The sequence below is a fragment of the Acinetobacter sp. 1000160 genome (assembly GCF_000588715.1).
GTDB classification, from domain to species: Bacteria; Pseudomonadota; Gammaproteobacteria; order Pseudomonadales; family Moraxellaceae; genus Acinetobacter; species Acinetobacter courvalinii.
In genome coordinates this window covers 403,700-519,042 of sequence record NZ_JFWP02000004.1, presented here as the reverse complement: position 1 = coordinate 519,042, position 115,343 = coordinate 403,700, and the positions used below count along the sequence as shown (strand labels likewise).

115 protein-coding genes, 4 tRNA genes and 2 pseudogenes (2 of these 121 running past the window's edge) are annotated in these 115,343 nt (G+C 43.9%); 45 read left to right on the top strand and 76 right to left on the bottom strand.

What is annotated here, in order from left to right; translation table 11 throughout:
- The 4 genes from J699_RS07335 to tig form a co-directional block, all read right to left on the bottom strand.
- Nucleotides 1–645, bottom strand: partial view of a DUF2846 domain-containing protein gene (locus tag J699_RS07335; RefSeq protein WP_032868709.1) — the 5' portion only. It extends 72 nt beyond the left edge of the window; 645 of the gene's 717 nt are visible here — the first part of the coding sequence; its start codon is at nt 643–645; its stop codon lies beyond the left edge, outside the window.
- Between the two features lie 153 nt (nt 646–798).
- A complete protein-coding gene (clpX, locus tag J699_RS07340; RefSeq protein WP_032868708.1) occupies nt 799–2,109 on the bottom strand; it encodes an ATP-dependent Clp protease ATP-binding subunit ClpX in 1,311 nt (436 codons plus the stop codon).
- A gap of 39 nt (nt 2,110–2,148) precedes the next feature.
- Nucleotides 2,149–2,754 (bottom strand): ATP-dependent Clp endopeptidase proteolytic subunit ClpP, encoded by a 606-nt coding sequence (gene clpP / locus J699_RS07345; protein WP_004775790.1) that lies wholly within the window; start codon nt 2,752–2,754, stop codon nt 2,149–2,151.
- Between the two features lie 363 nt (nt 2,755–3,117).
- Nucleotides 3,118–4,449 carry a trigger factor gene (gene tig, locus J699_RS07350; protein ID WP_005227325.1) on the bottom strand — a complete coding sequence of 444 codons (1,332 nt, stop codon included), beginning with the start codon at nt 4,447–4,449 and terminating at the stop codon, nt 3,118–3,120.
- Nucleotides 4,450–4,889: 440 nt separating this feature from the next.
- On the opposite strand from tig, the gene J699_RS07355 reads away from it, so the two are divergent.
- The 6 genes from J699_RS07355 (at nt 4,890) to J699_RS07380 (ending at nt 12,596) form a co-directional block, all read left to right on the top strand.
- Nucleotides 4,890–7,187: a TonB-dependent receptor gene (locus J699_RS07355; protein ID WP_032868707.1), complete on the top strand. Its 2,298-nt coding sequence runs from the start codon at nt 4,890–4,892 to the stop codon at nt 7,185–7,187.
- Nucleotides 7,188–7,293: 106 nt separating this feature from the next.
- The gene (locus J699_RS07360) at nt 7,294–7,977 is read left to right on the top strand and encodes a Fe2+-dependent dioxygenase (RefSeq protein WP_032868761.1); all 684 of its coding nucleotides are present in this window, start codon (nt 7,294–7,296) and stop codon (nt 7,975–7,977) included.
- Between the two features lie 457 nt (nt 7,978–8,434).
- The gene (gene leuA, locus J699_RS07365; RefSeq protein ID WP_032868706.1) at nt 8,435–10,132 is read left to right on the top strand and encodes a 2-isopropylmalate synthase; all 1,698 of its coding nucleotides are present in this window, start codon (nt 8,435–8,437) and stop codon (nt 10,130–10,132) included.
- 126 nt (nt 10,133–10,258) lie between these two features.
- Complete coding sequence (gene metX / locus J699_RS07370) at nt 10,259–11,419, top strand: homoserine O-succinyltransferase MetX (RefSeq protein ID WP_032868705.1); 1,161 nt, start codon at nt 10,259–10,261, stop codon at nt 11,417–11,419.
- On the top strand, nt 11,419–12,012 hold the full coding sequence (metW, locus tag J699_RS07375; RefSeq protein WP_004775800.1) for a methionine biosynthesis protein MetW: 594 nt from the start codon (nt 11,419–11,421) through the stop codon (nt 12,010–12,012). The genes metX and metW overlap by 1 nt, the downstream gene beginning before the upstream one ends.
- Nucleotides 12,009–12,596 carry a tetratricopeptide repeat protein gene (locus J699_RS07380; RefSeq protein ID WP_005227336.1) on the top strand — a complete coding sequence of 196 codons (588 nt, stop codon included), beginning with the start codon at nt 12,009–12,011 and terminating at the stop codon, nt 12,594–12,596. Before metW ends, J699_RS07380 begins: the two co-directional genes overlap by 4 nt.
- A gap of 93 nt (nt 12,597–12,689) precedes the next feature.
- Here the strand turns inward: J699_RS07380 and J699_RS0218745 are convergent, their stop codons facing one another.
- The 5 genes and pseudogenes from J699_RS0218745 to J699_RS07390 all read right to left on the bottom strand — a co-directional run bounded on the left by J699_RS0218745 (nt 12,690) and on the right by J699_RS07390 (nt 15,962).
- A complete protein-coding gene (locus J699_RS0218745) occupies nt 12,690–13,133 on the bottom strand; it encodes a hypothetical protein (RefSeq protein WP_228131927.1) in 444 nt (147 codons plus the stop codon).
- 72 nt (nt 13,134–13,205) lie between these two features.
- Complete coding sequence (locus tag J699_RS0218740; RefSeq protein ID WP_032868759.1) at nt 13,206–13,619, bottom strand: hypothetical protein; 414 nt, start codon at nt 13,617–13,619, stop codon at nt 13,206–13,208.
- 22 nt (nt 13,620–13,641) lie between these two features.
- Nucleotides 13,642–14,076, bottom strand: coding sequence for a hypothetical protein (locus tag J699_RS07385; RefSeq protein ID WP_032868703.1), 435 nt, complete (start codon nt 14,074–14,076; stop codon nt 13,642–13,644).
- A 1,166-nt stretch (nt 14,077–15,242) separates the two neighbouring features.
- Nucleotides 15,243–15,515: pseudogene (locus J699_RS19350) on the bottom strand (PAAR domain-containing protein); the annotation flags it as partial.
- Between the two features lie 3 nt (nt 15,516–15,518).
- Nucleotides 15,519–15,962, bottom strand: a complete 444-nt coding sequence (locus J699_RS07390; protein WP_032882845.1) for a PAAR domain-containing protein — start codon at nt 15,960–15,962, stop codon at nt 15,519–15,521.
- Between the two features lie 135 nt (nt 15,963–16,097).
- Here J699_RS07390 and rdgB point away from each other — a divergent pair, with 135 nt between their 5' ends.
- Entirely contained in the window at nt 16,098–16,721 is a 624-nt protein-coding gene (rdgB, locus tag J699_RS07395; protein ID WP_032868701.1) for an RdgB/HAM1 family non-canonical purine NTP pyrophosphatase, read from the top strand.
- A gap of 17 nt (nt 16,722–16,738) precedes the next feature.
- Here the strand turns inward: rdgB and J699_RS07400 are convergent, their stop codons facing one another.
- A complete protein-coding gene (locus tag J699_RS07400; protein ID WP_032882843.1) occupies nt 16,739–17,626 on the bottom strand; it encodes a permease in 888 nt (295 codons plus the stop codon).
- 153 nt (nt 17,627–17,779) lie between these two features.
- On the opposite strand from J699_RS07400, the gene tatA reads away from it, so the two are divergent.
- The 4 genes from tatA to J699_RS07420 all read left to right on the top strand — a co-directional run bounded on the left by tatA (nt 17,780) and on the right by J699_RS07420 (nt 21,376).
- Nucleotides 17,780–17,995 (top strand): Sec-independent protein translocase subunit TatA, encoded by a 216-nt coding sequence (tatA, locus tag J699_RS07405; protein WP_032876465.1) that lies wholly within the window; start codon nt 17,780–17,782, stop codon nt 17,993–17,995.
- Nucleotides 17,996–18,007: 12 nt separating this feature from the next.
- Complete coding sequence (tatB, locus tag J699_RS07410; RefSeq protein WP_032868697.1) at nt 18,008–18,448, top strand: Sec-independent protein translocase protein TatB; 441 nt, start codon at nt 18,008–18,010, stop codon at nt 18,446–18,448.
- Nucleotides 18,445–19,209: a twin-arginine translocase subunit TatC gene (gene tatC, locus J699_RS07415; RefSeq protein ID WP_005283090.1), complete on the top strand. Its 765-nt coding sequence runs from the start codon at nt 18,445–18,447 to the stop codon at nt 19,207–19,209. Before tatB ends, tatC begins: the two co-directional genes overlap by 4 nt.
- Before the next feature lie 181 nt (nt 19,210–19,390).
- Nucleotides 19,391–21,376 carry a PhoX family protein gene (locus tag J699_RS07420; RefSeq protein WP_009510620.1) on the top strand — a complete coding sequence of 662 codons (1,986 nt, stop codon included), beginning with the start codon at nt 19,391–19,393 and terminating at the stop codon, nt 21,374–21,376.
- Nucleotides 21,377–21,426: 50 nt separating this feature from the next.
- Here the strand turns inward: J699_RS07420 and J699_RS07425 are convergent, their stop codons facing one another.
- A complete protein-coding gene (locus J699_RS07425) occupies nt 21,427–22,209 on the bottom strand; it encodes an NRDE family protein (RefSeq protein WP_032868694.1) in 783 nt (260 codons plus the stop codon).
- Nucleotides 22,210–22,315: 106 nt separating this feature from the next.
- On the opposite strand from J699_RS07425, the gene lgt reads away from it, so the two are divergent.
- Both lgt and J699_RS07435 read left to right on the top strand, forming a co-directional pair.
- A complete protein-coding gene (gene lgt, locus J699_RS07430) occupies nt 22,316–23,128 on the top strand; it encodes a prolipoprotein diacylglyceryl transferase (protein WP_005227354.1) in 813 nt (270 codons plus the stop codon).
- 102 nt (nt 23,129–23,230) lie between these two features.
- On the top strand, nt 23,231–23,596 hold the full coding sequence (locus tag J699_RS07435) for a hypothetical protein (protein ID WP_032868692.1): 366 nt from the start codon (nt 23,231–23,233) through the stop codon (nt 23,594–23,596).
- Here the strand turns inward: J699_RS07435 and wrbA are convergent.
- Nucleotides 23,593–24,192 carry an NAD(P)H:quinone oxidoreductase gene (wrbA, locus tag J699_RS07440; protein ID WP_032868691.1) on the bottom strand — a complete coding sequence of 200 codons (600 nt, stop codon included), beginning with the start codon at nt 24,190–24,192 and terminating at the stop codon, nt 23,593–23,595. The genes J699_RS07435 and wrbA overlap by 4 nt on opposite strands.
- A gap of 112 nt (nt 24,193–24,304) precedes the next feature.
- On the opposite strand from wrbA, the gene J699_RS07445 reads away from it, so the two are divergent.
- Nucleotides 24,305–25,555, top strand: coding sequence for a YihY family inner membrane protein (locus J699_RS07445; protein WP_005227359.1), 1,251 nt, complete (start codon nt 24,305–24,307; stop codon nt 25,553–25,555).
- Between the two features lie 26 nt (nt 25,556–25,581).
- Here J699_RS07445 and J699_RS07450 read toward each other — a convergent pair whose 3' ends face one another.
- On the bottom strand, nt 25,582–26,487 hold the full coding sequence (locus tag J699_RS07450; RefSeq protein WP_032868689.1) for a DMT family transporter: 906 nt from the start codon (nt 26,485–26,487) through the stop codon (nt 25,582–25,584).
- A 107-nt stretch (nt 26,488–26,594) separates the two neighbouring features.
- Between J699_RS07450 and J699_RS07455 the strand changes: the two genes are divergently transcribed.
- Nucleotides 26,595–27,395 (top strand): AraC family transcriptional regulator, encoded by an 801-nt coding sequence (locus J699_RS07455; protein ID WP_032882842.1) that lies wholly within the window; start codon nt 26,595–26,597, stop codon nt 27,393–27,395.
- A gap of 88 nt (nt 27,396–27,483) precedes the next feature.
- On the opposite strand, the gene J699_RS07460 is transcribed toward J699_RS07455, so the two are convergent.
- Together J699_RS07460 and J699_RS07465 are read right to left on the bottom strand one after the other, a co-directional pair.
- Nucleotides 27,484–28,128, bottom strand: a complete 645-nt coding sequence (locus tag J699_RS07460; protein ID WP_032868685.1) for a fumarylacetoacetate hydrolase family protein — start codon at nt 28,126–28,128, stop codon at nt 27,484–27,486.
- Between the two features lie 33 nt (nt 28,129–28,161).
- Nucleotides 28,162–28,659 carry a YcxB family protein gene (locus J699_RS07465; protein ID WP_032868683.1) on the bottom strand — a complete coding sequence of 166 codons (498 nt, stop codon included), beginning with the start codon at nt 28,657–28,659 and terminating at the stop codon, nt 28,162–28,164.
- A 367-nt stretch (nt 28,660–29,026) separates the two neighbouring features.
- Here J699_RS07465 and J699_RS07470 point away from each other — a divergent pair, with 367 nt between their 5' ends.
- Nucleotides 29,027–30,325: a hypothetical protein gene (locus J699_RS07470; RefSeq protein WP_032868681.1), complete on the top strand. Its 1,299-nt coding sequence runs from the start codon at nt 29,027–29,029 to the stop codon at nt 30,323–30,325.
- Nucleotides 30,326–30,366: 41 nt separating this feature from the next.
- On the opposite strand, the gene J699_RS07475 is transcribed toward J699_RS07470, so the two are convergent.
- Nucleotides 30,367–30,443, bottom strand: a tRNA-Arg gene (locus tag J699_RS07475).
- 516 nt (nt 30,444–30,959) lie between these two features.
- On the opposite strand from J699_RS07475, the gene J699_RS19820 reads away from it, so the two are divergent.
- The 3 genes from J699_RS19820 to J699_RS07485 all read left to right on the top strand — a co-directional run bounded on the left by J699_RS19820 (nt 30,960) and on the right by J699_RS07485 (nt 41,990).
- Nucleotides 30,960–36,170, top strand: a complete 5,211-nt coding sequence (locus tag J699_RS19820) for a beta strand repeat-containing protein (RefSeq protein ID WP_032882841.1) — start codon at nt 30,960–30,962, stop codon at nt 36,168–36,170.
- Between the two features lie 602 nt (nt 36,171–36,772).
- Nucleotides 36,773–40,981 carry a beta strand repeat-containing protein gene (locus J699_RS19815; RefSeq protein WP_228133442.1) on the top strand — a complete coding sequence of 1,403 codons (4,209 nt, stop codon included), beginning with the start codon at nt 36,773–36,775 and terminating at the stop codon, nt 40,979–40,981.
- Between the two features lie 343 nt (nt 40,982–41,324).
- Nucleotides 41,325–41,990, top strand: coding sequence for a hypothetical protein (locus J699_RS07485; protein WP_032868678.1), 666 nt, complete (start codon nt 41,325–41,327; stop codon nt 41,988–41,990).
- A gap of 48 nt (nt 41,991–42,038) precedes the next feature.
- Here J699_RS07485 and J699_RS07490 read toward each other — a convergent pair.
- From J699_RS07490 to J699_RS07500, 3 genes are all read right to left on the bottom strand, one after another.
- Nucleotides 42,039–42,115, bottom strand: a tRNA-Arg gene (locus J699_RS07490).
- Nucleotides 42,116–42,161: 46 nt separating this feature from the next.
- A tRNA-Arg gene (locus tag J699_RS07495) sits at nt 42,162–42,238 on the bottom strand.
- Nucleotides 42,239–42,249: 11 nt separating this feature from the next.
- Nucleotides 42,250–42,339: transfer RNA gene (locus J699_RS07500), tRNA-Ser, on the bottom strand.
- A gap of 260 nt (nt 42,340–42,599) precedes the next feature.
- On the opposite strand from J699_RS07500, the gene rnr reads away from it, so the two are divergent.
- The 5 genes from rnr (at nt 42,600) to J699_RS07525 (ending at nt 48,537) form a co-directional block, all read left to right on the top strand.
- Entirely contained in the window at nt 42,600–45,038 is a 2,439-nt protein-coding gene (gene rnr / locus J699_RS07505; protein ID WP_032882840.1) for a ribonuclease R, read from the top strand.
- Nucleotides 45,039–45,125: 87 nt separating this feature from the next.
- Nucleotides 45,126–45,713, top strand: coding sequence for a hypothetical protein (locus tag J699_RS07510; protein WP_032868675.1), 588 nt, complete (start codon nt 45,126–45,128; stop codon nt 45,711–45,713).
- A gap of 75 nt (nt 45,714–45,788) precedes the next feature.
- Nucleotides 45,789–47,828, top strand: a complete 2,040-nt coding sequence (locus J699_RS07515; protein WP_032868672.1) for a M3 family metallopeptidase — start codon at nt 45,789–45,791, stop codon at nt 47,826–47,828.
- 38 nt (nt 47,829–47,866) lie between these two features.
- Nucleotides 47,867–48,073, top strand: a complete 207-nt coding sequence (locus J699_RS07520) for a YheV family putative metal-binding protein (protein ID WP_004660391.1) — start codon at nt 47,867–47,869, stop codon at nt 48,071–48,073.
- An 11-nt stretch (nt 48,074–48,084) separates the two neighbouring features.
- Nucleotides 48,085–48,537, top strand: coding sequence for a hypothetical protein (locus tag J699_RS07525; RefSeq protein ID WP_032868671.1), 453 nt, complete (start codon nt 48,085–48,087; stop codon nt 48,535–48,537).
- A 49-nt stretch (nt 48,538–48,586) separates the two neighbouring features.
- On the opposite strand, the gene J699_RS07530 is transcribed toward J699_RS07525, so the two are convergent.
- Complete coding sequence (locus J699_RS07530) at nt 48,587–49,501, bottom strand: DMT family transporter (protein ID WP_032868670.1); 915 nt, start codon at nt 49,499–49,501, stop codon at nt 48,587–48,589.
- Between the two features lie 117 nt (nt 49,502–49,618).
- On the opposite strand from J699_RS07530, the gene J699_RS07535 reads away from it, so the two are divergent.
- Nucleotides 49,619–50,398, top strand: coding sequence for an AraC family transcriptional regulator (locus tag J699_RS07535; RefSeq protein WP_032868668.1), 780 nt, complete (start codon nt 49,619–49,621; stop codon nt 50,396–50,398).
- 90 nt (nt 50,399–50,488) lie between these two features.
- Nucleotides 50,489–51,367, top strand: a complete 879-nt coding sequence (locus J699_RS07540) for a DMT family transporter (RefSeq protein ID WP_032868667.1) — start codon at nt 50,489–50,491, stop codon at nt 51,365–51,367.
- A gap of 54 nt (nt 51,368–51,421) precedes the next feature.
- On the opposite strand, the gene J699_RS07545 is transcribed toward J699_RS07540, so the two are convergent.
- The 6 genes from J699_RS07545 to J699_RS07565 all read right to left on the bottom strand — a co-directional run bounded on the left by J699_RS07545 (nt 51,422) and on the right by J699_RS07565 (nt 56,979).
- Nucleotides 51,422–53,626, bottom strand: a complete 2,205-nt coding sequence (locus J699_RS07545) for a TRAP transporter large permease subunit (RefSeq protein WP_032868666.1) — start codon at nt 53,624–53,626, stop codon at nt 51,422–51,424.
- A gap of 183 nt (nt 53,627–53,809) precedes the next feature.
- Nucleotides 53,810–54,388 (bottom strand): rhombosortase, encoded by a 579-nt coding sequence (gene rrtA / locus J699_RS0218725; RefSeq protein ID WP_032868665.1) that lies wholly within the window; start codon nt 54,386–54,388, stop codon nt 53,810–53,812.
- A gap of 77 nt (nt 54,389–54,465) precedes the next feature.
- Entirely contained in the window at nt 54,466–55,569 is a 1,104-nt protein-coding gene (locus tag J699_RS07550; RefSeq protein WP_005227394.1) for a hypothetical protein, read from the bottom strand.
- 359 nt (nt 55,570–55,928) lie between these two features.
- Nucleotides 55,929–56,132: a hypothetical protein gene (locus J699_RS07555; protein ID WP_005227396.1), complete on the bottom strand. Its 204-nt coding sequence runs from the start codon at nt 56,130–56,132 to the stop codon at nt 55,929–55,931.
- Between the two features lie 207 nt (nt 56,133–56,339).
- Complete coding sequence (locus J699_RS07560; protein WP_032868664.1) at nt 56,340–56,735, bottom strand: hypothetical protein; 396 nt, start codon at nt 56,733–56,735, stop codon at nt 56,340–56,342.
- Nucleotides 56,722–56,979: a succinate dehydrogenase assembly factor 2 gene (locus J699_RS07565; protein WP_005227398.1), complete on the bottom strand. Its 258-nt coding sequence runs from the start codon at nt 56,977–56,979 to the stop codon at nt 56,722–56,724. The genes J699_RS07560 and J699_RS07565 overlap by 14 nt, the downstream gene beginning before the upstream one ends.
- 188 nt (nt 56,980–57,167) lie before the next feature.
- Here J699_RS07565 and J699_RS07570 point away from each other — a divergent pair, with 188 nt between their 5' ends.
- Nucleotides 57,168–58,340, top strand: coding sequence for an acyl-CoA dehydrogenase family protein (locus J699_RS07570; protein ID WP_032868663.1), 1,173 nt, complete (start codon nt 57,168–57,170; stop codon nt 58,338–58,340).
- A 50-nt stretch (nt 58,341–58,390) separates the two neighbouring features.
- Here J699_RS07570 and J699_RS07575 read toward each other — a convergent pair whose 3' ends face one another.
- The 32 genes and pseudogenes from J699_RS07575 to J699_RS07725 all read right to left on the bottom strand — a co-directional run bounded on the left by J699_RS07575 (nt 58,391) and on the right by J699_RS07725 (nt 75,921).
- On the bottom strand, nt 58,391–58,894 hold the full coding sequence (locus tag J699_RS07575) for a DUF2059 domain-containing protein (protein ID WP_032868662.1): 504 nt from the start codon (nt 58,892–58,894) through the stop codon (nt 58,391–58,393).
- A gap of 124 nt (nt 58,895–59,018) precedes the next feature.
- Nucleotides 59,019–60,509 (bottom strand): flavin-containing monooxygenase, encoded by a 1,491-nt coding sequence (locus J699_RS07580; RefSeq protein WP_005227403.1) that lies wholly within the window; start codon nt 60,507–60,509, stop codon nt 59,019–59,021.
- A gap of 219 nt (nt 60,510–60,728) precedes the next feature.
- Entirely contained in the window at nt 60,729–61,226 is a 498-nt protein-coding gene (locus tag J699_RS07585) for a GNAT family N-acetyltransferase (RefSeq protein WP_032868660.1), read from the bottom strand.
- 189 nt (nt 61,227–61,415) lie between these two features.
- A complete protein-coding gene (rplQ, locus tag J699_RS07590; RefSeq protein WP_004641032.1) occupies nt 61,416–61,781 on the bottom strand; it encodes a 50S ribosomal protein L17 in 366 nt (121 codons plus the stop codon).
- Between the two features lie 18 nt (nt 61,782–61,799).
- Entirely contained in the window at nt 61,800–62,807 is a 1,008-nt protein-coding gene (locus tag J699_RS07595; RefSeq protein ID WP_004660372.1) for a DNA-directed RNA polymerase subunit alpha, read from the bottom strand.
- A gap of 18 nt (nt 62,808–62,825) precedes the next feature.
- Nucleotides 62,826–63,452: a 30S ribosomal protein S4 gene (rpsD, locus tag J699_RS07600; RefSeq protein WP_004775874.1), complete on the bottom strand. Its 627-nt coding sequence runs from the start codon at nt 63,450–63,452 to the stop codon at nt 62,826–62,828.
- Nucleotides 63,453–63,464: 12 nt separating this feature from the next.
- Nucleotides 63,465–63,851, bottom strand: a complete 387-nt coding sequence (gene rpsK / locus J699_RS07605) for a 30S ribosomal protein S11 (RefSeq protein WP_004281491.1) — start codon at nt 63,849–63,851, stop codon at nt 63,465–63,467.
- 19 nt (nt 63,852–63,870) lie between these two features.
- A complete protein-coding gene (gene rpsM / locus J699_RS07610; RefSeq protein ID WP_000090815.1) occupies nt 63,871–64,227 on the bottom strand; it encodes a 30S ribosomal protein S13 in 357 nt (118 codons plus the stop codon).
- 107 nt (nt 64,228–64,334) lie between these two features.
- Nucleotides 64,335–64,451: a 50S ribosomal protein L36 gene (rpmJ, locus tag J699_RS19175; RefSeq protein ID WP_000867907.1), complete on the bottom strand. Its 117-nt coding sequence runs from the start codon at nt 64,449–64,451 to the stop codon at nt 64,335–64,337.
- A 21-nt stretch (nt 64,452–64,472) separates the two neighbouring features.
- Complete coding sequence (gene secY / locus J699_RS07615; protein WP_171067682.1) at nt 64,473–65,792, bottom strand: preprotein translocase subunit SecY; 1,320 nt, start codon at nt 65,790–65,792, stop codon at nt 64,473–64,475.
- Between the two features lie 45 nt (nt 65,793–65,837).
- On the bottom strand, nt 65,838–66,278 hold the full coding sequence (gene rplO / locus J699_RS07620) for a 50S ribosomal protein L15 (protein WP_005227407.1): 441 nt from the start codon (nt 66,276–66,278) through the stop codon (nt 65,838–65,840).
- Between the two features lie 3 nt (nt 66,279–66,281).
- Nucleotides 66,282–66,458: a 50S ribosomal protein L30 gene (rpmD, locus tag J699_RS07625; protein ID WP_000849088.1), complete on the bottom strand. Its 177-nt coding sequence runs from the start codon at nt 66,456–66,458 to the stop codon at nt 66,282–66,284.
- 6 nt (nt 66,459–66,464) lie between these two features.
- Nucleotides 66,465–66,962, bottom strand: coding sequence for a 30S ribosomal protein S5 (gene rpsE, locus J699_RS07630; protein ID WP_004657688.1), 498 nt, complete (start codon nt 66,960–66,962; stop codon nt 66,465–66,467).
- Between the two features lie 2 nt (nt 66,963–66,964).
- Nucleotides 66,965–67,315 carry a 50S ribosomal protein L18 gene (gene rplR, locus J699_RS07635; protein WP_004775881.1) on the bottom strand — a complete coding sequence of 117 codons (351 nt, stop codon included), beginning with the start codon at nt 67,313–67,315 and terminating at the stop codon, nt 66,965–66,967.
- Between the two features lie 14 nt (nt 67,316–67,329).
- Nucleotides 67,330–67,863 (bottom strand): 50S ribosomal protein L6, encoded by a 534-nt coding sequence (rplF, locus tag J699_RS07640; protein WP_004657685.1) that lies wholly within the window; start codon nt 67,861–67,863, stop codon nt 67,330–67,332.
- A gap of 13 nt (nt 67,864–67,876) precedes the next feature.
- Nucleotides 67,877–68,272 (bottom strand): 30S ribosomal protein S8, encoded by a 396-nt coding sequence (rpsH, locus tag J699_RS07645; RefSeq protein ID WP_004775883.1) that lies wholly within the window; start codon nt 68,270–68,272, stop codon nt 67,877–67,879.
- Nucleotides 68,273–68,283: 11 nt separating this feature from the next.
- Nucleotides 68,284–68,589, bottom strand: a complete 306-nt coding sequence (rpsN, locus tag J699_RS07650; protein WP_004641050.1) for a 30S ribosomal protein S14 — start codon at nt 68,587–68,589, stop codon at nt 68,284–68,286.
- A 9-nt stretch (nt 68,590–68,598) separates the two neighbouring features.
- On the bottom strand, nt 68,599–69,135 hold the full coding sequence (rplE, locus tag J699_RS07655; RefSeq protein WP_004775884.1) for a 50S ribosomal protein L5: 537 nt from the start codon (nt 69,133–69,135) through the stop codon (nt 68,599–68,601).
- 15 nt (nt 69,136–69,150) lie between these two features.
- Nucleotides 69,151–69,468, bottom strand: coding sequence for a 50S ribosomal protein L24 (gene rplX, locus J699_RS07660; RefSeq protein ID WP_004804115.1), 318 nt, complete (start codon nt 69,466–69,468; stop codon nt 69,151–69,153).
- Between the two features lie 9 nt (nt 69,469–69,477).
- Nucleotides 69,478–69,846, bottom strand: a complete 369-nt coding sequence (rplN, locus tag J699_RS07665; RefSeq protein ID WP_004657680.1) for a 50S ribosomal protein L14 — start codon at nt 69,844–69,846, stop codon at nt 69,478–69,480.
- A 92-nt stretch (nt 69,847–69,938) separates the two neighbouring features.
- Nucleotides 69,939–70,196: a 30S ribosomal protein S17 gene (rpsQ, locus tag J699_RS07670; RefSeq protein ID WP_004657679.1), complete on the bottom strand. Its 258-nt coding sequence runs from the start codon at nt 70,194–70,196 to the stop codon at nt 69,939–69,941.
- Entirely contained in the window at nt 70,193–70,390 is a 198-nt protein-coding gene (rpmC, locus tag J699_RS07675) for a 50S ribosomal protein L29 (protein ID WP_000849927.1), read from the bottom strand. Before rpmC ends, rpsQ begins: the two co-directional genes overlap by 4 nt.
- Nucleotides 70,390–70,803, bottom strand: coding sequence for a 50S ribosomal protein L16 (rplP, locus tag J699_RS07680; protein ID WP_004657678.1), 414 nt, complete (start codon nt 70,801–70,803; stop codon nt 70,390–70,392). Before rplP ends, rpmC begins: the two co-directional genes overlap by 1 nt.
- Nucleotides 70,743–71,559: pseudogene (gene rpsC, locus J699_RS07685) on the bottom strand (30S ribosomal protein S3). The gene rplP and the pseudogene rpsC overlap by 61 nt, the downstream one beginning before the upstream one ends.
- A gap of 1 nt (nt 71,560) precedes the next feature.
- A complete protein-coding gene (gene rplV, locus J699_RS07690) occupies nt 71,561–71,890 on the bottom strand; it encodes a 50S ribosomal protein L22 (RefSeq protein ID WP_004657676.1) in 330 nt (109 codons plus the stop codon).
- Between the two features lie 11 nt (nt 71,891–71,901).
- The gene (rpsS, locus tag J699_RS07695; protein WP_004775885.1) at nt 71,902–72,177 is read right to left on the bottom strand and encodes a 30S ribosomal protein S19; all 276 of its coding nucleotides are present in this window, start codon (nt 72,175–72,177) and stop codon (nt 71,902–71,904) included.
- Nucleotides 72,178–72,190: 13 nt separating this feature from the next.
- Nucleotides 72,191–73,015 carry a 50S ribosomal protein L2 gene (gene rplB / locus J699_RS07700; RefSeq protein ID WP_032882839.1) on the bottom strand — a complete coding sequence of 275 codons (825 nt, stop codon included), beginning with the start codon at nt 73,013–73,015 and terminating at the stop codon, nt 72,191–72,193.
- An 11-nt stretch (nt 73,016–73,026) separates the two neighbouring features.
- On the bottom strand, nt 73,027–73,347 hold the full coding sequence (gene rplW / locus J699_RS07705) for a 50S ribosomal protein L23 (protein WP_004641070.1): 321 nt from the start codon (nt 73,345–73,347) through the stop codon (nt 73,027–73,029).
- Entirely contained in the window at nt 73,344–73,946 is a 603-nt protein-coding gene (gene rplD / locus J699_RS07710; protein ID WP_004641072.1) for a 50S ribosomal protein L4, read from the bottom strand. The genes rplW and rplD overlap by 4 nt, the downstream gene beginning before the upstream one ends.
- A gap of 11 nt (nt 73,947–73,957) precedes the next feature.
- Nucleotides 73,958–74,596 carry a 50S ribosomal protein L3 gene (gene rplC, locus J699_RS07715; RefSeq protein WP_004657674.1) on the bottom strand — a complete coding sequence of 213 codons (639 nt, stop codon included), beginning with the start codon at nt 74,594–74,596 and terminating at the stop codon, nt 73,958–73,960.
- Nucleotides 74,597–74,654: 58 nt separating this feature from the next.
- Nucleotides 74,655–74,966, bottom strand: coding sequence for a 30S ribosomal protein S10 (rpsJ, locus tag J699_RS07720; protein ID WP_000070912.1), 312 nt, complete (start codon nt 74,964–74,966; stop codon nt 74,655–74,657).
- A 226-nt stretch (nt 74,967–75,192) separates the two neighbouring features.
- Entirely contained in the window at nt 75,193–75,921 is a 729-nt protein-coding gene (locus J699_RS07725; protein WP_032868658.1) for a type 1 glutamine amidotransferase, read from the bottom strand.
- Between the two features lie 169 nt (nt 75,922–76,090).
- Between J699_RS07725 and J699_RS07730 the strand changes: the two genes are divergently transcribed.
- From J699_RS07730 to J699_RS07755, 6 genes are all read left to right on the top strand, one after another.
- Entirely contained in the window at nt 76,091–77,284 is a 1,194-nt protein-coding gene (locus tag J699_RS07730; protein WP_032868657.1) for a PLP-dependent transferase, read from the top strand.
- 22 nt (nt 77,285–77,306) lie between these two features.
- Nucleotides 77,307–78,857, top strand: coding sequence for a helicase HerA-like domain-containing protein (locus J699_RS07735; protein WP_032868656.1), 1,551 nt, complete (start codon nt 77,307–77,309; stop codon nt 78,855–78,857).
- Nucleotides 78,858–78,998: 141 nt separating this feature from the next.
- Nucleotides 78,999–80,210 (top strand): NO-inducible flavohemoprotein, encoded by a 1,212-nt coding sequence (gene hmpA / locus J699_RS07740; protein WP_032868655.1) that lies wholly within the window; start codon nt 78,999–79,001, stop codon nt 80,208–80,210.
- Nucleotides 80,211–80,290: 80 nt separating this feature from the next.
- Nucleotides 80,291–80,743 (top strand): RrF2 family transcriptional regulator, encoded by a 453-nt coding sequence (locus J699_RS07745; protein WP_032868653.1) that lies wholly within the window; start codon nt 80,291–80,293, stop codon nt 80,741–80,743.
- An 84-nt stretch (nt 80,744–80,827) separates the two neighbouring features.
- Nucleotides 80,828–81,604 (top strand): ribosome biogenesis GTP-binding protein YihA/YsxC, encoded by a 777-nt coding sequence (gene yihA, locus J699_RS07750; protein ID WP_005282972.1) that lies wholly within the window; start codon nt 80,828–80,830, stop codon nt 81,602–81,604.
- 132 nt (nt 81,605–81,736) lie between these two features.
- Nucleotides 81,737–82,678: a metal-dependent hydrolase gene (locus J699_RS07755; RefSeq protein WP_005227431.1), complete on the top strand. Its 942-nt coding sequence runs from the start codon at nt 81,737–81,739 to the stop codon at nt 82,676–82,678.
- A 56-nt stretch (nt 82,679–82,734) separates the two neighbouring features.
- Here J699_RS07755 and J699_RS07760 read toward each other — a convergent pair whose 3' ends face one another.
- Nucleotides 82,735–83,976, bottom strand: a complete 1,242-nt coding sequence (locus J699_RS07760; protein WP_005282969.1) for a dicarboxylate/amino acid:cation symporter — start codon at nt 83,974–83,976, stop codon at nt 82,735–82,737.
- Nucleotides 83,977–84,106: 130 nt separating this feature from the next.
- Nucleotides 84,107–84,979 carry an acyl-CoA thioesterase gene (locus tag J699_RS07765; protein WP_005282967.1) on the bottom strand — a complete coding sequence of 291 codons (873 nt, stop codon included), beginning with the start codon at nt 84,977–84,979 and terminating at the stop codon, nt 84,107–84,109.
- 277 nt (nt 84,980–85,256) lie between these two features.
- On the opposite strand from J699_RS07765, the gene plsB reads away from it, so the two are divergent.
- Nucleotides 85,257–87,803 (top strand): glycerol-3-phosphate 1-O-acyltransferase PlsB, encoded by a 2,547-nt coding sequence (plsB, locus tag J699_RS07770; RefSeq protein WP_005282965.1) that lies wholly within the window; start codon nt 85,257–85,259, stop codon nt 87,801–87,803.
- 94 nt (nt 87,804–87,897) lie between these two features.
- Here the strand turns inward: plsB and J699_RS07775 are convergent, their stop codons facing one another.
- From J699_RS07775 to J699_RS07785, 3 genes are read right to left on the bottom strand one after another with little or no spacing between them, the layout of a single operon-like run.
- On the bottom strand, nt 87,898–88,836 hold the full coding sequence (locus tag J699_RS07775; protein ID WP_032868651.1) for an alpha/beta hydrolase: 939 nt from the start codon (nt 88,834–88,836) through the stop codon (nt 87,898–87,900).
- Between the two features lie 30 nt (nt 88,837–88,866).
- Nucleotides 88,867–89,604, bottom strand: a complete 738-nt coding sequence (locus tag J699_RS07780) for an SDR family NAD(P)-dependent oxidoreductase (RefSeq protein ID WP_032868650.1) — start codon at nt 89,602–89,604, stop codon at nt 88,867–88,869.
- Nucleotides 89,605–89,606: 2 nt separating this feature from the next.
- Nucleotides 89,607–91,259 (bottom strand): flavin-containing monooxygenase, encoded by a 1,653-nt coding sequence (locus J699_RS07785; RefSeq protein WP_032868649.1) that lies wholly within the window; start codon nt 91,257–91,259, stop codon nt 89,607–89,609.
- Nucleotides 91,260–91,369: 110 nt separating this feature from the next.
- Between J699_RS07785 and J699_RS07790 the strand changes: the two genes are divergently transcribed.
- Entirely contained in the window at nt 91,370–92,065 is a 696-nt protein-coding gene (locus J699_RS07790; protein ID WP_032882838.1) for a response regulator transcription factor, read from the top strand.
- A gap of 75 nt (nt 92,066–92,140) precedes the next feature.
- Here the strand turns inward: J699_RS07790 and J699_RS07795 are convergent, their stop codons facing one another.
- Both J699_RS07795 and J699_RS07800 read right to left on the bottom strand, forming a co-directional pair.
- On the bottom strand, nt 92,141–93,121 hold the full coding sequence (locus J699_RS07795; protein ID WP_032868646.1) for a putative solute-binding protein: 981 nt from the start codon (nt 93,119–93,121) through the stop codon (nt 92,141–92,143).
- A 126-nt stretch (nt 93,122–93,247) separates the two neighbouring features.
- Nucleotides 93,248–94,066, bottom strand: a complete 819-nt coding sequence (locus J699_RS07800; RefSeq protein WP_032868645.1) for an NAD-dependent epimerase/dehydratase family protein — start codon at nt 94,064–94,066, stop codon at nt 93,248–93,250.
- 18 nt (nt 94,067–94,084) lie between these two features.
- Here J699_RS07800 and recG point away from each other — a divergent pair, with 18 nt between their 5' ends.
- Nucleotides 94,085–96,130: an ATP-dependent DNA helicase RecG gene (gene recG, locus J699_RS07805; protein WP_032868644.1), complete on the top strand. Its 2,046-nt coding sequence runs from the start codon at nt 94,085–94,087 to the stop codon at nt 96,128–96,130.
- A complete protein-coding gene (locus J699_RS07810; RefSeq protein ID WP_032868642.1) occupies nt 96,123–96,806 on the top strand; it encodes a ComF family protein in 684 nt (227 codons plus the stop codon). The genes recG and J699_RS07810 overlap by 8 nt, the downstream gene beginning before the upstream one ends.
- On the opposite strand, the gene J699_RS07815 is transcribed toward J699_RS07810, so the two are convergent.
- Together J699_RS07815 and J699_RS07820 are read right to left on the bottom strand one after the other, a co-directional pair.
- Nucleotides 96,760–97,155: an NUDIX hydrolase gene (locus J699_RS07815; RefSeq protein WP_032868640.1), complete on the bottom strand. Its 396-nt coding sequence runs from the start codon at nt 97,153–97,155 to the stop codon at nt 96,760–96,762. The genes J699_RS07810 and J699_RS07815 overlap by 47 nt on opposite strands.
- A gap of 10 nt (nt 97,156–97,165) precedes the next feature.
- Nucleotides 97,166–97,750: a TIGR00730 family Rossman fold protein gene (locus tag J699_RS07820; protein WP_032868638.1), complete on the bottom strand. Its 585-nt coding sequence runs from the start codon at nt 97,748–97,750 to the stop codon at nt 97,166–97,168.
- A 172-nt stretch (nt 97,751–97,922) separates the two neighbouring features.
- Between J699_RS07820 and J699_RS07825 the strand changes: the two genes are divergently transcribed.
- On the top strand, nt 97,923–98,939 hold the full coding sequence (locus J699_RS07825; protein ID WP_005227453.1) for a CorA family divalent cation transporter: 1,017 nt from the start codon (nt 97,923–97,925) through the stop codon (nt 98,937–98,939).
- A gap of 44 nt (nt 98,940–98,983) precedes the next feature.
- Here the strand turns inward: J699_RS07825 and J699_RS07830 are convergent, their stop codons facing one another.
- The 8 genes from J699_RS07830 to dxs form a co-directional block, all read right to left on the bottom strand.
- Nucleotides 98,984–99,271: an STAS domain-containing protein gene (locus J699_RS07830; RefSeq protein WP_005227455.1), complete on the bottom strand. Its 288-nt coding sequence runs from the start codon at nt 99,269–99,271 to the stop codon at nt 98,984–98,986.
- Between the two features lie 11 nt (nt 99,272–99,282).
- Nucleotides 99,283–99,915, bottom strand: a complete 633-nt coding sequence (locus tag J699_RS07835) for an MlaC/ttg2D family ABC transporter substrate-binding protein (RefSeq protein ID WP_032868636.1) — start codon at nt 99,913–99,915, stop codon at nt 99,283–99,285.
- A 19-nt stretch (nt 99,916–99,934) separates the two neighbouring features.
- Nucleotides 99,935–100,609, bottom strand: a complete 675-nt coding sequence (locus J699_RS07840) for an outer membrane lipid asymmetry maintenance protein MlaD (RefSeq protein ID WP_009514011.1) — start codon at nt 100,607–100,609, stop codon at nt 99,935–99,937.
- Nucleotides 100,609–101,388: a lipid asymmetry maintenance ABC transporter permease subunit MlaE gene (gene mlaE, locus J699_RS07845; protein ID WP_005227460.1), complete on the bottom strand. Its 780-nt coding sequence runs from the start codon at nt 101,386–101,388 to the stop codon at nt 100,609–100,611. Before mlaE ends, J699_RS07840 begins: the two co-directional genes overlap by 1 nt.
- Entirely contained in the window at nt 101,385–102,203 is an 819-nt protein-coding gene (locus J699_RS07850) for an ABC transporter ATP-binding protein (RefSeq protein WP_009513978.1), read from the bottom strand. Before J699_RS07850 ends, mlaE begins: the two co-directional genes overlap by 4 nt.
- 418 nt (nt 102,204–102,621) lie before the next feature.
- Nucleotides 102,622–104,508, bottom strand: a complete 1,887-nt coding sequence (locus J699_RS07855; protein WP_005227464.1) for a DEAD/DEAH box helicase — start codon at nt 104,506–104,508, stop codon at nt 102,622–102,624.
- Between the two features lie 846 nt (nt 104,509–105,354).
- A complete protein-coding gene (locus J699_RS07865; protein ID WP_005227466.1) occupies nt 105,355–106,185 on the bottom strand; it encodes an inositol monophosphatase family protein in 831 nt (276 codons plus the stop codon).
- A 133-nt stretch (nt 106,186–106,318) separates the two neighbouring features.
- Entirely contained in the window at nt 106,319–108,214 is a 1,896-nt protein-coding gene (gene dxs, locus J699_RS07870; RefSeq protein WP_032868634.1) for a 1-deoxy-D-xylulose-5-phosphate synthase, read from the bottom strand.
- Nucleotides 108,215–108,518: 304 nt separating this feature from the next.
- Between dxs and ribA the strand changes: the two genes are divergently transcribed.
- From ribA to aroE, 6 genes are all read left to right on the top strand, one after another.
- The gene (gene ribA, locus J699_RS07875) at nt 108,519–109,121 is read left to right on the top strand and encodes a GTP cyclohydrolase II (RefSeq protein ID WP_005227469.1); all 603 of its coding nucleotides are present in this window, start codon (nt 108,519–108,521) and stop codon (nt 109,119–109,121) included.
- Nucleotides 109,122–109,162: 41 nt separating this feature from the next.
- Complete coding sequence (locus J699_RS07880) at nt 109,163–109,648, top strand: DUF4844 domain-containing protein (protein ID WP_009513986.1); 486 nt, start codon at nt 109,163–109,165, stop codon at nt 109,646–109,648.
- 120 nt (nt 109,649–109,768) lie between these two features.
- On the top strand, nt 109,769–110,710 hold the full coding sequence (gene hemF / locus J699_RS07885; RefSeq protein ID WP_032868633.1) for an oxygen-dependent coproporphyrinogen oxidase: 942 nt from the start codon (nt 109,769–109,771) through the stop codon (nt 110,708–110,710).
- 113 nt (nt 110,711–110,823) lie between these two features.
- Nucleotides 110,824–111,096, top strand: a complete 273-nt coding sequence (locus J699_RS07890; protein WP_032868632.1) for a type II toxin-antitoxin system Phd/YefM family antitoxin — start codon at nt 110,824–110,826, stop codon at nt 111,094–111,096.
- Nucleotides 111,090–111,521 (top strand): type II toxin-antitoxin system VapC family toxin, encoded by a 432-nt coding sequence (locus J699_RS07895; protein WP_009513990.1) that lies wholly within the window; start codon nt 111,090–111,092, stop codon nt 111,519–111,521. The genes J699_RS07890 and J699_RS07895 overlap by 7 nt, the downstream gene beginning before the upstream one ends.
- 49 nt (nt 111,522–111,570) lie before the next feature.
- Nucleotides 111,571–112,359, top strand: coding sequence for a shikimate dehydrogenase (gene aroE / locus J699_RS07900; protein ID WP_032868754.1), 789 nt, complete (start codon nt 111,571–111,573; stop codon nt 112,357–112,359).
- Nucleotides 112,360–112,417: 58 nt separating this feature from the next.
- Here the strand turns inward: aroE and J699_RS07905 are convergent, their stop codons facing one another.
- Nucleotides 112,418–114,751 carry a hypothetical protein gene (locus J699_RS07905; protein WP_032868753.1) on the bottom strand — a complete coding sequence of 778 codons (2,334 nt, stop codon included), beginning with the start codon at nt 114,749–114,751 and terminating at the stop codon, nt 112,418–112,420.
- A 239-nt stretch (nt 114,752–114,990) separates the two neighbouring features.
- Here J699_RS07905 and J699_RS07910 point away from each other — a divergent pair, with 239 nt between their 5' ends.
- Nucleotides 114,991–115,343 carry the start of an acyl-CoA dehydrogenase C-terminal domain-containing protein gene (locus J699_RS07910; RefSeq protein ID WP_005227481.1) on the top strand. It continues 1,471 nt past the right edge of the window, so only the first 353 of its 1,824 coding nucleotides appear in the window; its start codon is at nt 114,991–114,993; the stop codon falls past the right edge of the window.

Below are 115,343 nucleotides of genomic sequence, written 5' to 3'. Positions count from 1 at the left end.
TGGTTTTAACTCTTGTGGCTTAGAACGCACCTTGCCTGAAGCATCTTGTGCCACAAAGTTATAGCTGGATGATTTTAGCCGGGTAAAGGCGATTTCCTGATGTGCCACTTTATCTGGCATGATCATAAATGGTCCCGTATGTTCACTACGGGAAATTTTATTTTCTTCGTCATACTTGATGAAATAAGTCTGAGCAGCATCGACGGTAAAGTCCAGATATTTCGGCTTTTGGAAATGCAGTCCAGCCAATGGCCGACTCACACTCAGACGATAGGTCCCTGCGGGTAATTCTAGCCAGTAATAGTGATTATGCAATAGACTTGGAATACGGTGTCCGTTAATAAATAAATTGGCTGCTGCAATTTCCTGACGGTTCCAGCGCGTATCTGGACGGTATAAGTAGACCACCGCCGCTTGTTCATTTTGCGGTTTAACCGGCGCGAAATACTGCCCTAATTTTTGATTGACCCAGCCGCCCACACTAAAGCCGCCGACATGATATTGATCAAATAAACCCGGTTCTTTTTCTGTATCCACAGGGGGTAATGTTGCAGTCAGTGCGGTTGGTTTTTCTTCAACAGCTTTATGGCTTTGACAGCCAGCGAGCACCCCTGCACAACATAATGACACTATTAAATAACGCATGACATCCCTCAAGGCGTTTTCTTGAATTTATTTTTAACAACGCAAAACTATGCGGATTTTTTTTCAATTTTAAGATTAACACCTCGTTGCCCAATTGCAAATAAAAAAAGCATGAAAAGCCAAGCCTTTCATGCTTTTTCAGATGGACGAGAATTAAGCCGATTTAGAATCGACCACCTTCAAATCCTTCTTTTCAATCAGTTCGGGTGTACCTGTCTGTGGTAAACGTTCCGGCTTAAAGGTTGGCTTCGCCGTACCATTAATCACCGCTTCATCCACAATCACGGTACCGACATCACTACGACTTGGTAAGTCATACATGGTTTCAAGCAAGACATTTTCCAGAATTGAACGCAGACCACGTGCACCGGTGTTACGATCCAGCGCTTTCTTCGCAACAGCACGTAATGCAGACTCATCAAAGACCAGATCGACATCTTCCATCGTGAACAGGTACTGGTATTGACGTGTCAATGCATTTTTAGGCTCTGTCAGAATCTGCATCAATGCTTCTTCATCCAGCTCTTCTAAAGTGGCAATCACGGGCAAACGACCAATAAATTCAGGAATCAAACCGAATTTAACCAGATCCGTTGCTTCAACCTGACGGAACAATTCAGAGACTTTTTTACTGTCATCTTTATTCTTCACATCCGCGGTAAAACCGATTCCGCCCTTCTCTTGGCGTTGCTGTACGATTTTTTCCAGACCAGAGAATGCACCACCACAAATAAACAGGATATTGGCAGTATCAATCTGGATGAATTCCTGCTGTGGATGCTTACGACCACCTTGTGGCGGAATAGAAGCAACCGTACCTTCAATCATTTTTAATAATGCTTGTTGTACGCCTTCGCCAGACACATCACGGGTAATTGAAGGATTTTCAGATTTACGGGTAATCTTATCAATCTCATCAATATAGATAATGCCCTTTTGCGCTTTCTCTACATCGTAATCGGCTTTTTGCAATAACTTCTGCACGATGTTTTCCACATCTTCACCCACATAACCGGCTTCGGTTAAGGTGGTTGCATCTGCCATCGCAAATGGTACATCAAGTAAACGTGCCAGCGTTTGCGCCAGTAAGGTTTTACCTGAACCGGTCGGGCCGATCAGCAGAATATTACTTTTCGCAATTTCAATGTCCTGATGCCCATGGTTCGACTGGCCCACTTTCAAACGCTTATAGTGGTTATAGACCGCAACAGACAAGGTCTTCTTGGCAACATCTTGCCCGATTACATATTGATCCAAGGCAGCACGTATTTCGTGTGGTTTTGGCAATGACTTGGTTGCCCAATCACCTGCTTCAACTTGTTGACTGGTTTGCACCAGGTCCAAGCAGACATCCACACACTCATTACAAATATATGCGTCCTCACCAGCAATCAATTTTCCAACTTCAGATTGCGTCTTACCACAAAATGAACAATGTTTTTGTCCTTGAGGATGTTCGGACATATTTACTCCACAACTTAAATCTTAAACTTAGGTCCTAAATCAGGGACGTTTGCTTAGCACTTCATCTACTAAACCATATTCTTTGGCTGCTTGTGCAGTCATGAAATTGTCACGATCTGTGTCACGCGCAACCGTTTCATAATCCTGGCCGCTATGTTCAGCCATCAAGCGGTTTAAACGTTCTTTAATGAATAGAATTTCACGCGCGTGAATTTCGATATCAGAGGCCTGACCACGGAAACCACCCAGTGGCTGATGAATCATGACACGTGCATTTTCCAGACAGTAACGTTTTCCTTTGGCACCCGCATTTAACAAAAATGCACCCATTGATGCAGCTTGACCCATGCAGTAAGTGACAACATCAGGTTTAATAAACTGCATGGTGTCATAAATCGCCATACCCGCAGTGACTGAACCACCTGGTGAATTGATATAAAGGTGGATGTCTTTTTCTGGATTTTCTGCTTCAAGAAATAACATCTGCGCAACGATTAAGTTCGCCATGTTATCTTCAACTTCACCCGTTAAGAAAATAACACGCTCACGTAATAGACGTGAAAAAATATCGAATGAACGCTCACCACGAGAGGATTGTTCAACGACAACAGGAACTAAAGCATTTTCAATTGTTGGAACATACATATGTTTACTTATTCCTAAATTATTGTGACCCGATCTATGCCAACAATATGAGGGATAATCGATGAAATTGCAAAAGGTTCAATCTGAAATATTCGATTATTTAGACTAAAATCTGGTAATTTTTCGAGAAATTAACACTTTCATAACATAGGGTTTTAAGCACTTGCAGCAATACTTTCGAAGATAGGAATTTTCGGATTCTGCAAGCCCTGCTCCCCAGCATTTCGCATACGAGAGAATAGAACGAGATGAGAACCATAACTGCTCAATTCATTTTTTAACGATCTACCTTATACATATAGCTCAATGCTAAAGAAAAAAGGCGCATTAAGCGCCTTTTTTCTTTAATCAACTTTTGAAAGATTAGCCACGACGAGCTTGTTGTTCTTTCAATAAGTCTTCGTAGCTAATCGCAACATCTTTTACTTTAGCAGCAGCCAAGATGTGATCAACCACCTGATCTTCTAACACAACAGCTTCGATTTGAGCACGTTGTTGTTTGTCATTTTTGAAATATTCAACCACTTCAGTTGGATCTTCATAAGAAGAAGCCATGTCATCGATGTAAGCATCAACACGTGATTGGTCAACTTCAAGTTTAGCATCAGCCAATACTTTGCTTACCAATACGCCAAGCTTCACTGATTTTTCAGCTTGCTCTTTGAACAATTCATCTGGAAGCATACTGCTGTCAAATGCGCCTGCACCTTGAGCACCAAACTGTTGCGTGAATTGCTGGATCATTTGTTGACGTTGACGGTCAATTTCTTGAGCAACCATAGATGCTGGAACTTCGATTTCGTTCGCAGCAACAAGCGCATCAAATGCAGCCTGTTTAACTTGGTTACGAAGACCGTTGCGAACTTCACGTTCCATATTCTTACGAACGTCAGCTTTTAACTTGTCTAGGCCTTCTTCTTCAGTTAAGCCAAAGATTTTCAAGAATTCAGCATCGATTTCTGGAAGTTTAGGTTTTTCAACTTGCTTCACAGTGATTTTGAATTGAGCCGCTTTACCCGCCAAGTTTTCAGCTTGGTAGTCTTCTGGGAAAGTTACATCGATAACTTTTTCTTCGCCAGCTTTCATACCAACGATACCGTCTTCAAAACCTGGGATCATACGACCTGAACCAAGTACAAGTTTAAAGTCTTCAGCAGCGCCGCCTTCAAACTTCTCACCATCAACAGTACCTTCGAAGTCGAAAGTCACTTGCATGTCTTTCTTCGCCATACCTTTGGTTACAGCCCAAGTTTGACGTTGTTTTTGCAAGTTTTCGATCATCACGTCAACGTCTTTATCGTTGATTTCTGATGATTTACGTTCAACTTCCAAATCAGCAAAAGTTTTCACTTCTACTTCTGGATAAACTTCAACAGTTGCTTCAAAAACTAAAGCATCATCTTTGTTTTCAACTTTCTCAATGTTTGGCATACCCACTGCATTGATTTTTTCTTGTTGAATTGCTTCGAATACGCTGTCACGAATGACGTCATTCACAACTTCTTGATAAATGCCCGCACCATATTCACGGCGAACAACATTTAAAGGCACTTTACCTGGACGGAAGCCGTTGATCTTCACAGTTTTGGCAGTGCGTTTTAAGCGAGCTTCAAACTGCTCGTTAACACGGCTCGTCGGTACAGAAACATTTAAACGACGGGCAACGCCCGAAACCGCTTCAGTCGTTACTTGCATGGCTTCCTCGATATATAGTTAGTAGTAACATTTTTAAAGTGCCACATTATATGACAACTTTCAGGATATACAAAATCGGATGCTAAAAATTGTCCTTTTCCCTAGGCAATTACCGTATAAAATGTTCTAGATGTTGATAGATTAAAATTAAAAAATTGATATTCAATAACTTTGGTCAATATTTATCTCAAGAATTTTTTTGACAGCGTTAATTTGCATAAAACAGAGAAATCTAAATTAAAAATAAACTAAGAAAAAATAATCGTTTTTCCAGATTAAAGAAAAAAATCAACAAATTAACTACATTTCAGAACAAAACTTTATTCGTATTTCCATAATTAAAAGCTTAAGGAATTGGAAAAATCAATTCCAAACAAATGAATATAGAAATAAGAATGATTATTCTTTGCATGAATTTTTATACTGTTTAGGCGTGTCTCATGTCGTTTATCAAATCACGGAAGAAACTTGTCTCTTCTGCAATTGCATCATCCCTTTCGGTTATTGCAGTACCTGCGATTGCACAAGAACAACCCGTTCAACTCCCAACCATTCATGCGCATGCAGAACAAGAACAGAGCCTCAAGGTTGATAACTCTGCAAATGCAAAATTTGTTGCACCCCTTAAAGACACTCCGAAATCAGTCTCTATCCTTTCTCAAAAACTAATTAAAGATACCAACTCGAATACCTTACTCGAAGCACTTCGTTATGAGCCAGGGATTACTTTAGGTGCGGGTGAAGGTGGTACACCATTTACAGATATGCCCTATATTCGTGGTTATAGTGGACAATCATCAATTTATGTAGATGGTGTACGTAACACCACCTCACAAAGCCGTGACATGTTCGCGATTGAACAGGTTGAAGTCATTAAAGGCTCTTCTTCTGCCCTCGGTGGAGGTGGCAGTGTGGGTGGTAGCATTAATCTTGTCCCGAAAGTGGCCCATCAGGGTGATGTATATCAGGGCAGCATTCAAGGGGGTACCGACAACTATCGCCATATCCAGCTGGATGCCAATAAAGATTTCGGCAATGGTATCGCAGGTCGTGTTGTGGTGATGGGTCATGAAAATGAAAAACCAGGTCAACACAATGGTGCAGAATTTGCTCGTGCAGGTCTCGCATCAAGCCTTGCTTTTGGCTTAGACACAGCAACACGCGGTACATTCAGCTATTACTATTTACGTAGTAATGACGAACCAGATGCTGGTATTCCATTTAATAATCCAACACGCGCTCCTGCGGGTGTAACGCTTAATCCAGGTGATGGTCGCCCAGTAAGCGTCAAAGCCGGCACCTATTATGGCTGGAAAGATCGTGATTTTGACAAACGTGAAAATCACATTGGTACCTTCAAGTTGGAACACGATTTCAATGAAGATCTGACCTTGTCAAATGTGATGACTTATAACAAATCGAAGTCGGACTATGTCTATACCAATGCGGATGACTCAAATGGCAATATTTACCGCGGTACAATTGCTCGCCGTGCTTTAAGCCGTATTCTGGATACCGATGCGTATAGCGATCAGCTTTCTTTAAGAGGCAAGTTCAACACTGGTGCATTTAAACATTCATTTAATGTAGGTACTGAGTGGAGCTATCAAAATACCGATCAGGGCATGCACACCTTTACCAATGCGGCTGGCCAAACGACTTCAACTATTCTGGCTTCGAATGTCAGTGGTTGTGACACAGCTTCCGCTACTTCAAATGGCTGGTGTACGGGTTTAAATAATCCAGGCAATGGTCGCTTTACTGACAGTTTAGGCAGTATCAAAGGACAATCAACTACGCGTAGCCGTACTGCCTCTGTTTATGCCCTTGACAGTATTGAGTTTAACCCACAATGGTTACTTAACTTAGGTGTTCGTTGGGACAAATTTGATACCGAGAAGAAATATAATAAAGATGTCTATGCGACAGATAAAGGCGCTTATGACTACTCTAAAGTTGCCACAGCTAAAGGCACTAAATACGAAAGTGACGCTGATTTCTTTACTTATCAGGCCGGTTTAGTGTTTAAGCCAACTGAAGCAGGCAGTATCTATGCAAGTTTTGCGACTTCTGCAAATCCAGTGGGTGTTTTAGCTGAAGGTGATAACAGCGATAATGCGCTCGGTACAACAGATATTGTGAATAACCTGAAGCCTGAAGAAGCACGGACTTTTGAAATCGGAACCAAATGGGACCTGTTTAATGAACGTGCCAATTTAACCGCAGCTATTTTCCGTACTGAAAAGCAAAATACCCGTATTCAAATTGATCCAACCACAACCACCAATGCGGGTGAAAGTAAAGTAGATGGATTTGAAGTGAGCTTAAACGGCAAAATTACCAATAAATGGGATATTTCTGCTGGTTATAGCTATCTGGACAGCGAAATCACTAAGGCAGCTTATAATGCCGTCGCGCAAGAAGGTAAACCACTTCCATTCGTTGCGAAAAACAGTGCAACTTTATGGTCAACATATAAAGTATTACCGAACTTAACACTAGGTGCGGGCGCAGAATATCGTGATCAAGTGTTTGTAAACACAACAGCACCGAAATTCTTGCCAACTTATACCATCTACAATGCAATGGCAAAATACGATGTAAACAAAAATGTAAATTTACAACTTAACGTGAATAACATTGGCGATAAACGTTACTTTACCAGCGCACATGCTGCACATTATGCATTTGAAGGTAATGGTCGTAACGCGGTACTTGCTGTTAATTTTAAATACTAAGTAACAGCGCCATAATAACTTTATGGCATTCAACTGAGTTCATATAAAATAGCCTCGTCATGAGGCTATTTTTACAAATGCAATAAATATTCAAAAGGTGTTCAGCGTGATCCATCATATTCCCAATGTATTAAGCAAACAACAAGTTGCAGAATTCCGCCAGTTAATGGCAGATGCAAATTGGGTGGGTGGAAAAGTGACTGCGGGGACCCTCTCTGCTTCAGTGAAACAAAATCAGCAGCTTTCAGAACAAGATCCCCTGACCCATGCGCTTAGTGATATTGTGATCAAAGCGATCTGGCAACATTCACTGTTTCAGGCTGCGGCATTACCGCATAAAATTATTCCGCCCCTGTTCAATCGTTATGATGAATCTGAAAGCTTTGGCTTCCATGTCGACAACTCGATTCGCCTGATTCGAGGTACATCCGAGCAAATCCGCACCGATTTATCCTGCACCCTGTTCTTAAGCGAACCGGAAGAATACGAAGGCGGCGAACTGGTGGTTGAGGATACATATGGTTACCATGAGATCAAACTTCCCGCTGGTGATGTGGTGCTTTATCCATCAACCAGTTTGCATGAAGTCAGTAGTATTGGCTCTGGAACCCGTTTCGCATCATTCTTTTGGGTACAAAGCCTAATTCGGGATGATAGCAAGCGACACCTGCTCTTCTCTTTAGATGAAAGTATCCGTGAACTGCGTAAAACTCATGGCGATGCTTATCCAGAAGTAATGAAACTCACCAATATTTACCATAACCTGATCCGGATGTGGTCTGAACTATAAATCGCATAATTTTCAAATCTTAGAGATAAAATTATTTTTTTTATCTCTAATTCATAAAATTACGGGAAATTTTCCCCATTACAATTAAAATAGTGCAAAAAACAGGGAAATATTTTCCATGCATTGTCTTTAAAATGTTTTATAGACCTTTGCAGCCGTCTGTATTTTCGCCTAGACTGAACCCAGTTAGATGATTAATATAACTGCAAAATTAAATAACTCATACGAATGGTAGATGATGAAAACAAATCGCGGCTTTACCCACCCGTCTCATACAACACATCTTGCTGCTCTTCTCCTGATGCTGCGCCTCGCGCGCGTATAAATTTTTAGCCTACCTTTTTAGGCACTCGATCCCCAGATTCGCTTTAAATTAATTCTTATAGACACCATATATATTTGTAGCACGTTGCCTTTTATTTGACTCAGCAACCATGCTACGACAAGGAGTTATCTCATGATGTTGGCTGACCCAAGCAAAAAATACCGCCGTATGTACCAGCGCGTCGATTTACCCGATCGCCAGTGGCCAAATAATGAAATCAATCAGGCACCGATCTGGATGAGCACCGACCTTCGTGACGGTAATCAGGCAATTTTTGAACCGATGAACATGGAACAAAAATTAAAAATGTTCCATATGTTGGTCAAGATTGGCTTTAAACATATTGAAATCGGCTTCCCCTCTGCCTCTCAAATCGACTTCGACTTCACCCGTAAGTTAATTGAAGAAAATTTGATTCCGGATGATGTCTATATCGAAGTATTGGTGCAAGCACGTGATCACTTGATTGAACGTACTTTTGAAGCATTGGTCGGTGCAGAACGTGCCATCGTGCATATCTATAATTCAAACTCGCCGACTTTCCGCAAGAAAGTCTTGAATGTCGATGCCAACGGCTCAAAACAGCTTGCCATGAATGCGGCAAGTAAAGTCAAGGAATATGCGGCACAGTACCCGGCAACTGAGTGGATTTTCCAGTACAGTCCCGAATGTTTCACCGCAACCGAATTAGAAGTCGCAAAGGAAGTCTGTGATGCGGTGACTGAAATCTGGGAAGCTTCACCGACCAATAAAGTCATTTTGAACTTGCCTGCAACCGTGGAAGTGTCGACGCCGAATGTCTATGCCGATCAAATCGAATGGATGCACCGCAATTTGGCACGTCGTGATGGCGTGATTATCTCGGTACATTGTCACAATGACCGTGGTTGCGGTATCGCAGCCTCTGAATTGGCAATTATGGCAGGTGCTGACCGTGTTGAAGGCTGTGTATTTGGAAATGGTGAACGTACTGGTAACGTTGACGTTGCGGCAATTGCCTTGAACATGTATACCCAGGGTGTTGCACCTAACTTGGACTTCTCAAATATCAATGAAGTGATTGCAACGGTCGAAGAATGTACGGGTTTACCTGTGCATCCTCGTCATCCATATGCCGGTGATTTAGTCTTTACCGCATTCTCGGGTTCACACCAGGATGCGATTAAGAAAGGTTTCGAGTTCCAGAAAAACGAAGACATCTGGGATATGCCTTATTTACCAATCGATCCGAAAGATTTGGGCCGTGACTATGATGCAGTGATCCGTGTGAATAGCCAATCAGGTAAAGGTGGTATTGCTTACTTGTTAGAGTCGAATTACAACGTTGCCTTGCCACGTCGTGTACAAATCGAATTTAGCCAGATCGTACAGCAACATACCGATGAAAATGGCACTGAAATCAGCGCCCATGAAATCTGGTCTTTGTTTGAAAAAACCTATGTGGATGTGAAAAACAGCCATTATCACACCAAGCATTATCAATTGTCGGATATTAATGGTACACAAATCATTGAATTAGACGTTGAAATTGATGGTGAAATTCAACGTCTACGCGGTGAAGGTAATGGCCCGATCTCGGCCATGTTGAATGCTTTACAGTTACCGATTGACGTGGTGAACTACGAAGAGCGCAGCATCAGTTCAGGTGCCAATGCCAAAGCTCTTGCCTTGATTGAGCTTCAGGTGAAAGGTACAGGTAAGAGTGCATTCGGCGCTGGCGTACATGACAACATCGTGACCTCATCAATTGAAGCCATTATTGCATGTACCAACCGCTTGATTGAGCAAGGTGTGTTGACGACCGACCAAGTGGCTGCCGCAGCCGTGTAGATCGGTGAAATATCACATAATCGTCAGTAAAGCTGAGTTGTAATATCAGAAAAAATGACTTTTGAAAGGATACCTGAATTGGTATCCTTTTATTATTAATGATTTATTATAGGGCGAATCATTCCAGTGTCTTTTCCATCGGATTCAGTGGGTTTAGTCACTCCACAAAAGTTTCAATTTGAACAACCGCTAGAGCTTGAATGTGGCCGCATATTGCCACGTTTTGATTTAATGGTTGAAACCTATGGAACACTCAATGCAGATAAATCCAATGCCATTCTGATTTGTCATGCACTCTCAGGACATCATCACGCTGCCGGCTATCATCATGAAGATGATAAAAAAGCAGGCTGGTGGGATAGCTGTATTGGCCCTGGAAAAGCAATTGATACCGACCATTTCTTTGTTGTTTCATTAAATAATATCGGGGGCTGTAGTGGCTCAACCGGCCCAACCTCACCGAATCCAGAAAATGAAAATCGTCCTTATGGTCCAGACTTTCCACTGGTTACCGTGCGGGACTGGGTCAAAACCCAAGCCATGCTATCTGACCGACTCGGTGTTGAGGTTTGGTATTCCATTATTGGTGGCTCTTTAGGTGGCATGCAAGCCTTGCAATGGTCACTGGATTACCCTGATCGCCTAAAAAAATGTGCCGTTATTGCCAGCGCACCAAAATTATCAGCTCAAAATATTGCCTTTAACGAGGTGGCACGCCAATCAATTCTCTCTGATCCAGACTTCCATCATGGCCGCTATCTGGAAAATGACAGCTATCCGAAACGTGGCCTGATTCTGGCACGTATGGTCGGGCATATCACCTACTTATCTGAAGAAGCCATGAAGCAGAAATTTGGCCGTGACCTCAAGTCAGGCAAATTTATGTATGGTTTCGATGTCGAATTTCAGGTTGAAAGCTATTTGCGTTACCAAGGCGAACAATTTAGTCGCAATTTCGATGCAAATACGTACTTGATTATGACCAAGGCACTGGATTATTTTGACCCTTCCCGTGAATATGAGCACTCTTTAACAAAGGCCATGAGTAAGCCGAAATGCCAGTTTCTGGTGATTTCATTTACCACGGACTGGCGTTTTAGTCCGAGCCGTTCACAGGAACTGGTGGATGCCTTGATTGATAATCATAAGCCTGTCAGCTACCTGGATATTGATGCCGAGCAAGGTCACGACTCATTCTTGTTCCCTATTCCCCTCTATGTAAAAACACTACGGGCATTTTTAGGTGGAGAACAACAGTTGCAATCGACACGACAGGAGCAGCACTGATGCGTATAGATCAACAACTTGCCGAAAAATGGATTAACCCGAACTCTAGCGTGTTAGACTTAGGCTGTGGTGATGGTGAATTGCTGGCTCACATGAGCAAACAGCACAATATTCGTGCCTATGGGTTAGAAATTGATCAAGAAAAGATTGCAATTGCCATCAGTCGGGGGTTAAATATTATCCAACAGGACTTGAACCTCGGTTTAAGCCGCTTTGCCGACCAGTCTTTTGACTCTGTGGTTATGGCACAAGCTTTGCAAGCTGTAGATGCACCCGATGTATTACTCCGTGATATGGTGCGTGTCGGCAAACAGGCAATTATTACTTTTCCAAACTTTGCGCATTGGAAGACGCGTTCTTTTCTTGCATTAAAAGGGAAAATGCCTGTTTCGGAAGCTTTACCTTATATGTGGTATAACACCCCGAATATTCATTTATGTACTTTCCGTGACTTTGAAGCCTTATGTGCCGAGAACCGGATTAAAATTATTAATCGACTTGCCGTTAATGGTGACCAACAAGGTAGTATGCTCAGCAAGCATATGCCGAACCTATTTGGTGAAGTCGCAATTTATCGAGTGAGCGCTCTATGAAAAAGACATTAATCAGCACATTTTTATTTGGTCTGATCAGTATACAAGCGCACGCTGACTATGTTGCCCAACCACAATCGGTCGCAACACAGGCAGCGCGTTATTCAGTGATGGACATCGGTGGATTACAAAGCGCAGCCAAATCTGGTCAGGCGGGGGCACAATTTTATTTAGCGACCCGTTATCAGTATGGTAAAGACGTGGCTAAAGATGAGAAACAGGCATTTACCTTATTCAAGGCTGCTGCGGATCAAGGTTTATCAGCAGCACAATTGAATGTGGGCCGTATGTATGCCGATGGTATTGGCACCAAGAAAGACGAAGCTTTGGCACGTAAATATTTCGAGAAAGCAGCCAGCAATGGCGATAACCGTGCCAGCTTTAATCTTGCCATGATGGAAGAGCAAAAGAAAAACTATATGGGCGCTTATCAGTGGTATGAGCTTTCAACCCGTGATGGCATGCTCGATACCAAAGTGATCAAGCTTTCTGAAGGTAAGAAAACGGCGCTGGCAGCAAACTTGACCCAAGACCAGATTCGTACTGCACGTGACCGTGCTGATAAATGGATTCAAGCGCAATAATCTTGTTTAGAGATATTAAGTAATAAAAAACCGACTTGTAAGAGTCGGTTTTTTATTTAGATCTAATTTTTAGTTGCCTGTTAAACGCTTCGATCAAAGTTCTTTTACTTTTCTGGTTCTAAATAGATAATACCAACATCTACCTTTTCCAAAACTCGCCCCAGGATTCTCTTTAATATCTTCAAGAGATTTTCCATTTGAATAGTCCACTATTCTAGGCTCATAATCTTCAAAAAAAACATAAATTTGTGGGGCGCTAGCGGACATTTTTTTTAAATTCGGCCTAAAAAAATAATAAGACTCGGCCTTAGGGGTAATCTTAAATCGACCATGCTCATCTGTTTTAATACTTGTATTATCGTTAAGGCTATACCCGATATATCCTTCTCTACTAGAAATGGGCTTTTTTGTTTTAATATCAAAAACTTGCCCATATACCTCTGGTTTTAAATAATAGTTTTTCGGTGTACAAGCAATTAGCCCTGTAATGCAAAATACAAAAAAATTATCTTCATAGTCGTATACACAAAAATTCACAATTTGACTTAAGAATAAAATTTCAAATAATACTTATCATAGCTATTTAACATATAGCCACAAAATTAAATTCTATTTCTCAGGATCCAAATATACTTTTCCTATTTCAATTTTATTATAAGAATCAAAGCCTATTTTTTCTTCTGGGACTTGTTCCCAAAAGAACTTCGAGTAATCCAGTATTTCTCCATCACAACCTTCAATATATATAAATATCTGTAAAGGCAAATCTTTGTAAGCACTAATATTGGGACTAAACAGATAATATTCTTTTTTAAGTGGATATATTATAAACTTACCAGACGAACTTAATGAAACTTTTGGAGTTTTATCTGTAGGCAAAGTAAAACCTATATAACCCTTATGATTTACTAAAGGCTTTTTAGAGTTCTTATTATAGATATATCCTGTAATTTCTGGGGTAAGATAGATAACTTTCTTCGTACAAGATACAGTTAAAAACAAAAAAACTAACAATCCCCCCAATATCAACCTATTCAATTAAGATTTATTCCTCTCGATCCAAATAAACAATGTTAATATTTATTTTCTTATAATACTGAAACCCAGTTTTATCTTGAGAAACTTGTTCACCATAAAATTTAGAGTAATCTATAACTTTTCCTTCATACCCATCAAACTCGATATAAATCTCTGGAGGCATAGAGTTATATTTCAAAACATTTGGACGGATAAAATAATAGGATTTTGTAACTGGCGCAATTTCAAAATGACCATTCTTCTCGATTTTTATTTTAGGGGCATTCTCACCAGTCAACCCGTTGAAACCAAATACTCCAAATTGCTCTTTTATCGGTTTTTTACTGACATTCTCATAAACATATCCTTCAACCGCAGGAGTAAGATATAAGATCTTTTTCGTGCATGCTGTAGAGGTTAGCCCTAAGAAAACTAGAGATAAAATAATTAAAAATTTTCTCATTTTAATGAAATTCCTGAAATAAATATAAGGCTAATAACATCTTTTTCATTCGCAATAAGTCTAGCGTCCCATCCTGGTATAGAGGTAAGACTACCTTCTGCATATTTCATCAGATCCATTTCTCCAGTCATTGGATATGTCGTTCCTTTTTTAGGAGATTGATAAATCTCAGATGATCCATGATGTGTTATAGACTCTTTTGAACCTGCATACGCACTGATAATTGCATGTCCAGTTTCATGTGCCACTGTTTCTTTAAATTTCTTACTAGATAAATCCTCTCCATAAAAACCCCAAGTACCATCGAAATTTAAATATCCAGTCATATAGGCAGTTTTTCTAGAAATAATAGAATTTGAACTTCTAAACATAGGGTCATTTGGGTTAACGTTCGTAACAAAATTAAGCTTCATTTCTGGCATAGCATTTGAAACTGAAGAAATCGCTTTTACAAATACTTCGTAATTTTCACCATGTATAGAAATATATTTACCTGTTGGATGCGTATTATTACGTCCCCAATAATAATTTATGCCAGTCAATGCTAATTGAAGAAGTTCACTAAAAGCTTTAGTTTGTGTTCTATAGGGCGCTACTTTATAACGTTTAATCTGTGTATCTGGAACGAAATGACCATTAAATAATCCTGAAGCTCCACCATCAGTCAAATTGACACGTAAGGTTATATATACCTTTTTGGTTTTTCTTCCAATAACAACATCCATCCAATCTTTTTTAAAATATTTGAATTTAAATGTTTTTTCATCTGTCGATATAACACTACCTCCATTATATCCTTTGATTTGAACAGTCAGCCCACTTTCTTTCGTAAACAGCTTACTATTATACAAATCATTAATAAAACCATCCCAAGCTATTTTTATCGTTGAGCCCGATATAAAAGCTTTTTCAATTTTTTTAACTTCAACAAACGCCCCATCTTGCTTTACTGCTAAAGCAATAGCTTCAAAGGCTCCATGTTTAACTTTTGCTGTAAAAACCAATTCTTTTGTCGATGGCTTTCCATCAAAAGAAGGTACTCCAAGAGGAATAAAAGGCTTGTTATCCACGTCTAAAAGTTCAACCGCATATTTCGTATCAACAAAACTATCCGTTGTATTTTGCTTGTTATTTACAAAAGATGATGTTGCTGTAGTTATAGTACTTCCAGAGCCACTGCTCCCAACAACATGTGTTTGTTGAGGCATGATGGTTGCACCACACGTTAGCTTATCACCAACATAAGCGACAGGTTTACCATCAAAAATGACATGATCATGGCTTTTTATCACTGTTGACCAGCATCTACATTTAGGACAAAAATGCCCATCTCCCGCCCTTACAAATAAATTTCCCTGCTGAGAACTCATCATTTGGGTTGCTGGAATCATGCCACCGTGATCTGTAAATGCATTATGAATTGCAAAACCTTTTGCCATAATTTAGTCCTTTAGAGAGGTATCACAACTTAGAAATTGATCGATTTTTGGCTGATCTTTAAAAATACGTATCGCAACGGATGTATTTGGACTATCAATAATCTCATCACCATTTTCTAAATGGCTCCCCACCAAAGCAACTGGCACGCCATCAAGTACGCATGCTTGACCTGCACCTGAAATGATTTTAGAAGTTGTACCATCCTTATAAATAACGTCATCGCCCACACGAGCAATCGACATCTCTGCAATTTTATAATGATGATAAGAAGTACTAACTAAACCACCATTTTTTGTTTTAGCACCATTTACAGCAAGATAATGAAGCGTCTGTGGCTTATTCTCCCAATATAGCTGTTCAGCCCTTAAAGTCTGCTCAATATCTTCCTGAGACATTTGCTGCAATTGCTCTATAGCCAATTCATGTAAAAAGGTCGGACTCATCATTTACCCTCTATTCTTATTCTTTCGAGTCTAAGCATAACAAATTTCACAAAATAGACATACCTGTATGTATCAAGTATCTATTTTCATAAAATTTGCCTAAAATCCTCTTTAATTTTTTCTGATCTGAAAACGGATATGTCTACCCAATCCTGGCTCAACCAAGGCAGCCTTGTGCTTGCAAGTAATAACAAAGGCAAAGTTGTCGAATTTGAACACCTCTTTCAACAGCTTAACCTTCCTGTTGAAATCATTCCTCAAGGCAAACTGGATATTGAAGATGCCATCGAAGATGGTCTCAGCTTTGTTGAAAATGCCATTATCAAGGCACGTCATGCGTCTAAGCTTTCAGGTAAACCTGCACTTGCAGATGACTCCGGGCTATGTGTTCCGGTTTTAGGCGGTGCGCCTGGCATCTACTCTGCACGCTATGCAGGCGAACATGGTAACGATGCTGCCAATAATCAAAAGTTGCTGGCCGATCTTGCACCTTTTCGTAAAGATGGTGAAGTGATTGAAGGGATGTTTGTGTGTGTACTCGCACTGGTCACGCATGCAGAAGACCCGCTGCCACAAATTTTCCAAGGTATCTGGAAAGGTGAGATTTTAACAGCAGCTCGTGGCGAAAATGGCTTTGGTTATGACCCTTTATTTTGGCTACCTGAACTCAATGTGTCGAGTGCCGAACTCAGCAAGGCAGAGAAAAATAAGATCAGTCATCGTGGCCAAGCCATGCAGCTATTTAAAGCCAGTCTGGTTTAAAACACGCAAGTGCTCTCCTAAATGAGGGCACTTTTTATATGTAGCAATAGACCATAGATCACAATCACAATACAACTGACGATGGTTCCCGCAGCAATATAGCGGACTGAAACACCTGTCCCTTGATAATGCGTCTCCAATGCCACAATATTGGCGGCAGGCGGTAAACAGAATAAGAAAAACAGAACTGGAATCAAAAATTCAATCTGCGGCATGGCGACAAAATAATAAGTCATGGTACATATGATGACGCCACAGAATAGCTTGAACATTAAGGTTCGAGTACTCAGCAGCAAATCAGCCACATGTACACGGGTATGTCTCAGCCACATTCCCAGAATGCACATCCCGGCAAAGCTCATCCCAAACTTGGCAATCTCATACGCCCCTTCTACCAGCGCATTGCCCTGCAAATGATGCCCTCCCAACAGCCATAAAACCAAGGCTGCGAACAAGGCCAATACAGGGGGTGATTTCAGTACTTTTTGCAATGTTGCAAGGTAATCCGTCGGCCCGTCTGAAACCGCAGCCACCGCCCAGATATTGCCAAACAGTGAACCACCAATATATAACGCAATCATGGCTGCGCTGACCTGCTCTCCAAATAAGGCGATAGCAAATGGAAAACCTACCCAGCCGATGTTGCTATAACTTACACAGAGCGCTTGTAAGCGATCCTTCGAAAAATGGAAAAAGCCATAAAATAAAATAATCGATGTAATAAAACTAAATCCCATCAAGGCCAAGCTGCCTGCCTGATAAAACACCATGTTGTAGATGATCACCGCCGGGATAAAAAGCCGTGCCAATAAGGAAGATAGGACTTTCTTCGCCTGTTCTGCGACTCTGAACTGAGCAAGCAATAGCCCGAATATAAAGGCACTTACTGGAAGAATGAAGGTCATGTCGATCTATTTTTTATCATGTCTTGATAGGCTGCTTATGCTAGCACTATTTATTATGGGATAAATACACTGTCTTAAAACTGCAATATAAATGTCACATCTTTGTCATGCCAAACTGTTGAGATATATCCAAAGTTTTATAGGAATAGAATAATGGCGGGTTTATCAATTTGGCATGTACTGATTTTTGCAATCGTGGTGATTCTACTTTTCGGTACATCAAAGCTTAAAAATCTGGGTAAAGATGTCGGTGGCGCAGTGAAAGATTTCAAAAAATCCATGAAAGAAGACGAAACGGCGGCCTCTTTAAATGAACCTCGCACTATTGATGCTCAAGTTAAAAATACTGAAAGCTCGGTAAAAAGTTAAGCGAGCACGACTATGCTGAATTTGGGAATGACCGAGATCTTTTGCTTTGCAGTGATTGCATTGCTGGTGCTCGGTCCTGATAAATTACCAGAAGCTGCCCGGTTCGTAGCGAAATGGTATGGAAAAATTAAAAAGTTTATCAACAATATTCAGAATGAAATTGACCGCGAACTTCGCCTTTCCGAGTTCCGCGAAGAAATGCAAAAAGAAATTGATAAAATCACAGAACTTGAACGCAGGATGCAACAACAGCTAGATGCGCTTAAAAATACACAAACGCCTTCCGAGACTGAACAAGTCAAAGCTGAGACTAAAGCTTTTATCATCTATAGGTTGAGTCCGCAGCAAGTGATCCTGCCGTTCAGTCTTGAATATCACAAGCAATTACCTTTCAAGCCTGAGCCGAGTCTGTCGACTCAACCGTTTGATACAGAATTAAAGATTGCCGTATGAGCCAGTTACCTTCGACCTCAGTAAATCCTGAAGAAACCCTGCAACAAATGCCAGTGATGCAGCATTTGATCGTACTCCGTCAATATCTGTTCAAGATTGTCGGGGTGACGATTCTGCTGTTCTTCTGTTTATTGCCGTTTAGAAACACGACCTATCAATGGCTTTCAGAACCGTTAAGACAACAGCTACCTGCCAGCTCAACCATGATTGCGACTGATGTCACCGCCACATTCATGGCGCCATTCAAGCTGAATCTGTTTGTAGCATTCATGCTGGCCATGCCGTATATCATTTACCAGATCTGGTCATTTATCAAACCGGCCCTGTATGAAAAGGAACGCCATCTGGCTATTCCGCTGCTATTGGGCAGTATCGTGCTGTTTTATCTGGGTGTAGCCTTTGCCTATTTTATTACCTTGCCGGCAATTTTACATTTCTTTATCAGTGTTTCACCTGAAACCGTTGCCCCAATGACCGATATCAACAGTTATTTAAGTTTCTGTTTAAAACTGTTTTTGGTGTTTGGTTTTACCTTCGAAATTCCCATCATTACCCTGGTTCTGATTTTAATTGGTGTGGTGAGTACCCAGAGCCTGATTGAGAAACGCCGTTTCATTGTGGTCGGCTGTTTCTTTGTTGCCATGTTTGTAACCCCACCTGACGCCTTGTCGATGATTATGCTGGCAGTACCGATGTGGATGTTATTCGAACTGGGTTTATTGTTTGGAAAAATACTCGAAAAACGTAAAGCATCCGCTTAAATGAACCGAATCAGATCCCTGAGCATGCTTCAGGGGTTTTTTATTTTAAATTTATATTTTTTAGCTATTTATAAAAATTCAATTGTCTTGAAACTGCCTTCAAACTGTCAAAAAACTGTCATCTCCACTTCATAGAATCAATCAGGATTTATTTACCCTATATTATAGATACGGAATTATTATGACAGCCAATACCACTCAGCCAAGTCGTCGTGATATTTTAAAATGGTTCGCTGGCGTTCCATTTTTACCATTGGGGGCAATGGGGACAGCAGCAGCTTTAACGGGTTGTAATGATGACAACGATAACAATGTTGTTACACCACCGGCAAAACTGGTTAAATTCAAAAATGCCAAATTTACACCCATGGCAGCACCCTCAACCACAGCAGAAATGGCCACCACTTCAGTCAAGTCTAGCCTGACCGTGACCTGGGAAGACAACACCACTACCGAATATAAACTGGGTTATCAGGAATTTTTCCGCACAGGTATGCAAGTCGACAATATCGATGGCGGTAAAATTATTGCCGGTAGCTATTACGACATCAACAATAAACCGATCCGGGATACCTCGGTGGCAGGTCAGGAACGTCAATTCTTCTCTGACTGTCCAGATGGTTCGTCAATGATTCATCTGCAAGGTGCACAAGTACCGGGCGTCAATAATCCAGTCTTCCATGTGGTGCAGTTCGAATACACCACACAAAACCTAGCTCAACAAAGTATGTATGGGCAATTACCTTCTCCAATTGCGGTACTGACTTTAGATCAGGATCAGAAAACAGGTCATCTGGCATTGAAAAAATACTTCAATGTCGATATGTCCAAAGTGCACGGTCTATGGATTACCTGTGGTGCGAGCCTCTCACCTTGGAATACCCATCTTTCCAGTGAAGAATATGAACCGGATGCTTTTGATCAGATCGGTAGCAGCCTCGCAACCTTGAAAGCCTATAGTAAAAATCTGTATGGCAATGAAAATACGGCGAATGTCTATAACTATGGCCATTTACCGGAAATTATTCTGGATGGTAAAGGTCGTGGTACTGCAGTTAAACATTATTGCCTAGGCCGTATTTCACACGAACTGATTCAGGTGATGCCAGACAACCGCACCGTGATCATGGGCGATGACTATACCAACGGCGGTTTCTTTATGTTTGTTGCAGATAAAGAGAAAGATCTTTCTGCAGGCAGCCTATACGTTGCGAAATACACAGCTGAATTGAATGAAACCTCTACTGCACCGATTAAATGGATCAAACTGGGTCATACCAACAGTAAAACCATTGAAGATCTGGTCAATGTTCGTGGCATTAAAGCCGAAAACATTATGGAGAGCTTAAGCACTGCTCCAGCAGATTTGACCGGCTATACCCAGATTGTACTGGATAAGAAAACCCTGTGGGTCAAGTTAAAAGAAGCCAATAACGGTTTCAGCAAAGCCGAAATCGAACTGGCGGCAGCTTTCCTGGAAACTCACCGTTATGCGGCGCTCAAAGGCGGCAGTATGGCCTTCACCAAAATGGAAGGCACCACGGTAAATATCAAGGATAAAGTGGCTTATTCTGCACTGGCCAATATCCAGGACTCCATGATTGAAGGTAAATCAGGCTGGGTGGCTGAACATAATGTGAAATTCAAAAACACCCTGAAAGCCGGTGGTGTACTTGCACATGACCTTAAAGGCAGCCAGATCGATCACTTAAATGGTGTCATCAATAGTGAATGGACCCCTTACCAAAGTCATATGGTCTTGATGGGCAAGGATATTCCAGTGGACGGTCTGGGCAATACGGCTGATCCAGACAATATCGCCAGTCCAGATAACCTAAAATTCTCTGAAACCTTACGTACCCTGTTCATCGGTGAAGATAGCGGTAACCATACCAATAACTTCCTGTGGGCATATAACGTGGATACCAAGTCTTTAGACCGAATTCTGTCGACACCGGCAGGTGCAGAATCAACCGGTTTACATGCGGTTGATTCAGTCAATGGCTGGACCTATATCATGAGCAATTTCCAGCATGCTGGTGATAGCTCAAAACTGCCTGCTGACTTGAAAGCAACCGTTTTAGCCAACTACAATGGTGGTTATAGTGCCAGCGTCGGCTACATCACTGCTGACCCAGTTGCACCATCAATTGAGAAAAAAGCTTAAATCCAAGCTTTCAGTGCAAAAAGAAAATGCCGACTTCATGTCGGCATTTTTTATGGGTGTAACTCGAGCTCTAACGCAACAATCTGACCCTGCTGTTGCCCTTGCTGGGATTTTTCCAGCCATTGCCATTGTGTTGAGTTGAGTCTTAAAAAGTTTGAGCAGCGTGTGCCGTAGACCGGACTCTGGATAAAGGTCGAAGACAATAAGGCTTCCATTTCATTGCTGATGCCGGTGTCAGGTAACAGGTCCGGAATGACCTTACGTTCATCTTCCAGAATATCCCAGGCCGCATGTCTGAGCTCGGCCTCAGATATTTGTGCTTGTTGCAGCATCGGTAAAAACTCTTGGGTAAAGCGCTTGCGTAAATGTCGGGTCTTTTGCCAATCTTCGGACATTAAGCCATTCGATACCACATATACCCCATTTGCCAGTACCTGAGGCGCTTCACCCCGGTTACTCATGTAAACGGCCTGCTCCCGATCGCCAACAAACAGATTAAAGCCGGCATAATCCTGCTGTTGCTGTTCTAGTTGCTGGGCAAAACGAATCGGTACCAGCTCACTTTCCAGAAAAGACTGGATCAGATGGCCACGTGAAGTGGTGTAGGATTTCTGATCCCGGCCATTACGGAAATTAGTGAGGATGGCCCATCGTCCCGATGCAGTCACGCCCATCCATGTCCCGCCTGACTGCAAGTCCTGTCCGGCCACAATCGGACTCGCGGGCCACTGATGTAAAGCGGCACTAGGACGATGATAAAATTCATCACGATTTGAAAGTAGACATAATGGCATCTCATCCAGTACATGCCATGCGAAAGCGACAATACACATTGATTTGGTTCTCACATCTTTACACATTGAATGTACAACATTTTTCACATCATTCCGCTACAATCTGATCAAAACTTAATTTCAAATTCTACATTGAGGAACAGCAATGCTGACCTATCCAAATATTGATCCAGTTGCGCTGAGCTTAGGACCAGTCAAGGTGCACTGGTATGGACTCATGTATCTGTTGGCTTTTCTATGTGCCTGGGGTTTAGCATCGTACCGCGCTAAACAACGTGATGGCTGGACTGCCGATATGGTTTCAGATCTGGTGTTTTACGGTGCGCTGGGTGTTGTGCTGGGTGGACGTGTCGGCTATGTGCTGTTTTACGAATTCGGTAAGTTTCTGGAAAATCCACTGTGGTTATTTCAGGTCTGGACCGGCGGCATGAGCTTCCACGGCGGTTTCCTGGGTGTCATGATTGCCATGTTGTTCTGGTGCAAAAAGTACCAGAAAACCTGGTTTCAAACCCTGGATTTTATTGCACCATGTGTACCGACAGGCCTTATGTTCGGACGTTTCGGTAACTTTATTGGCGGAGAACTTTATGGCCGTCAGGTGCAAGATCCGAACTATCCGTTCGGGATGATTTTTCCGACTGATCCATTAGGTCTGGTCCGTCATCCTTCACAAATCTACCAAGCACTATGTGAAGGTTTGATCCTGTTTATCGTACTGTGGTGGTTTAGTTCCAAGCCACGTCCACGTATGGCGGTTTCTGCGCTATTCCTGACCGGATATGGTGTTGCCCGCTTCTTTATGGAATTCTTCCGCCAACCCGATGCAGACCAGGGCTTTATCCTGTTTGGCTGGATGACCAAAGGCCAGATCCTCAGTTTCCCAATGATCATCATTGGTCTGTGGATGATCTGGTACGCCTATCGTCGAAATATCTATGACTGGCAGTTAAAGAAATAAAATGATGGGAGCAAAAGCTCCCATTTTTTTGCGCTGTATTCATTATCCATAAAAAGCGTATAGTGATTTTAGAAGCTATCCCTATCGCAACAGGTCAAAGCGATGCCAGATCACCGTGCAGGCTTTAAAAGCCACCAACTCGTTCTATCGCTCTCCCCTCTACAATTAAATCGAGAGATTGTGACAGCAATAGAAAAAACACTTGGCCTTTCCTTCCTTAATGAAGATGAGCCGCATCGGGTGTGTTTTGCCAATCAAAATGCTGAACTGCAAGATGCCTATAAACAGGTTTTCAGAGCTATCGATCTGCTTGATTATGTCTATGCCATGTTGCTCTCAGCACAAGGCAATCTCGATAAGATCTCACTGCTCAGTGAAAATCAGAGCGTGATTGCCTCTCCAACCGATCCTCTACACTTCTGGCAATTGGTTCGGGTCGGACAACAATACCGACTTTCCCAGATTTAAAATTTTCCAGCCAACGCCTTAACGACTTCACCCAAACGCTTGCCTTGTGCTTCACACAGAACCTTTTCATCCTGGCTCAGGCTTTGATCATGGCGAGGTCCGCTGACATGGCTGGCGCCATACGGTGTTCCACCGGTTTTGGTATTCGAAAGGGCTGGAATCGAATTGGGCAAGCCCAAGATCATCATGCCGTGATGGAATAATGGCGGCAGCATGGTCAATAACGTACTTTCCTGCCCGCCATGCATGGAACCTGAAGAGGTGAAGACACAGGCGGGGTTATCATGCAAAGCGCCATTCAGCCATAAACTGGTGGTTTGATCCCAAAAGTACTTCATCTCACTGGCCATATTGCCAAAACGCGTTGGCGAACCCAAGGCCAAACCGGAGCAATGGCTGAGATCTTCTAAAGTGCAATAAAGGTCGCCATCTGCTGGAATACTAGGCGCCGCTTCAGTGACGACGGTGGCTAAATTCGGCACGGTTCGAATGCGCGCTGTCACACCTGCAGCTTCAATGCCATCGGCAATCAGATGCGCCATTTGCTTAGTGGAACCATATTTACTGTAATAAAGAACAAGAACGTAAGGTTGCATCACTTTCAAGAATTTTGTTAAAAAGGACACTATACGACATTTTATACATTTTAGGCTGTTACAAGTCCTGTGCTTTTGCAGGATCTTATTAAAAATAATTAGGATAGAACCCATGATCTTAGACCGTTATCTAAAAAAACTGCCTTTTTTAGAAAAAACATGGTTTCAATTTATTGTGTTTGTGTTACGACGTTTTGAAGCGGATCGCTGTCGGGAACAGGCAGGAGGACTGACCTATACCACCCTGTTTGCAGTCGTTCCGATGTTGACTGTTTTTCTGGTGATTATCTCCTCGATTAAAGCCTTAGAACCTGCGCGGCAACAGCTGCAACAGCTGATCTATAGTAACTTTTTACCGAAAAGTACCATCGCCTTTGACAAGGCCTTGAATGCCTTTACCGAGAAATCCAGCAATCTTACCGTGATTGGTGTGCTATTCCTGTTTGTTACCACGGTGCTGATGCTGACTTCGATTGAGAATGTGTTTAACCGCATCTGGCGTGTTAAGGAAACTCGCACGGGACTGGTCGGTTTTATGCGTTACTGGACCATTATTTCACTGGGCCCAATTGTGTTAGGCAGTGCTTTTGTATTGTCTTCAACTGTCGCTTCGATGAGTATTCTCAGCAATAATTTTGCAGGCTATCAGCTGGATGGTGCCTTCCTGCTCTGGCTGATCTCGTTTCTACTGACCGTTGTTGGCTTCTTCATTTTATACTGGACCATCCCGAACCGTATTGTCCCGGTTTTTTCAGCCTTTATTGCTGCCTGTTTTAGTGCGACCGTATTTGAAATTCTAAAACGTTTTTTCGGCTGGGTGATGAGCAACTTCACCAGCTATGAAATCGTTTATGGTGCATTTGCCGCAGTGCCGATCTTCCTGCTCTGGATTTATCTGTCCTGGAATATCATTTTATTAGGCGTGGAAATCAGCTATGCCCTCACCGCCTTTCACTCTGGCAAAGAACAGAAACGCCATCCAATCCTGATGCTACTCGACATTCTGGAACTGTTTTACAAGAAGCAGCAGATTGGACAAAGTGTCAGTGAGAAAGAGCTGTTAAATATTATTGGACGTGGCGAATTAGGTCGACTACCGGCTTATATCCTGCAACTGGAACAGCAGAACCTGATTATGCGTACCGATAAAGATGAATATGTACTAGTCCGGAATCTGGCGCAGGTCGATTTCTGGAGTTTCTTTACCGCCCTGCCTTATCCATTACCGTTACGTCCCGATGTTGAAAATATTCATCAGGACGATGAATGGATGGAACGGCTCGGCCCGTCCCTGATTGAAAGTAATGATTATTTAGCTGCCAAGCTATCCATTCCGCTGTCCACCATCTTTGAACAGAAATAGTCAAAAGGCCTCAATCGAGGCCTTTTTTATTTTCTGATCCAGCCTTGCAGACTAACCACCACAATGCCAAGTAATACCAAGGCTGAGCCCATCACAAAATTTAGTTCAATTTTTTCGCCCAGCAAGCAGACGCCAAAGGCTATTCCAAATAACGGTGTAAGGAAGGAAAACACGCCCAGTCGCGAGGCCAGATAATTGCGTAATAACCAGAACCAGGCCAGAAAACTGGCAAAGGATACAATCAGGGTATGAAAGGCCAGACTGCCGATCACCAGCGGGGTAAAATGAATGGTGGCTTGTCCGAGAAAAAACGCCAAGCCAAACAGCAATACAAAACTGCCTGCCAGTTGATAAAACAGGGTTTGGGTAACGGCGGCCTGAGCCAGCGAAGATAAACGCACTGTCACCGTGGTTGCCGCCCAGGCAATCCCCCCTGCCAAAGCCAGTAAGTCACCCCATAACATCTGCTGTTCTAGCTGGGTGGCACCCTGCTTTGCCCTCATAAAAGTGACCACAATGCCTAAAAAAGCAATGGCAATACCACTCCACTGCAGCACACTTAAACGCTCGGAAGGCAGCTTCCAGTGCAGCCCCAAAGCCACAAAAATGGGAGCGGTATACAACAGCACCACCGCATGAGATGCAGACGTCCATTGCAAGGCCTGCGCCAGTAGAAAGAACTCCAAAGAAAATAAAAAAGCGACCAGTGCCCCTGCCTTGAGATTCTGGCGATTGAATAACTGACTGGCTTTATCCAGATACAGCAACGGTAATAACAAAATTGCAGCCAAACCTGACCGCAATGCAATTTGCATTAAGGGCGAAATATCGGGAGCTGCCATTTTTAAAATGACTTGTTGTAAGCCCCAGATCATACACAGTACGACCATCAGGCCCGATGCAGTTGCATCTAATGCTTTGCGCTCATCCATCGCACGCTCCCGATTCTATTATTTGAGCACCAATATAAGGCTGTCAGATTTTCATGATATAGTGAAAATCTGACAAGACATGCGTGTTTTCGGGCAATTCTCATCTTATGAAAAAGTCAGCACAACGGATTCAGGATTTTCAGGCCATTCCAACCTACAATGATATTCCTGCACCTTTATGGTTACGGGTTCGGGATGCGCCTGCAGAGACTTTTTATCCTAAACATGCGCATGCTTGGGGGGAGTTTATTTATGCCTTTGACGGGGTGCTTGAAGTCAATATTGAGCAGATCAATTACCTTCCCCCGCCGCCTTATGGCATCTGGTTGCCGCCGCATCTGCAACATAGCGGGATTAACCGGAATGATGTGACCTATTGTACGCTTTATATTCATGAATCATTATGTCAACGGATGCCACAACAGGCCGGGATTTTACTGTCCGCACCGCTGGTTTCCGCGCTACTGGAACATCTTCGTCACACAGCATTTTCAGAACACGATCCTGAATATATCCGCCTACTTCAGGTTTTACTGGACGCACTGACCCATGCTGAACTGGTCGGCAGCTATTTGCCCACCACGCAACATCCGGCACTGGCTAAGGTTCTGAGCCATTTACATGAGTTTCCTGCAGACAACAGCACCCTTGAACAGCTTGCCCACATGATCAACATGACCGAACGCACGCTGGCCCGCTATAGTCAAAAAGAATTGGGCATGTCATTGCATGAATGGCGGCAGCGCTTAAAAGTCATGAAAGCCATGTCGATGCTCAATCAGGGTAAGACCATTGAAAGTATTGCGCTGGATTTGGGTTATGCCAGCTCATCCGCTTTTATTTATATGTTTAAACGCTGGATGCATTTCACCCCTGACCAGTTCCGCAAGCTCTATCAAGGCAGTTAAGCTTTGCTTGGATAGTGCATAAATGATCAGGTCTTTCAATAAAAAAGCGCTGCTATTTATCGAGCAGCGCTTCTTTATCTTGCTGTTTTTATTCTGCTTTCACAAAGCTATCCCAGTCATATTCACCAGACTGGGTAATCAGTTTCATGGTCAACTGATCATTGGCACGTAAAGCGCCGACACCTGCTGGTGTACCGGTCATAATGACATCACCTGCTTCCAGGCTAAAACATTGATTGATCTCAACCAGTAACGCACCAATATCCCGAATCATGTCTTTGCTAAATCCATGCTGACGCTCCACCCCATTAATAGTGAAAATGAGTTCCAGCTCCTGCAAGTCGCCAATTTCATCCGCTTCGATCCAGTCCGCCAGAAGACAGGCACCGTCAAAGGCTTTGGCACGTTCCCATGGCTCGCCTTTGGCTTTTAAATCCCCTTGCAAATCACGCAAGGTTAAGTCCAGCCCCAAGGTCACAGCACCAACGGCTTCTAAAGCTTTGACTGGATCCGTTTCCCGAGATAGAGGATGGGTGATTTTTAAACAGATTTCACATTCATAGTGACACTCACCTAAAGCCTGATTCCAGCTGATTCCCTCTGATAAAGGACTCAGACTGCTCGGTGGCTTGATAAATAAGATCGCACGATCAGGAATAGGATTGCCTAACTCTTTGGCATGTTCTGCATAATTTCGGCCGACACACACAATTTTTGAAGGACGTGTACTCATGAATGTTCCTTGTTCTTTGAACCGCTGATAAATTTACTTTTTAAAGCTATTTTCAAATTTGGTTTGATCTGAAGTATTTGCAAATGCACGTTTCGGTACAATAATCACGGTATGATTTTTCAGTTCCAGCATATAGGTCAGTTTGCCAATTGCAAAAGATTGCACCTCGGTATACTGAGTTCTCTGGGTTTTGCCTGTTGCGTACAGTTCAAAATGATCCTGATATAAATCAATCCCCTGTTCACTTTTACCAAACTGGTAACGGACAAACTGGCGCTTGAATAACATCGGCAATAACCAGTAGCGCATTACGCCCTGCATCAGCAGAAAGAACGCACCCAATGCCACATAATAGCGCCCGACTCCAGAGAATCCTAAATAAATCCCCCACAGGATAATCGCGATGCTAATCACGGGTGTTAGAAAACGGCTAAAGGTCTTTTTACCAAAAGTGACCAGAGCAAAACCATCCTGTGATTCTTCCAGATTCAGATAATAGCGCACAGAGACCGTTGGACGTTGTTCAGACATTTTGATTTCTAACATTTGAAAAAAACTGACCTATTAGAACATAAATGCTTCACAGGTAAATCACCTTTCTGGCGTTTTGATACAAAATTTCAATCTGCGATTTAAGCTAACTTGATGATTCTTTTTTTATATCAATTTATCCCGATGCTTTGATTTTAAAGTACTGCAAAATATCGTCTTTTGTTCTTAAATCGCCTGCATATATCTTTATATGCTCAACCAATCAAATCAAGTTTCTGGCGAAGTTTTACACAATACGACTATTTTTTAACGCTAAAAAATCTTATTAATAATGGGCATGAATACACTCAATCACAGGGTGTTCATTCCTGCCCGCCAAATCACGAATAAAAAGCAAAGGAATGTGATGCGTTATTTGAATGGACTACTTATCTCTTGTATTTTTCTAGGCACAACACAAAGTTGTTTTGCTCAACTGTTGTCGTGGAATGACAATATCCCCAGTGCTTTACAGCCATTTCAAAACAACCCCAAAATACTGGCAGGTTATACCCAAAATACGATTTTTATCTATGGACATCCTGTCACAAAAACGGCACTACCCACCTTAAAAACCAACCCTCAACCCAGCGTGAGTTTCAATTCGGCTGCGATGATTGTACCCGTCAACGCCCAGCAGGTTGGCAAAACCTTAACTGATTTTAAGCAATATGTCGGTTTATTCCCGACCTTGAAATCCGCCAAAGCACTGGAACACTCAGGCAATATTGTCCAGATGAAATATCGGGTCTCGATTCCGACACCTATTCCCGTGCTGAACTTCAATGAAGACGTCACCTTACAGCATCAGATTCAGCCCAATAGTATTTCCAGTCTGGTGATTGATGCGCCCATTCCTTATGGCGTAGGTAAATTTGAATGGTTTGCCCTAGATGAGCACCACACCTTAATCACCTTAACCCAATGGGGAGATCTGAACCAACCCAAGGGATTTATTTTTAAGAAAATTCTGAATGCCATTCCTGAAGTCAAGCTGGGCATTCCCAGCGGTACCAATGCCTTTGTAATGGAGGCGCTCAGAAAGCGTTTTAATCAGCAAAATATAATCGCCCTGAATGCCGGACAACTTCCCAGCCCGCAACTGAATCGCGCACAATTGCTAAAAATCGTGCAACTGAGCCAGAATGCCCAGCAGCCGGTGAGCTTTCTACATGCGCCCACCAGTGTACTCTATACCCATGGACGTGAAGCCATGCGCTTTACCACAACCTATCGTTTTTATACCCAATCCCCTCAACCCTTACAAAAATGGTTGAGTCCTAATGCCTATCAGGAGCTGTTCCCCCGCCAGATTAAAAAAGTGGTCACGACACCTGTTCAGAATCAGGCCCAGGATGCAGATCTACAGGTCAATGTCGGTTTGGGCGTGATCAATATTCCCTTTGCTTTTAAACTGCATTTTAACTATCCCAACACGACTGAGAATCGTTTTTATGCCAATGGCGGAGACTTACGCTTTATCAAAGGGGAAATGCGCCTTGCTGCTCAAGATCAAGGGACCTTATTTAAAATGACAACAAGCATGAAAGTCGATGAAAAGGCACCCTTTTTACTCAGGGCAATGCGAAGCCTGCCTTATCATGACGTGCTACCTGCGGTTGGTGGGAATGCGGTATTTGTACAGAAGCTCAAGGCAAAAATTTAAGACACAAAAAAACCGCATTTAAGCGGTTTCTTTTTTCAAATTGGTGCGCTCAGAGAGATTCGAACTCCCGACCCCTTAGTTCGTAGCCAAGTGCTCTATCCAGCTGAGCTATGAGCGCATATTTGATGGAGGGCATTATACGCACTTTTTGGTAAAAGATAAGGCCTTTTTCAAGCATGAGTGATCAACTGGCTATAGATTCAGCGTTTTATTCAGATTAAATCACCACGACTGTGGCAAATCGACCGAACCATGCCAGAAATCAGTCCTACTCCCCAAAATTTCACAACAGGCCAAATCAAATCAGCGCTTGCAAACTATTGGATATAAATTAACGATTAAAATTCAATTAAATAAATAACAGTCTATAAAAGGCACTTCAAACTACTCTGTAATTTTTATAAATAATCCATAATTTCATAATATTAATAGCAATTAAAAATCCAAGTTCCAAAATCAAAATCCAATTCTTTGTTTTATATAATTTTTATAGCTCATTAAAAAATATGATACATACTGCAATATTGACATTAAAGCGTTAATCAACCAATACTAATTGGTATATTATGCGACAGGAGTCACATAATTATTAAGCTAAATAAAACAAAACTCCAATAATTATAGGTATATCGACATGTTATTTAAAAATATTTTATCACCAATTACGGGTATTCTCTCATTTTCGAGTAGTAATAGCCCAACAACGGCACCAGTTCCTGTCAACACCGTATCGACAACAAATCATGTTCAGGTCGAAGATACCACCATCACCAATAACAGTAATGGTTCTGGTGACGGTTTATTCGGCGGTGTACTTACAGGCAATGGTCCTCAAAACTACGGTGTTGGCGTTGGTAATGCCCAAGACCTTAATTTTCCCCTTCCCTTCACCACAGCTTTTCACTCATTAGGAAATTCATTTCCCTGGTCAGCCAATTCTTCATCGATTAATACCGCCACCACCAGCGCTTCGACCCAGGTTCACGATAATGACATCATCAATAATAGCAATACTGGCGCAGGCGCTGGAAATGGCAGTGATGGTGGCGTGTTAAGCGGTATCGCCTCTGGTAACGGCGAACATAATTACGGTATCGGTAATGGCAACGGTGACGATGCCAACCTGACAACCCCGGTCACAGTGCCATTCGAGGCCTTGGGCAATTCAGTTGCCGCACTGGGTCAAGGCGAACTGGACTCGGTTAACACCACGCCAACTACCTCTAGCGTCAATATTCAGGACAATGACACCACCAATAATAGTAATACGGGTATAGGAGCTGGCAACGGCAACGGTGGCGGCTTGCTCAATGGCGTAGCAGCTGGAAATGGCGAACATAATTACGGTATCGGTAATGGCAACGGCGACGATGCCGCAGTCACCATCCCATGGACCACACCCGTTCAAGCGGTGGGCAATTCAATTGCGGGTCTGGGTGGTGGCGATATTGATTCGGTTAATACTGCACCGACCACCTCGAGCACCAATATTCAGGACAATGACAGCATTAATAACAGCAATACCGGCACCGGTGCCGTAGGTAATGGCAGTGGTGGTGGCTGGTTAAACGGCGTGGGCGCTGGTAACGGTGAACAAAACTATGGCATTGGTAATGGTAACGGTGACTATGCCAGTGTCACGACACCCGTCACTGCACCATTTCAGGTACTCGGCAATTCAGTTGCAGGTCTTGGCGGTGGAGATGTGAATTCCGTCAATACCGCACCGACCACATCGACGACCAATATCCAGGACAATGACATCACCAATAATAGCAACAGTGGTACAGGTACTGGGGGTAGCGGTAATGGACTAGGCGGATTGCTGAATGGTATTAGTGCAGGCAATGATGAACACAATTACGGTATTGGCAATGGCAACGGTGACGATGCCAGCGTAACCGTACCATGGACCACACCCGTGCATGTACTCGGAAATTCCTTTGCAGGTTTGGGTGATGGCGATGTGAACTCAACCAATACCGCTCCTACAACCACGTCCAATATTATTCAGGACAATGACACGACCGATAACAGTAATAGTGGTACAGCTACGGGTGGCGTCGGTAATGGTGTGGGGGGCTTAGGCAATGGCCCTGCTGCGGGGAATGGCGAACAAAACTATGGTATTGGTAACGGTAATGGAGATGATGTCGACATTACGGTGCCTTGGACCACACCTTTAAATGTACTCGGCAATTCTGTTGGCGGTGGTGGCAATAATTCATCAACCAATTCGGCACCGACCACCACACTGAACCATGTTCAGGACAATGACAGCACGGATAATAGCAATAGTGGTACAGGTACCGGCGGCATTGGCAATGGTCTGGGTGGCTTACTCAACGGTATCAGCGCCGGTAATGGTGAACACAACTACGGCATCGGCAATGGTAACGGTGATGACGCAGACTGGACTTCGCCTGTGGTGACTCCGATCAATGCCATGGGAAATAATGTTTCCTGGTTTGGCAGCAATGATCCGACTCATACCGGCAATACCTCGGTCAATAATGGCTCAACCAATACTACCAACATCGTCGAAGACAATGATCATATCGACTATAGTAATAGTGGCGCAGGTGCTGCCGGCAATGGCATCGGAGGTTTACTAAGCGGTATTGGCGCAGGCAATGGTGAGCAAAACTATGGCATCGGTAATGGTAACGGCGATGACGTCGGCATTACCACCCCGATCACGACGCCAATCAATGGCCTAGGCAATGAATTCTCATTCTTTGGGGATGCCAATAACGCATCGCATAACAACGCTTCGACCACCACCACCAATATTGTCCGAGACAATGATACAACAGACAATAGCAACAGCGGTGTTGGCAGTGGTGCAGGCAATGGCATTGGTGGCCTACTCAATGGTGTCGGCGCTGGCAACGGCGAACATAATTACGGTATTGGCAACGGTAATGGTGATGACGTTGGGGTGGTCATGCCAATCACCACCCCTCTCAGCGGCTTGGGCAACTCCTTCTCGGTCTTTGGAGACTCAACCACAAGCTCAGTCAACAATTCATCGACCACAGCCGTCAATCATTATGAAGACAATGACACAACTGACAATAGTAACAGTGGTACCGGTCTTACAGACGGTGCTGCTGGCAATGGCGTGGGTGGTTGGGGTAATGGCCCTGCTTCAGGCAATGGTGATCATAACTATGGTATTGGCAATGGGATTGGCAATGATTCAAGTGTGGTCGCACCCATCACAACGCCAATCAGTGGTTCGGGAAATGCCTTCTCAATCTTTGGCAATGCCACTTCCAACTCGGTCAATGACTCATCGACCAAAACCACCAACTACTTCCAGGACAATGACAGCATTAATAATGGCAATAGCAGTAGTGGTGTTGGTGGTACGGCAGGGAATGGTGTTGGTGGTGGTTTATTAAATGGTGTCGGCGCAGGCAACGGTGAACACAACTACGGTATTGGTAACGGGATTGCCGATGATGCCAGTGTGGTGGCACCAATCACCACACCGATCAATGCATCGGGTAATGCCTTCTCAATCTTTGGCAATGCCACTTCAAACTCAGTGAATAATTCCTCAACCACAACCAATAATTACTTCCAGGATAACGATACAACCAATAACAGTAATAGCGGTGCTAACGGTACTGGCAGCGGTTCAGGCAATGGCACAGGAGGTGGATTATTGAATGGTGTTGCCGCAGGTAATGGCGAACACAACTACGGTATTGGCAATGGTATTGCCGATGATGCCAGTGTAGTGATCCCGATTACGACACCGATCAATGCATCAGGCAATGCCTTCTCGATCTTTGGTAACGCAACAGCCAATTCAACCAATAACTCCTCGACCACAACCAATAACTACGTTCAGGATAATGATTCAACAGACAATAGTAATAGTGGCGGTAATGGCGTAGGCGGTGGTTCAGGCGGGCTGCTTGGACTAGGTGGTTTACTCAACGGTGTTGCAGCAGGCAATGGTGAACATAACTATGGTATCGGTAATGGGATTGCAGATGATGCCAGCATCGTCGCCCCGATTGCCATTCCGATTAATCTGTCAGGTAATGCAATCTCCTTGTTTGGTAGTGCAACCGCCAATTCTCACAATAATTCATCCACCACAACCAACAATCATGTTCAGGACAATGACAGCACCAACAATGGTAACGGTACCGGCAATGGTGGTAGTGGTAATGGCTCAGGCGGCTTACTCGGCGGTATTGGCGCAGGCAATGGTGAGCATAATTATGGTATTGGCAATGGGATTGGTGATGATGCCAGTATCGTGACACCGATTACGATTCCAATTAACTTCTCAGGCAATGCCATCTCGGTACTCGACCTCAGCGGTTTAAATGGTGAAGGTGAATTTAATCCACTAAGCCCGGTGACCAACATTATTCATATTGTGGCGGGGGATGGCGAAGGCGGTACAGGCCTACTCGGTACGGTAACTGGGGTTGTTGGAGGCGTCACTGGTGGTATTGGTGGTGAAGGTGGGCCTCTTGGTGCAATCACAGGCATCATCGGTGGCATTACCGGTGGTGGCGGTGAAGGCGGTCCTTTAGGCTCAATCACAGGCATTATCGGTGGTATTACGGGTGGTATCGGCGGCGGTGAAGGCGGTCCTTTAGGTTCGATCACTGACATTATCGGCGGCATTACTGGCGGTATCGGCGGTGGCGAAGGTGGTCCTCTAGGTTCGATCACTGACATCATCGGTGGCATTACCGGTGGTATCGGCGGTGGTGAAGGCGGTCCTCTTGGTGCAATCACTGGCATCATTGGTGGCATTACAGGCGGTGACCTAGGCAACAATCCTGTTACTGGTGTGATTCAAACTGGTATTGATGTACTGCAAGGCGTTGAAAGCCTGAAAACAGATATTATCAACACCGGTATTAGCACGGTTGGCGGTGCAATTGGTAGCGTGCTTCCGGGTGTTCATCCAGTGACTGACCTGACCAATCTCGGTACCCTCACCTTTGAAACTTCTCGCGATACCGTAAATGGCACACTTGAAGCCATTTCTGATCTGGCAGGTGCTGATATTGGCGGTGCTGCCGGTTCTCTTACTGGCGTTGTCGGTACACTGATTACCAATGGTTCAACGGCTTCTGGTCTGGTTCAACATGCAGTTGGTGACCTGACTGATGTCGGCGGATTGTTAGGTGGAATCACTGGTGGTATCGGTGGTGGTGAAGGCGGTCCTTTAGGTTCAATCACTGACATTATCGGTGGTATTACGGGTGGTATCGGTGGTAGTGACGGCGGGCCTTTAGGTTCAATTACTGACATTATCGGTGGCATTACCGGTGGTATCGGTGGTGGCGAAGGCGGCCCTCTAGGTTCAATCACTGACATTATCGGTGGTATTACTGGCGGTATCGGTGGCGGTGAAGGCGGTCCTTTAGGCTCAATCACAGGCATTATCGGTGGTATTACGGGCGGTATCGGTGGTGGCGAAGGCGGTCCTTTAGGTTCGATCACTGACATCATCGGTGGTATTACGGGTGGCATCGGCGGCGGGGATGTGATTTCCGGAGTCGCTCAACCTATTCAAATTGTGGTTGGCAGTGGTAGCTTAACGCTCGATCTTCTGCAAGACAGTCTGGGTAGCCTATCAAATGGCAATCTATTCGATGGCATTAGCAACCTTGTTCATGTCAATAATGAAGATGGTAGTGTGGATAATATCTTAACTGCGATTACAGGAACCGTTTCATCAAGTTCAGGCATTGCTGTAGGTGAACCAAATCCAAATGGTGGCGCTTTAACAGATCTCATCTCCATCACTTCACCATTATCAGGTTTAACCGATCATCTATTCGGTTCCGTTCATCACTTTTAATCTCTAAATTGTAGAAAAGCTGCTGGGATCAGTGGCTTTTCTCTTCCTCTGGAATCATCATTTGAATGTGATTAAGCAACGATATAAGTGTTGATTAATAAGTTTTTTTTAACAACCCGACATGACCCTATAAGTAGGCAACATTTTTACTGGATTTTTATTTTAAAACAGAGTGATGTAATATTTGTAAGTAATTAATAATTATATGTTTTATTAAAAACATCAAACTAGAAATATTTAATTTCAAATGAGTTACAAATTTTATAAACTTCTGGCCATTTGTCTAAGTAAAAAGCAATTTTAAAAGAAAAAAATCATTTTAATTGCCTGATATATTTGATTATATTTCATCCTATAATGTTTATAATAATTTTTAGAATAAAATACATATGTAGATTTAATAGAATGTTTTTCTGAATAAAATAAATATAATTCAGCAACTTAAACTCAAATTTAACAATCCGATTTAATCACGTTACAGATTGACAAAAGAATTGCCACATATAACACTAAAAGCGATTAATGTGACTTTAATCACAAAATAATCATAGCACGCTAATAATTACTTAGAACAACACAACTTTAAGAATATAGGTATCATTATGCTTTTTAAAAGTCTTCTATCACCCATTAAAAGCATTACTTCGAGTCTCGTCGATAGTAATAGCTCAACATCACATGTTGGCGGTTCACTCCTCGCTCCCCTGTCTCTCTCTAGCATTACCAATATCGTTTCAACCAATACACTAACCAATACGGTTAGCAGTATTACTGGCGGAGCAGCCAACAATCCTCTCGGGGCAGTGACAAATATTCTTGGTGGTGTGACAGGCGGAACAAGCGGTAGTCCACTTGATTCGGTCACACATATTATTGGAGGAGTTACAGGCGGCGCTACTGGCAATCCGCTAGGCGCGGTAACAAATATCATCGGTGGCATTACCGGTGGAACCGATGGTGGTCCATTAGGTGCCGTTACAAATATTGTTGGTGGTATCACAGGGGGCGCTGGTGGCAATCCACTAGGTGCTGTAACAGGCATTATCGGTGGTATTACGGGGGGTACAGAAGGCGGCCCGCTTGGCGCGGTCACGAATATCATTGGTGGCATTACTGGCGGTGACCTTGGTCATAATCCGGTCACAGGTGTAATTCAGTCTGGTATTGATGTACTACAAGGCCTTGAGAGCTTAAAAACAGAAGTGATCAATACCGGTATTGATACAGTGGCAGGGACGATTATTGGGGCAGTTCATCAATCCGAGCATCCGATTGGCGATCTTGCAGATTTAGGAACACTTACTTTTGAAACCTCTCGCGATACTGTAAACGGTACGCTTGAAGCCATTTCTGATTTAGCCGGTGCTGATATTGGTGGTGCCGCCGGTTCGCTTACAGGTGTAGTGGGTACACTGATCAACAACGGTTCTACTGCTTCTGGTCTGGTTCAACATATTGCTGGTGATTTGACCAATGCTGGTGGAATCATTGGCGGTGGTGAAGGTGGTCCTTTAGGCGCAATCACAGGCATCATTGGTGGTATTACGGGTGGCATTGGCGGCGGTGAAGGCGGTCCGTTAGGTTCTATCACAGGCATTATCGGTGGCATTACTGGTGGTATTGGTGGTGGTGAAGGTGGTCCTTTAGGTGCAATCACAGGCATCATTGGTGGCATTACAGGTAGTATCGGTGGTGGTGAAGGTGGTCCTTTAGGTGCAATCACAGGCATCATCGGTGGTATCACAGGCGGTGACCTAGGTAACAATCCAGTTACAGGCGTAATTCAAACTGGTATTGATGTACTACAAGGTGTCGAAAGCCTGAAAACCGATATTATCAACACCGGTATTAGCACAGTCGGTGGTGCAATTGGTAGCGTACTTCCGGGTGTTCATCCAGTGACTGACCTGACCAATCTTGGTACCCTCACCTTTGAAACTTCTCGCGATACCGTAAACGGCACACTTGAAGCCATTTCTGATTTGGCAGGTGCTGATATTGGTGGCGCTGCCGGTTCGCTTACAGGTGTTGTCGGCACATTGATCACCAATGGTTCAACCGCTTCTGGTCTAGTTCAACATGTAGTCGGTGACCTGACTGATGTCGGTGGCCTGCTTGGTGGTATTACCGGTGGTATCGGTGGCGGTGAAGGCGGTCCTTTAGGCGCAATCACAGGCATCATTGGTGGTATCACAGGCGGTATCGGTGGTGGTGAAGGCGGTCCTCTAGGCTCAATCACTGACATCATCGGCGGCATTACGGGTGGCATCGGTGGTGGCGAAGGTGGGCCTCTTGGTGCAATCACTGGAATCATTGGTGGTATCACAGGCGGTGACCTAGGCAACAATCCTGTTACAGGCGTAATTCAAACTGGTATTGATGTACTGCAAGGTGTCGAAAGCCTGAAAACAGATATTATCAACACTGGTATTAGCACGGTCGGCGGTGCAATTGGTAGCGTACTTCCAGGTGTTCATCCAGTGACTGACCTGACCAATCTCGGTACCCTCACCTTTGAAACTTCTCGCGATACCGTAAACGGCACACTTGAAGCCATTTCTGATCTGGCAGGTGCTGATATTGGCGGTGCTGCCGGTTCGCTTACTGGTGTGGTAGGTACATTGATCAACAATGGTTCAACCGCTTCTGGTTTGGTTCAACATATTGCGGGTGATTTGACTGATGTTGGTGGCCTGCTTGGTGGAATTACGGGTGGCATTGGTGGTGGTGAAGGCGGTCCTCTAGGCGCGATCACAGGCATTATCGGTGGCATTACTGGTGGTATCGGCGGTGGCGAAGGCGGTCCTTTAGGTTCAATCACTGACATTATCGGTGGAATCACTGGTGGTATCGGTGGTGGTGAAGGCGGTCCTTTAGGTTCAATCACTGACATCATCGGCGGTATTACTGGTGGCATCGGTGGTGGCGAAGGTGGTCCTTTAGGTGCAATCACTGGAATCATTGGCGGCATTACGGGTGGTGACTTAGGCAACAATCCTGTCACTGGCGTGATTCAAACTGGTATTGATGTACTGCAAGGTATCGAAAGCCTGAAAACAAATATTATCAACACCGGTATTAGCACGGTCGGCGGTGCAATTGGTAGCGTACTTCCAGGTGTTCATCCAGTGACTGACCTGACCAATCTCGGTACCCTCACCTTTGAAACTTCTCGCGATACTGTAAACGGCACACTTGAAGCCATTTCTGATCTGGCAGGTGCTGATATTGGTGGCGCTGCCGGTTCGCTTACTGGTGTGGTGGGTACATTGATCAACAACGGTTCAACCGCTTCCGGTCTGGTTCAACATGCAGTTGGTGACCTGACTGATGTCGGTGGCCTGCTTGGTGGCATCACGGGTGGTATCGGTGGAGGTGAAGGCGGTCCTTTAGGTGCAATCACAGGCATCATCGGTGGTATTGGCGGCGGTGAAGGCGGTCCTCTAGGCTCAATCACTGACATCATCGGTGGCATTACGGGCGGTATCGGTGGTGGCGAAGGCGGCCCTTTAGGTGCAATCACAGGCATCATTGGTGGTATTACAGGTGGCGGTGATGGCGGTCCTTTAGGTGCAATCACTGGAATCATTGGCGGCATTACGGGTGGTGACTTAGGCAACAATCCTGTCACTGGCGTGATTCAAACTGGTATTGATGTACTACAAGGCGTTGAAAGCCTGAAAACAGATATTATCAACACCGGTATTAGCACGGTCGGTGGTGCAACTGGTAGCGTACTTCCGGGTGTTCATCCAGTGACTGACCTGACCAATCTGGGTACCCTCACCTTTGAAACTTCTCGCGATACCGTAAACGGCACACTTGAAGCCATTTCTGATCTGGCAGGCGCTGATATCGGTGGTGCTGCCGGTTCACTTACTGGTGTGGTGGGTACATTGATCAACAACGGTTCAACCGCTTCTGGTTTGGTTCAACATGCAGTCGGTGACCTGACTGATGTCGGTGGCCTGCTTGGTGGCATTACAGGTGGTATTGGCGGTGGTGACGGCGGCCCTCTAGGCGCAATTACAGGCATCATCGGTGGCATCACGGGTGGTATCGGTGGCGGTGAAGGCGGTCCGTTAGGTGCTATCACAGGCATTATCGGTGGCATTACGGGTGGTATCGGTGGTGGCGAAGGCGGTCCTTTAGGTTCGATCACTGACATCATCGGTGGCATTACCGGTGGTATCGGTGGTGGCGAAGGCGGTCCTTTAGGTGCAATCACTGACATTATCGGTGGCATTACTGGTGGTATCGGTGGTGGTGAAGGCGGTCCTTTAGGTGCAATCACAGGCATCATCGGTGGCATTACCGGTGGTATCGGTGGTGGTGAAGGCAGTCCTCTCGGTTCAATCACAGACATCATCGGCGGTATTACGGGCGGTATCGGTGGCGGTGACGGCGGGCCTTTAGGCTCAATCACTGACATTATCGGTGGCCTTACAGGTGGTATCAGCGGCGGTGTAAATAGCGGAGATATTATTTCTGGTATTGCTCAACCGATTCAGACCGTAATCAGTAATGGAAATGTGACGATTGATAGCTTGCAAGATCATGTCAGCACACTGTTCAGTGACGGTTCATTTGACGGTATTAATAACCTCATCAGTGTAAGTGCTGGCAATGGTGATTATAGTATTGATGGAAGTATCGATGGCATCTTGGATGCATTGACAGGTACTGTATCTTCAGGCATTGCTGTTGGCGAACCAAATCCAAATAGTGGTGCTTTAACAGATCTTGTTTCACTGCAATCTCCACTCAACAATCTTACAGATCACCTCTTCAGCTCTGTAAATCACTTCTAAATAGATCAAATAAAAAAGCCGCTGATCAGCGGCTTTTTTATATTTATAATTTTTAATCTCAGTCTATTGCAAAAACTAAACTCTGATATTTTTTAATTCATCAGATTTTGTCTATAACTACCACGCATAAAGTTTAACATTTAGCAACTTAAAACTACCTGAAACCATAGGTTTAAATGACCTCAAACATCAATATACAATAGCTTAGTTTTCCCGTGGTATTATCATTTTTATGATATACATATATGACCTACTCGGGCCTTACTAGTCATTTCCATGCTTTATTTAAGAAGAGAACAGGAAATTAAAATCGAGCTAAAATAGCTTGAGCTCAAGAGAGAAAATGCTAAAAACTATTTTTGAGAACAATCCTGAAGAGGACTCCACTTCAGATCAATTTAAATCTGCTTATTTGTGTTTTCTTTTTTCTTTCATCCTTATATTGATTTTTAGTTCGGCTCATCAAGCTGCCTTACATCAAGTCAATCTTGCCCGAAACCAAACTTGGAAAATCTCGAAGCAATACATCGACTTGAGCAACGAAGCCTACATTCGTCGCGAACGAGTGGGCGCATCAATCATACTTCCAACCAACACCAATAATTCTTTAATAATGAAGTGTGATGTCAAACTCATGAAGTTATGCCAGCAAGAGCTTAAGCAGCCGAATCATGCAATCCAAACGATCCATTACTATCAAACAATTCCGATAGGAAATAACCAGCCTGAATACCAGCTTAAAGCGATTGATTATATTGATCTTAAAGGAAATTTAATTCATTTAGATTATCAACAACTAGCCCCCAATACCCCAGCCGTAATACAGAAAAAGAATTGGAAGCTCTGGATCATCACATTCATTGGAGGGTGGATGTTTTTATTGATTGCTTTTATGGTTTCTACTTTATTAAAAATATTCTCAAATAAATCAAGAAGTATACTTATGGCTTTACTGAGCCTATATTATATTTTAGCCGTTTATAGCAGCGTAATGATTTATATCTCTTAAAACTCAGGCACAAAAAAACCGCCATTAAGCGGTTTCTTCACTTTAAGTTGGTGCGCTCAGAGAGATTCGAACTCCCGACCCCTTAGTTCGTAGCCAAGTGCTCTATCCAGCTGAGCTATGAGCGCATTACTTATCTGCCTATTCAGGCGTGTGTTACTTTAAATCTTTACTTGGTGCGCTCAGAGAGATTCGAACTCCCGACCCCTTAGTTCGTAGCCAAGTGCTCTATCCAGCTGAGCTATGAGCGCCTTAAGTAAAGTGGCGGTGAGAGAGGGATTCGAACCCTCGATACAGTTACCCGTATGCATCCTTAGCAGGGATGTGGTTTCAGCCACTCACCCATCTCACCGTAACACGAGCGCAATAATACAAACTAAAACCACATTACACAAGGGATGTTCCTATTTTTTTCCACTATTTCAGCTCAATCAAATACTTTTTAATCAATTTTCGTATTTTTTCAGCATTTTTTAGTGCTACGCTTGTTAATATAGCGTTATCTCCTTTATTTGGATCGGGCCAATAAACAGAATCTTGCAATCTTTGACGTGCAGTTAGAGTTTGAATGACTTATGCTAAACCGATCTGCCAGATGTGAAATGAAACGATATGACTAAAAATTGGGCCGATCCCGAAGCAAAAGCAGAAGCGCAACGTTACGATAATCCTATTCCTAGCCGAACTCTTATTTTAACTACATTAGAACAATTAAAAGCTGCCCAGTCTCATGCAGAGCTGGTTGACCACTTCAATATCCCCGATCAGAAAAGTATTGATGCATTAAATCATCGTTTAAGTGCGATGGTACGTGATGGGCAATTGATGAAGGATGGATTCAAATCCCAGCCTGCAACCGATTTACCGAGCCATGAAGCCACGGTTTATATCAATAGTAAAGGTTTGGGGACTGCCAACATTGCAGGTCAGGATGATGTGCTCCTGCCTGAACGCGAATTACGTCTGGTCTTTAATGGCGATCGCGTTAAAGTCCGTCAGACCTCCGTTGACCGTAAAGGTAAAGCTTGGGGCTTTATTACCGAAGTGGTACAGCGCCGGGTTAAACAGATTATTGGTAAAGTGGCTGAGCATGAAGGTGAGTATTTTATTCAACCGGGTAATCCCAATCAGCATCAACCGATTACCTTAGAAAAAGAATTGATTGAACATGCCAATGCCAAAGTGGGCGATATGCTACGCGTGGCTATTGATGACTACCCGACCCGTGAAGAACTGGCGACTGGGCATGTGGTGCAGTCGATGGCGGATAAAGCCGATACAGAAATCATTATTCCGCAGACCATTCTAGAATTTGGTTTGCCTTATGAATTTCCAGAAGCTGTGATTAAGGAAGCCGAAAGCTTTAAAGAACCTTCTGAACAGGATCGTAAAGGTCGTGTTGATTTACGCGATTTACCCCTCGTGACGATCGATGGTGAAGATGCACGCGACTTCGATGATGCAGTATTTGCAGAAAAACGTGCAGGTGGTGGTTATCGTGTGGTGGTCGCGATTGCCGATGTGAGCCATTATGTCCGTTTAGATTCACCTTTAAATGAAGAAGCTGAAGAGCGTGGGACCTCGGTTTATTTCCCGCACTTCGTATTACCGATGTTGCCTGAAGCCTTATCCAATGGTCTATGCTCTTTAAATCCGCATGTAGACCGTCTGTGTATGGTCTGCGATTTAAAGCTGTCACGTGCCGGTAAAGTGACAGGTTATGAGTTCTACCCTGCGGTGATGCATTCCAAGGCACGGTTGACCTATACCCAAGTCGGTCAGTATTTTGAAGGTGCCACAGATGCCATCCCGGCAGATAAAACCATTCATAAATCATTAAACACTTTATTCCAGCTTTACCAAACGCTGAAAGAGTTACGTGCCAAACGTCATGCAATGGAGTTTGAAACCATTGAAACCTACATGACGTTTGATGAGCTAGGCGGAATCAAGGAAATCTTGCCACGTACCCGTAATGATGCGCATAAACTGATTGAAGAATGCATGTTGCTGGCCAACGTTGCCGCAGCAGAATATTCATTAGAGCATGACATTCCAATGTTGTATCGTGTGCATGAAGCACCCGAGTTCTCCCGTATCCAAAAAGTGCGTGATTTCGTCAAATTACTGGGCTTACCGTTCCCTGAACAGCCAACTCAGGCCGACTACCAAGCCGTGATTGAAGCGACCAAAGATCGTCTGGATGCTCCAAGTATTCATGCAGTACTGTTACGTTCAATGATGCAAGCCTATTATGGTGCGAACAATGCGGGACATTACGGTCTGGCTTATGAAGCCTATACGCATTTCACTTCGCCAATTCGTCGTTATCCGGATTTATTGTTACACCGTGCGATTAAGGCTTATCTTGATAAGAAACCTTACCCGCTTTCAGGTGCAGCATTAGATGATGCGGGTGAGCATTTCTCACAAACTGAACGTCGTGCCGATGAAGCATCACGAAGCGTCACCACCTGGTTGAAATGCCATTATATGCAACAGCATTTGGGCGACGAGTTTGTCGGTGTGATTAGTGCAGTAACCGAATTCGGCCTGTTCGTCACCCTCAAAGACTTGTATGTGGATGGCATGATTCATGTGAGTCAGCTCGGTGAAGACTTCTTCCTGTATGATCAGGCCAGCCAAAGCCTCATCGGTCAGAATCGTGGTCAATCATTTAGCCTTGGTGATGAAGTCAAGATCCAAGTGGCCGGCGTAAATCTGGAAGAACGTAAAATTGACTTCCAGTTGGTTCAGCAATTAACCCATCTCGGTCGTGTGATTCGCCAGAAAGCACCTCGCACTGCAAATCCTTCTAGTCCGAATCGTGCGTCAACAACGGAAGAAGTATTTGGCAAAGCACCTTCATCGACGAAAGCTAAAGTCAGTGAAGACGGCGAAAAGCCTGTACGCAAGAAAAAGGATAAGAACAAACCAAGTTCTTATAGTAAAAAGCCAGCTAAGAAGGCTTCGGCTAAGCCGGATACGAAAGAGAAGGCCAAAAAGAAAGTGAAAAAGAAAAAGTCGAATGCGAAAGCAAAGGCTGAGTAATTGATAAGAGATAAGGGAGCTTCGGCTCTCTTATTTTTTGTTATATAATGAATAGATAGACTATTTCTAAATATAAATAAAATCCTAATGATTCACTACCGCATCACCAAATATTACTATCATCATTACTTTTCAATTCTCTTTTTCTTTCTCACAATCGGTACCGCTATATTCTTTTTTGGGGGTAATTTTTCACCTAGCTTTACGCTAAAAATTGTCGCCTTGATCATTTCTTGTTTTCTTTATATTTTACTCCTCATTTATTTTCTCTATTTGAAAAAGAAACAGGAATGGGTAATTCCTAGACAATGGGGGAAAGTACAAAAACAACCTAAATATTATGCTTTATTTATTTTCCCTTTATTCATTATTCCCGTACTCTGGCTCAACTTTGCGGGTACGCTTCCAATGATCTGGACATATACCACTGGGGATTCGCAAATGATAGAGGTAGCAGCGATTGCTGAAAAAAAGCATACGAGACATGGCAATATCTATTATTTTAAAACAGTTTATTCCGACATACCGATCTTTAGAATGACATCGGAACAATATGTAAAGTATAAGGATGGTCATCTCACATTAAAGTTATCTACACGTCAAAGTTCTTTTGGTACCTATGTGCTATCAATTGATCAAATCCAAATCGCAAAGCAAAACTCAACGAATAAATAATCAATCAACCTTGATTTCTCTCCCGCTAAGCCCTACATCTATAACTATGTTTAGAAATGATATGGCAAAAATACAATGACACTACAGCAAGCGACACTTCCCACTCCCCAGTTTGATCAGATTCAACTTGCCGACTTAAAACAACAGATCGAACAAACGATTCAAAACGGTCAAGACTTCCTGAATCAACTCAATGAGGTCCCACAAGGCACCGAAGCACAACTGGCGACATTGAGTGAAGTCGATCAGCTTGAAAATAATATGAGTGAGTCTTGGGGCATTTTGTCGCATCTCAATGCTGTGATGAACAATGCCGAAACCCGTGAAATGTATCAGGCACTTTTACCAAGTTTAAGCGAATACTACACCCAGCTTGGACAACACACGGCGCTATATCAAACCTATCAGCAGATTCATGATAGCCCTGCATTTCAAACACTCAGCGAAGCCCAACAAAGTGCTATTAAGCTCGCACTTCGTGACTTTAAACTGTCTGGTGTGGCTCTCGAAGGTGAAGCCAAAAAACGTTATGCAGAAATTTCGGCACGTTTATCGCAGTTGTCTTCAGACTTCTCCAATCATGTGCTCGATGCAACCCAGGCCTACTTTAAGCCTTTAACAGAAGCACAACTTAAAGGCCTACCGCAAAGCAGCGTTGAACTGTTAAAACAATACGGACAACAGCGTGAGCTTGAGCAGGCTGTTGCCACACTCGACTTCCCAGCCTATTTTGCCATTATGACCTATGCCGAGGATCGTGAACTAAGAGAAGAGCTGTATAAGGCCTATGTCACCCGCGCATCTGAGCAGTCTGACAAGACTGAATTTGATAACACCCCTGTGATGGAAGAAATCCTCAGCTTACGTCAGGAAATGGCGCAACTGCTAGGTTTCAATAATTTCGCTGAATATTCACTGGCCAGCAAAATGGCGCCTGATGTCGAAACGGTGGATAAATTTCTGGTCGATCTGGCAGAACATGCACGCACCCCAGCACTGGCTGAAATTGCAGCGCTCAAGGCGATTGCACAGCAAGATGGCATTGAAGAACTCAAACCGTGGGATGCAACCTATTACTCTGAAAAGTTGAAACAGCAACAGTTCAACCTTTCTCAAGAAGCGCTTAAGCCATATTTCCCTGCACCTAAAGTGGTACAAGGTTTATTCCAGATCGTGCAACGCCTGTACGGTATCCAGATCGTCGAACGTCAGGCAGCCGTTTGGCAGGATGATGTGTGCTATTTTGAAATTGAAGATCAAGGTCAAGTGGTCGGTGGTTTCTATTTCGATTTATATGCCCGCAATGGCAAACGTGGTGGCGCATGGATGAGCGGCTTCCGTTCCCGCGTACAAACCACGAATGGTCTGCAAAAACCGATTTGCTACATGGTCTGTAACTTTACTCCACCGATTGGCGATCAACCTGCCCTGCTAACCCATGATGAAGTGATTACCTTATTCCATGAATTCGGACACGGCTTACACCACATGCTCACCGAAGTGGATAATATCTCGGTTGCAGGTACACATGGCGTAGCATGGGACGCAGTGGAGTTGCCAAGTCAGTTCATGGAATTCTGGGCGTGGGACAATGAAAGTCTGGATGTCCTGAGTGAACATACCGAAACCAAACAAACCCTGCCGCAAGAACTGCTATCAGCATTATTGAATGCACGTTTCTTCCAGTCGGGTATGCAAACCCTGCGTCAGATTGAATTTGCGCTGTTTGACCTGACCATTCACCGCCAAGCTCCAGCTTTAAACAGCCAGCAAATTCAGGAAACGCTGGATGAAATTCGCGCTAAGTTTGCCGTTGTTCCTGCCGTACCTTATAACCGTTTCCAGCACAGTTTCAGTCATATTTTCGCGGGTGGCTATGCTGCGGGTTACTACTCTTATAAATGGGCAGAAGTTTTAGCCAGTGATGCCTTTGACCGTTTTGAAAGCGAAGGTATTTTTAATACCGAGACTGGAAAAGAATTTAGAAAGTTTATTCTAGCAGTTGGCGGAAAAGATACAGCACTTGATGCGTTTCGCAATTTCCGAAAAAGAGAGCCTAAAATAGATGCGTTATTACGTCATCAAGGTTGGACGAACACAGATAAAACCGCTTAAACTATGTCATTATTATTCACAGGGTGTAATGAACTGACATGAAAAGACAATTCATCGCGGGTGCAAAATGTCCCAAATGTGGAGCGTTAGATCGTGTGGTTAAGATCATCACTGTGGATGACGAGTGGATTGAATGTATCGAATGTGCTTATAGCGAGAAGCGCCCGACCCACGTGGAAGAGCAACAACCCGCTGAGCCAGATGAAATTGGGGTGATACAGTTCAAACCTCGTCATTTTGACTAGAAAGGTTAAAAATGATGTCCACATATCCAACTGAAAATTCCAGATTATTATGGATGATCATCGGTGGAATAAGTGTTGTTGTGGTTCTGTTCCTTGCTGTCCAATGGTTTTTAGCACAAAAAGATCAGCAATCGACAACAACACCAACTCAACCTGCTGCGGCTCAGACCGCTGTTACCACGTCTCAACCAGACCCTGCAGTCAGCAATGAAACCGTGACTGCGGAAAATGAGTCTGTAGAGCCGATTAAGCTGGTTGAAGAATCGATTATTAAAGCGCCGCTTCCAGCCAATGACAGTCTGGCCAAGGAAGAAATTGCAAAACTGGATGATATTCACCTGCAACTTCAAGAGCAGCAACATGAGCTTAAGCAGCAACATGAAGATGTTGATCAAATGCTTAAACTGAAGGAAGAGCAGATCAAGTTATTAGAGGCACAACTCGCTGCCCAGAATCACTCTTGAAACCGAACAAGCTTTAACTTTCGTTAAAGCTTTTTTATTGCTGAACGTTTTAATCTAAAATTTGTTCAGAACGCGATTTCAACTGAACTGGTTTCTGAATCGTTTGCGCAATCAAGATTCCCACCAAAGTCAAACCACCACCAATATAATGGAACATTTGTAAATGTTCGCCGAGTAGGGCTACTGCAATCAATGCGGTAAATAAAGGCAACAGGTTCATAAAGATACTGTTGCGATTCGGTCCTAAATGTCGGACGCCTTCAATCCATAAATAAGATAACAATACCGATGAGAAAATGCTGGCATAAACAATCAGCGGAATAGTTTGCTGATTTAACTGTATATCTTGGGCGGGTAAAAACACAAAAAAAGGTAAGACATATAAAATCGCAAAGCTGGATTGGACGAAATTCGATTGCCAGGCAGGAATCGGCATTTTCCAGCGTTTTAATAACACCCCATATAAAGCATAGCCTGCTGCTGCAACCAGCATCAAGCCATCGCCGAGATGTACGCCCTGCCCCCATATATTACGAATACTGCCATGACCCAATAAATATAAAATGCCATAAAAAGACAGTGCGCCGCCGAATAGCATGCCATAGCTGATCCGGTCTTTAAGCATCACGCTACTCAAGATCATGGTGAGTAATGGAATCAAGGCGGTGACGATCGCCATATTGGTTGCCGTGGTCGTCGCTGCGGCCTGATAGGATAAGAACTGAAATAATGATACCGACAAGAAACCGCCCAATGCCAATTGCTTCCAGTATTGCTGGATGGTATGCCGGTTTTTCCAGACCGGAATCAATACAAAGGTACTCATCACCGCGAGCGCCAGTACCAGACGATAAAAGGTAATTGCCACAGGAGAAATGGCATGACTCGCCATTTTGGACACCACCACATTGCCGGCCCAAAATAAAATGGCGAACAATGGATAAAAATAAGCTTTCTGAAACATAATCAAAACCTGTACATAGCCGTACCGATCATGCTAAAAAATAATCAGCTTATAGTTTCTCGATGAAAAGACGATAACTATCGCAAAAAGGACAAATTATTTCAGGTTTAGCTGAGTATGGGAAAAAATTTTCAACATGGTTTTCTGGATTATCCGGTCTATGCCTTCTCGGAGAATTATCCGCATGGCCATATTGAAGACTGGCATCGTCATGACCGTATCCAGTTAATCCATACCCTGACTGGCGTAATCCGGGTACAAACCCATGAAGGCATCTGGATTACACCGCCTGGACGTGGTGTGTGGATTCCAGCACATAAACCGCATGCGCTATTGAGTAGCGGTGAAGTTAAAGCAAGAGGCGTTTTTATTGAAAGTTCAACTCAAAATGATCTGCCAGATCAATGTCGCGTGGTGGCAATTCCAGCGTTATTACGTGAATTGATCAGTAGTGCGATGCATATACAAAGCCATATTCAACCAGCTAGTCGCAATGAAAGGCTGCTACAGCTAATTCTGGACGAAGTTCGTCTCTTACCCGCACTGGCCTTTAATTTGCCCGAACCACAAAGCCCCAAGCTTCAGCAGTTATGCCAGCGCATTAAAGAAAATCTGGCTTTGGAATGGAGTCTGGAACAAAGTTCGCAACACTTACATATCAGCACTAAAACGCTGGCACGTCATTTTCAAAAAGAAACTGGCCTACATTTTTCCCATTGGGTTCGGCAGGCAAAACTGATGCAAGCCATGATTGATTTAGCCATGTATAAACCCGTGCTGAATGTGGCCTTAGATTTAGGCTATGAGAGTCCCAGTGCCTTTAGTGCCATGTTTAAACGCGAAACTGGCATGACACCGAGTGATTATCTAAAACAATTTTCTGATCACATCGTTTGATGTGTATCAAGCAGTCCTATTAGAAAAATACATTCCTTTCACTTCCGCACAGGCATAAAATAAGCCCAAATTCTCGATACTGCCCTGGTTATGGATACTCCCCAAACGAATCGCAATCTCTTTTTGGCGATTGGTTGCCTAACGATTTCTGCACTACTTTTCTCTGTAATGGGTATTTGTATTCGTTATGCTTCTCATACGGTCGATAATTACACCATTGTGTTTTTCCGTAATGTGGTGGGGCTGATCCTGTTTCTGCCTTTTATTTTTAAGCAAGGCATTGGATTTGTAAAAACGGAAAAACTGTGGATGCATACCTGGCGCAGTATTGTTGGCCTTGCTGCCATGTATGGCTTCTTCTATGCCATCGCACATCTGAAACTCTCCAATGCCATGGTATTTACCTATTCTTCGCCGATTTTTATTCCTTTAATTGCTTGGTTATTCCTGAAAGAAAAAGTTACCACGGCGATGCTATGCGCTGCAGGGCTGGGATTTATTGGCGTATTCTGTGTGGCAAAACCCGATCAAGGTTTATTAAACTGGATCTCCATTGTCGGCATCAGTTCAAGTCTATTGGCCTCTATGGCCTTTGTCACCGTTCGTGCCCTGACCCAAACCGAACCACCAGAACGGATCGTATTTTATTTCTGTCTGATTGGTTCCCTGCTTTCGGTGATTCCGATGTTCTGGGTATGGCGACCTTATCATCTGCATGAATTATTTTTCCTGGTCGCGGCAGGTGTCCTAGCCAATGTCAGCCAGATTTTTATGTCGCATGCCTACCGTCTTGCCCCTGCTGGACAAATTGCCCCTGTGAATTATATTGCGATTATCTTCGCCGGAATCTGGGGCTTTTTACTCTGGAAAGAAGTGCCAGATTTATACAGTGTGATTGGTTTCGGCATTATTTTATTGGCAATTTTATTATGCAGTCCGCTGATCCAAAGCAAAAAGCAGACTCAATAAATAAAAATAAAGACGTTAAAAAAGCACCCGTAGGTGCTTTTTTAATTTCAATTGTTAGTGCTTATACCAGCCAAACATCTGGAAGATATACGGTGCATAGGTCACCAGCACCAACGATGAGAACAATACGATAATCGGCAATAACCAACGTTCATAACGGAAGTAGAAACTGGTGTATTTCTCTTTCGCTTCCCTGTCGGCGGCCGAGACCTCCTCATCCCCGACGGAGAGTCGCGTTAGCAAGTGGTTCAAGGCAACCGGTGGCGTTACATAACCAAATTCGAAGGCGACCAGTACAATCATCCAGAAGTGGATCGGATGAATACCATTCTCGTAGGCCACAGGTGCAACCGTTGCCGCCACCAGAATCACCGCACCGAATGGATCGGTGGTCATCCCAATAATCGCCAGTAACAGTGCAATAAAGGCAAGTGAAATATAGATATTGCCCAAGTGTGTTGGTAATAACTCCACCACTTCAGCACGTTCGATTAAGCCACCGACGCTTGCAGACAAGGCCATTAGCAGAATCAACGCACCAATATGCCCAACTGTTTCTGAGGTGGCGAAACGTAATGCACCACCAAAACCAAAGTGCTTACCCCCATGTGGATCATGAGACTTGAGGAACTCAGATTTTTTCTCATGTTCACGAACCAGTGCTTCATGCTTAGGATCAACCACAGGTGCTGGTGCCACTTTTGATGCAAATAACTTGTCAAACAAGATCATTGCAATCAACACCAACGGTAAAATCATTGGTGCAGTGAATTCATTAATAGACGTATCTAAAGCCAGCTTATAGAACATCACGACAGCAAAGCCGATAATCACATAAGGAATGACAGGTACACATGCACGCAACATGCCAGGCACTGCAACCTTAGGTGAATTCACACGGAATTTTTCTTCGGCAAGAATCAATGAAACACCGAGGAAAATAAACGCAGTTAACCAGAAAACATAGATACCGTGATCAAATAATTCGGTAGAGGTCACATGACGACTGTCGAGCATTGAAATCAGGATCACCAGCAAGCATGGGCGAATCACTACACCTAAAGAGCCTGACATGGCCGATACAGCCAATGCATATTGACGACGCGCGCCGGAGTTCCAGACTTCCTTATAAATGATTGCGCCGGCTGCAATTACGAAGATCCCGGAAGCGCCGGTATAGGCGGTTGGAATCGCTGCTGCAATCAGAATCAACCAGGTTAAAGTTTCCGGTGCCAGGTTCCATGGACGCAGGATATTTAAGAATAAATCCATCACACGGGTTTGGGTCAGTAACATACCTGCCCAGATAAACAGTGCAAGATTCAGGAAAATACCCGAGAATTCCACCAGAATACCCAAGTAGATCCCTTGCCCCATTGGATAGTCCATGAAGAAGGTAAATACAATACCAGTCACTAGCGACATGAACGCGTACAGTGGCACACTGAGTAAGGCTAAACCAAAGTTACCTTTCGGCTGAGCCGTCTTCGGTATAAAGATAAACTGGAAGATACTGATAATGGTCAGGGATACAAATAACGCAATCCACAACCAGTACAAGACTGTGGTTTTTCCAGCAACCTCAACCCCGGAGTTCAGTACAGAATGATACTGGCTGACCACTGAATAGCTCAGTAAGGCATTGCCCGCTACCATCAACGCTGAATAAACCCGGAAATCAATCTTGGTTTTTGGCGCACGTAAACTGATATGGTGATAACGTAAAGAAGCTGTTACTGAAGCAAACAACACCATGATCAATAAAATGATGGTTTGATTTTCAGTACCGTATTTAAAAATACCAAAGAAAGTCGTTTCAACTTTACGATAAGTACGAATACTTGGATGAGCTTCCAAGTGCTTCATGGCTTTATCATAGAATTGATACTTTTCTTCACATTGTTGCTGTGCGGCCAACAAAGATGTACGTACATCAGACTCAGAAGCTGCACCAAACATACTGGCAAATTCATCCGCCGCATTGGCCTTCATCTGTGCCTGTACTTGTGCATCAATATTCGGATGTCGATCACAAGATGGTTTTTCAGGCTCAGCCCGCAAAAACGAATATTGCATCCCTGTGGTTTGATCACCGTAAAGTCGCTCCCCCATACGGAGCATTTGACCGTGAATCATCTCGCCAGTACCAATAAGCAAAGTCATTAGCAACAAAGCAAGAATGATGAAGGTTGATATCCAATCATTCCAGATATAGCCTAACCGGGCTAATCCAGACTTTTTCTCTTGATCATTTTGCATGTCTATTCCAGTTTATTCTTATCAACATCCATCCAAAGATGTTGAATCATGCGCTGTCCATGGTTGATAGATAAATGAATTTACCCTCTTATTAACCAATCCCTTTAAACCGCTTAAATTTGAATCAAATTTTTTCAAAAAAGAATGACTACAATCACTTTTTTGTTGGTTGTTTTTATCAATTTAGATGTGCTCTATTTTTTTCCTTTTTATAAATAAATAACTTAAACCAGCTAGTACGCCACCGATAGCACCAATCAAATGTGCCTCAGTAAGCACGGGACTACCAATTAACTGCGCTGTTCCCGTCTGTCCAAAGGTATTTTCCCAAATCAGTTTTGCTGCAATCAGGGCTAAAACCAGCAAGGCGAACTTACGTTCTTTCTTATATTGCAGATATACCAGTCCTACCGCGGTATACAAGCCATGTAGTACGCCTGAAAGCCCGGCATAGGCATCAATATAAGGTAAATAGAAATAGAAAACCAAACTGATGAATGGTGGCAAAACCAGCAGTAATGACCATAAATGCCAATTACGGACATGCGGAAAAATAAAAGGTAAACACGCAAAGGCCAGCATATTTAACAGAAAATGTATCCAGCCCACGTGTACCCAATGTGCAGTCCATAACCGCCAGAATTCAGTGAGTAAACTCGGTCTCCAATAAATGAAATAATCGGAAAAAACTTGTAGACATGCCGATATGGATACACATATCGCGATCAAAATGACTTTTTCTATCCATATTTGATCTTTCATTGATTGACCACCTCTTGAAAAAACAGACCTTTTACCCAGTGTAAGTGCTGGTGAGGTAAAAGGCCGTTTAATTCAGGTTACTCAGCTGGCGTTTCTTGCGCTGGAGCGGCCTCATCCTGTGCTGGTGCAGAGGCTGCCTCGCCACCCCCATCAAAGAGTGAATCCAGTTCAGCTGAACTTTCTTGTTTGTCATCCCAGAATGTGGTCATGCCTTCATCGCTTGCTCTGACACCGGTATTTTCAGTCCAGTAACGGTCTGCGATGCCACGTACCATTAAACCAGCCATTTTATCAATCAGTCTGAACTGAGGATTTGCAGGTTTGTCATCACCTGTTGCGGCTGCATAAGAACGCAGTGCATCACGTAATTTGGCATCATCACCGCTGGCTTGTGCTGCAACAGCATATAAAGCATGGGATAAGCGCACACCTTTCTTCTCACCAATCGCCATTGATTGTTTCATGGTGGCATACGGTTCAGGTTTACCATCGCCAGCGCCAGGCAATAAAGTCCAGATCACGGCGCGAGTCGCCATTGGCGCACCCCAGAATTTTTCATTGTCCAGACAGGTCATGCCACGTTCAACAATCCCGGCAATATCCTTAGGCACATTGATTGCACCGCCCGAGTTAATGTCATTGGTCATGGCTTGCAAGCCACTGACCATACCGAGTAAATACACGGTCTGATCCAGATCATTACGCATGGTTGGACATGAATCGCCTAATTTATATTTGTATTTTGATTCCCAACGATGGGCAAAAAGTTGATAACCTGCATATTGACGTTCAGCCGCAATGCCGGCCCAACGTTTCTGTTCAATACGCGCATCCTGCGCTTCTGTCACCTGACCGGCTTTAGAGGCACGTAAATAACGTAATTCTGCTTCCAGCGCCTGATTTTCAGCACAAATCCCGGCTGCGGTATACAGCAGCACTGCCATACGGGTCGGGTCTGCCCCCATATCTTTGGTTGACATCACTGCAGGCGTTAATGCATTGCCTGAGTTACACACCATTTCAGCATCATCCATGGCCAAAATCGGTGGAACGATATGTTTTTCACCAAAACCTAATGCGACATTTGCTCCAGTTTTAACAACGTATGAGCATCCAGATAACATTGATGTAGTCAGCAAAGCTACCGCGACGCCTTGTCCAATTTTATGGAGTTTAGACATACTTCCTGTCCCTCTAATAATTTGTTTTTTCCTTTTAGCTGTACATTATCAGATGCAATTCCTGAATTAAAGAGTAATTGCTCTAATTTTACAGGGACATTTTGACATACTTCACACATGAATAAATTGACAGATCTGCGGCGATACAGAAATTTCAGGCAAAAAAAAGTAGCATTGCGACGGTTCAGCACATGCTACTTATTAACTGGTAAAATCGTGAAACTCTTTATCTTTTAGTTTTGTTGAAAATAATCCTTGAGTAATGTCCCGGCTCTTCCTACTACAATCGCTATAACGATCGCAATTACCAGAAACATCCACATTGAAATCTCCATAGAGACCTCCTATACTTTTCGTATCTACTTTTGATAGATACTAGATTGGCGTTCACCATCGATATTCACAGGAGCGTGATATATTGATGATACTTTCAATCTCTTTCTCTTGGTCACAGCAACAGGTTGATGTGATTCAAGATATTCCCTGAGTAAAGTTCCTGCTCTTCCTACTACAATCGCAAAGACAATTGCGATCACCAGAAACGACCATGTTGGAATTTCCATTTTGGACCTCCACCACACTTTACGTTGGTGTTTGTACTTTAACGAAAATAAATCGGTCTTGAGGGGCAGATTGTCTGACAATCATAATTTTCACTATTTTTTAGAGTTTTTAACCTAACAATCGCAGCAAAATACACGCCTAAAAATAATATATCATTGAAATTTATAAAATAATTAATTATATACAGATGTAGAATTGTCAAACAATTAGCCCAGTTTTGCCTGTAATTTTAAGGATTTCCACTGTAAAAATGATAACTGGTCCCACCAGATGATGAAATTTTTATGTTTTGGATCAGAAAAGCACAGCACGATATAAGCTTGATGATCAATTATTCTTGTGATGGAACGGGTCTGGATCGGAAGAGATGAATCATAAAATTCAAATGACCACGCCTGTTGGTCGAGATGCTCAAAACGTTTTAATCGGGGTTGCTGCAGAAATAGAAACCAGCTCAATACCAATATGAAGCAACTGCCTAACCATACCGCCAAAGAAAGCAAAGAATAGGTCAGGCTAACAATCAACAGCAGCATAAACAGTTGCAATACCATCGAAAAACGACTGTATTGCAACTCAAAAACACGATCAGCCGTGGACATAATGTTTTAGTTTGAGAATAAATGCTTTCAGTTCAGTCCGTGGCGGTTCCCCAACTTCCATGAACCAGTCCAGCAAGTCCGGATCTTCCTGATCAACCAGCTCTGCGAATAAGGCCTTTTCAGCCGGATCGGCAGTGAGATAGTAATTTTTAACATATGGGTCAAAATATACATCGATTTCTTTTAAACCACGACGTGCACGATACACGACCTTACGTTCTTCCAGTGTCATTTCATCAGACATTATCTGTTCCACTATGCAACCATTTACTCTGATAGTGTACCTGATCCCCCTTTAACTTCGCAGCGTTTTTTCTCAAGTGACCAAATACATCAATCAAATTGAGCATTGATCACATTGTTCACTATTTTCCCTTTCTTGTATGGTGAGGAGGATGATTTACATTCAACAAACCAGGGAAAATATAACAAATGCAATCAGGTGCAATTCGTCCAGTTCCAAACATGCTCGCGCGTAAACTCTTTACTTCTGATCATGAAGCATTTCGTGAAACTGTACGTAAATTCTATGAAAAAGAAGTTGTTCCAAATATTGAAAAATATGAAAAACAACAACATGTTGACCGCGACTTATGGAATAAGGCAGGCGAACTGGGCTTGCTGTGTACCACCATGCCAGAGCAATATGGCGGCTCAGGTGTTGATCGTCTCTATAGTATGATTCTGATTGAAGAGCAAGCCTATGCCATGGATTCGAGCACAGGTTTTTCATTACATTCAGATATCGTGGCCAACTATATCAACAACTTTGGTAATGAAGCACAAAAGCAGCACTGGCTGCCAAAAATGGCAACGGGTGAGGCTGTCACCGCGATTGCCATGACTGAACCAGGAACAGGTTCAGACCTGCAAGCCGTTCGTACTACCGCGGTACTGGATGGCGATGACTATGTGATTAATGGTTCAAAAATCTTTATTACCAATGGCTATCTATGCGATATGGCCATCGTGGTGTGTAAGACTGGCAATAGTGAAAAAGGTTCTGCCAATCTGTCGTTAATTATTGTGGAAGCCGATCGTGTGGGCTTCAGTAAAGGCAAGCCTCTGAATAAAATCGGGATGAAAGGTCAGGATACCTGTGAGCTGTTCTTTGACAATGTTCGCGTTCCGAAAGAAAACCTGCTCGGTATGGAAGGTATGGGTTTTATGATGCTAATGAAAGAATTGGCATGGGAACGTATGCTGGTTGCCATCATTTGTCAGGCGGGCGCTGAAGCTGCTTTTGCGCATACCGTTCAATACACCAAAGATCGTAAAGCCTTCGGCAAAGCCATTAGCACCTTCCAGAACACCCGTTTTAAACTGGCTGAATTACGGACTGAAATTGATTTCTGTCGCACTTATTTAGATCGCTGTATGGAGTTACAACTCGAAGAAAGCTTAGGTGTTGATGCTGCTGCCGCTGCAAAATATAAAATTTCCGATATGTTCTCGAAAGTGGTGGATGAATGTTTACAGTTACACGGTGGTTATGGCTACATGCTGGAATATCCAATCGCACGTGCCTATATCGACAACCGTGCCAACCGTATTTATGCAGGTACCAATGAAATCATGAAAGAGTTGATTTCCCGTACTCTCTAAAGACAGAAAAACAAAAAGGGATCATGCTTAATGTATGATCCCTTTTTTATTTACTTAATTTCTGTTTTCTCATTGCCCGTCTGGGCAGCTTGCGGATTCATCCGTTGCATTAACTGCTTGACCTTAGGGTTTTCACTATACTGTTGCATGGTGGTATTCAGTGCATTGCGCGCATTTTGCGTGGTGAAATGTGCTACCTCACTGCCAACATCACTAGCTTTCTTGGCCCAGACCTTCCCTTCAGCAGATTGGTAGAAATTCAACGCAGCCTGTAATTCTTTTTCACTAAAGCTCTCGACATAGCGCTGTACAATAAACTGCTTCCGTTGCTCACTATCCAGATTCTTAGTTAAATCGCTATAGAAACTTTCTGGCAAATCCTTGGGCAAACGCATCCGGATTTGTTCTAGAATCATTTTATCGGTGTTTTGCACCCCCTGTTCCGTGCCATCGACCGATACCAGTTTTTGTGCAATCGCTGCCTTCTGTTTTGCATCATCGGCAAAAGCCAGACTGCTTGATAACATGATCCCCAAAATGATGAGTTTTTTCATCAAATTATTCCTATCTTAATTTTCTAATCTGCCCAATATACGTGATATTTTTAGAATTCAAAGCCTATTTCCAATAAAAAACCCTATGTATCGACATAGGGTTTTCAATGATCAGGTTACTACATTACGAGACCAGTTTTGGTTTACGGTCAGCATGTTCATCACGTTTGTGAAACTGTAGAACGCCATCATTAAATTTAGCATCTTTCAACTCTTTACGGTCTGCCAGATAGTTATTGGTAATTTTCCAAGGCGCTTGCTTGCCTTGTTTCGGCATTACATCTGCGGCACGCGCAATATAGCCAGAAGACATTTTGCCCATAATCGTGTCGTGTTCCAGTTGTGATGGGTCCGCATGCGCAATCACTTCATCAAAACCATTCTTGTCCATATGATTGAGCAAACGGCAAATGTATTCAGCTGCAATATCAACTTTTAAGGTCCACGACGCGTTGATATAACCAATGATCATGGCCATATTTGGTACATCGCTGACCATTACCCCTTGATAGAGCATATGTTGTGAAGTGTTCATTGGCTTACCGTCAATTGACCCTTTCACACCACCCAGAATCTGAATTTCCAGACCAGTTGCAGAAATGACGATATCCGCTTCAAGATGCTTACCAGATTTTAGCTGGATGCCATTGGCCGTGAACTTCTCAATTTGATCTGTTTCTACGCTGGCCTGCCCCTGACGTAATGCTTTAAATAAATCGCCATCCGGTACCACACATAAACGTTGATCCCAAGGGTTATAGCTAGGGGTAAAGTGTTTCATGTCGACTTTACCTTTCAACTGCAATTCAATCCCTTTCAGCAATAAGCGACGTACTGTTTTTGGATATTTCTGTGCAAGCGCATAAATACCACGTTGCATACCGATGTTACGTGCACGGGTAAATTTATAAGCCGTTTCTTCAGACATAAATTTACGGGTTTTTTCATAAATAAAGTCAATTGAAGGCACGGTTGCAATATAGGTTGGTGAGCGCTGTAACATGGTTACATGACCTGCCCCACCTTTGACCATTGAAGGCACCAAGGTAATTGCAGTTGCACCACTACCAATGATCACGACTTTCTTACCAGTGTAATCCAGGTTTTCAGGCCAATGTTGCGGATGAATAAACTGTCCTTTGAAATCTTCCTGTTTCGGGAATTTTGGTGCATAACCCTGATCATAATTATAATAACCGGTACAGCCCATCACAAAGTTTGCTGACCAAGTTTGCTTTTTCTTGTTGCTATCTTCAATCTCAACAGACCATTTTTTCTTGCTTGAATCGTAATTTGCAGAAAGCACACGATGACCAAAATGGATTTTTTCTTTCAACTGATTTTCGCTAATCACATCGCTTAAGTAGCTTTTGATTTCAGCGCCACTCGCAAGCACTTTTTCTTTCGCCCATGGTTTGAAGTTAAAACCGAAGGTCGACATGTCCGAATCAGAGCGAATACCAGGGTAACGGAATAAATCCCAAGTTCCACCAAAACTGTCACGACGTTCTAAGATTTCAAATTTACGTTGTGGACAGTTCTTAGAGAGATGTACAGCCAATCCGATTCCTGAGATCCCTGCACCAATAATTAATACATCAACTTGCTTTTCCATTTTTTTTATACCCTGTATAAACCATGTCTTTATTAAAGCACAAATTTGACAATACACAATGTCAAGTTTAGTCATTCATCGGTTTTTTTATATCAGTTCGGGACATTTTGATAAAAATTTGCTGTCAAAAATGTTGAGATTTTTACTTGGATTTCTGAATTGAATATCTTTAATCGAGTAAGAAGATGGTATAAGTCTTAAGATTATTACAGCTGTACCCTAGCGCAGAAAAAGCTTCATCAACAGCTCATCCGTATATTCATTGTTATTTTTTAAGGCTTTTTTCTCCACCCCATACACCTCAAAGCCCATTTTTTGATATAGCTTGATGGCTGACTGATTATCTGTGGCAACGGTCAGCAAAACTTGTTCTACCTGTGCTTGACTATAGGCGATAACAGCACGAAGTAATGCGGTTGCTATGCCTTGGCTTTCAAATTCTGGTTCAATAAATACACTGGATAGAACAGCCTTATGAGCCAACTTTATTCCACTTTCTTGTATTAACGCCGCCAAGCCTATAATTCTATCTTTCTGATAAACCCCAAAAATTATTGAGTTTGATAAGCAACTTTGAAAAAAACTTAACGGCTTTACGATCTCTACATCATAAGTGGAACCAAACATTGCCGGGGCTTTTGCTAAAGCTGAAAGCCGAATCTCTCTAAAATCATTCAGCTCATCTACACCTAAAATCTTAATCTCAATATCTAACATATGTATTTAAATTTTTTATAGTATCTCAGCTTAATTTAGCACATTGGTCAAATACTCAAACCAATATTGATAAGCAAATTATTATTGAGAATCTTCCCATCTCGAAAAACATCAAAAACAAACAATAAAAAAGGCCGGTTATTACACCGGCCTTTTTTGGAACAACTGACTGTTCTACACGTAGAAGTATTATTTTACTTCACGGTCAACGAGTTCAACGTAAGCCATCGGTGCAGCATCCCCTGCACGGAAGCCCGCTTTAAGAACACGAAGATAACCGCCGTTACGTTCTTTGTAACGAGGGCCAAGAACGGTAAATAATTTACCAACAGTTGCTGCAGAACGAGTACGAGCAAACGCTAAACGACGGTTTGCTACTGTATCGTTTTTTGCCAAAGTGATTAAAGGCTCAGCAACGCGGCGAAGTTCTTTCGCCTTAGGCAAAGTTGTTTTAATTAACTCGTGCTCAACTAAAGCATTTGTTAAGTTTTGGAACAACGCCTTACGGTGGCTGCTTGTACGGCCTAATTTCACACCACTATTACGATGACGCATGGTGATAGTCCTACTTAATTAACGGCTACGATAGGCAAAACGGTCATCCATACGGAGACTAGCTGGTGGCCAGTTCTCTAAACGCATGCCGAGTTGTAAACCTTTCGATGCCAAAACATCTTTGATCTCTGTTAACGATTTTTTACCTAGGTTAGGAGTTTTTAACAACTCAACTTCGGTACGTTGAACAAGATCACCAATGTAGTAAATATTTTCTGCCTTCAAACAGTTAGCAGAACGAACAGTTAGCTCGAGATCATCTACTGGACGAAGCAAAATCGGGTCAACTTCTTCGCGAGGTTCTTGAGCAACCGGAGTTTGATCTTTCTGAAGATCAACAAAAATTGCAATTTGTTGTTGCAAGATTGTTGCCGCTTTGCGGATTGCTTCTTCTGGATCAACAGTTCCGTTAGTCTCAAGATCGATCACTAACTTATCAAGATCGGTACGTTGTTCAACACGAGCATTTTCTACTGTGTATGAAACACGCTTGATTGGGCTATAAGAAGCATCTAACTGTAAACGACCTACTGGACGTGTTTCACCTTCAGGGAAACGTGAGTCAGATGTTTCATAACCACGACCTTGAGCAACTTTCAGGCGCATTTTTAATGAACCAGAAGAACTCAAAGTACCGATTAAATGATCAGGGTTAACCACTTCAACATTATGAGGTAAACGAAGGTCAGCTGCAGTTACGTCACCTGCCCCTTGTTTCTCTAATGTTAAATATGCTTCATTTTGATCGAACAGCTTAATAGACAATCCTTTTAGGTTCAGCAAGAGCTCGACGATGTCCTGCTGCAAGCCTTCTAAAGTACTGTACTCGTGCTCGACACCTTCTATTTCTACTTCAACCACAGCAGCGCCAGGTAAAGAAGACAATAGAATGCGACGTAAAGCATTACCTAGAGTATGACCAAAGCCACGCTCTAAAGGTTCCAGAATCACTTTTGCCGAGGTCCCGCTCACCGCTTCGACCTTGATCGCTTGCGGAGTTAGAAACTCGTTTGCAGTACGCGTCATTTATTGCTACCTCAAGGATTATTTAGAATACAATTCTACAATCAAGCTTTCGTTGATTTCAGCAGGTAAATCAGAACGATCTGGCGCAGCTTTAAACGTACCTTCTAACTTAGAATGATCAACTTCCATCCAAGCAGGGATACCACGTTGAGCAGCTAATTCAATTGCGCTTTTGATACGTAATTGTTGTTTAGCGCCTTCATGTACTGCAATTACATCACCAGCTTTAACTTGGATAGATGCAATGTTAACACGACGACCGTTCAAAGTGATGCTACGGTGAGATACTAACTGACGAGCTTCTGCACGTGTAGAACCAAAACCCATGCGATAAACAACGTTATCAAGACGGCTTTCAAGCAACTTCAACAAGTTCTCACCTGTTGCGCCTTTAACACGAGCAGCTTCTTTATAGTAGTTACTAAATTGACGCTCTAACACACCGTACATACGACGTACTTTTTGTTTTTCACGTAATTGTAGTGAGTACTCAGATTGTTTGCTACCACGAGCTCCGCCATGTTGGCCAGGAGCTTTAGCATGTTTTTTAGTCTTAACGTCAAATGGTTTAACGCCAGATTTTAATTGCAGGTCTGTCCCTTCGCGGCGAGAGAGTTTGCATTTTGGACCAATATAACGAGCCATGAATGTTTCTCCTTACACGCGACGTTTTTTAGGTGGACGGCAACCGTTGTGCGGAATTGGAGTCACATCGGTAATGCTGTTAATTTTATAACCCACTGCACCTAATGCACGAACCGCAGATTCACGACCAGGACCAGGACCTTTTACAAGGACGTCCAAGTTTTTCAAACCGTAATCTAAAGCAGCTTTACCAGCAACTTCAGCAGCTACCTGAGCAGCAAACGGTGTTGATTTACGTGATCCACGGAAGCCTTGTCCACCTGAGGTAGCCCAAGCCAATGCATTACCTTGACGATCGGTAATCGTAACAATGGTGTTATTAAAAGAAGCGTGAATGTGTGCGACACCTTCAGAGACGGTACGAGTGACCTTCTTGCGTGCGCGAGTATCTTTAGCCATCTTTTAGCTTCCAGAAATCTTATTTCTTAATCGGTTTGCGCGGACCTTTACGGGTACGTGCGTTAGTTTTGGTGCGTTGTCCGCGAACAGGCAAGCTGCGACGATGACGAAGACCGCGGTAGCAGCCTAAATCCATTAAACGTTTAATGTTCATGGAAATTTCGCGACGTAAGTCACCTTCGGTCGGAACCTTAGCAACTTCTGCACGAATCGCATCAAGCTGAGCATCATCTAATTCACGGATCTTTGTAGTTTCAGTGATACCTACAGCAGCCAAGATGTTCTTAGCAGTGTGGCGACCGATACCAAAAATATACGTGAGAGAGATAACAGCATGCTTGTTATCCGGAATGTTTACACCGGCAATACGAGCCATTCAATTTTCTCCAAAAAGGCAGTCAAGATAATCAACCGCCCCACAAAAATCTTGAGGGGCGGATAATAACCTAATTAGCCTACTGAAATCAACAGGTCTTAATTAAATTAACCTTGACGCTGCTTATGACGAGGTTCTGCGCTACAAATTACGCGAATTACCCCATTACGACGGATAACTTTACAGCTACCACAAATTTTCTTTACAGAAGCTTGTACTTTCATGATGAAACCTTCTAAGTGCGCTTATCCCTTAGGATGAGCAGTCGTTTTTCTCATTAACGTTTGATTATCATATTGATGCGAAGTAAGGTGCGCTTGGAGTTGCGCCATAAAGTCCATTACCACTACCACTACAATCAGTAACGATGTCCCACCCAGATGGAATGGAATACCGAACGAGCTTTGTAGCACCATAGGCATTAAACACACTACAGTGATGTAGATTGCACCAATGAAGGTCAAACGGTTAAGAATATGATCTAAATAACGAGCCGTTTGCTCACCTGGGCGGATACCAGGCACATATGCCCCGCTACGTTTTAAATTCTCTGAAACTTCTTTCGGGCTAAATACAAGCGCCGTATAGAAATAACAGAAGAAGATAATTAACGCGCCAAAGAGCATTAGATACAACGGCTGTCCAGGCGATAACACCAATGCCAGATCTTGTAGGCTACGCTTCACAATCCCTGCATTTGGATCAGCACTTCCTAACCATTGTCCCAAGCTCGCTGGAAATAATAACAATGAGCTTGCAAAAATTGCCGGAATTACACCCGCCATATTAATTTTTAATGGCAAATGCGTCTGCTGTGCAGTAAATATACGACGGCCTTGCTGTTTTTGAGCATAGTTCACTGGAATACGACGTTGTGCTTTTTCAATAAACACGATCGCAGCTAAAACGGCTAATGAGAGTAAGCCGAAGACAACTAAACCAATTAAACTACCCTGACCATTCTGTACAGACGTAAACGACTGAATCACAAGATTTGGCAAACCTGCCACAATTCCTGCAAAAATGATCATCGAGATTCCATTACCAACACCACGTTCGGTAATCTGCTCACCCAACCACATCAAGAACATGGTTCCTGCAACTAACGAAGTTACTGCCGGAACATAGAATGCCAGACCTGAGGTTAAGGTAATCCCTTGACTGATCAAGCCGGCACACATCCCTACACCTTGCACGAGTGCAAGAAATAAGGTGCCATAACGCGTATATTGATTGATCTTACGTTTGCCTTGCTCGCCTTCTTTTTTCAAAGCTTCCAGCGAAGGAACCACCGTAGACATTAACTGCACGATAATCGATGCAGAAATATACGGCATGATCCCTAACGCCAGAATCGACATGCGTTCTAATGCACCGCCAGAGAACATGTTAAATAAACCTAAGAAGGTACCTTCATTAGCTTTAAAAAAATGTGCTAGCGCTACATTATCAATCCCCGGCAACGGAATATGCGCTCCTAGTCGAAAGACCAACAACGCGCCAATCAAGAACATTAATCGACGAATAATTTCACGATATTTCACATGAAACGGTTGGCCTTTCATCATGTTGACATGACCTGAAGAACTAGGAGTCATAGACACTCGAGATTACTCCTCGACTTTACCGCCAGCAGCTTCAACAGCAGCTTTAGCGCCTTTAGTCAACACAACACCTTTAACAGTGAATGCGCGAGTGATTTCACCAGAAAGAACGATGCGAGCACGAATTTGGTCACGACGAACAACATTCGCAGCTTTCAAAGTTTCAAGGCTAACTACATCGCCTTCAACTTTGTTGAGCTCAGACAAACGTACTTCAGCAGTTTTCAAAGCGATTTGGCTAGTGAAACCGAATTTAGGCAAACGACGATATAACGCAGTTTGACCGCCTTCAAAGCCTGGACGAGTACCACCACTTTTACGTGAGTTTTGACCTTTGATACCACGACCACCAGTCTTACCTACGCCAGAACCGATACCACGGCCTAGACGACGGTTTTCACGTTTTGCACCTTCTGCAGGTGAAAGTTCATTTAAACGCAGAGTCATGGCTTATTCCTCTACACTAACCATATAGTAAACTTTGTTGATCATACCACGGTTAGAAGGCGTATCTTGCACTTCTACAGTATGACCAATACGACGCAGACCTAAACCTTGAAGGCAAAGTTTATGATTTTTTAAACGATGCGATGAAGATTTAGTCTGGGTAACTTTAATCGTTTTCATGATTGATTACCCTTGAATTTGTTCTACTGAAAGACCACGTTTCGCAGCGACTTTCTCAGGAGAAGTCATATCACGCAAACCTTTGAAAGTTGCGTTTACTACGTTAGCAGCATTTGTAGAACCATAACATTTAGCAAGTACGTTATGTACACCTGCAGCTTCAAGAACAGCACGCATAGCGCCACCAGCAATTACGCCAGTACCTTCTGAAGCAGGTTGCATGTATACACGGCTTGCGCCATGACGAGCATTCACAGGGTGTTGTAAAGTAGTACCCGCGAGGTCTACAGTGATCATGTTGCGACGAGCAGCTTCAAGTGCTTTAGAAATAGCAGCTGGAACTTCACGTGCTTTACCACGACCAAAACCTACACGACCGTTACCGTCGCCCACAACAGTTAATGCTGTGAAAGAGAAGATACGACCACCTTTAACAACCTTGGCTACACGATCAACGGCAACCAGCTTTTCAACGAGACCTTCGTTTTGTTCAACTTTCGCCATGATTAGAACTCCAAGCCGCCTTCACGAGCAGCATCAGCCAAGGCTTTGATACGACCATGATATTTAAAACCAGAACGGTCAAATGCAACTTTAGTAACACCAGCTGCTTTAGCACGTTCTGCGATCAAAGCACCAACTTTTGTAGCTGCATCTACGTTACCCGTAGTACCGCTACGCAAAGATGCATCTAAAGTTGAAGCTTGCGCTAAAACTTTGCCACCATCTGCTGAAATAACTTGCGCATAGATGTGACGCGGAGTGCGGTTTACACACAAACGAGTCGCACCCAATGCACGAATGTGCAAGCGTGTGCTTTTCGCACGACGCAAACGGGTTTGTTTCTTTTCGTTCATAAGAACCTCGCGCCTTATTTCTTCTTAGCTTCTTTACGAAGAATAACTTCATCCGAATAACGAACACCTTTACCTTTATATGGTTCAGGAGCACGGTATGCACGGATTTCCGCTGCCACTTGACCTAACAACTGCTTGTTTGCTGATTTCAAAATGATTTCAGTAGCAGTTGGAGTTTCCGCTGTTACACCTTCAGGTAAAGCGTAGTCAATTGGGTGTGAGTAACCGAGGTTAAGGTTTACAGAAGTACCTTTAACCGCAGCTTTATAACCAACACCAACAAGCTGTAACTTACGTTCGAAGCCTTCGCTAACACCTTTTACAAGGTTGTTCAATACAGCGCGAGCAGTACCAGCTTGCATCCAAGCGTCTTTCGACTCTTTAGCCGGAGCAAGTTGAAGTTTACCTTCTTCCTGTTTTAGCTCGACCAGCGCATGCAGGTTGAAAGACAATGTACCTTTGCTGCCTTTCACTTCGACCTGCCGGCCGTTCTGAGTAACTGTCACACCATTAGGTACAGTTACTGGGGCTTTAGCCACACGAGACATGAGGAATCACCTATTAAGAAACAAAAGCAATAACTTCACCACCGATGCCCGCAGCACGTGCAGCGCGATCAGTCATGATGCCTTTGCTTGTAGAAACAATTGCAATACCTAAACCTTGCTTAACGCTAGGAATTTTATCTTTACCGCGGTATTGGCGAAGACCTGGACGGCTTACACGCTTAACGGTTTCGATAACTGGTTTGCCTTCGAAATATTTTAACGTAATTGTCAGTGTAGCTTTTGTCTCTTCTTGAGCAACGGCTACATCTGAAATATAACCTTCTTGTTGAAGAACGTTTGCAATCGCAACTTTCAACTTAGAAGAAGGCATAGAAACAGTTTGTTTCTTTGCCATTTGTGCGTTACGAACACGGGTTAACATGTCGGCAACGGTATCTTGCATACTCATTTAGTCGCTCCTTACCAGCTTGCCTTAACAACGCCCGGTACATCACCTTGCATTACTGTGTCACGTAATTTGTTACGGCTTAAACCGAACTTACGGAAGTAACCATGAGGACGACCAGTTAAACCACAACGGTTACGAAGACGTACTGGAGATGCGTTACGTGGCAATGCCTGTAACTTTAATGTCGCTTCGAAACGTTCTTCGTCACTCGCATTTACATTTGCAATCGTTGCTTTTAATTCAGCACGTTTTGCAGCGTATTTAGCAACTGTCTTTTCGCGTTTCAATTCGCGATTAATCATACCTTTCTTAGCCATATCGACCTCTTATTTGAACGGGAAGCCGAATGCACGCATAAGCGCACGGCCTTCGTCATCGCTACGAGCAGTGGTCGTAATAGTGATATCTAAACCACGGATACGATCAATTTTGTCAAAATCGATTTCAGGGAAAACGATTTGCTCTTTTAAACCCATAGAGTAGTTACCACGACCATCAAATGATTTCGCAGAGAAACCACGGAAGTCACGGATACGAGGGATTGCGATCGAGATCAAACGATCCAAGAATTCGTACATTTGGTCGCCGCGTAAAGTAACTTTACAACCGATCGGCCAACCGTCACGGATTTTGAAACCAGCGATTGATTTACGAGCAAGAGTCACAACTGGTTTTTGACCAGCAATGAGTTGCATATCAGCAACAGCGCCATCTAATAATTTCTTATCAGTTGCAGCTGCGCCTACACCCATGTTCAGGGTGATTTTCGTGATGCGAGGAATATCCATCACGTTCTTAACGCTAAGTTCTTCTTTTAACTTTGCTTTAAGTTCGTCGTTGTAACGTGCTTTAAGTCTGGCCATTGCCTATTCAACCTATTACTTCGCTACCGCCACTGATTCACCATTTGATTTATAAACACGAGTTTTCGCGCCATCAATCACTTGGTAACCAATACGGTCAGCCTTTTGGGTTGTAGCATTAAAAATTGCCACGTTTGAGATATGAAGCGTCGCCTCTTGAGTAACGATGCCGCCTTCAGCGCCAGTTACACGGTTTGGCTTTTGATGCTTCTTCACTAAGTTAAGGCCTTCAACCTTAACTCGATCTTCAGAAACAGACAAAACGATACCTTGTTTGCCTTTTTCTTTACCTGCGATCACGATTACTTGATCGCCTTTTTTAATCTTAGCCATGATTGCCTCTTATAGAACTTCAGGAGCCAATGAAATGATTTTCATGAACTGTTCAGTACGAAGTTCACGAGTCACTGGTCCGAAGATACGAGTAGCAATCGGAGCTTTGTTGTTGTTCAAAATAACAGCTGCGTTATCGTCGAAACGAATCACTGAACCGTCTGGACGACGGATGCCGAATTTTGTACGAACAACTACAGCATTCATCACGTCACCTTTTTTAACACGTGCGCGTGGGATTGCTTCTTTTACAGTAACTTTAATAATGTCGCCAACTGAAGCATAACGACGGTGTGAACCACCAAGTACTTTAATACATTGTACGCGGCGTGCACCACTGTTGTCTGCTACGTCGAGCATACTTTCGGTTTGAATCATTGCCCTACTCCAAAACCGAGCATCACCGGTCACAATTTCGAAAGGCTCAAAGAGTACTCGAAATTGTCCGATGATGCAACAAGAACGTCTAATTACTCAGCAGCAGCTTCAACTACTTCCACTAAAGTCCAAGCTTTAGTTTTAGAAATTGGGCGGCTTTCTTTGATGGTTACCAAGTCGCCTAATTTAGCAACATTGTTCTCATCATGAGCGTGTAATTTAGTTGAACGGCGGATTGATTTGCCGTACAACGGGTGTTGAACGCGGCGTTCAATAAGCACAACAATAGACTTGTCCATTTTGTCGCTTACGACTTTGCCGGTTAACGTGCGGACTGTTTTTTCACTCATTGTCCGTTCCCCTGTTTTTCGGTAAGGAGTGTCTTGATACGAGCAATTGTCTTACGAGCAATTTGCACTTCATGCGATTTGCCTAGCTGACCAGTTGCTTTCGCCATACGAAGACGGAATTGGTTAAGCTGTTGCTCATCAAGCAAAGCTTTCAACTCTTCTACCGACTTTTCACGTAGATCTTTAGTTTTCATTACATCACCGTCCGAGTCACGATAGTGGTTTTAAACGGGAGTTTAGCAGCAGCTAAAGCAAAAGCTTCACGCGCTAACTCATCGCTAACACCTTCAATTTCGTACAGGATCTTACCTGGCTGGATCTGACAAACCCAGTATTCCACGCTACCTTTACCTTTACCCATACGAACTTCTAATGGTTTTTCGGTAATTGGTTTGTCTGGGAATACGCGGATGAAGATTTTACCACCACGTTTGATACGACGGCTAATGGTACGACGTGCAGCTTCAATCTGACGCGCAGTCATACGACCACGTTCAGTTGCTTTAATTGCAATCGAACCAAATGATACTGTACTACCACGATGCGCTAGACCTGTGTTACGGCCTTTGTGCACTTTACGGAATTTGGTACGTTTAGGTTGCAACATGGATTATTCTCCCTTGTCAGCAGCACGGTCACCGCGACGACCACGACGCTCTTGACCTTCACCACGACCACGACCGCGTTTAGCTGGACGCTCTTCAGCAGGAGCAGGGTTCATGACTTGTTTCATGCCACCTAAGATCTCGCCACGGAAAATCCAAACTTTAACACCGATCGTACCGTATGTTGTTTCTGCGCGCATAGTTGCATAGTCGATGTCAGCACGAAGCGTATGCAAAGGTACACGACCTTCACGATACCACTCAGTACGAGCGATCTCTGCACCACCTAAACGGCCAGAAACTTCAACTTTGATACCTTTAGCGCCAGCACGCATTGTGTTTTGAACCGCACGCTTCATAGCACGACGGAACATAACACGCTTTTCCAATTGAGAAGCAATTGCTTCAGCAACTAGACGTGCGTCCAAGTCAGGGCGATCAATTTCATTGATGCTAACTTGAGCCGGAACACCCATGATGTTGGTGAGTTCGCGCTGTAATTTCTCAATATCTTCGCCTTTTTTACCGATAACGATACCAGGACGAGCAGTGCTAATAGTTACTTTAGCAGCGCCTGTAGGACGTTCGATAAGAATATTGCTGATCATCGCGTTTTTAAGTTTTTTGATTAAAAACTCACGAACTTGAAGATCTTTAAGCAAGTATTCAGCGTATTGTTTCGGATTCGCATACCAGTTAGCGTTATGGCGTTTCACAACACCTAGGCGGATACCGATTGGATGAACCTTCTGACCCATATCAAACCCCTACCTTAACGGTGATGTGACAAGTACGCTTAGTAATACGATCTGCACGGCCTTTAGCACGTGGCATGATACGTTTAAGGCTCATGCCTTCATCAACGTAAATCGTAGTTACTTTAAGGTCATCAACATCTAAGCTGTTGTTGTGTTCAGCATTCGCGATTGCAGATTCAAGTGCTTTTTTAACGAGCACAGCTGCTTTCTTGTTGCTGAAGTTTAAAATGTCTATCGCACGTGCAACCGACTTACCACGGATCAAATCAGCAACTAAACGTGCTTTTTGTGCCGAGATAGCGGCACCGCGTAATTTAGCAGTTACTTCCATCATAGCACCTATTAACGTTTAGACTTCTTATCAACACCGTGACCACGATAGGTACGAGTTGGCGCGAATTCACCCAATTTATGACCAACCATGTGTTCAGTAACAATTACTGGAACGTGGTTACGGCCATTGTGAACAGAAATTGTTAAACCAACAAAGTCTGGAAGGATCATTGAACGACGTGACCAAGTTTTGATCGGCTTACGGTTGTTAGCAGCTACAGCAGCTTCAACCTTAGCGAACAAATGTGCGTCGACGAATGGACCTTTTTTTAATGAACGAGGCATTATTCAGATTCCCTTACTTGACGCGACGGTCGCGAATAATCATCTTAGTCGTACGCTTGTTGGTACGTGTCTTGTACCCTTTAGCTTTTTGACCCCATGGGCTTACAGGTTGAATACCTTTACTACGCCCTTCACCACCACCGTGCGGGTGATCTACTGGGTTCATCGCCATACCACGAACGGTAGGACGAATACCACGCCAGCGCGCAGCACCAGCTTTACCCAATGAACGAAGGTTGCTTTCTTGGTTAGAAACTTCACCAATTACAGCGCGACATTCAACATGGACTTTACGCATTTCACCAGAACGTAAACGAACGATAGCGTAAGAACCATCACGACCCAACAACTGAACTGAAGTACCAGCAGAACGTGCTAATTGAGCACCTTTACCAATTTTAAGTTCAAGGTTGTGAAGTGTAGAACCGATTGGCATGTTGCGAAGTGGTAAGCAGTTACCTGGACGAATTGGAGCATCGTTACCAGATTGAACTTTATCACCAGCACGTAAGCCTTTAGGTGCAATGATGTAACGACGTTCACCGTCAGAATATTTCAATAAAGCAATATGCGCTGTACGGTTAGGATCGTATTCGATGCGCTCTACAGTCGCTGGAATACCATCTTTGTTACGTTTAAAGTCAACAATACGGTAGTTTTGCTTATGACCACCACCCACGTGACGTGTAGTGATGTGACCATTGTTATTACGACCACCAGTACGTTTTTTAGCTTCTACCAACGGTGCATAAGGCGCGCCTTTGTGAAGGTGGTCATGAACCACTTTCTCTACAAAGCGACGTCCTGGAGACGTTGGCTTACATTTTTGAATTGGCATAATTCTCGTCCTTATTCCGCTGCGTTTTCAGCGGTATCGCCCAAGTCAGCCATTTCTACATCTTGGCCGGCTTTCAGGGTGACGTATGCTTTTTTCACATCAGAACGACGTCCTAATGTTTTACCAAAGCGTTTTGTTTTACCTTTAGTGATCGTTGTATTGATTTTTACAACTTCAACACCGAAGAGTTGCTCAACTGCTTTCTTGATTTCAAGTTTGTTTGCATTTAATGCAACTTTGAACACTTGAACACCAGCAGTATCACCTAAAACTTGTGCTTTTTCTGAGAATACTGGTCCTAATAGGACTTGATAGATACGTTCGTTGTTCATCCGAGTTCTACCTCAATTTTCTTAGCAGCAGCTACAGACATTACAACTTTATCGAATGCGATCAAGCTAACAGGATCAATAGCAGTAGCATCAACCACATCAACGTGTGGAAGGTTGCGAGCTGCGAGATACAAGTTCTCATCTACAGCATCTGTAATGATCAATGCGCGAGTTGCATTCAAGTCAGTAAGCTTTGCAAGCAATTCTTTAGTTTTTGGAGCTGCAACAGCAAACTCTTCAACTAATACAAGACGATCTTGGCGAACAAGTTCAGCTAAGATACATTGCATTGCACCGCGGTACATCTTACGGTTTACTTTTTGAGACCAATCTTGTGGACGAGCAGCAAAAGTTTTACCACCACCAACCCAGATCGGGCTACGAATAGAACCCGCACGAGCGCGACCAGTACCTTTTTGACGGAATGGCTTTTTACCACCGCCAGAAACATCTGCACGTGATTTGTGAGCACGAGTACCTTGACGACCACCAGCTAAGTAAGCTGTAACAACTTGGTGTACAAGAGCTTCGTTAAATTCACGTCCGAAAGCAACTTCAGACAATTCAACAGCAGAGCCGGAAACAGTTTTTAAATTCACAGTATTTCCCCTCAGGCCTTGATGGTAGGACGTACGATAACGTCACCGCCAGTTGAACCAGGAATAGCACCCTTAACAACTAAAACAGAACGTTCAGCGTCAATAGATACGATTTCAAGACCTTGAACTGTTACGCGTTCGTCACCTAAGTGACCAGCCATTTTCTTGCCTTTGAACACGCGACCAGGAGTCTGGTTTTGACCTGTAGAACCTAATACACGGTGAGATACAGAGTTACCATGAGTAGCATCTTGCGTACGGAAATTCCAACGCTTAACACCACCTTGGAAACCTTTACCTTTTGATTGACCAGTTACGTCAACAATTTGACCAACTGTGAACAAATCAACACCGATAGAAGCACCAACTTCACGGCCTTCAAGCTCAGCTTCAGTAACACGGAACTCTTTAACCAAACGACCAGCAGCAACACCCGCTTTCGCGAAGTGACCTTTCTGAGCGTTAGTTACGCGCGATTCGCGACGTTCACCAGTAGTTACTTGAATTGCTTGATAACCATCAGTTTCAAGTGTTTTGATTTGCGTAATGCGGTTTGGATCGACTTCGATAACTGTAACAGGTACAGATACACCAGCATCCGTAAAGACGCGAGTCATACCACATTTGCGACCGACTAAACCAATAGCCATGTGCATAAACCTCTAATAAAGCGGCCTAATTAACTTAAAAGTTAATCAACCGAAAGCCTTAACCCAAAGCGATCTGAACATCAACACCAGCAGCAAGATCTAACTTCATCAATGCATCAACAGTTTTATCTGTTGGTTGAACGATGTCGATCAAACGTTTATAAGTGCGGATTTCGTACTGATCACGAGCGTCTTTGTTGACGTGTGGTGAAGTAAGAACGTTGAAGCGTTCGATGCGAGTAGGCATCGGAATTGGACCACACACTTGTGCGCCAGTACGCTTAGCGGTTTCTACGATCTCTTGAGCAGATTGATCAATCAGACGATGATCAAAAGACTTCAAACGGATACGAATTCTCTGGTTAGACATACCAGTAAACTCCAAGCCAAATATATAAAGAATCACCCATGACGCACCTCACCTTTTGGTAAGTGTCAAGGGCAGTGAAAATCACTATGGTCGTGATCGATGCCACGACTGTAATGCGTTAACTACTTTCTTCGTAGTAAACGCCCTCCTTTTGAGGGTCGCCCATTATAACGATTGTTTAAGTCTTATGCAATTCTTCTTTTCATTTTTTAAGCATTTTCTCAGCTCAGGCACTGACCACATAATCAATCGCCTGATTCAGCAAACGATTTCCCTGTTCAAATTTATGTTTCAAGCTTTTTTTCAATTCAGCCATGGGCTGTACATAGGTGCCATTAAAAACCGCCAACTCCTCCTCTCCCTCGATCAACAGCGCCAAGGCATGAGGGGTCATCTCCGGATGAAACTGAAAACCCAGTACATTACGACCAATTTGATACATCTGATTCAAGCAAACCTTATTCTCAGCCAAACGTACAGCGCCTTTGGGAATTTCAAAGGTTTCGCTATGCCACTGCAACACATTCAATTGCTCTGGGATTTGAAAATAATCCTCAGGCACGTAAGCAGCTCGCCCAACATCCATCCAGCCCAGTTCCTGATGTGGGTTACGACTCACCGCTGCACCTAAGGCATTTGCAATCAGCTGCCCGCCCAGACATAACCCAATCGCAGGTTTTCCAGCCGCCAGATAACGTCTGAGCCACCTTTTTTCTAATTTTAACCAGGGATAATTCGCCTCATCATTTACGCTCATAGTGCCCCCCATGATAATCAATAAATCCACTTCATCTACGCGTGGCAAAGCTTCCAGTTCCAAAGGCAAATCGACAGGTAAGGCAAAAAATTCGGTTGCGGTAATTTTTGCGTGATGTGCTTTTAAAAAGTCGTAGCAACTGCCAAAACCTTCGCCAGCGATGTGCTGAAAATAATGCACTCTTAAATGCGACTTCATGCGCGAAAACCTATTATCGTTAGAATGATGCTTAGTCTTAGCAAAAATAAAGCCAGTTTTTATTGATCACCCGAATCTGTACCGATTCTGTACAAAAGCAGCAAAGCACTAGCAGCTTTCATGATTTTCTCTTAACCTGAGATGCATTATATCGATTTGATTTTGCCCTATGACATCTCACAATAAAGCACAAACTGATCTCATTCATGCACCACGCCAAGCCCCTCAATACATAGAAACCATCCAGCCTCCCTTATTTCGTGCATCTACGATTATTTTTAAAAGCACAGCGCACCTTTTTGATCGCCATTGGACCGATGCTTATGACTATAGTTATGGTACACACGGCACCCCAACCACTTTTACCTTAGGCGACAATATCGCAAGAATAGAAGGCGGCAATTATTGCCTGCTTGCACCCAGCGGCTTATCTGCGATTAATCTGGTGAATAGTGCATTTTTAAGCAGTGGCGATGAAGTCTGGGTCGCCGACAATATCTATGGCCCCAATCTTGAACACTTGCATAATTTGCAAGACCGTTATGGCATTAGGGTTAAAATTTATAATCCGGTTGATGCCGCCAGCTTTCAACCGACTGAGAAAGCCAAACTGATCTGGCTGGAAGCGGCAGGCTCGGTCACGCTAGAGTTTCCCGATCTCAAAAATCTGGTCAAAAAAGCACAACAGGCCAATGTACTGACTGCATTAGACAACACCTGGGGCGCAGGACTGGCGTTTAATGCCTTCGATTTCTCTGATGAACATTTGGCGGTCGACATCACCGTACACGCACTGACCAAATATCCAAGCGGCGGCGGCGATATTCTGATGGGTTCAGTGGTGACCCGTGATCAACAGTTACATCACAAGCTGTATCGCATGCATGCCATTCAAGGGATATCTGTGTCAGGCGATGATACGGCCCAGATTCAACGTAGTCTGGCACACATGTCGCTCCGCTATCAACAGCAAGCACAAAGCGCTCTTGTGTTATTGGAATGGCTCAAGCAACAGCCTCAATTTAGTCAGGTTTTACACCCGAGCTCACCAGATTCAGCAGGACATTCGTTCTGGTCAGAAACGTGTACCACCGGCAAAAGCGCAGGTCTGGTCAGTGTCATTTTTAAAGCCAACTATGACTTGACGGCGGTTCGACAATTCTGTGATAACTTAAAATTGTTTAAACTTGGATTTAGCTGGGGTGGCCCAGTCAGCCTGGCCATGCTCTATGATTTAAAGCAGATGCGTTCGCTGGACAATACACATTTACAACAAGGTTTATTGGTGCGCTTCTGTATAGGACTAGAACATCCAGAAGATTTAATCCAAGATATTCAAAATGCATTAAAACAGCTCGATTGAGATCAAAAACAACAGGTGAAGAATGAGTACACCAATCGTTATTGCTAAAAAAACCACAGATACAACACAAGATATTGTTTTGCATTCTAAATTCGCCAACCGACATGGTTTGATTGCCGGTGCAACAGGGACAGGGAAAACCGTGACCCTCAAAGTACTGGCAGAAAGCTTTTCCCGACTGGGTGTACCCGTTTTCCTTGCCGATGCCAAAGGCGATGTTTCCAGCCTTGCCAAGGCTGGCGAGAGTAACCCTAAATTTGATGAACGACTGAAAACCTTACAACTTGAACCGATCCCATTTGCCGCCTCTCCTGTAGTTTTCTGGGATTTATTTGCTCAGCAAGGCCACCCGATCCGTACCACCATTTCAGAAATCGGCCCCTTACTTCTAGCACAAATGCTCAATCTGAATGACACCCAGGAAGGTGTGCTTTCAGCCGTGTTTCGTGTTGCAGATGACCAAGGCCTGCTCCTGATTGATTTTAAAGACCTGAAAGCCATGCTGACCTACGTCAGTGAAAATGCAGCCGAACTAAAAGCTGAATATGGCAATCTCTCTCCTGCCAGCCTCGGTGCCATTCAACGCAATTTACTGGCCTTAGGCGATCAAGGTGGAGAACAGTTCTTTGGCGAACCTAGTCTGAATATCCTCGACTTCATTCAGACTGATACCAATGGTCATGGCTACATTAATATTTTAGCGGCCGACAAGCTAATGAACACGCCAAAACTGTACGCCACCTTCTTACTGTGGATGATGTCAGAGCTATTCGAACAACTACCAGAAGTCGGCGATATGGACAAACCCAAACTGGTATTCTTCTTTGATGAAGCTCACCTGCTCTTTGACAATGCCAGCCCAGCCTTGCAACAGAAGATTGAACAAGTGGTACGTCTGATCCGTTCTAAAGGGGTCGGGATTTACTTTATTACCCAGAACCCACTGGATCTACCGGAAAGCGTTTTAGGACAACTCGGCAATCGCGTACAACATGCCTTACGTGCGTTTACCCCTAAAGACCAGAAAGCTGTTAAAACTGCCGCGGACACCTTCCGCGCCAATCCAGAATTTAAAGTGGATCAAGCCATTACCGAGCTCGCGGTTGGCGAAGCATTAATTAGCTGTCTGGATGAACAAGGCACACCGCAAATCGTAGAGCGGGGCTGGGTCATGCCGCCCTACTCATCATTTACGCCGATCAGTCCCGAAGAACGTCAAGTGATCATTTCACAAAGCATCGTCGCGGGTGTTTACGATCAAGCGGTAGATCGGGATAGCGCCTATGAAATGTTGCAAAAGAAAGTATTGCAACAATCCCAGCAGAAAGAGGCTGACGATCTGGCAAAACAACAAAGTAAAGAACAGGAAGCGCTCGCCAAGCAACAAGCCAAAGAGCAAGAGCGTTTTGCCCGTGAACAGCAAAAAGCTGCTGAAAAAGCACAACGTGACCGTGAAAAACTGACACAGGATATCGTGGGAACATTTGCCAAAAGTGCCGCGCGTAGTCTAGGCGGTAGTACTGGACAGAAAATTGTGCGTGGTCTACTCGGTTCTCTTTTCGGCAAAAAATAAAGTGATACTGCTTTGAAAATTAAGGGATAATTTATTATCCCTTAATTTTTTTATGGCTTTTATTTAATTTAGCATTGCAAATCCATTCTTAAAGGTATATTTTAAATACACCTTATAAATGATAGCCAAGAGAGATCAACAATGACTCCGCAGCAAATTGACCTTGTAAAAGCCACTGTTCCCGTTCTCCGTGAAAACGGCGTAGCGCTGACTGGATACTTTTATAACCGCATGTTGGGTAATAACCCTGATTTAAAAGAAACCTTTAACATGGGACATCAACGTAGCGGTGCGCAAGCACAGGCGCTTGCGGGGGCAGTTTTAGCTTATGCAGAAAACATTGAAGATCCATCTGTACTTTTACCTGTGGTTGAACTGATTTCACATAAACATGTCAGCTTAAACATCCAGTCACCAGATTACGGCATCGTGGGTGAAAACCTGCTGCATTCGATTAGTGAAGTACTGAATATTTCCATGGAAGATCCGCTAATTGGTGCATGGGCTGCGGCTTATGGTCAACTGGCTGATTTATTTATCAGTACTGAAAAAGCAATTTATGAGCAGCATCAACAAACCAAAGGTAGCTGGTTGGGCTGGCGCAATTTCAAAATCGCCAAAAAAGTTATAGAAAGCGACGAAATCACCTCGTTCTACCTTGCACCTGTGGATGGGGGCGAATTACCCAAATATGAAGCAGGACAATACATTTCAGTTCGCGTATTTGTGCCTGAACTAAACTTAAGACAGCCGCGTCAGTACACCCTTTCAACCAGCCCACAAGCAGATTACCTGCGTATCTCGGTGAAACGTGAGGATGAAAAAGGCGAACTTGCTGGTGGTTGGGTCTCAAGCACCTTACATGGTTTAGCGGAAGGCTCGGAAATTGAAGTATCTGCACCCACAGGCAACTTCTATTTAATTGATAGCAACAAACGCAATGTCTTTATCAGTGGGGGTGTCGGCCTAACCCCAATGATTGCCATGCTGAATCAACTAGTGACTTTAGATATGCCACAACCGGTGAGCTTTATTCATGCCTGCCGCAGTAGCCAGGTGCATGCCATGAAGCAGCATATTCAGGAATTGAAAAGCAAATATCCACGCTTGAGTACATTCACTGCTTATGAGTTCCCGCATGAATCTGATGTGCTCGGTGAAGATTATGATGTCGCTGGCCGTCTGGATCTAGGTACAATGGATGCTGCGCTACTGCCAGTGAATGCCGATTACTATTTATGTGGGCCGATGCCATTTATGGCAGCGCAACATCAGGCGCTTGTAGCACGTGGTATTCCAGCTGAAAATATTCACAGCGAAGCCTTTGGTACTGGCGGTGTTAAGCTTAGCTAAACTGTGGCGCGTTTTTGTATAAGGCTAGCCTGTGATAGACTAGCCTTTTCCATTTATCGCGGCAGATTGAGTCAAACCCCATGCAACTCAATAAGTTTACAGATTATGCACTCAGAATCCTGATGTATGTCGCTCGTCCGAGTGATGTACCCTATACGATTGCAGATATCGCGCAAGACTTGCATGTGTCGCAAAATCATCTGGTAAAGGTGGTTCACTTCATGGGCAAGCAGCAATGGATTGTCACCATTCGCGGCAAGGGAGGCGGTCTTCGCCTAAACCCAGAAGCCAAAAGCCTGAAATTGGGCGAAATTGTCCGCACCCTGCAAGGCAACCAGCAAATCGTAGAGTGCAATACCCCGCCCTGCGTATTACGTTCCCATTGTGGCCTGAAGGGTATTTTAGATCAGGCACTGGAAAGCTTTTATCAAAGCCTGAATCAATATACGCTCGGTGAAGTGGTTCAGCAGGGTATTGTTCCTTCTCCGATCCATTCAGAAATCAATTTTTTAGAGTTGTCGCAGAAAGCCTAAACAGCGCTTCAACATCAAGATTCGCACGAAGCCGTCACATCCTTTATAATGGTCGTTGCTATTTCAATTCAAAAGTAAGCTTCTATGCGTCGCAGTGAAAAATCCAAAGACACCAAAGCCAGACTCGCTCCGAAACAAAAAATCAGTTATGAGAAAAAAGCTGACCCTGCAGTGACTGAATACGCAGTACAGTCTCTGACTTGGTTACGCCAAGCTGAATTTTTGATGAGTGCGCCAAAACTGTCTTTGTGCGTAGAAGATACAGGCTATGAAATTGCATTTGCTGGCCGTTCTAATGCCGGCAAGTCCAGTGCGATCAACACCTTAACCAACCAAAAGCAACTGGCGCGCGCATCTAAAAAACCTGGTCGTACTCAAATGATCAACTTTTTTAGTTTGGGTAATCCTGATCAACGTCTGGTCGATTTACCCGGTTATGGGTATGCAGCTGTTCCGGAAGCCATGAAAATCGTCTGGCAGAAAGAGCTGGAAAACTATCTGATCCATCGTAAGAGTTTGCAAGGTCTGGTGTTATTGATGGATATTCGTCATCCCTTACAACACTTTGACCTGATGATGCTGGAATGGGCACATTCACGTCATTTATTCGTACATATCCTGCTGACCAAAGCCGACAAGCTGAACCGTGGCCCAGCCAATAAAGTGCTATTAGAAGTTAAACAGCAATTGAAAAAGATGAAACTTGATTTCTCGATTCAGTTGTTCTCCTCCTTGAACCGGATCGGCCTAGAAGAACTGGCCAGTGTCATGGCGGGACGTTTGAATTTCACCCTCGATCAACCGACTGAATTTGACCTTGATCAGATCCCTGAAGCCTCGGAAACTGATGTAGAACAATAAAACATGCATTTTATGCAACTTGATGCATTAAATAATTTTTAATTGTCCCGTATTGCTAATCACAAACACTAGGCAGTTTTCATATACTGCTTAGTGTTGGTTCATTGCACTATCGATTAGGACTAAACAACAATGAAATTACTATCATTTGTGAAGAGCAAACTTGGTTCTTCGATTGACTATAAAATCCTCCCGCGCAAAGTCAAATTTGATTGGGAAAATACACCAGTGGACTGGATTCCAAACCAGCCATTTGCCAGCTATTTTATTAATGAAATTAACAACATTTTACCTGCTGGTGAGTTCTGGTTTTGTCGTTTATATAACAAAGTCCTGCCTGAAATTACCGATGAAAAACTAAAACAGGATGTGCAGGCGTTTATTCGTCAAGAAGCCATGCATGCTGTGGCCCATACCTCTGCCAACAAGGAATATCTCAGCCAGCGCAATATCGATATTCAGCGTAATCTCGACATTATGGACTTCTTATTTACCAAAGCTTTGGCAGATAAACCTTTCGGCAAAGAAATCCCGAAAGCGCTGGATCATCAATGGGATCTGTTCCGTCTCGGTGTGATTGCCACCGTTGAGCACATGACCTGTGTACTCGGTAAATATGCGCTTTACAACAAACGCTGGGAAGAACTGGGCGCCGATCCTGAAATGCTTGACCTGATCAAATGGCATGGGTCGGAAGAAATCGAACACCGTACGGTAGCTTTTGATCTTTACCGTCATTTAGGTGGGGGCTATCTCGCACGTTACTACCTGAGTGTTGCAGTCATTGCGGGTGTCTTAGGACTCTGGGTTGACGGCGCAGCCCATATCATGAGCCAAGACCCACGTTTTGCTGATAAAAAACCAAGTGTGTTCAAGCCATGGATCTGGATTGAATGGTCCAAGATAGCATTAAAAGATTCTAAAATCTTACCCGGCCCTGCATGGTTGGTGGCACAACAGCTTGACTATTTGATGCCGTGGTACGACCCTGTTAAGGAAGGCAATACTCAAGATGCCGTGAATTACTTAAACAATTCACCAGCCGCAAAACGTGCTTTACAACAAGCCGCTTAAAGCTTAAAACATAAAAAAGCAGGAATAATCTCCTGCTTTTTTTATTCCAATTCAGTTTAGCTTGCCTCAGCTTCTGCCTGTTTGGCATAGCGATCCACCACCACACTGATCATCATGTCACCCTGTACATTTACTACGGTACGTACAGTATCGAGCACACGGTCAATCGGTAATAAGATGGCAATCGCTTCCGCAGGTAAGCCTACCGATTGCAGCACCATAATCATGGTCACCATACCCGCACTTGGAATCCCCGGCGCCCCCAATGATGCAATCATGGCGGTTAAACAGACAATAATTTGCTGCGTCAGACTGAGATCCAGACCCATTAAATTGGCAATAAATAAAGCCGCAGCAGCTTCATAGAGCGCCGTACCATCCATATTTAACTGCGTCCCAAGCGGGATGACAAAACCTGCCGTTTGTGGTCGGACCCCCAGGTTTTCTTGCGCACACTTCATGCTCAGAGGCATGGTGGCAGAACTGGAACTGGTGGCAAAGGCGGTGACCAGGGCGGTTCTCGCCCCTCTGAAAAAGGTGATCGGATTCATGCGCCCAAAAATCCACAGTAAGGCAGGTAATACCACCACACCGTGGAAAATGGTGGTTCCCGTCACCACCGCCGCAAACTCGACCAAACGGCTCAGTACCGACAGATCCTCGGTCGCAATCAACTTCGCCAAGAGTGCAAAAATACCAATTGGTGCCAGCTTCATTACCCAGCCGACCAGCATCATCATGATGTCAAAAAATTGCTGGCTGATGTTGCGGACCAAAGTAAAACGTTCCCCGCCCTTGACCAAAGCCACACCCAGAAACAGGGCAAACACCACCACGGCCAGCACATTGCCTTCACTAAAGGCCTTAAATGGATTAATCAAGGTATTTTGAATAAAAGTAGTAAAGAAACTAGATGGCGTTAAGGTATCAGGAGTCTGATGACTATCCATGGCAGCCTGAAACAGCTGGATATCCACGCCTTTACCGACATCGAATAAATGCGCACAACTGATTCCTAAAATCAAAGCTAAAGTCGTCGTGGTTAAACAGCTCAATGCGGTAATTTTCCAGACCCGACCGAATTGACCGCCCGCCTGCAAATTAGAAACACCCACCACAATCGAACTAAAGATCAGTGGAATCAGTAGCATTTTCAACAAGCCGATAAAAATGCTACTCAACACCCCCAGGCCATATAGACTGTAGTCAACAAATGCCGTTTGCGGATAAGCAATCAGCAGAAAACCAAAGGCTACACCGAGCACGGCGGCAATTAAAATTTGTGTATTTAGATTCATTGTGAATGGATAAAATCTTTTAACTTAGCCGTACTATGGCATGCTCATGTTGAAGAATCGAGCAATTTTTTGTCACATCTTTATGATAAAAAAAGCCATCAGAATGATGGCCTTAATGTGGATTTATTTTTTACTGGGTTTCGATTTCTCTGAGCCGAATCAAACCTTCCTGGACTGTACTACAGACCAGTTGACCATTTTGCCACATCCGCCCAAAGTTCAGACCACGCGAACTGGCACTCACGGTTGCTTCCATCTCATAGAGCATCCATTCGTCAGCCCGGAGCGGACGGTGGAAATAAATGGTGTGATCGATACTGGCACATTGCAGATTCGGCGAAATCCAGGATAAACCATGCGGACGTAACGCCGTGGTCATCAGGGTAAAGTCAGAATAGAACGCGACAATGGCCTGATGTAAGGAAATTTCATCCAGATCTTGCGGAATCGTGCCATGAGTCCGGATGTAATGCGCATAAAACGGCGCTTCGGGCTGCGGCTGAAACGGATTGATCAGCTGGGTTGGACGAATCTCGACATGGCGTTCACGCATAAAGCTGGCACGCACATTTTCAGGCACAAAATTAATCAGGCTTTCCTTCAGCTCATTTTCAGACTTTAAGCTCTCAGGCAACGGGTATTCTGGCTCTTTGTGCTGATAGTTCAGCCCCTCTTCGGGATTGGCAAAAGAGACCATCGCAGAAAAAATAATACGTCCATGCTGAATAGCCCGAACCTGCCGACTGGCAAAACTCTTACCATCGCGAAGTGGATCAACTTCGTAGATAATCGGCGCATTCACATCGCCGCCATAGAGGAAATAAGCATGCAGGGAGTGGGCTGGACGATCTGTGGTATATGACGCTGCTCTCAAGGCTTGTCCAAGAACCTGTCCACCGAATACTCGTTTGCCAACCAGATTGCGGCTATTGCCTCGGAAAATATGCTCTTCCAGCTTTTCCAGAGTCAAAAGTTCAACCAGTTCTTGAGTTAACGCATTCATGTAATATTCTTCCAACATCAATGAGGAGAGATCAACCAATCCTTTCAGGGTTGATCATTGTGATTGTGCCACAAATTCAGATAACAATGCTCAGGATAAAATGATTCATCCGTCACGTTAATCGTATTTATAACTGCTAAAAATACGATTTTTAACGATAAAATCTACCAAATACGCTATATTCTGTCAGAAAATAACATACCGTTTTATGTCAGAATACCGCAGAATGTCGTGTTCTTCATGAATCGATGCCAGGATTATGATTTAGGAGTTTGTAATGTCCAAGACTGGATTTGGTCAAATGTATCGCCAACTTTCGAGTAAGTTACTTGACCTGGTGGTCACCCCACATGTTCTTGGTGAAGTTCCTACAGAATCCACCACAGCCGAGCAACAGACAACAGAATCAAATAAGCTAGTCTGCTATGTTTTACAGAATTATTCGCGTAGTAACGCCTTGGTGGTCGATGGAGAAACCCGTCGCCTCAATTTAAAACCCGCGCTAGACCCTTTGAGTTTTGGATCGTATCAAGAAAAAAACTCCGTCCTGTTCTTACATCATAACGAAAATAATTTCTTTAATACCCAAACCTTCCCTCCTCGCCTATTACAACTGGTTGAAGCACTGGAACAGCACCCTGAAGTGGATATTCAGCTGGTGCCTGTAACCGTACTTTGGGGACGTTCACCAGATAAAGAAGATTCCTGGTTCAAACTCTTATTCTCTGATACCTGGGCAACCCCAGGTACCGTCAAGCAGTTAATGAATATTGGCCTACATGGCCGCCAGTCTTATTTAGAGTTTCATGAGCCGCAATCGTTGCGTGAACTGGTTGACTATGCCAAGAGCAATCACCCGAATGTTTCACCCGCTACCTATATTGCCAGCTCATTAGATACTTACCTCGATCAACAGCGTGAAGTGGTGCTCGGCCCCGATTTATCGGATCGTCGTAACGTTATGCAATCGGTGATCAAATCTCCTGAAGTACAAGATGCGATTCGTCGTGAAAGCATCCAGCATAAAATCAGCATGCTTGAGGCAGAACGTCGTGCCATCGGTTATGTCAATGAGATCGTTTCGGATTATTCTGCCTCGGCAGTCCGTTTTGCCGATATGGCCCTGACCCGTTTATGGACACAGCTCTATGACGGCGTTGAAGTACATAACTTCAGTACGGTCCGTGAACTAGCAAAAGACTATGAAATCGTTTACACCCCGTGTCACCGCAGCCATATCGATTATTTATTATTGTCATACGTGATTTATAAACGTGGCTTGATGATTCCCTATATCGCAGCCGGTGATAACCTGAATCTACCATTTGTCGGTCAGTTATTACGTGGGGGCGGTGCCTTCTTTATTCGCCGTTCTTTCCGCGGCAATGCGCTTTACACCTCTGTATTTAAAGAATATTTATACAGTATCTTATCGCGCAACACCCCAATCGAATACTTCATTGAAGGTGGCCGTTCACGTACAGGGCGTTTACTCCCGCCAAAAACCGGTATGCTGGCAATGACCATTCAAGGGCATTTACGCGGCCCGGCCAAACCGATCGTATTCGTACCAACCTATATCGGTTATGAGCGTCTGATGGAAGGCTCAACCTATGTCGGTGAAATGCAAGGTAAACCGAAAGAAGCCGAATCCATTTTTGGTATTGTTAAAACCTTACGCAAAATTGAACGTATCTTCGGTAAAGTGCATGTGAATTTCGGCGAACCGGTATTCCTGAATGACATCCTGAAACAGAATAATGTAGAACAAAACCCGACTGACGTACCAAGCTCGACCGAGATTTCAACCGTGGTTGCAGACTCAGCGCATCTGATTCTGGAAAATATCAACCGCGCTGTCGTGATTAATCCGGTTTCATTGCTCTCGTTAATTTTATTGGCGACACCGAAACACACCTTAGATGAAGAGATCTGTGCCAAACAACTCGACATCTATCGTGATCTGGCCACCCAGCAACCTTATGATGAACGCACTCAAGTGACCTCATTATCAGGTAAAGAAATCGTTGCCTATGGTCTCAAGCTGAAGCTGATCAAACGTGTACAACACGTGCTGGGCGATATTATTGCGATTGAAGATAATCAGGCCGTGTTGCTGACTTACTTCCGTAATAATATTTTGCATGCCTTTGTGTTACCGTCATTGGTCGCATCTCTGGTTGAGCACAACGGAAAAATTCACAAGAATGATTTAAGTAACGTGATTCGCACCTTATATCCATTCTTGAAAGCTGAACTGTTTATGAAGTGGCAAGCAAGCGACTTGCAGCAGCAGATTGATAGCTATATCGATGCTTTGGTGAAGATTGGCCTGATTTTCCAGGATCACGATGGCAATCTGTTTAGCCCAACACCAAACAGTGAAGAACATCAGAAACTGGTGACTTTGGCAATGCCAGTCAAACAGAGCCTAGAACGTTACTACATGACGCTAGCCCTGATTACCCAACGCGGTTCAGGCAATATCTCGACCAAGCAGGTTGAAGAGCTAAGCCATTTATTGGGTCAGCGACTGTCTGTGCTGTATGAGTTCAACTCGCCAGAGTTCTTCGATAAAGCATTATTCCAGAGCTTTATTAAAGTGCTGACCCAGCAAAATTATATTCGTAACAATGAACAAGGCTTCATTGAATATGATGACAACTTCAGCGAAATGGCTGCAGGTGCCCAACTGGTACTGGATGAAACCACCTTGCAAATGTTGCAGCACATCACCACTTTTAGCGATGAAGAACTGGCTGAAGCATTGGAAGCCGTGGCGTCACAACAAGCCAAACGTCGTTTAAAACGTAAGAAAGCATAAAGCAAAGCACTTAGATAAAACTTAAATATTGAGATAAAAAAGCAAACCTCGGTTTGCTTTTTTATTTCTGTATAAAGTAGGTCAAGACAGCACGCTAGTCATGAAAAAAATTTGCCAGTGCCTGAACATATTGTTGTATGGCCTGTTGGGCGATGACCGTCTGTGGTGCATATCCTTCAAAACCATGAAAGCAACCGGGATATAAATGAAACTCAGTGGGTACTCCAGCTTTTACCAGCGCTGTAATATAAGTCAGGGTTTCATCCCGAAATGGATCTTGATCTCCCACACAGGTATAGGTCGGTGGTAAAACAGCATAATCCTCAGCCCGTGCTGGCGCTGCATAACAGGGAATCTGCTGTGCTGGAATCTCTCCCAGATACATATCCCAGGCCTTGCGATTAGATTGCTCGTTCCAGACGCGGCTATCCTGAATTTCCGTACTGGAACATGTCAGATGCCGATCATCAATCATTGGATAAAGTGGCATTTGGAAAGCAATCTTGGGACCTTGACGATCCCGAGCCAGCAAACTAAGCGCAGCGGTTAAGCCTCCCCCTGCACTTGCGCCAGCGACCGCAATCTTGTCAATATTTATATCCAGCGTAGTCGCATTTTCAGATATCCAGCACAAACTGTCATAGCAGTCTTGCAACGCTGCCGGATAAGGGTACTCAGGCGCCAGACGATAATCGACAGCAATCACCTGACAGCCAGCCTCAAGCACAAAGCGCTCACACAGTGCTGCATCCATTTCAGGTATTCCCATCACATACCCACCCCCATGTATCCATAATAATGCAGGAGATACAGGCCGGATTTGTTTAGGCCGATAGATCAGCACCCGGATATCACGACCTTTTTGTCTAGAAGGTATGGCTTGTTCTAAGCGTTCCACTTGAGCATGAGGCTTTGACTCTCCAATTAAATGATCTTTCAAAAACTGGCGGATAGCGGGCATGTGCGCTGCACTCATTGTTAACTCAGGGAGTTGTGCCAATACGGGCTGTAATTCTTTATGAACATATCTCATGTTGTTCAATCCTTTACCTAATCATGCAAGTTAACTGGCCAAACCGCCATCTACCGGCAGCAAGACACCATTGAGATAAGACGCACGATCTGACAATAGATACACGACGCTATTGGCAATTTCTTCCGCTGAAGCCAAACGGCGCAAAGGCCCTAAACGAGAGGCATCACCGTCATTTACCATGCCGCTAATCATATTGGTATCCACGCCTCCCGGGCAGACGGCATTAATACGTATGCCATACTGCCCATACTCATGTGCAGCCGATACCGTTAGCCCTGACAGTGCATGTTTGCTCGCCGCATAAATTGCCAAATAAGGTTCAGCCCGAATTCCTGCATGCGACGAGGTATTGACAATAGCACCTGATTGCTGCTGTAGCATTTGTTTCAAGACGGTTTGCATTCCCCAGTACGCGCCTTTTAAATTCACATTCAGCACACGTTCGGTTTCAATTTCTTCGGTTTCATGTAATAACGAAGGTCGCTGCAATACCCCCGCATTGTTATGAAAGAAATCAATTCTTGGGAACAAATCATTCGCCTGCTCCACATAGGCTTGTACATCTGCATAACTTGCCACATTGGCCTGTTTACAGTAGGCAATACCATTCTCATCTTCAATCAACTGCTTGGTTTCAAGAATGGCATCACGGTTATAGTCAACCAATAAAACCTGTGCCCCCTGTTGGCATAACAATAAAGCCGTTGCTCTACCAATCCCGCTTCCTGCACCGGTGACAATGCCAAATTTACCCTTAAAATTCATGATTAAGCACTCCTTACTGCCTGTTGGCTGTCGACTTGTTTAAATTGAAATCCCCGATATTGATCTGCTGCAATTTCTTTACAGAGCTGACGGTACGGTCCAATACCCGGCAAATAAATCAGGAAGCGTCGCGGTTTACCGGCAATATTGGCACCGGTATACCATGACTCGGCTTTGGTAAATAAAGTGTATTCTGCAATTTCCTGGCAGCGTGCACTCCATTGCTCTTCAGCATGCACAGAAGCTTCAATCAGGTCATAATCGCAATTCCGCATATAGTTCAGGCAATCTGTAATCCAGTCGACATGCTGTTCAATACACAAGGGCATATTGCTGAGTACAGACGGACTTTCGGGTCCTGTAATCATAAAGAAATTTGGAAAGCCGGCAGTGCTGAGCCCAAGATAGGTTCGGGTCGCTGCACCGTTTTCCCATTTATCTTGCAACGAAATACCGGCAACACCACGAATATCCATTTTAAACAATGGCCCCGTCATCCCATCATATCCCGTTGCATACACCAGAATATCCAATTCAAAATGCTCATCGACCGTTTGCAAACCAGACTCGTCGATTGCCACAATGGGATTTTCTTTAATATCGACTAATTTCACATGGGGCTGATTAAACGTTTCATAGAACTGTGCCCCCAAGATTGGACGTTTGGTTCCATAGTAATATTGAGGCTGCAACTGTCTCGCAATTTCACTATCTTCAATGCTTTCAGCAATTTTATCTCTGAAAAAATCAGCAATTGCAGCATTAGATTGTTCATTCAGCAACAAATCGTTATAGGAGGTTGCCAGATAAAAACCACCTTTATCCCAAGCCTGTTCAAATACCTGTAGACGCTGCTCTACACTATCCTCCATTGCAGACTTGTTCGGAGGATCTTGTGGCATACCAAACATGGTTTGATGCATTTGTGCCTTCAATGTCTGAAAGCTGTTCTTGATATGCTGGCGTTCCTGCTCTGAATAAGGACGGTTATTGGCAGGGGCCACATATTGCGGGGGGCGCTGGAAAACAAATAACTGTTCAGCGTCTTTGGCAATCTCTGGAATACTTTGTACACCACTTGAACCTGTTCCAATAACACCGACGCGCTTGCCTTTGAAGTTGACCTTTTCGTGAGGCCAATGTCCGGTATGGTAGGCTTGCCCTTTAAAGAGGTGTTGTCCTTGAATGACAGGCATGTTTGATGCAGACAAACAACCGACACCAGAAATGAAATATTTCGCCGAGAACTGTTGTCCATCCTGTGTGCGAATATCCCAACGCTGGCTCCGCGCATTAAAATGTGCCGAGATGATCGTTTGGTTAAACTGAATATCTTTTTTTAAATCAAATTTATCAGCCACATAATTGAGATAAGCTAAAATTTCGGGTTGCTCTGGGTAACGTGAAGACCAGCTCCACTCCTGAAACAATTCTTCAGAAAAGGTATAGTTATAAGAAAAACTTTCTGTATCACATTTTGCACCAGGATAGCGATTCCAATACCAGACGCCACCGACACCCTCACCTTTTTCAAAAGCGAGGGTTTTAAACCCAGCTTCTCTTAGTTTTAACAACATATAGAGTCCCGAGAAGCCTGCTCCGACAACGACTGCATCCAGAAATACATTGCTTGTGTCTAAGGCTGCTTTTATCATATTCAAATACTCCTTTTGAATCTTAATTACAAATTCATCATAGGAGCTTGAATCGGATACGGATATTCCCGATTTCTAGAGCAACAATTCCCTAAAAAGGAGGATAAAAATTGATTCCACCTTCTAGAATAATTAAACAGGTGCAACAAATTGAATTGGCAAAAAGCCATGAAGAACAACTCTTTATGATATTAAAGATCTATATGGCACTATTCCCGATGTTAAATGCCACACTGTCACGCTATTCTGCATTTGGCTTTCTGGGAGAAGGGATTATTTCAATAGAAAGTGAACGACTCGAATACATCAGTGAAATACGAGATGATATCCGTTCTATTCCTATTATTTATCAAGCCATACAGGAGCGTAAGGCTCATTTTTGCCAAGGTATCGATTTCCTAAAAATGGTCAGTAGTCGCTATCAAATTGCCAATAAAATACAAGCCATGACCGTCACGCCGATCTGTAATGGTTCTGCCGTATTAGGATTTATTTGCAGCACCCAATTTAGTGATGAGACACAGCTGAATCCAGCTTTACTGCAAGCGCTCACCCAATTTGGACAGCTGGTGGGTCAATATATGGCGGGTGGTACAGCCCTGCAATTAAAAAATCGTCTCAGCAAAAGAGAACTCGAAGTCATGAAAAGAGTTTCACTGGGCGAAAGAAGTAAGGAAATTGCTGATGCGCTGGCTATTAGCGAATTAACCATTAACCAGTATATCCAATCATCGGTCAAGAAATTACTTGCGCATAACCGCACCCATGCGGTCAGCATTCTACTACGCGAAGGTGTTTTAACTTAAAGCAAATCAGCTTCTCGAAACTCACGGCCAATGCATGATAGAACTGGCAACTTCGGTTGCCTTTTCCCTACACTGTTAACGGCGGCATGCCAGATATTTAGGATCATCCTGACAGCGCAAGCGGTTAATCAGCTCGACAAAGTAGCCATCGTAATACTCAGCATCGACATAACGGTTACTGATTTTAGCCACTAACGCATCATACCCCTGCTTTTCATAGCCCGAGATATCTGCCCAGTAATAAGCGGGTAAATGGTTTTCCCACTGGATCGCCTGCGCGGCTAATACATTACTGTTATTCACAAACCAGTCGCGTATCTGATGACCGAATCCGGCCGGATAAGCTTGTGGCCGGATGACCACATTCATTGCAAAATAAGCCACAGGAAAATTCACCACCTGCGTCGTCTCACCAAATTCCTTTTTAAGATTATAAGGCAGTATGCCATACGCAGGCGCTGCCAGAATGTCGATCTTTTTATGCTTGAATGAATCCACTGCATTGGAAAAATCGACATATATCGGTTTGGCGCCAACACTTTGTACCAGTGCCAGTTGCGGCGGATTATCTGCCAGGATTCCAATGGTTTTATTGCGTAATTGTGAAACCTTATTGATCTGTTGTGTGTTCATGATCATATAAACCGTTCCAATCGGAATCATGCCCAGGACTTCATAATCCTTTGCCACCATACGCTTTTCGATATTGGAATGATTCAGCAGTTGTAGAAAAGCCCGAGCCACCCGATTATTCGGAATGAGTCCAATTCCCCCGGTGGTGCCCATAAAACGATTGTAGCGATAGGTATTGAAATTCGAAGCGACCAGACCAGAACATTGCTTTTGCTCAAATGAGCGTATTGCATCCTTTTCATTCTTAAAGATTTTTAGTTTTAATTGCACCTGATTTTTTAAGGCGTAGGCCCGCACATCTTGTAAACGGCGACTAATATCGCCTTGCGTGCTTAAAGGATCAAATACACACCAGCTTTGCTCTGCCGCCCAGCCCGTTGTCGTCATCAATCCAAGCAGGCTCATGCAGATTATTTTTTTCATGTTTCACCTTTTATGCCTTGCAGCAAACCCCGTGCTTAATTCAGGCAGTTCCTTTGCGGAATCTGTTGGTATTTTAAGTTCAAAATCCATACCAACTCTTTAAGCGTTCTTTACAGTGTAATCGAATTATTTTTCATTACTATGGACAGATAAGGCCGCAGCGTAGTCATTAAAGCAAATCAAATGGTCAAATTTAAATCCGGTTTTTGGCAAGCGGGTGGCATAAATTTGCTTGCCGCTCGGTCGGTCCGAAAGCAACTTTAAAGGCGCTAAATGCAATTGCTGTTGGAACCACAATAGAATTTCATGCATCGGAAGCGGTCGATTATTGGTGACGATATAGCTCTGTTCAACGTGAACCAAATTCACCAGTAATGCTAAAAACCTAGCCAGATCATCAATATGAATCCGGTTGCTATAATGAACAGTCGGATAAGTCGGGCTTTGCTCAGCCAGTTTTTTCAGTCGGGCAATTGAAGTGCCATAAATACCTGTAGGACGAACAATAATACTGTGTTGTGGGTAATGCTGCTGCCACAGCAACTCCATACGTCGCAATAGCTCACCTTGTGGATCAGCAGGATGGATCTCGCTCTCGTCATCAATACGTTGCCCTGCATTTTCGCCATAGACGCGGGTTGAGGATACAATCACGATACGTTGCACCGGATGGGCTTTTAAGGCCTGAGCAATCGGCTCCACGCTATCGACATAGGTCTGCTGATAAGCCTCAATCCCACTTTCAGAAGGCGCCAGAATCACATACACCACCTCTACAGGCGCCAGCCCGGTCAAATCAAGTTGATGAATGTCCTGAATATACTGGGTCGCGTAACAATCTGTTTTTGCACTGCGACTTATTGTGCTAATGTGGTGTCCTTGCTCAAATAAGTGTTTAGCGACACGCTGAGATGTTTTACCATAACCAATAAATAAAATATGCATACACACCTTTGACCAGAGATGACATCAGTTCAGCAATTACAAGGCGTTGGTGCTGCCGCAGCGACCCTCTTAGAAAAGCTTCATATTTTTAGCACGGATGATTTGTTATTCCATCTTCCCCGTGACTATGAAGATCGTAGCACTATTATTCCAATGAATCAGCTGGTCGTTGGACGAAGTTACTTGCTTGAAGGTGAAGTCCGCTCTGTTGACTTTCCACCCGGAAAAAAGAAATCTCTTGCTGCATTGGTCCAGGATGATTTCGGCAAGGTCACCTTACGCTTCTATCATATTTATAAAGGTCTTACGGACCGTATCAAAATGGGGCAACGGCTGCGCATTTTTGGTGAGGTGCGCGTTGGTGCACGGGGGCTGGAGCTGTATCACCCTGAAATTCAGGTGATCCAGCAACATACGGCCCTGCCCAAGACTCAGCTGACCGCGATTTATCCCAGTACCGAAGGCCTGACCCAGCCCAAATTACGTGAGTATGTCCGTCAGGCACTTACCCATCACAGCGATGATCTGCCCGAATTATTACCCAGTAAATATAGCAATGGCTATGAGCTAAAAGAGGCGTTGCATTACATTCATGAGCCGCCCACCGATGCCAACATGTTGCAGCTCAATCAAGGCTCACATCCGGCACAGCAACGGCTGATTTTTGAAGAACTGGTGGCGCATCAAATCAGTCTACTCACACGTCGAGCTTATATCCGTCAGATTTCAGCGCCACGTTTTAGTAGCAGCAAAATATTAGCCAAGACATTATTAGAAGGCCTTCCTTTTCAGATGACCAATGCGCAAAAACGCGTTTCTAAGGAAATCTTGCAGGACCTTAAACAAGATCAACCGATGTTACGTCTGGTGCAAGGCGATGTCGGTGCTGGCAAAACCTTGGTGGCCGCAGTCGCTGCCTGTCATGCACTGGAAGCCGACTGGCAGGTGGCACTGATGGCACCCACTGAAATTTTGGCTGAACAGCATTACTTAAACTTTAAACGCTGGTTTGAACCATTGGGTATTCAGGTGGCATGGCTGTCGGGTAAACAAAAAGGTAAAGCCAGAACACAGGCTGAACAGCAGATTAAAGAAGGTCATGCCCAGTTAATCGTGGGTACCCATGCGCTGTTTCAGGATACGGTCGGTTTTTCCAAGCTCGGCTTGGTGATTATCGATGAACAGCACCGTTTCGGGGTTGATCAACGCCTCGCCTTGCGCAATAAAGGCGCGGACCAGTTCACCCCACACCAACTGGTGATGACTGCAACACCGATTCCCCGCACCCTCGCCATGAGTGCCTATGGCGATCTGGACACCTCGATTATTGATGAGCTGCCACCCGGTCGTACCCCGATCCAGACTGTCACCATCCCCCTGGAACGGCGGGAACAGGTCTTGCAACGTATTGCCAGTAATTGTCGTGAAGGTAAACAGGCCTACTGGGTTTGTACATTGGTGGAGCAATCTGAAACACTGGATGCACAAGCCGCAGAGGCCACTTATCAGGAAATTAAAGACCGCTTCCCAGACATCAATATCGGGCTGGTACATGGCAAGATGAAAGCCGATGAAAAGCAGGCTGTGATGCAAGCTTTTAAGGACAATCAGTCGCAACTGTTGATTGCCACCACGGTGATTGAAGTAGGTGTCGATGTCCCCAATGCCTCGATTATGGTGATTGAAAATGCAGAACGTTTAGGCCTGTCTCAACTGCATCAGCTGCGTGGCCGTGTCGGCCGTGGCGCCACCGCCAGCTTCTGCGCCCTACTCTATAAAACCCCTTTATCACAAAATGGGCAGGAACGGCTTTCTATTTTACGGGAAAGTAATGATGGCTTTGTGATTGCGGAAAAAGATCTGGAAATTCGTGGCCCCGGTGAATTACTCGGGACCAAGCAAACCGGTGATATGGGCTTTCGTGTGGCTCGTCTAGAACGCGATGACCACCTGCTGACTCAGGCACATTATGTCGCAGAGCAAATCCTGAAAGATTATCCGCAACATGCAGAAGGTCTACTGAAACGCTGGTTACCCGAAGCACCAAGATATGCCTATGTTTAAATTATTGGGCAAATCAGCACAGCAGCTATTTGAGTATTTTACCCCATGTAGCCTGTGTGATATTGGCATGAAACGGCACTTCGGTGTCTGTCAAAGCTGCTGGCAACAATTGCCCTGGCTCAAGCAAAGCATTGAACGCAATCAACAGCAAATCATGGTGGCCTGCCATTATCAGTACCCGATTGACCGGATTATCCAACAGTTTAAATATGAGCAGAAACTGCATCATCAACGTCTATTAAATGGCTTGCTATTGCAACCCAGACTGCCCAAAGTGCATGCCATTGTGCCCATGCCTATTTCAACAGATCGTCTGGTCGAGCGTGGTTTTAACCAGAGCCTGCTCTTGGCGCAGGCCTTAAGTGAGCACTTGAACATTCCCGTCTGGCAACCGGTCCAGCGCTTGGCCCAGCATTCTCAAAAAGGATTACGCCGGCTAGAACGGCTGGAAAATATTGAACGGCAATTTGTTGCTGCTGCACCGAACCAGATTCGCTATCGCAAGGTCCTTATTGTCGATGATGTGGTCACCACAGGCAGTTCGATTACTGCATTATCTCAGGTGCTGCAACAACTGGGCTGCCAACAGGTCTATAGTCTGTGTCTGGCAGCCGCACAGCATCAGGAAATTAATTCAAATGCTGCTGCTGACACCACGGAATCACCACTTCTTTAGTCAGTGGCGCCAGTAGCGTCGACTGGTCATCCAGATCGATCCATTTCATCTCTGCAATCTCAGCCGCGATTTGTGGCTGCTGTTTTAACTCAACCGCATATACATAGCTGATCAAGGCATGATCAGGTTCATTGGCTGCTGCTGTTCTAAATTCACCGACAAACTCTTTAAGCTCACACTCACAGCCGATTTCTTCCAGAATCTCACGCTGAATCGTCATTTCAGGTGCTTCATCCAGCTCAAGCTTACCGCCGACCTGCATAAAGGCATGGGTATTTTGCTTACGCACCAACAGCAATTGATTGTGCTCGTTCAAGATAATGGCGGCAGCAACAGTAATGGTTTTCACAATCGTATCCTCAGGCCTGAATTTCAGTGCTAGATAGCCACTTCGGTGCCGCAGGTTGATAAGCCGCAAATGCAGCCAGAACCTCTTCAATCTGCTCGGCCACAATCAGCTTATCCACAAAACGTGCTTGGGTAAAACCACTGTCAACCGAGGCTTGCAGCATTTTCAGCAAATCGGTATAGAAACCATTCACATTTAAAAAAGCACAAGGCTTTTGATGGATACCCAACTGACTCCAGGTCCATTGCTCAAAGATTTCTTCGAGTGTGCCTGCACCACCGGGTAAAGCCACAAATGCATCAGATAACTCAGCCATTTTGGTCTTGCGCTCATGCATATTGTTGACCCGATACAATTCGGTTAAACCGGTATGGGCCAGCTCTCGATCCACCAAGGCATGGGGAATCACACCAATCACACGGCCGCCCGCCTGTAGCGCACTATCAGCCACCACACCCATCAGCCCCGAACGCCCACCGCCATAGACCAGCGTTTTGCCTTGCGCGGCAATCACCTGCCCGGTTAACTGGGCCATTTGCTTGAAAACAGGATCATTCCCGAGAGAGGAACCACAGAAAACACATATAGAATTCATACAATTAAAACCGTTTTATAGAACTGTCATGCTGATAAAGTAGGCTATGTAACAAGATTTTTTAAAAAATAACGTTTAGGCAAGTGTTTTTCGTTTCATCCTTGTCTAAAATACACCCTGCTTTTCGGAAAAACACCGGAAACTTTACCTCGACTGCGCAAGGAAAAAAGACATGCTTGAAGCCTTTTATGCCACTGAGCGCGGTAGTCTAGAAGATGCAACAATCAATGGCAGTTTCGACCTTCATCCTGAACTGGTCTGGATCGATCTCATCGCCCCATCCCAAGAAGAACAACAATGGATTCTGGATGCATATGAGCGAAACCTACCTACCCTAAAGTCACTTGAAGATATTTCCTCATCAGCACGATTCTACCGTGATGATGACGGAATTTTGCATATCAGCACCTATTTTTTAACAAAGAATAAAAATTTTCAATCGGATCGTGAACAAGAAGATCTCGAGAATACACTCGCCGCTACCGTCCACACCGTTGCGTTTCTACTGGATAAAACACAACTGATCACGCTACGTGGCGAAAAACTGGTGGCCTTCCGGGCCTTTCGCGCCCGGGCAAGACGCAATGATTACAGCATCGATTATAAAGATCCGGTGTGGATTTTATTAGGCTTGCTGGAATCTAAACTGGATGAGCTTTCAGATATTCTGGAAGATACGCATAAGTATCTGGAAGAATATTCAGCCGAGGTGTTAAACGATCACCATCGTGAACAGATCCTTGATCTGGATGACATGATCACACGGCTCGCGCATCAGGAAGACATGTTAGGAAAAGCTCAGCTCTGTCTGACCGACCTGCGCCGAGTTCTGTCTTTCCTTTCGCGGCCACGTGCCTTAGGCAGCCATATTTATGACCCCGATATCCGGGAGATGAGTGAGGATGTGCGTTCTTTACTGGAGCACAATACCTTCCTGTTTCAAAAACTAAAATTCTTACTGGATATTACCACCGGTTTTGCCAATACCGAGATGAATGAGACCTTCAAACGCTTCTCTATTCTTCCAAGCATGCTGGCACCTCCAATGCTGGTGGCCAGTATTTATGGCATGAATACCGAAGTATTACCGTTTTCACATGGCAGTACCAGTTTCTGGATTGTGATCACGCTGGTATTAACCTTCCTGATTGGTCCGACCATCTATTTCCGCTGGAAGAAGTGGATCTAATAAAAAAAGCACCTTACGGTGCTTTTTTATCTCTACAAGAATCATCAAATCAATTTCAGATCATCTTGTAAATGACAGGCCTGGATGATTTTCAGCATTTTTTCAGTCACATTCTTGAAATGCAGCCCTTTACTGTCTGGTGTCTGACGCAACCATTGCACCAGTACCGCCAACGATAAAGTATTGCCCTGCTCAAGCTGGCCCAGATCAACAACCAGAGGAAAATTCTTATGCTGCTGAATATGCTTTAAGCCAGCTTGATAGATCTGCTCTGCATTTGCAAAATTAATCGTTTTGGAAACGACCAATTGCTGATCAATATACTGAATCACCCGTCACCTACTTATTTTTTGCTAACTGCAGCATCTGCATCTGGTTTAAAGGTCGCAATCGCTTTATTAATATCGCCACCGTTACGTTGCACCGTTGCAGCGAACTGGTTACGGAACTGCAAGCCCAAATCAATACCAGACACATTGATGTTACGTACTTTCCACTGGTCGCCCTTGTCGGTTAACTGGAACGACACCGGAATTTTCTCGCCATTGTGCAAGAAGTCTAAAGTCACCACAGGGGTTTTGCTGTTGGTCGATTTAAACGGACGCATGGTGTAGCTTTCATTGGTATATTTTGCGAAAGCACCGCCATAGTTCTCGATAATCACTTCACGGAAGTTCTTCTCGAACTGTGCACGTTGTGCAGCATTGGTATATTGGTTATTCGCATAAGTACCTAACACAATACGGGTAAACGCTTGAGAATCCACATATGGATCAAGGTTTTGACGAATAATGCTTTTCACCATTGCCGGATTATTCTGCAACTTGGCATGATCCGCTTTTAGACGCGTAATTAAGCCATCAGCCACACGTTTAACAAAGTCAGGCGGGGTTTCAGTTGGTGCCGCAAATGCCGCACTTGCAAGCATTGTCGATAATACGCTTGCGGTTAGCGTTTGTTTCAATAATGTATTCACTTCAATCTCCTAACCTGAATTACTCAACAAAAGAAGGTTCTGCTTCAGCAGCAGGCTGTGAAGCTGGGCTTTCTGTCGCTGTTGAGCTTGATGTGGCTTTACCAGCACCACCGGTAATAAATTTACTGATCAAATCTTCTAAATCCATGGTGCCCTGGGTATTTGAAACCACGTCACCCCGTTTGAGGTAGTTCACACCACCACCCGGAACAACCTTCAAATATTTCTCACCCAATAGACCATTGGTTGCTACCATTATATAAGCATCTTCATCGAGTGTGGTGATGGAGGTCATGTTACTGGTAAGTTGCTGTTCCATTTCTTTTTGTTTCGCAGCATTCGCTTGCTCATAGTCAGAACTATAGCGTAACTCTTCCAGCGCATTGTTCTGCACTTCTTTGAGCTGCTCCGGATTAAAGCTGGTCAGCTTACCATCCAGATCAAATTTAACGGTGGCCAGACGGGAAACCGGATCAAGCGTAATTGATTCAACACGACCAATGGTTACACCACTCATGGTCACTTTGGCACGTGGCTTCAAGCCGTTCACATTGTCAAACTGTGCTGTCATGCTGTAGCTGTCGCGCAGATTAGTACCCACCAAGCCACTGACCTTCATCGCCAGAAAAAATAGAGCGACACCGAAGATAATGACAAAAATACCTACGGCCAGCTCACTAGTACGTGATTTCATTAAATCCCTCCGAACATGACCGCAGTCAACACGAAATCAAAACCTAATACACAAAGTGAAGAATATACGACCGTTCTGGTCATTGAAGTCGCGATACCTTCTGGGGTTGGTTCACAGGCATAGCCCTGATATACCGCCACCCATGTACAAATCAAAGCAAAAACAATGCTTTTAATAATGGTGCCATTAAAAATGTCATGCCAGAACTGGACGCTGCTTTGCATACCACTCCAGAACGAACCTTCATCAGCACCTAAAAAATCAACACCAACCAGCTTGCCGCCAATAATACCAATGCTTGCAAAAATGACCGTGAGCATGGGTAAACTGACAATACCGGCCCATAGACGAGGAGCTACGATCTGACGCAGTGGATCAACACCGATCATTTCCATGCTGGCAAGCTGTTCACTCTGTTTCATGGAACCAATTTCAGCCGTTAAAGCCGAGCCTGCACGCCCTGCAAACAATAAGGCAGCAACGACAGAAGCAAGTTCTCGCAGCAAGGTCAGTGAAATTGCAGTACCGAGCATTGCTTCACTGCCAAAAGTGACCAGAATGCTATACATCTGCAACCCCAGCACGGCACCAATGAACAAACCGGAAACCGCAATAATCAGCAGGGACATCACCCCGACCCGATACATCTGGTAAACAAAGCGCCGAAAACCACCTTTTGATGGCATGGAAAATAAAACTTGCAGGAGCATCAATGCGGCAGCGCCGATGCCTTTTATTCGCTCAATAACGAGTCTACCTAGCCAGGCAATCGCATTCATGGACGAACCTCGTTATCTAAATATGCTTGATGAGTAAATTGATATTCCACAGGCCCCTCAGCCGAACCTGTTAAAAACTGACGTACAAAAGGTGAAGCATGGTTTTTTAATTGTTCTGGTGAACCTTCACCCTGAATTTTACCTTCGGCAACCACATAAATATAATCCGCAATCGATAAGGTCTCGGCCACATCATGCGATACGATAATCGTAGTCAGATCCAAAGCATCGCGCAAGGAACGGATCAGACGGGTCAATACCCCCATTACAATCGGGTCTTGGCCTGCAAATGGCTCATCATACATGATCAGCTCAGGATCCAGTGCAATCGCTCGCGCTAAGGCAACACGACGGTTCATACCACCGGAAAGCTCGGTTGGCATCAACTGTTCAGCACCGCGCAATCCAACCGATTCCAGTTTTAATGCCACCAGTTCTGCAATCAGATGTTCTGGCAATTTGGTATGTGCGCGGATTGGAAATGCGACATTCTCATAGACCGACATGTCGGTGAATAATGCACCACTCTGGAATAACATGCCCATACGCGCGCGCGCAGCGAACAACTCATGACGTGACATCGCTGCAATATTTTTACCATCCAGTAGCACTTCGCCGTGATCTGGGCTTAGCTGTCCACCAATCAGACGCAACAAAGTGGTTTTACCGGTACCGGACGGTCCCATAATGGCAGTAATCTGACCACGACGAATCTTAAGACTGATATCGTCATAAATGACGCGCTCTCCCCGATTAAAGCTTAAGTTTTTAACTTCAATTAAGGCTTCACGATCAAGAGGAGATGGATTATTCATAATGGCATTCTTTCCTGCACTTTTTATGCACGCATACTATACACTGAAACACTAAACGCTTGTTTCCATTTTGATAAACCATGTATCAAGAGTATTTAATTTATGTAGTTATTCTTGGGAACTATTTGGCTGGTGGTTGGATGAGAATTAACATTGAATGATTCCGTATTAATCATATCAAACAACGCATAAGCAAAAAACAAACCATTACACAGCATTAAAATGACGAATAGGCATGGCAGCCCTTCACTACACATGAAAGACCAAGCTTGACTCAAAAGGCTTTTATTTTGCTTCACCTTATTCATTTCTTATATAAAGTTTGAATTAGTACACATTTTTATAATTTTACATGACTAAACCGAAATAAAAAAGCCAGTTTTTCAACTGGCTTCTTCATTCTATCGGTTTTTAACGATTAAAAATCGTTTTTGCGACGACGGTCACCACCGAAAGTTTCTTCACGTGAACCGCGCACTGGACGCTCATCGCTACCAAACTTACGCTTTGGACGGTCATCACCACCGAAGCTGCGTTTTGGACGGTCATCACCGAAGCTACGCTTTGGACGATCACCGAAACCGCCTTCACGCTGTGGACGATCGCCAAAATCACGTTTAGGACGGTCACCGAAGCTACCTTCACGACGTGGTTTGTAATCTACACGGTTACCACGGTTGTCATCATTTGAGTCAAAACGCGGTTTATCGTTGAAACCACCTTCACGACGTGGGCGATCTGAATTGAACTCGCGACGTGGACGGTCTTCACCACCAAAGCTACGTTTTGGACGATCATCAAAACCGCCTTCACGACGTGGGCGATCTGAATTAAATTCGCGACGTGGACGGTCTTCAAAACCACCTTCACGGCGTGGACGATCTGAATTGAACTCGCGACGTGGACGGTCAGAGTTGAATTCACGACGTGGACGATCTTCGCCACCAAAAGATGGACGCTCACCACGTGGCTTGTCATCGAAGCTACGACGTGGACGATCATCACCGCCTTCACGACGTTTGAAGTTACCTTCACCTTCAAAACGACGGCCACCGCCAAAACCACCGCGACCACGACCGCCGCCATCACGACCACCGCGACCACGACCGCCACCGTCACGACCTGAACGTGCAGGAGGTGGAGATGGTTCTAAACCTTCGATTTCAGATACATTTAAACGTGCATCTAAATAATCTTCCAAAGCACGGATTTTGCCACGCTCACGGTAAGTTGCCAAAGTCACAGCTTGACCGGTACGACCCGCACGACCGGTACGACCAATACGGTGTACATAGTCTTCATTTTTCATCGGTAAACCGAAGTTAATGACGTGTGAAATGGTCGGTACGTCTAAACCACGTGCCGCAACATCGGTTGCAACCAGGATTTTTGCACGACCTTCACGAATGCTACGTAAACGGCGGTTACGAACGGTTTGTGGCATCGCACCGTGGAGTGCAACAACAGAATGACCCGCTTCAGCCAGCTCTTCAGCAAGCATATCGGTATCTTCTTGCGTGCTGGCGAATACAACCGCTTGATCTACAGACTCATCAGATAACCAGTGAGTCAATAATTTTTTCTTGTGTTCAAAGCCATCAGTCCAATGTAATGTTTGAGTTACATCAGTGTTGGTGCTGTGACCAGTTTCAATGGCAATACGTTGCGGATCATTCATCATGCGTTCAGCAAGACGGATAATACGATCAGCAAAAGTTGCAGAGAACATTAATGTTTGATTACGGTTTGCAGCCAATTCACCAATTGCTTCCAAGTCTTCAGAGAAGCCAAGATCAAGCATACGGTCTGCTTCATCAACAATTAATGATTCAACTTTATCAAGTTTGATTTGACGACGGTTTACAAGGTCAAGTAAACGACCTGGAGTCGCAACGACAACTTGTGCACCTTTAAGCTGCTGGATTTGCTTACCGAAAGGCATACCACCCATAATTGCAGCAATACGAACACCTTTCATGTGACGTACAAATGCAATCGCGTCTTGGCTAACCTGTTGAGCCAATTCACGCGTAGGAGAAATAACTAAAATTGTAGGCTGAGTGACTGCTTTCATGCGCTCTTTGAATGGCACAAAAGTATCTTCACCCGCTAAAGCGTTTAATGTAGGAAGTAAAAATGCTGCTGTTTTACCAGAACCGGTCTGGCTTGAAACTAATAAATCTTTACCTTCTAATGCAGCTGGAATCGCTTGTTCTTGCACAGGAGTTGGTGTCGTAAAACCTAAACCTTCTAGGGCTTGTTGTAAGGTTTCGTGCAAAGAAAATTCGGCAAAAGTTTTGCTCATAGAGAGTTTCACCCTTGTGGGTGCTCCATTTTAATAAATACAAAAAATAGACATCGGCAACAAGCGGCAAAGCGACTCAAGCTGAAAATATATGAAATTCAGCGGCGATCCGAATAACGACGATGTGGACTAAACGCACGCTTGATTACTGCCTCAACCTGAAGAATCGCTAAGCGATTTGGGCGCAAGATGTGGTCCTCTCTATGGACAGCGTGCGCTAATATGAATAGAACTGAATGTTCAGGTAATGAACTGGAATTTAAGTGCGTGGGCGGATTATAGCAGAAACTTTAAGAAAGTCACGTTTTTTTAGAAAATACTGGGCCTAGCGATCACAAATAAGCGATACACTTCTATTAAATGCACAATTATTCTGTGTGACAACAACAGATTACTTTAAATAAACATGGAAAATAAACTACAAAATAATTTTATGCTGATCAGACTATTACTGGGTTTATGGTTATTCGGGTGTTTGAATATTATTTATCATGGACAGCAGCAAAATCCCTACCCCTTTATTCATGATACTGGATACGTCTTTGAGTATCCGGTTAAAGGAGTCATTTTAACCTGTGTTCTTTTCTCAATTTATTTTATTGCCCGTGGCCTCTCAATCTTTCTGAAACTGGATACAACCTATCCCATCCTCACCTACACAGCCTGCAGCTGCATCGTGATTGGACAATTCCTGATTGCCCTTTTCGGATCAATGCATGCTCCACCGTATTGGGCTGCCTATTTAATCAATACCGTTATTTTACTTTTATCTCAGCTATTTATTATTCCCGCCCTATTACACAAAAAAAAGAGTAGCTAGATGCTACTCTTTTTTTAATCTACAAATTATTTTGCAGCATCGCCCCAAGCTGGAACAACGTTTTGCATCAATGGCTTTAACATCTTCAATGAACATGCAAGCACCTGACCATTGTCAAATGATTCATTGCCACCGCGCGCATCGACAACAACACCGCCCGCTTCTTTCACGATTAATTCGCCCGCAGCGATATCCCACGGTTTTAAGCCAAGCTCAAAGAAACCATCAAAACGACCCGCAGCAACATAAGCCAAATCTAATGCAGCTGAGCCACCGCGACGGATTTGCGCGCCAGATTTAGTCACTGCCAATAATGACGCAAAATGTTGCTCTGCATAAGAAACGATTTCACCATTACGCTTGGCACGGTACGGATGACCGACTGCAAGGAAAGTATTTTCAAGGTTTTCTTTAACATTGACACGGATACGGCGCTGGTTCATCACTGCACCACGACCGCGGCTCGCAGAAAATAGCTCATCACGCACCGGATCATAGATCACACCGTGTTGAGTGACACCTTTATGTTGTACTGCAATAGAAATACAGAAATGCGGGAAACCGTTGATAAAGTTTTGTGTACCGTCTAAAGGATCAATCACCCAGCACCAGTCTGCATCGTGACCTTTACCTTCTTGCATACCAAACTCTTCACCAAGGAAGCTGTGGTTTTTATAGCTTTTGCGAAGTGTATCAATTGTAAGTTGTTCCAAGTAACGATCAACACGTGTTACCGGACCATCAATGCCTTTTTCTTCAACTTGTAAATCGAGTTTATGACGATTTTGATGTGCCTTTAAAAGCTCTTGACCAACTGTTTGAGCCGCACGCGCAGCCATAACCACCATAGGTTCCATTGAACACCCACTACAAATTTGAAGATTTTGACAAAGAATAATGCATAAAAGCGCGTATATTCTAGCAAATATAAGCGCTTTTAGGGGAAAAATGTTGCGAAAAATTATTTTCGCTTTTACATCAACTTAGAAACTAGAACCAGGCTTGCTCAATGGACGCCAGGATTCCTTGAGCATCTAGACCGCAATCTTGTAGCATTTGTTGATGGGTCGCTTGGTGTAAGAATGTATCGGGCAAACCCAGATTCAGGATCGGTTTGACAATCTTGGCATGTGCCATGAATTCATTCACCGCACTGCCTGCGCCCGCCATCACGGCATGTTCCTCAACCGTTACAAATAGTTGAGTGGTCGCTGCCAAGTCACGAATCATTTGTTCGTCCAGTGGCTTCACAAAACGCATATTCACAACACGCACGCCAATCGCATGTTTCTGTGCAAACTGTTCTGCCGCTTCAACCGATGGTGCAACGCGACTACCAAACGCCAGAATACTGATGTGCTGCTCAGCATCAACATTAAATTCAGCCACGATTTCAGACTTACCAATTGGCAAAGCCGTCATCTGTTGTTGAATTTCAACACCGGTGCCTGCGCCACGCGGATAACGGACTGCTGTCGGCCCTTCATAGAGGTACGCGGTATGTAGCATCTGACGACATTCATTCTCGTCTTTCGGCGCCATGATCACCATGTTGGGCACAGTACGCATATAGGCGTAATCGTAAGCACCCGCATGGGTTGGACCATCTTCACCGACCAAACCTGCACGATCGATTCCAAAAGTGACATCCAGATTTTGCAAGGCCACATCATGGATCAGCTGGTCGTAACCACGTTGCAAGAAGGTTGAATAAATCGCAACAACCGGTTTTAAGCCTTCACATGCCATACCCGCAGCTAAAGTCACCGCATGTTGTTCCGCAATCGCCACATCAAAGAAACGTTCAGGATATTGCTGTGCAAATTTCACCATACCCGAGCCTTCACACATTGCTGGTGTAATGGCAAGCAGGCGCTCATCTTGAGCGGCTTCATCACATAGCCATTGCCCAAATACATCGGAGTATTTAGGGGGTGATTTTTTTACTGGTGCTGCAGCGGCTGGCGCGATTTTAGTAATGGCATGATAGGTAATCGGATCGGCTTCCGCTGGCGCAAAACCTTTCCCTTTTTTGGTATAAATATGAACCAGACGTGGGCCTTTACGCTTTTTCAGCGCATGGAACACTTGCGCCAGTTGCTCCACATCATGTCCGTCAAATGGTCCGAAATAATCAAAACCAATTGCTTTAAATAAATTATCAGCGGCATCGGTCGCTGATTGATGTAACCGTGAATTATAAGTCCACTTAGGATGAGGCTGAACATAGGCTTCACCCTGTTCATTCACATTAATCAACTGCCCTGTTTCCCAAATGGCTGCCAGATGTTTGGCAAAACCACCGGTACTACACGAAATCGACATATCGTTATCATTTAATACCACGATCAAGTCGGCATTATGCGCAACGGCATCATTCATGGCTTCAAATGCCATGCCCGCGGTCATTGCCCCATCACCGACGATTGCAACAACATCACATGGATCTTTTTGATAACGGCGCGCCAACGCCATACCCAGCCCTGCTGAAATGGCAGTCGAAGAATGGCCTACACCAAAGGTATCAAATTCAGATTCATCACGTGCAGGGAACGCAGCCAAACCATTTTTACTACGGATGGTCGCGATACGATCACGACGCCCCGTTAGCACCTTATGCGGATAAGCCTGATGTCCGACATCCCAGACCAGACGATCATCTGGTGTATTAAAGCTATAGTGCAAGGCTACGGTCAGTTCGACCACACCTAAATTTGCACCAAAGTGTCCGCCACTCTGCCCAGCTGCATACAAAATATATTGACGTAACTCATCCGCCACTTGAACGAGTTGGCTTTGCTCGAGCTGACGTAATTGTTGTGGATGATCAATTCCATCTAACAATGGCGTAACAGGGCGTTGAGTTGGAATTTCGGTATACAACATAATGTGGCAAAGCCTTTTTAAGCCTGGCAAGTCCGAAGCTGGGTTAAATGGGGGCAATCATACAATTAAATATGATCTACCTTCAATCAGCCACACGTGCGAATGATGTAGTGCTGAACATTCTTCTACAATTTTTAAAGAATGACCCGTAGATTATCCTGAATTATGTCACTGTTTATCAACCATTATTGTGTGCTTTGTATGAAAAAGAAAAACTTATATAAAAAATCAGAAATTCCGGTTCGCGCAATCTTCACACATTAAGCTATACTCAGACAGTTTTTATGATCATAGTGAGTTCTCTGTGCCGATTGAATTTATTGCAACATCAAAGCTGCCGACTGCCTTTGGTGACTTCAATATTTCCGTGTTTCAAGATCCAGAAACGGGTGAGGAACATGTGGCGCTTTCTAAAGGGCTAGAAACTGCTCCAGATAAGCCTGTGCTTGTGCGTATCCATTCTGAATGCCTGACGGGTGATGCTTTCGCTTCGCTTAAATGCGATTGTGGCCCGCAGTTACAAGCCACCCAACGCCTGATTAATGAAGCGGGCCAAGGTGTCATTTTATATTTGCGTCAGGAAGGACGTGGTATTGGCTTGACCAACAAGATCCGTGCCTACGCCTTACAGGATCAAGGTCATGATACGGTTGATGCGAACCTGTTATTAAACCTGCCTGCCGATGCGCGTCGCTATGATATGTGCAGTATCATGCTGGATCATCTTCAAATCAAAGAAGTGAAACTGGTGACCAATAATCCCCTCAAACTCAAAGCGTTGACTGATCTGGGGATTAATGTGGTTGAACGTGTTCCGCTTACGGTGGGCCGTAATCCCTTCAATGAACAATATTTAAAGACCAAAAGTGAACGTATGGATCATCTCTATAAAAAAGATGATTTCTGACTTTAGAGTCATCTTTTGCTTAGATAAGAGAATTTATCAAAATGAAATTATTCAGTATTTTCTTAGCCACAGCTGTTCTACTACTCTGTGGCTGTACTCAAGCAGAAGAGAATAAAGATCATCCATCAAACGCTGGAATTATCAATCAATTGAATCAGTTCCAGCAACAAGATCATTTTTTAACGGATGGCCAGCTCTATTCAGGCGTTCAAGATCCTCAATTAAAAAAGTTATTGAATAAAAAGGTCGCTGAGACTGCTGAAGCGTATATCCAACTCTATCAGCATTCAGCTCAACCAAGTAAACAACAACGGCTAAAAATACTTTCAGACGGTATCCATCAAATTGATCCCGATTCACTGGGTACCGATGATAGAGAGCAAGTTGCCGGTACATTTGAACATTTTTTAGATATAACTGGCCTGGAAAGTTCTGAAGGTATTTTAAATACCTGGCTATACAATGAAGAAATTAATGAGCTTATTGAAAAGAACCGTTCCAAAGGTCAAAGTAAAAACCAAGATTAACTGAACACGATTTTTCACCCTAAATCATGCATATTTCATATAGATTCAAAAATCCCTTACTTTTTTTATGGATTTATGTTTTGATATCAGTAATTCCTAGATCTTATCAAGAGGATCATCATGCAGCATCCAACTTCAGCTGATATTCAACGTGTTCGCGAGTTTTTACTCGATCTACAGGCACGCATTTGTGCAGGACTAGAGCAACAGGAACGTGCAGGCGGTGGAACCGCTGAGTTTATCATTGATGATTGGCAACGAACCGAAGGCGGTGGCGGACGCTCTCGTGTTTTGCAAAATGGTGAAGTCATTGAAAAAGGTGGGGTGATGTTCTCCCACATCAATATCAGTAAACTCCCCGCTTCAGCAACTGAACGTCATCCACAAATTGCAGGTGCGAAGGCACAGGCATTGGGTGTATCCTTGGTGATTCACCCGAAAAATCCGAATATCCCCACTTCTCATGCCAATGTTCGCCTATTTGTCGCTGAGCCTGAAGGTCAGGATCCAGTGTGGTGGTTTGGTGGCGGTTTTGACTTAACCCCATTCTATCCAGATGATGAGGATGTGCTTAATTGGCATCAAAAAGCTTATGACCTGTGCCAGCCTTTTGGTGAACAGGTCTATGCAGAACATAAACAATGGTGTGATGATTATTTCTATTTAAAACATCGTGATGAACAGCGTGGTGTCGGTGGTTTATTCTTTGATGATTTGAACCAGTGGGATTTTGAAACCTGTTTTAAATATATGCAGGCCGTTGGTAATGGTTATTTAGACGCGATCTTGCCGATTTTTGAAAAGCATCGTGAACAGCCTTACACCGAGGCGCAACGTGAGTTCCAGTTATACCGTCGTGGCCGTTATGTCGAATATAATCTGGTCTATGACCGTGGTACCTTGTTTGGTCTACAGACAGGTGGGCGCATTGAATCAATCCTGGTGAGCTTGCCTAATCTGGCAGGTTGGTCATATCGTCCTGAATGGGATGCAGATTCGGCAGAGAAGCGTCTCACCGATTATTATCTAAAACCAAGAGACTGGTTGGGACTGCAAAAGTAATCCCTAACAATCCCTAATCCTGCATTAGGGATTTTTTTTTAAATCTTAAAAAAATAGACACTCTGCTTCTAAAAAATGTACAATAAAAATGTACAATAAAAAGAGGGTTTAAAATGTCACATATCTCATTTACCCATGCCCGAGCCAATCTGGCTAAATTAATTCAGCAGAGCCAACAAGGTCAGAAAACCTTTATTGCTCAACATGGTCATACCTCAGCGGTACTTATTTCTTATTCAGAATATCAAAAATTACAAGGCGAGCCGAAAAATTTTATGCAGGCTTGGGAAAACTGGCACCAACAAGCCCTGCAAACGTTAAATACTGAACCTACTGATTTTCATCCTGAACGAGATTCAAGCCAAGGACGTGAATTTTCATGGTAAGCCAGATCAGCTATTTAATTGATACCAATATCATTTCTGAATTAGCCAAATCTCAACCAGACTCAGCTGTGTTAAAACAATTTTATCTTGCTCAACATGAAATCGCGATTTCCAGTATTGTCTGGCATGAATTACGTTTTGGCTGGCTTAAAATGCCTGATGGACAGCGCAAACAACTCATCACAAAATTTTTACATGATGTGGTGAGTTTAATTCCTATTCTGGACTATGATGCACAAGCTGCTAAAATTCATGCAGAAATTAGGATACAAACGCAAAAAAATGGAAATAATATTCCTTTTGTTGATGGACAGATTGCAGCCATTGCAATGGCTCATGGCTTGACGCTGGTCACCCGAAATACCAAAGACTTTCAAGCCATAGAAGGATTAAGACAAATCAATTGGTTTGCCGATGCCTTATGACCAAGAAACATTAGCACTTGACCCTCTTCCTGATATTGGTGAATCACTCATGACCAAACAATTTGCTGTAATTGGAAACCCGATTGAACAATCACGCTCACCAGAGTTACATCATGCATTCGCAGCAAAAACCGGGGTCGATTTAAACTATAGAAAAATTCTTGCGCCACTGGATGGTTTTGAAGGTACTGCCAAAGACTTCTTTGCCCAGAATGGTGCGGGAATAAATGTCACAGTACCGTTTAAAGAGCAAGCCTTTGCGCTGTGTGATCAATTGACTGAACGTGCCAAGATTGCCAAAGCCGTAAATACGCTTTGGATGCAGGATGGCAAACTGTATGGCGATAATACCGATGGTCAGGGTCTGGTTGCTGCGATTCAAGCACTAGGCTGGGAACTTAAAGATAGCCGCATTCTGATTTTAGGGGCTGGCGGTGCAACCCGTGGTGTGATTTATCCTCTAGTACAGGCAGGTGCAAAACAGATTGTGATTGCGAATCGTACTCTCGCCCGCGCAGAACAACTGGTTGAAGATTTAAAAGATGCTGTCCCGCAAACTGAGCTAAAAGCGATCGGTCTCGATCAACTGTCAGGTGAATTTGATTTGGTGATTAATGCAACTTCAGCAAGTTTAACGGGAGATACCTTGCAGTTGCCTGAAAGCTTGATTTTCCATCATGCTTATGAAATGGCTTATGGCAAACCCTCCACTTTTCTCGATCAAGCCCAACAACGCCAAGTGCCTGCGACGGATGGTTTCGGCATGCTGGTGGGTCAAGCGATTGAAGCCTTCTCCATCTGGAACGGGGTTAAACCTGAGCTGAAAGATTTTTTATAATCATTTGAAAATTAGATAAAAAAACAGCCTGTATGTTACAGGCTGTTTTTGTGCTGGCTTACTTCAGATTTAACATCTTCTGATAGACCTGTTTAAAGATTTCATAATCAATAAATTCATTATGTTCAATCTTTAAAGCTTTAATCGATTGTTCAGACAGTCGGTTTTTACGTGCATCGACATAGACTTGTCCCAAAATATTTGCCGTTTGCGCAAGTAAGACTTTTTCCTCAGTTGAAGCGCCATTTTCTTGTTCGAACTGGATTCGGTATTGCTTGGCAAATAACTGTTGCGGCTGCTTATACTGAGCCTGTAGCTTTTTCCATGCCTGACGATCTTGTTCACCCTGCATCGCCTCACTGACAATATGGTAAACCGAACGCCCTAAACCATCATCAAACTGGTCTTCACCTTGCAGATGATGTTTGTTTTGCAAAGTTTCAATCTTTTGCAGTGCTTTGCCTTCCGGATTATAAACATCCTCATCGGCGTACCAATACGCATATACAGCAGCTATTTCCTGCAACTCTTGGCTTGAGTAACGCTGGACAATGTGTGGCGCATTTTCTGTCAATTTGGCAATGAATACCGCCTTATACGTTGGCTCATAAGCACGTGTTGCATCGTAACGCTGCTCGGCAATAAGGTTGAGCTGATCATCTAAAGATAAGCGATACGGCTCGGCTGAACGCTCCTGAATACCCGCCTGTCCCAACTTTTCCGAGAAGCTGTTCACTGCCTGCTCAAGCATTGAACCTTTGCTGGCTTCAGCCCATGTTTTCGCCTGCTTCAACTGCGCCTGGTCAATCGGTGTGCCTTTACCATAATTGGAAATCAGCATATCGGCCTTGATATTAAATCGTGATTTCAACTCAGGCAGACCATAATTCAAATCATAGTCAATCTTTACAGCACGTCCTTTAGCATCCAGTCCAACATCCATCACAAATGGATTGCGTTTGTCGACAGGCGGTAAAGCTTTCTCAATATCCGCCTGATGTTTCAGCCAAAGTGCTTTAAATGCCTGATCATCAATAAATTGGTTTTGATCATAAACTGCGAATTCTTTTTCAACCGCTTGTAATTTCTGGATATAAGTCAAGAAACCTGGCTCTACTGGCTGATCCGAGAACACATCAATGCCATATACACTTTGACAATACTGCACATCGCCATAGGTGGTTTTAGGCGCTGTTTGCAGGGCTGTACATTGTTGCTCAGATAAACCTGCCTGCTCATCTTCAGCTGCTTCCAGATCATCAGATTCTTCCGGATATTCAGATGCTTTGGGATCGTCAGCCGCTGCTACAGCTGCACGTGCCGCTGCTGCTTCCGCCGTATCTGCACTTTCATCAGCATCGGCTTCCTCAATATCCTCAACACCAAAATGCTGATTCACAAGACGGTATAGCTGTTGGCTTACCAAGCTGGCATCATCTGCCGAATCTTTTGTTTCCAGTAATGATGCTTTAGATTTTGCCTGCTCGGCATTCGCCACTTCATCTGCAACCAGTTTTTCTAAATTCTGCGCGTTCAGGTTTAAAACGCTTTGCATCAAATATTTTTCATTGACCTTGCTATATAAATTCGCTTGCAGAATCAGTTCTTCAACCGAGGTTTTTAAATGGATTTTTTCCACCACGCCTGCAGCCTGATCAGCAGAGGAAACGGATAAGGCCTGAATATTCTTTTGATCGGCAAGACGATAATAAACCGCACTGGATGCTTTCACATATTCAGCAAATTTCTTGTAATCCACTTGCTTGAAAGCGTCCTGATATTTTGAAAAATCCAGATAGGCCAGCTTGTTCTGGTTGTCTTTATTGACCAGATAAGGCATCAAGGCGAAGTAGTTGATATAGAATTTATAATGATTCAGATCAAGCACCATCGGCACTTTGGCCTGTACCAGCAAGGTGGGCTTTTCATAACGCGCCGTCAGGTTCAAGGAACCCATTTTCTGACGATAATGCACCGAACCCTCGTACTCAAACTGCATCTCGTTCAGAATATTGGTCATGACCTGGGTAAACTTGTCAGCCTTGGAACGACCAGCGCTTTTTTGTTCCTGCGCCAGTGCGGTATACAAAGCCTGCTTCTGTTTATTGTTTAAGTTGACCTTTTGCTCTCTTAAGTATTGTTCCACTTTTTGCTTGAGTGCCGGTTCTAAAGATGCAGGTTCAGCTTTTGCAGTATTTTTACTTGGCTCCTGATCAACATGAATATTGAATTTGCCACGGTAGTCATAGCTTGGATATTCGTAGATGGCATTCAGGCTATTCACTGCCTTCTGCTCGAGGTTGACCGTCGCTGGATTGGTTTTAATGACATGTTGAGAACAGGCCGAAAGACTGAGACCCATTAAACATAAAGTTAAATATTTTAGACGCATAGCTTTACCAAACACCTTTATATCATTATATTTTCAAGTATAGAATTAAGTATTTTTCACGTTTAATATAAGTTTAAACACCCACAGAAAAGTGATTTTTCCATCTCCATCAAATCTAGGAGATTCGCTTTTCTGACATTCTTTTCCCCAGTGATTATCAATGTATTTTTATCACCATTGTGAATAATCAAAGTATCGAAACAGATAATCCAAAATGATTCAAATACAGGATTAAGATTATGCCAGCTTATAAAGCCCCGCTCCGTGATATTCGTTTCTTAATGAACGAAATGTTAGATTATCCAGCACATTACCAAACTTTGACAAGTGGTCAAAATGCGGATGCTGATACAGTTGATATGATTCTTGAAGGTGCGGCAGATTATTGCGAAAACGTACTTTCTCCGCTTAACCAGTCAGGTGATGAAGAAGGCTGTACGTTTAATAACGGTGAGGTAACCACACCGAAAGGCTTTAAAGAAGCGTATGACCAGTTTGTGATGGGTGGCTGGCAAGGTCTTTCTTATCCGGAAGAATTTGGCGGTCAAGGCTTGCCAATGTCTTTAAACCTGATCAAATCAGAAATGATGGG

Excerpts from the sequence above, each read along its gene's own strand:
- J699_RS07530 (WP_032868670.1), bottom strand. The coding sequence starts at position 49,501 with ATGTTTCAGAAAGCTTATTTTTATCCATTGTTCGCCATTTTATTTTGG.
- rpsM (WP_000090815.1), bottom strand. The coding sequence starts at position 64,227 with ATGGCTCGTATTGCCGGTGTAAACATTCCGGATAACAAGCATGCTGTT.
- J699_RS07455 (WP_032882842.1), top strand. The coding sequence starts at position 26,595 with ATGAAAAAGTCAGCACAACGGATTCAGGATTTTCAGGCCATTCCAACC.
- J699_RS07760 (WP_005282969.1), bottom strand. The coding sequence starts at position 83,976 with ATGAATCTAAATACACAAATTTTAATTGCCGCCGTGCTCGGTGTAGCC.
- rpsK (WP_004281491.1), bottom strand. The coding sequence starts at position 63,851 with ATGGCTAAAGATACTCGCGCACGCAAGAAGGTCACTCGTACCGTCTCT.
- J699_RS07555 (WP_005227396.1), bottom strand. The coding sequence starts at position 56,132 with ATGGAAATTCCAACATGGTCGTTTCTGGTGATCGCAATTGTCTTTGCG.
- J699_RS07800 (WP_032868645.1), bottom strand. The coding sequence starts at position 94,066 with ATGCATATTTTATTTATTGGTTATGGTAAAACATCTCAGCGTGTCGCT.
- J699_RS07840 (WP_009514011.1), bottom strand. The coding sequence starts at position 100,609 with ATGAAATCACGTACTAGTGAGCTGGCCGTAGGTATTTTTGTCATTATC.
- metW (WP_004775800.1), top strand. The coding sequence starts at position 11,419 with ATGCGTATAGATCAACAACTTGCCGAAAAATGGATTAACCCGAACTCT.
- J699_RS07485 (WP_032868678.1), top strand. The coding sequence starts at position 41,325 with ATGCTAAAAACTATTTTTGAGAACAATCCTGAAGAGGACTCCACTTCA.
- tatB (WP_032868697.1), top strand. The coding sequence starts at position 18,008 with ATGCTGAATTTGGGAATGACCGAGATCTTTTGCTTTGCAGTGATTGCA.
- rnr (WP_032882840.1), top strand. The coding sequence starts at position 42,600 with ATGACTAAAAATTGGGCCGATCCCGAAGCAAAAGCAGAAGCGCAACGT.
- J699_RS07380 (WP_005227336.1), top strand. The coding sequence starts at position 12,009 with ATGAAAAAGACATTAATCAGCACATTTTTATTTGGTCTGATCAGTATA.
- rpmC (WP_000849927.1), bottom strand. The coding sequence starts at position 70,390 with ATGAAAACTAAAGATCTACGTGAAAAGTCGGTAGAAGAGTTGAAAGCT.
- rplF (WP_004657685.1), bottom strand. The coding sequence starts at position 67,863 with ATGTCTCGTGTGGCTAAAGCCCCAGTAACTGTACCTAATGGTGTGACA.
- J699_RS19815 (WP_228133442.1), top strand. The coding sequence starts at position 36,773 with ATGCTTTTTAAAAGTCTTCTATCACCCATTAAAAGCATTACTTCGAGT.
- J699_RS07515 (WP_032868672.1), top strand. The coding sequence starts at position 45,789 with ATGACACTACAGCAAGCGACACTTCCCACTCCCCAGTTTGATCAGATT.
- rplV (WP_004657676.1), bottom strand. The coding sequence starts at position 71,890 with ATGGAAGTAACTGCTAAATTACGCGGTGCCGCTATCTCGGCACAAAAA.
- J699_RS19820 (WP_032882841.1), top strand. The coding sequence starts at position 30,960 with ATGTTATTTAAAAATATTTTATCACCAATTACGGGTATTCTCTCATTT.
- J699_RS07820 (WP_032868638.1), bottom strand. The coding sequence starts at position 97,750 with ATGAATTCTATATGTGTTTTCTGTGGTTCCTCTCTCGGGAATGATCCT.
- J699_RS07850 (WP_009513978.1), bottom strand. The coding sequence starts at position 102,203 with ATGAATAATCCATCTCCTCTTGATCGTGAAGCCTTAATTGAAGTTAAA.
- J699_RS07890 (WP_032868632.1), top strand. The coding sequence starts at position 110,824 with ATGTCACATATCTCATTTACCCATGCCCGAGCCAATCTGGCTAAATTA.
- J699_RS07755 (WP_005227431.1), top strand. The coding sequence starts at position 81,737 with ATGAAATTACTATCATTTGTGAAGAGCAAACTTGGTTCTTCGATTGAC.
- rplE (WP_004775884.1), bottom strand. The coding sequence starts at position 69,135 with ATGGCCAGACTTAAAGCACGTTACAACGACGAACTTAAAGCAAAGTTA.
- J699_RS07450 (WP_032868689.1), bottom strand. The coding sequence starts at position 26,487 with ATGGATGAGCGCAAAGCATTAGATGCAACTGCATCGGGCCTGATGGTC.
- J699_RS07545 (WP_032868666.1), bottom strand. The coding sequence starts at position 53,626 with ATGCAAAATGATCAAGAGAAAAAGTCTGGATTAGCCCGGTTAGGCTAT.
- yihA (WP_005282972.1), top strand. The coding sequence starts at position 80,828 with ATGCGTCGCAGTGAAAAATCCAAAGACACCAAAGCCAGACTCGCTCCG.
- rplR (WP_004775881.1), bottom strand. The coding sequence starts at position 67,315 with ATGAACGAAAAGAAACAAACCCGTTTGCGTCGTGCGAAAAGCACACGC.
- rdgB (WP_032868701.1), top strand. The coding sequence starts at position 16,098 with ATGTCTACCCAATCCTGGCTCAACCAAGGCAGCCTTGTGCTTGCAAGT.
- rplX (WP_004804115.1), bottom strand. The coding sequence starts at position 69,468 with ATGGCTAAGATTAAAAAAGGCGATCAAGTAATCGTGATCGCAGGTAAA.
- J699_RS07520 (WP_004660391.1), top strand. The coding sequence starts at position 47,867 with ATGAAAAGACAATTCATCGCGGGTGCAAAATGTCCCAAATGTGGAGCG.
- rrtA (WP_032868665.1), bottom strand. The coding sequence starts at position 54,388 with ATGAAAGATCAAATATGGATAGAAAAAGTCATTTTGATCGCGATATGT.
- rplC (WP_004657674.1), bottom strand. The coding sequence starts at position 74,596 with ATGGCTATTGGTTTAGTCGGTCGCAAATGTGGTATGACTCGCGTCTTT.
- rpsS (WP_004775885.1), bottom strand. The coding sequence starts at position 72,177 with ATGCCTCGTTCATTAAAAAAAGGTCCATTCGTCGACGCACATTTGTTC.
- mlaE (WP_005227460.1), bottom strand. The coding sequence starts at position 101,388 with ATGAATGCGATTGCCTGGCTAGGTAGACTCGTTATTGAGCGAATAAAA.
- dxs (WP_032868634.1), bottom strand. The coding sequence starts at position 108,214 with ATGTTGTATACCGAAATTCCAACTCAACGCCCTGTTACGCCATTGTTA.
- J699_RS07420 (WP_009510620.1), top strand. The coding sequence starts at position 19,391 with ATGACAGCCAATACCACTCAGCCAAGTCGTCGTGATATTTTAAAATGG.
- rpmJ (WP_000867907.1), bottom strand. The coding sequence starts at position 64,451 with ATGAAAGTACAAGCTTCTGTAAAGAAAATTTGTGGTAGCTGTAAAGTT.
- J699_RS07810 (WP_032868642.1), top strand. The coding sequence starts at position 96,123 with ATGTTTAAATTATTGGGCAAATCAGCACAGCAGCTATTTGAGTATTTT.
- J699_RS07540 (WP_032868667.1), top strand. The coding sequence starts at position 50,489 with ATGGATACTCCCCAAACGAATCGCAATCTCTTTTTGGCGATTGGTTGC.
- J699_RS07895 (WP_009513990.1), top strand. The coding sequence starts at position 111,090 with ATGGTAAGCCAGATCAGCTATTTAATTGATACCAATATCATTTCTGAA.
- J699_RS07730 (WP_032868657.1), top strand. The coding sequence starts at position 76,091 with ATGACATCTCACAATAAAGCACAAACTGATCTCATTCATGCACCACGC.
- clpP (WP_004775790.1), bottom strand. The coding sequence starts at position 2,754 with ATGTATGTTCCAACAATTGAAAATGCTTTAGTTCCTGTTGTCGTTGAA.
- J699_RS07400 (WP_032882843.1), bottom strand. The coding sequence starts at position 17,626 with ATGACCTTCATTCTTCCAGTAAGTGCCTTTATATTCGGGCTATTGCTT.
- rpsQ (WP_004657679.1), bottom strand. The coding sequence starts at position 70,196 with ATGAGTGAAAAAACAGTCCGCACGTTAACCGGCAAAGTCGTAAGCGAC.
- J699_RS07825 (WP_005227453.1), top strand. The coding sequence starts at position 97,923 with ATGCTTGAAGCCTTTTATGCCACTGAGCGCGGTAGTCTAGAAGATGCA.
- J699_RS07470 (WP_032868681.1), top strand. The coding sequence starts at position 29,027 with ATGCGTTATTTGAATGGACTACTTATCTCTTGTATTTTTCTAGGCACA.
- J699_RS07510 (WP_032868675.1), top strand. The coding sequence starts at position 45,126 with ATGATTCACTACCGCATCACCAAATATTACTATCATCATTACTTTTCA.
- J699_RS07880 (WP_009513986.1), top strand. The coding sequence starts at position 109,163 with ATGAAATTATTCAGTATTTTCTTAGCCACAGCTGTTCTACTACTCTGT.
- J699_RS07565 (WP_005227398.1), bottom strand. The coding sequence starts at position 56,979 with ATGTCTGATGAAATGACACTGGAAGAACGTAAGGTCGTGTATCGTGCA.
- tatC (WP_005283090.1), top strand. The coding sequence starts at position 18,445 with ATGAGCCAGTTACCTTCGACCTCAGTAAATCCTGAAGAAACCCTGCAA.
- J699_RS07595 (WP_004660372.1), bottom strand. The coding sequence starts at position 62,807 with ATGACGCGTACTGCAAACGAGTTTCTAACTCCGCAAGCGATCAAGGTC.
- secY (WP_171067682.1), bottom strand. The coding sequence starts at position 65,792 with ATGAAAGGCCAACCGTTTCATGTGAAATATCGTGAAATTATTCGTCGA.
- lgt (WP_005227354.1), top strand. The coding sequence starts at position 22,316 with ATGCTGACCTATCCAAATATTGATCCAGTTGCGCTGAGCTTAGGACCA.
- J699_RS07385 (WP_032868703.1), bottom strand. The coding sequence starts at position 14,076 with ATGAGAAAATTTTTAATTATTTTATCTCTAGTTTTCTTAGGGCTAACC.
- plsB (WP_005282965.1), top strand. The coding sequence starts at position 85,257 with ATGTCCAAGACTGGATTTGGTCAAATGTATCGCCAACTTTCGAGTAAG.
- J699_RS07355 (WP_032868707.1), top strand. The coding sequence starts at position 4,890 with ATGTCGTTTATCAAATCACGGAAGAAACTTGTCTCTTCTGCAATTGCA.
- J699_RS07765 (WP_005282967.1), bottom strand. The coding sequence starts at position 84,979 with ATGAATGCGTTAACTCAAGAACTGGTTGAACTTTTGACTCTGGAAAAG.
- J699_RS07780 (WP_032868650.1), bottom strand. The coding sequence starts at position 89,604 with ATGAATTTTAAGGGTAAATTTGGCATTGTCACCGGTGCAGGAAGCGGG.
- J699_RS07525 (WP_032868671.1), top strand. The coding sequence starts at position 48,085 with ATGATGTCCACATATCCAACTGAAAATTCCAGATTATTATGGATGATC.
- rplB (WP_032882839.1), bottom strand. The coding sequence starts at position 73,015 with ATGCCAATTCAAAAATGTAAGCCAACGTCTCCAGGACGTCGCTTTGTA.
- J699_RS07560 (WP_032868664.1), bottom strand. The coding sequence starts at position 56,735 with ATGTCCACGGCTGATCGTGTTTTTGAGTTGCAATACAGTCGTTTTTCG.
- J699_RS07435 (WP_032868692.1), top strand. The coding sequence starts at position 23,231 with ATGCCAGATCACCGTGCAGGCTTTAAAAGCCACCAACTCGTTCTATCG.
- aroE (WP_032868754.1), top strand. The coding sequence starts at position 111,571 with ATGACCAAACAATTTGCTGTAATTGGAAACCCGATTGAACAATCACGC.
- tig (WP_005227325.1), bottom strand. The coding sequence starts at position 4,449 with ATGCAAGTAACGACTGAAGCGGTTTCGGGCGTTGCCCGTCGTTTAAAT.
- rplO (WP_005227407.1), bottom strand. The coding sequence starts at position 66,278 with ATGACTCTGCGTTTAAATGAACTTTCACCTGCAGAAGGTGCAAAACGT.
- J699_RS07905 (WP_032868753.1), bottom strand. The coding sequence starts at position 114,751 with ATGCGTCTAAAATATTTAACTTTATGTTTAATGGGTCTCAGTCTTTCG.
- J699_RS07575 (WP_032868662.1), bottom strand. The coding sequence starts at position 58,894 with ATGAAAAAACTCATCATTTTGGGGATCATGTTATCAAGCAGTCTGGCT.
- rpsN (WP_004641050.1), bottom strand. The coding sequence starts at position 68,589 with ATGGCTAAGAAAGGTATGATTAATCGCGAATTGAAACGCGAAAAGACA.
- rpsH (WP_004775883.1), bottom strand. The coding sequence starts at position 68,272 with ATGAGTATGCAAGATACCGTTGCCGACATGTTAACCCGTGTTCGTAAC.
- hemF (WP_032868633.1), top strand. The coding sequence starts at position 109,769 with ATGCAGCATCCAACTTCAGCTGATATTCAACGTGTTCGCGAGTTTTTA.
- J699_RS07460 (WP_032868685.1), bottom strand. The coding sequence starts at position 28,128 with ATGAGTACACGTCCTTCAAAAATTGTGTGTGTCGGCCGAAATTATGCA.
- rpmD (WP_000849088.1), bottom strand. The coding sequence starts at position 66,458 with ATGAAAACGATTAAAGTTACCCAGACTAAATCTTCATCGCATCGTTTA.
- J699_RS07390 (WP_032882845.1), bottom strand. The coding sequence starts at position 15,962 with ATGATGAGTCCGACCTTTTTACATGAATTGGCTATAGAGCAATTGCAG.
- leuA (WP_032868706.1), top strand. The coding sequence starts at position 8,435 with ATGATGTTGGCTGACCCAAGCAAAAAATACCGCCGTATGTACCAGCGC.
- J699_RS07570 (WP_032868663.1), top strand. The coding sequence starts at position 57,168 with ATGCAATCAGGTGCAATTCGTCCAGTTCCAAACATGCTCGCGCGTAAA.
- J699_RS07465 (WP_032868683.1), bottom strand. The coding sequence starts at position 28,659 with ATGTCTGAACAACGTCCAACGGTCTCTGTGCGCTATTATCTGAATCTG.
- J699_RS07795 (WP_032868646.1), bottom strand. The coding sequence starts at position 93,121 with ATGAAAAAAATAATCTGCATGAGCCTGCTTGGATTGATGACGACAACG.
- clpX (WP_032868708.1), bottom strand. The coding sequence starts at position 2,109 with ATGTCCGAACATCCTCAAGGACAAAAACATTGTTCATTTTGTGGTAAG.
- J699_RS07865 (WP_005227466.1), bottom strand. The coding sequence starts at position 106,185 with ATGGAACCTATGGTGGTTATGGCTGCGCGTGCGGCTCAAACAGTTGGT.
- J699_RS07735 (WP_032868656.1), top strand. The coding sequence starts at position 77,307 with ATGAGTACACCAATCGTTATTGCTAAAAAAACCACAGATACAACACAA.
- J699_RS07785 (WP_032868649.1), bottom strand. The coding sequence starts at position 91,259 with ATGATAAAAGCAGCCTTAGACACAAGCAATGTATTTCTGGATGCAGTC.
- hmpA (WP_032868655.1), top strand. The coding sequence starts at position 78,999 with ATGACTCCGCAGCAAATTGACCTTGTAAAAGCCACTGTTCCCGTTCTC.
- J699_RS07745 (WP_032868653.1), top strand. The coding sequence starts at position 80,291 with ATGCAACTCAATAAGTTTACAGATTATGCACTCAGAATCCTGATGTAT.
- J699_RS07425 (WP_032868694.1), bottom strand. The coding sequence starts at position 22,209 with ATGTGTATTGTCGCTTTCGCATGGCATGTACTGGATGAGATGCCATTA.
- wrbA (WP_032868691.1), bottom strand. The coding sequence starts at position 24,192 with ATGCAACCTTACGTTCTTGTTCTTTATTACAGTAAATATGGTTCCACT.
- rplN (WP_004657680.1), bottom strand. The coding sequence starts at position 69,846 with ATGATTCAAACCGAAAGTATGCTCGACGTAGCAGACAACAGTGGTGCA.
- rpsD (WP_004775874.1), bottom strand. The coding sequence starts at position 63,452 with ATGGCTCGTTATATTGGTCCAAAATGCAAACTCTCTCGCCGCGAAGGG.
- J699_RS07445 (WP_005227359.1), top strand. The coding sequence starts at position 24,305 with ATGATCTTAGACCGTTATCTAAAAAAACTGCCTTTTTTAGAAAAAACA.
- tatA (WP_032876465.1), top strand. The coding sequence starts at position 17,780 with ATGGCGGGTTTATCAATTTGGCATGTACTGATTTTTGCAATCGTGGTG.
- rplW (WP_004641070.1), bottom strand. The coding sequence starts at position 73,347 with ATGAACAACGAACGTATCTATCAAGTCCTATTAGGACCAGTATTCTCA.
- rpsE (WP_004657688.1), bottom strand. The coding sequence starts at position 66,962 with ATGGCGAAAGTTGAACAAAACGAAGGTCTCGTTGAAAAGCTGGTTGCC.
- rplP (WP_004657678.1), bottom strand. The coding sequence starts at position 70,803 with ATGTTGCAACCTAAACGTACCAAATTCCGTAAAGTGCACAAAGGCCGT.
- J699_RS07580 (WP_005227403.1), bottom strand. The coding sequence starts at position 60,509 with ATGGAAAAGCAAGTTGATGTATTAATTATTGGTGCAGGGATCTCAGGA.
- J699_RS07775 (WP_032868651.1), bottom strand. The coding sequence starts at position 88,836 with ATGAGATATGTTCATAAAGAATTACAGCCCGTATTGGCACAACTCCCT.
- J699_RS07535 (WP_032868668.1), top strand. The coding sequence starts at position 49,619 with ATGGGAAAAAATTTTCAACATGGTTTTCTGGATTATCCGGTCTATGCC.
- J699_RS07725 (WP_032868658.1), bottom strand. The coding sequence starts at position 75,921 with ATGAAGTCGCATTTAAGAGTGCATTATTTTCAGCACATCGCTGGCGAA.
- rpsJ (WP_000070912.1), bottom strand. The coding sequence starts at position 74,966 with ATGTCTAACCAGAGAATTCGTATCCGTTTGAAGTCTTTTGATCATCGT.
- J699_RS07585 (WP_032868660.1), bottom strand. The coding sequence starts at position 61,226 with ATGTTAGATATTGAGATTAAGATTTTAGGTGTAGATGAGCTGAATGAT.
- J699_RS07855 (WP_005227464.1), bottom strand. The coding sequence starts at position 104,508 with ATGAGCAAAACTTTTGCCGAATTTTCTTTGCACGAAACCTTACAACAA.
- rplQ (WP_004641032.1), bottom strand. The coding sequence starts at position 61,781 with ATGCGTCATCGTAATAGTGGTGTGAAATTAGGCCGTACAAGCAGCCAC.
- J699_RS07550 (WP_005227394.1), bottom strand. The coding sequence starts at position 55,569 with ATGTCTAAACTCCATAAAATTGGACAAGGCGTCGCGGTAGCTTTGCTG.
- recG (WP_032868644.1), top strand. The coding sequence starts at position 94,085 with ATGACATCAGTTCAGCAATTACAAGGCGTTGGTGCTGCCGCAGCGACC.